The organism is Pseudoalteromonas sp. NJ631 (genome assembly GCF_000276645.1).
Classification (GTDB): domain Bacteria; phylum Pseudomonadota; class Gammaproteobacteria; order Enterobacterales; family Alteromonadaceae; genus Pseudoalteromonas; species Pseudoalteromonas piscicida.
This window is the reverse complement of record NZ_AKXJ01000010.1, coordinates 1-115,343: the sequence shown is the minus strand read 5'-3', so window position 1 is coordinate 115,343 and position 115,343 is coordinate 1. Positions and strand designations below refer to the sequence as shown.

109 protein-coding genes, 1 pseudogene and 1 riboswitch (1 of these 111 running past the window's edge) are annotated in these 115,343 nt (G+C 43.7%); of the genes and pseudogenes, 46 read left to right on the top strand and 64 right to left on the bottom strand.

Translation table 11 applies throughout. The annotated features are described in order from the left end of the window. From A587_RS0116435 to A587_RS0116425, 3 genes are all read left to right on the top strand, one after another. On the top strand, positions 1 to 827 hold the 3' portion of the coding sequence (locus A587_RS0116435) for a class I SAM-dependent methyltransferase (RefSeq protein WP_017218466.1). The gene continues 10 nt to the left of window position 1, outside the view; only the last 827 of its 837 coding nucleotides appear in the window; the start codon falls outside the window, past its left edge; it ends in the stop codon at positions 825 to 827. A gap of 15 nt (positions 828 to 842) precedes the next feature. Continuing rightward, on the top strand, positions 843 to 2,126 hold the full coding sequence (gene purD, locus A587_RS0116430; RefSeq protein ID WP_010374128.1) for a phosphoribosylamine--glycine ligase: 1,284 nt from the start codon (positions 843 to 845) through the stop codon (positions 2,124 to 2,126). A 114-nt stretch (positions 2,127 to 2,240) separates the two neighbouring features. Next, a complete protein-coding gene (locus A587_RS0116425) occupies positions 2,241 to 3,062 on the top strand; it encodes a DUF2797 domain-containing protein (protein WP_010374130.1) in 822 nt (273 codons plus the stop codon). Here the strand turns inward: A587_RS0116425 and A587_RS0116420 are convergent. Continuing rightward, the gene (locus A587_RS0116420) at positions 3,035 to 5,551 is read right to left on the bottom strand and encodes an EAL domain-containing protein (protein ID WP_017218465.1); all 2,517 of its coding nucleotides are present in this window, start codon (positions 5,549 to 5,551) and stop codon (positions 3,035 to 3,037) included. The two genes, A587_RS0116425 and A587_RS0116420, sit on opposite strands and share 28 nt — an antisense overlap. A gap of 76 nt (positions 5,552 to 5,627) precedes the next feature. Here A587_RS0116420 and A587_RS0116415 point away from each other — a divergent pair, with 76 nt between their 5' ends. Next, on the top strand, positions 5,628 to 5,927 hold the full coding sequence (locus A587_RS0116415) for a DUF4144 family protein (RefSeq protein ID WP_017218464.1): 300 nt from the start codon (positions 5,628 to 5,630) through the stop codon (positions 5,925 to 5,927). Here the strand turns inward: A587_RS0116415 and A587_RS0116410 are convergent. From A587_RS0116410 to A587_RS0116390, 5 genes are all read right to left on the bottom strand, one after another. Continuing rightward, the gene (locus A587_RS0116410; RefSeq protein WP_017218463.1) at positions 5,924 to 6,844 is read right to left on the bottom strand and encodes a histone deacetylase family protein; all 921 of its coding nucleotides are present in this window, start codon (positions 6,842 to 6,844) and stop codon (positions 5,924 to 5,926) included. The genes A587_RS0116415 and A587_RS0116410 overlap by 4 nt on opposite strands. 104 nt (positions 6,845 to 6,948) lie before the next feature. Further along, the gene (locus A587_RS0116405) at positions 6,949 to 8,511 is read right to left on the bottom strand and encodes a serine hydrolase (protein ID WP_017218462.1); all 1,563 of its coding nucleotides are present in this window, start codon (positions 8,509 to 8,511) and stop codon (positions 6,949 to 6,951) included. 45 nt (positions 8,512 to 8,556) lie between these two features. Beyond that, on the bottom strand, positions 8,557 to 9,087 hold the full coding sequence (locus A587_RS0116400; RefSeq protein ID WP_010374140.1) for a gamma-glutamylcyclotransferase family protein: 531 nt from the start codon (positions 9,085 to 9,087) through the stop codon (positions 8,557 to 8,559). Then, positions 9,087 to 9,710 (bottom strand): LysE family transporter, encoded by a 624-nt coding sequence (locus tag A587_RS0116395; protein ID WP_010374142.1) that lies wholly within the window; start codon positions 9,708 to 9,710, stop codon positions 9,087 to 9,089. Before A587_RS0116395 ends, A587_RS0116400 begins: the two co-directional genes overlap by 1 nt. Beyond that, complete coding sequence (locus A587_RS0116390; RefSeq protein ID WP_017218461.1) at positions 9,694 to 10,485, bottom strand: hypothetical protein; 792 nt, start codon at positions 10,483 to 10,485, stop codon at positions 9,694 to 9,696. Before A587_RS0116390 ends, A587_RS0116395 begins: the two co-directional genes overlap by 17 nt. 81 nt (positions 10,486 to 10,566) lie before the next feature. Here A587_RS0116390 and A587_RS0116385 point away from each other — a divergent pair, with 81 nt between their 5' ends. The 4 genes from A587_RS0116385 to A587_RS0116365 all read left to right on the top strand — a co-directional run bounded on the left by A587_RS0116385 (position 10,567) and on the right by A587_RS0116365 (position 14,376). Beyond that, positions 10,567 to 10,896, top strand: coding sequence for a 5-carboxymethyl-2-hydroxymuconate Delta-isomerase (locus A587_RS0116385; RefSeq protein ID WP_017218460.1), 330 nt, complete (start codon positions 10,567 to 10,569; stop codon positions 10,894 to 10,896). Between the two features lie 23 nt (positions 10,897 to 10,919). Then, complete coding sequence (gene rsuA / locus A587_RS0116380; protein ID WP_026001029.1) at positions 10,920 to 11,630, top strand: 16S rRNA pseudouridine(516) synthase RsuA; 711 nt, start codon at positions 10,920 to 10,922, stop codon at positions 11,628 to 11,630. A 126-nt stretch (positions 11,631 to 11,756) separates the two neighbouring features. Next, positions 11,757 to 13,388 (top strand): methyl-accepting chemotaxis protein, encoded by a 1,632-nt coding sequence (locus A587_RS0116375; protein ID WP_026001028.1) that lies wholly within the window; start codon positions 11,757 to 11,759, stop codon positions 13,386 to 13,388. A 367-nt stretch (positions 13,389 to 13,755) separates the two neighbouring features. Continuing rightward, positions 13,756 to 14,376 (top strand): hypothetical protein, encoded by a 621-nt coding sequence (locus A587_RS0116365; protein WP_223193778.1) that lies wholly within the window; start codon positions 13,756 to 13,758, stop codon positions 14,374 to 14,376. Here the strand turns inward: A587_RS0116365 and A587_RS0116360 are convergent. The 8 genes from A587_RS0116360 to queA form a co-directional block, all read right to left on the bottom strand. Next, positions 14,373 to 15,173: a substrate-binding periplasmic protein gene (locus A587_RS0116360; RefSeq protein ID WP_026001026.1), complete on the bottom strand. Its 801-nt coding sequence runs from the start codon at positions 15,171 to 15,173 to the stop codon at positions 14,373 to 14,375. The genes A587_RS0116365 and A587_RS0116360 overlap by 4 nt on opposite strands. A gap of 85 nt (positions 15,174 to 15,258) precedes the next feature. After that, complete coding sequence (locus A587_RS0116355; RefSeq protein WP_017218453.1) at positions 15,259 to 17,040, bottom strand: bifunctional diguanylate cyclase/phosphodiesterase; 1,782 nt, start codon at positions 17,038 to 17,040, stop codon at positions 15,259 to 15,261. Positions 17,041 to 17,152: 112 nt separating this feature from the next. Beyond that, on the bottom strand, positions 17,153 to 17,680 hold the full coding sequence (locus tag A587_RS0116350) for a hypothetical protein (RefSeq protein ID WP_017218452.1): 528 nt from the start codon (positions 17,678 to 17,680) through the stop codon (positions 17,153 to 17,155). A 132-nt stretch (positions 17,681 to 17,812) separates the two neighbouring features. Beyond that, positions 17,813 to 18,757, bottom strand: coding sequence for a protein translocase subunit SecF (gene secF, locus A587_RS0116345; RefSeq protein WP_010374162.1), 945 nt, complete (start codon positions 18,755 to 18,757; stop codon positions 17,813 to 17,815). A 9-nt stretch (positions 18,758 to 18,766) separates the two neighbouring features. Beyond that, positions 18,767 to 20,626 (bottom strand): protein translocase subunit SecD, encoded by a 1,860-nt coding sequence (secD, locus tag A587_RS0116340; RefSeq protein ID WP_010374164.1) that lies wholly within the window; start codon positions 20,624 to 20,626, stop codon positions 18,767 to 18,769. Between the two features lie 24 nt (positions 20,627 to 20,650). Continuing rightward, positions 20,651 to 20,989, bottom strand: a complete 339-nt coding sequence (gene yajC / locus A587_RS0116335; RefSeq protein WP_017218451.1) for a preprotein translocase subunit YajC — start codon at positions 20,987 to 20,989, stop codon at positions 20,651 to 20,653. A gap of 20 nt (positions 20,990 to 21,009) precedes the next feature. Further along, complete coding sequence (gene tgt / locus A587_RS0116330; protein WP_010374167.1) at positions 21,010 to 22,149, bottom strand: tRNA guanosine(34) transglycosylase Tgt; 1,140 nt, start codon at positions 22,147 to 22,149, stop codon at positions 21,010 to 21,012. A 214-nt stretch (positions 22,150 to 22,363) separates the two neighbouring features. Beyond that, positions 22,364 to 23,401 (bottom strand): tRNA preQ1(34) S-adenosylmethionine ribosyltransferase-isomerase QueA, encoded by a 1,038-nt coding sequence (gene queA, locus A587_RS0116325; protein ID WP_010607167.1) that lies wholly within the window; start codon positions 23,399 to 23,401, stop codon positions 22,364 to 22,366. 320 nt (positions 23,402 to 23,721) lie between these two features. Here queA and A587_RS0116320 point away from each other — a divergent pair, with 320 nt between their 5' ends. Both A587_RS0116320 and A587_RS0116315 read left to right on the top strand, forming a co-directional pair. Next, entirely contained in the window at positions 23,722 to 26,229 is a 2,508-nt protein-coding gene (locus tag A587_RS0116320; RefSeq protein ID WP_017218450.1) for a two-component system response regulator, read from the top strand. A gap of 158 nt (positions 26,230 to 26,387) precedes the next feature. Next, positions 26,388 to 26,585, top strand: a complete 198-nt coding sequence (locus A587_RS0116315) for a hypothetical protein (protein ID WP_010374175.1) — start codon at positions 26,388 to 26,390, stop codon at positions 26,583 to 26,585. Positions 26,586 to 26,717: 132 nt separating this feature from the next. Here A587_RS0116315 and A587_RS0116310 read toward each other — a convergent pair whose 3' ends face one another. From A587_RS0116310 to A587_RS0116265, 10 genes are all read right to left on the bottom strand, one after another. Continuing rightward, entirely contained in the window at positions 26,718 to 27,608 is an 891-nt protein-coding gene (locus tag A587_RS0116310; RefSeq protein WP_017218449.1) for a hypothetical protein, read from the bottom strand. Beyond that, positions 27,605 to 28,177, bottom strand: coding sequence for a hypothetical protein (locus tag A587_RS0116305; RefSeq protein ID WP_017218448.1), 573 nt, complete (start codon positions 28,175 to 28,177; stop codon positions 27,605 to 27,607). The genes A587_RS0116310 and A587_RS0116305 overlap by 4 nt, the downstream gene beginning before the upstream one ends. Then, the gene (locus A587_RS0116300; RefSeq protein WP_010374182.1) at positions 28,170 to 28,709 is read right to left on the bottom strand and encodes an RNA polymerase sigma factor; all 540 of its coding nucleotides are present in this window, start codon (positions 28,707 to 28,709) and stop codon (positions 28,170 to 28,172) included. Before A587_RS0116300 ends, A587_RS0116305 begins: the two co-directional genes overlap by 8 nt. Before the next feature lie 119 nt (positions 28,710 to 28,828). Beyond that, positions 28,829 to 29,740 carry a hydrogen peroxide-inducible genes activator gene (locus A587_RS0116295; protein ID WP_010374185.1) on the bottom strand — a complete coding sequence of 304 codons (912 nt, stop codon included), beginning with the start codon at positions 29,738 to 29,740 and terminating at the stop codon, positions 28,829 to 28,831. 108 nt (positions 29,741 to 29,848) lie between these two features. Further along, positions 29,849 to 31,117, bottom strand: coding sequence for an inorganic phosphate transporter (locus A587_RS0116290; protein ID WP_017218447.1), 1,269 nt, complete (start codon positions 31,115 to 31,117; stop codon positions 29,849 to 29,851). A gap of 36 nt (positions 31,118 to 31,153) precedes the next feature. Beyond that, a complete protein-coding gene (locus tag A587_RS0116285) occupies positions 31,154 to 31,831 on the bottom strand; it encodes a TIGR00153 family protein (protein WP_010607159.1) in 678 nt (225 codons plus the stop codon). Between the two features lie 142 nt (positions 31,832 to 31,973). Next, a complete protein-coding gene (gene phoU, locus A587_RS0116280; RefSeq protein ID WP_010607158.1) occupies positions 31,974 to 32,675 on the bottom strand; it encodes a phosphate signaling complex protein PhoU in 702 nt (233 codons plus the stop codon). Positions 32,676 to 32,698: 23 nt separating this feature from the next. Then, the gene (pstB, locus tag A587_RS0116275; protein WP_010607157.1) at positions 32,699 to 33,526 is read right to left on the bottom strand and encodes a phosphate ABC transporter ATP-binding protein PstB; all 828 of its coding nucleotides are present in this window, start codon (positions 33,524 to 33,526) and stop codon (positions 32,699 to 32,701) included. Between the two features lie 27 nt (positions 33,527 to 33,553). Then, positions 33,554 to 35,203 carry a phosphate ABC transporter permease PstA gene (pstA, locus tag A587_RS0116270; RefSeq protein WP_017218446.1) on the bottom strand — a complete coding sequence of 550 codons (1,650 nt, stop codon included), beginning with the start codon at positions 35,201 to 35,203 and terminating at the stop codon, positions 33,554 to 33,556. Between the two features lie 15 nt (positions 35,204 to 35,218). Continuing rightward, complete coding sequence (locus tag A587_RS0116265) at positions 35,219 to 37,453, bottom strand: ABC transporter permease subunit (protein ID WP_017218445.1); 2,235 nt, start codon at positions 37,451 to 37,453, stop codon at positions 35,219 to 35,221. A gap of 305 nt (positions 37,454 to 37,758) precedes the next feature. On the opposite strand from A587_RS0116265, the gene A587_RS0116260 reads away from it, so the two are divergent. The 3 genes from A587_RS0116260 (at position 37,759) to A587_RS0116250 (ending at position 41,983) form a co-directional block, all read left to right on the top strand. Beyond that, positions 37,759 to 38,265: a glycine cleavage system protein R gene (locus tag A587_RS0116260; protein ID WP_017218444.1), complete on the top strand. Its 507-nt coding sequence runs from the start codon at positions 37,759 to 37,761 to the stop codon at positions 38,263 to 38,265. Between the two features lie 119 nt (positions 38,266 to 38,384). After that, positions 38,385 to 40,481, top strand: coding sequence for a polyphosphate kinase 1 (gene ppk1 / locus A587_RS0116255; RefSeq protein WP_017218443.1), 2,097 nt, complete (start codon positions 38,385 to 38,387; stop codon positions 40,479 to 40,481). 17 nt (positions 40,482 to 40,498) lie between these two features. Next, on the top strand, positions 40,499 to 41,983 hold the full coding sequence (locus A587_RS0116250; protein WP_017218442.1) for a Ppx/GppA phosphatase family protein: 1,485 nt from the start codon (positions 40,499 to 40,501) through the stop codon (positions 41,981 to 41,983). Between the two features lie 100 nt (positions 41,984 to 42,083). On the opposite strand, the gene A587_RS0116245 is transcribed toward A587_RS0116250, so the two are convergent. After that, the gene (locus A587_RS0116245) at positions 42,084 to 43,361 is read right to left on the bottom strand and encodes an EAL and HDOD domain-containing protein (RefSeq protein ID WP_010374204.1); all 1,278 of its coding nucleotides are present in this window, start codon (positions 43,359 to 43,361) and stop codon (positions 42,084 to 42,086) included. A gap of 209 nt (positions 43,362 to 43,570) precedes the next feature. Here A587_RS0116245 and A587_RS0116240 point away from each other — a divergent pair, with 209 nt between their 5' ends. Both A587_RS0116240 and A587_RS0116235 read left to right on the top strand, forming a co-directional pair. After that, complete coding sequence (locus tag A587_RS0116240) at positions 43,571 to 44,308, top strand: substrate-binding periplasmic protein (RefSeq protein WP_017218441.1); 738 nt, start codon at positions 43,571 to 43,573, stop codon at positions 44,306 to 44,308. Positions 44,309 to 44,415: 107 nt separating this feature from the next. Continuing rightward, positions 44,416 to 44,985 (top strand): PhnA domain-containing protein, encoded by a 570-nt coding sequence (locus A587_RS0116235; RefSeq protein WP_010374208.1) that lies wholly within the window; start codon positions 44,416 to 44,418, stop codon positions 44,983 to 44,985. Here A587_RS0116235 and A587_RS25430 read toward each other — a convergent pair. Both A587_RS25430 and A587_RS0116230 read right to left on the bottom strand, forming a co-directional pair. Further along, positions 44,946 to 45,197: a hypothetical protein gene (locus A587_RS25430; RefSeq protein ID WP_081629150.1), complete on the bottom strand. Its 252-nt coding sequence runs from the start codon at positions 45,195 to 45,197 to the stop codon at positions 44,946 to 44,948. The genes A587_RS0116235 and A587_RS25430 overlap by 40 nt on opposite strands. A gap of 137 nt (positions 45,198 to 45,334) precedes the next feature. Further along, positions 45,335 to 46,177, bottom strand: coding sequence for a 23S rRNA (adenine(2030)-N(6))-methyltransferase RlmJ (locus A587_RS0116230; RefSeq protein WP_017218440.1), 843 nt, complete (start codon positions 46,175 to 46,177; stop codon positions 45,335 to 45,337). A gap of 234 nt (positions 46,178 to 46,411) precedes the next feature. Between A587_RS0116230 and A587_RS0116225 the strand changes: the two genes are divergently transcribed. The 7 genes from A587_RS0116225 to A587_RS0116195 all read left to right on the top strand — a co-directional run bounded on the left by A587_RS0116225 (position 46,412) and on the right by A587_RS0116195 (position 51,596). Continuing rightward, on the top strand, positions 46,412 to 46,639 hold the full coding sequence (locus A587_RS0116225; protein ID WP_010374211.1) for a hypothetical protein: 228 nt from the start codon (positions 46,412 to 46,414) through the stop codon (positions 46,637 to 46,639). Further along, positions 46,639 to 46,923 (top strand): cell division protein ZapA, encoded by a 285-nt coding sequence (locus A587_RS0116220; RefSeq protein ID WP_010374213.1) that lies wholly within the window; start codon positions 46,639 to 46,641, stop codon positions 46,921 to 46,923. The genes A587_RS0116225 and A587_RS0116220 overlap by 1 nt, the downstream gene beginning before the upstream one ends. Continuing rightward, a complete protein-coding gene (locus tag A587_RS0116215; protein WP_017218439.1) occupies positions 46,923 to 47,903 on the top strand; it encodes a hypothetical protein in 981 nt (326 codons plus the stop codon). The genes A587_RS0116220 and A587_RS0116215 overlap by 1 nt, the downstream gene beginning before the upstream one ends. 27 nt (positions 47,904 to 47,930) lie before the next feature. Continuing rightward, a complete protein-coding gene (locus A587_RS0116210) occupies positions 47,931 to 49,427 on the top strand; it encodes a LysM peptidoglycan-binding domain-containing protein (protein WP_232288081.1) in 1,497 nt (498 codons plus the stop codon). A 101-nt stretch (positions 49,428 to 49,528) separates the two neighbouring features. Then, positions 49,529 to 50,017: an FKBP-type peptidyl-prolyl cis-trans isomerase gene (locus A587_RS0116205; RefSeq protein ID WP_017218437.1), complete on the top strand. Its 489-nt coding sequence runs from the start codon at positions 49,529 to 49,531 to the stop codon at positions 50,015 to 50,017. Positions 50,018 to 50,019: 2 nt separating this feature from the next. Next, positions 50,020 to 50,748 carry an SDR family NAD(P)-dependent oxidoreductase gene (locus tag A587_RS0116200; protein ID WP_010374223.1) on the top strand — a complete coding sequence of 243 codons (729 nt, stop codon included), beginning with the start codon at positions 50,020 to 50,022 and terminating at the stop codon, positions 50,746 to 50,748. A gap of 14 nt (positions 50,749 to 50,762) precedes the next feature. Further along, on the top strand, positions 50,763 to 51,596 hold the full coding sequence (locus A587_RS0116195) for an amidohydrolase family protein (protein WP_017218435.1): 834 nt from the start codon (positions 50,763 to 50,765) through the stop codon (positions 51,594 to 51,596). On the opposite strand, the gene A587_RS0116190 is transcribed toward A587_RS0116195, so the two are convergent. The 5 genes from A587_RS0116190 to A587_RS0116170 all read right to left on the bottom strand — a co-directional run bounded on the left by A587_RS0116190 (position 51,591) and on the right by A587_RS0116170 (position 55,828). Then, positions 51,591 to 52,361: a YggN family protein gene (locus A587_RS0116190; RefSeq protein ID WP_010374226.1), complete on the bottom strand. Its 771-nt coding sequence runs from the start codon at positions 52,359 to 52,361 to the stop codon at positions 51,591 to 51,593. The two genes, A587_RS0116195 and A587_RS0116190, sit on opposite strands and share 6 nt — an antisense overlap. Before the next feature lie 177 nt (positions 52,362 to 52,538). Then, positions 52,539 to 53,042, bottom strand: coding sequence for an Lcl C-terminal domain-containing protein (locus A587_RS0116185; protein ID WP_017218434.1), 504 nt, complete (start codon positions 53,040 to 53,042; stop codon positions 52,539 to 52,541). Positions 53,043 to 53,052: 10 nt separating this feature from the next. Beyond that, positions 53,053 to 54,738, bottom strand: a complete 1,686-nt coding sequence (locus A587_RS0116180; RefSeq protein ID WP_017218433.1) for an Lcl C-terminal domain-containing protein — start codon at positions 54,736 to 54,738, stop codon at positions 53,053 to 53,055. Positions 54,739 to 54,753: 15 nt separating this feature from the next. Further along, positions 54,754 to 55,086, bottom strand: a complete 333-nt coding sequence (locus A587_RS0116175) for a hypothetical protein (RefSeq protein WP_017218432.1) — start codon at positions 55,084 to 55,086, stop codon at positions 54,754 to 54,756. A 22-nt stretch (positions 55,087 to 55,108) separates the two neighbouring features. Further along, a complete protein-coding gene (locus A587_RS0116170) occupies positions 55,109 to 55,828 on the bottom strand; it encodes a DUF2982 domain-containing protein (RefSeq protein ID WP_026001024.1) in 720 nt (239 codons plus the stop codon). A gap of 213 nt (positions 55,829 to 56,041) precedes the next feature. Here A587_RS0116170 and A587_RS0116165 point away from each other — a divergent pair, with 213 nt between their 5' ends. From A587_RS0116165 to msrA, 3 genes are read left to right on the top strand one after another with little or no spacing between them, the layout of a single operon-like run. Beyond that, the gene (locus tag A587_RS0116165; protein WP_017218430.1) at positions 56,042 to 57,094 is read left to right on the top strand and encodes an efflux RND transporter periplasmic adaptor subunit; all 1,053 of its coding nucleotides are present in this window, start codon (positions 56,042 to 56,044) and stop codon (positions 57,092 to 57,094) included. Positions 57,095 to 57,100: 6 nt separating this feature from the next. Continuing rightward, positions 57,101 to 60,199, top strand: coding sequence for an efflux RND transporter permease subunit (locus A587_RS0116160; RefSeq protein ID WP_017218429.1), 3,099 nt, complete (start codon positions 57,101 to 57,103; stop codon positions 60,197 to 60,199). Then, positions 60,199 to 60,732 carry a peptide-methionine (S)-S-oxide reductase MsrA gene (gene msrA / locus A587_RS0116155; RefSeq protein WP_010374233.1) on the top strand — a complete coding sequence of 178 codons (534 nt, stop codon included), beginning with the start codon at positions 60,199 to 60,201 and terminating at the stop codon, positions 60,730 to 60,732. Before A587_RS0116160 ends, msrA begins: the two co-directional genes overlap by 1 nt. A gap of 41 nt (positions 60,733 to 60,773) precedes the next feature. Here the strand turns inward: msrA and A587_RS0116150 are convergent, their stop codons facing one another. From A587_RS0116150 to A587_RS0116140, 3 genes are all read right to left on the bottom strand, one after another. Beyond that, a complete protein-coding gene (locus A587_RS0116150; RefSeq protein WP_017218428.1) occupies positions 60,774 to 61,751 on the bottom strand; it encodes a hypothetical protein in 978 nt (325 codons plus the stop codon). Positions 61,752 to 61,911: 160 nt separating this feature from the next. Beyond that, a complete protein-coding gene (locus A587_RS0116145) occupies positions 61,912 to 63,774 on the bottom strand; it encodes a TonB-dependent receptor domain-containing protein (RefSeq protein ID WP_017218427.1) in 1,863 nt (620 codons plus the stop codon). A gap of 35 nt (positions 63,775 to 63,809) precedes the next feature. Beyond that, a riboswitch (cobalamin riboswitch) is annotated at positions 63,810 to 64,058 on the bottom strand. Between the two features lie 86 nt (positions 64,059 to 64,144). Beyond that, positions 64,145 to 64,627: a YajQ family cyclic di-GMP-binding protein gene (locus A587_RS0116140; RefSeq protein WP_010374237.1), complete on the bottom strand. Its 483-nt coding sequence runs from the start codon at positions 64,625 to 64,627 to the stop codon at positions 64,145 to 64,147. Between the two features lie 230 nt (positions 64,628 to 64,857). Between A587_RS0116140 and A587_RS24170 the strand changes: the two genes are divergently transcribed. Beyond that, positions 64,858 to 65,130 (top strand): VanZ family protein, encoded by a 273-nt coding sequence (locus A587_RS24170; protein WP_010374238.1) that lies wholly within the window; start codon positions 64,858 to 64,860, stop codon positions 65,128 to 65,130. Next, a complete protein-coding gene (locus A587_RS0116130) occupies positions 65,123 to 66,025 on the top strand; it encodes a ketopantoate reductase family protein (protein ID WP_017218426.1) in 903 nt (300 codons plus the stop codon). Before A587_RS24170 ends, A587_RS0116130 begins: the two co-directional genes overlap by 8 nt. 246 nt (positions 66,026 to 66,271) lie before the next feature. On the opposite strand, the gene thiI is transcribed toward A587_RS0116130, so the two are convergent. Both thiI and A587_RS0116120 read right to left on the bottom strand, forming a co-directional pair. Next, positions 66,272 to 67,729 carry a tRNA uracil 4-sulfurtransferase ThiI gene (gene thiI, locus A587_RS0116125; RefSeq protein WP_010374240.1) on the bottom strand — a complete coding sequence of 486 codons (1,458 nt, stop codon included), beginning with the start codon at positions 67,727 to 67,729 and terminating at the stop codon, positions 66,272 to 66,274. A gap of 218 nt (positions 67,730 to 67,947) precedes the next feature. Beyond that, complete coding sequence (locus A587_RS0116120; protein WP_010374241.1) at positions 67,948 to 68,604, bottom strand: TetR/AcrR family transcriptional regulator; 657 nt, start codon at positions 68,602 to 68,604, stop codon at positions 67,948 to 67,950. Between the two features lie 185 nt (positions 68,605 to 68,789). Between A587_RS0116120 and coaD the strand changes: the two genes are divergently transcribed. Further along, positions 68,790 to 69,272, top strand: coding sequence for a pantetheine-phosphate adenylyltransferase (gene coaD / locus A587_RS0116115; protein ID WP_010374242.1), 483 nt, complete (start codon positions 68,790 to 68,792; stop codon positions 69,270 to 69,272). Further along, on the top strand, positions 69,269 to 70,627 hold the full coding sequence (locus A587_RS0116110; RefSeq protein ID WP_017218425.1) for a capsule assembly Wzi family protein: 1,359 nt from the start codon (positions 69,269 to 69,271) through the stop codon (positions 70,625 to 70,627). The genes coaD and A587_RS0116110 overlap by 4 nt, the downstream gene beginning before the upstream one ends. Here the strand turns inward: A587_RS0116110 and A587_RS0116105 are convergent. The 8 genes from A587_RS0116105 to argC form a co-directional block, all read right to left on the bottom strand. Next, positions 70,599 to 71,114 carry a hypothetical protein gene (locus A587_RS0116105; protein ID WP_010374245.1) on the bottom strand — a complete coding sequence of 172 codons (516 nt, stop codon included), beginning with the start codon at positions 71,112 to 71,114 and terminating at the stop codon, positions 70,599 to 70,601. The two genes, A587_RS0116110 and A587_RS0116105, sit on opposite strands and share 29 nt — an antisense overlap. Positions 71,115 to 71,184: 70 nt before the next feature. Then, entirely contained in the window at positions 71,185 to 71,640 is a 456-nt protein-coding gene (locus tag A587_RS0116100; protein WP_232288080.1) for a hypothetical protein, read from the bottom strand. A gap of 66 nt (positions 71,641 to 71,706) precedes the next feature. Beyond that, entirely contained in the window at positions 71,707 to 71,865 is a 159-nt protein-coding gene (locus A587_RS25205) for a hypothetical protein (RefSeq protein WP_017218423.1), read from the bottom strand. A gap of 177 nt (positions 71,866 to 72,042) precedes the next feature. Continuing rightward, the gene (argH, locus tag A587_RS0116090) at positions 72,043 to 73,908 is read right to left on the bottom strand and encodes an argininosuccinate lyase (protein WP_017218422.1); all 1,866 of its coding nucleotides are present in this window, start codon (positions 73,906 to 73,908) and stop codon (positions 72,043 to 72,045) included. A 14-nt stretch (positions 73,909 to 73,922) separates the two neighbouring features. Next, positions 73,923 to 75,134 (bottom strand): argininosuccinate synthase, encoded by a 1,212-nt coding sequence (locus A587_RS0116085; RefSeq protein WP_010374248.1) that lies wholly within the window; start codon positions 75,132 to 75,134, stop codon positions 73,923 to 73,925. Positions 75,135 to 75,145: 11 nt separating this feature from the next. Then, positions 75,146 to 76,066, bottom strand: a complete 921-nt coding sequence (locus A587_RS0116080; protein ID WP_010374249.1) for an ornithine carbamoyltransferase — start codon at positions 76,064 to 76,066, stop codon at positions 75,146 to 75,148. A gap of 9 nt (positions 76,067 to 76,075) precedes the next feature. After that, on the bottom strand, positions 76,076 to 76,855 hold the full coding sequence (gene argB, locus A587_RS0116075; protein WP_017218421.1) for an acetylglutamate kinase: 780 nt from the start codon (positions 76,853 to 76,855) through the stop codon (positions 76,076 to 76,078). After that, positions 76,852 to 77,862: an N-acetyl-gamma-glutamyl-phosphate reductase gene (argC, locus tag A587_RS0116070; RefSeq protein ID WP_026001021.1), complete on the bottom strand. Its 1,011-nt coding sequence runs from the start codon at positions 77,860 to 77,862 to the stop codon at positions 76,852 to 76,854. The genes argB and argC overlap by 4 nt, the downstream gene beginning before the upstream one ends. A gap of 176 nt (positions 77,863 to 78,038) precedes the next feature. On the opposite strand from argC, the gene argE reads away from it, so the two are divergent. Next, positions 78,039 to 79,187: an acetylornithine deacetylase gene (argE, locus tag A587_RS0116065; RefSeq protein ID WP_017218419.1), complete on the top strand. Its 1,149-nt coding sequence runs from the start codon at positions 78,039 to 78,041 to the stop codon at positions 79,185 to 79,187. A 56-nt stretch (positions 79,188 to 79,243) separates the two neighbouring features. Here the strand turns inward: argE and A587_RS0116060 are convergent, their stop codons facing one another. Next, positions 79,244 to 81,667: a zinc-dependent metalloprotease gene (locus A587_RS0116060; RefSeq protein WP_017218418.1), complete on the bottom strand. Its 2,424-nt coding sequence runs from the start codon at positions 81,665 to 81,667 to the stop codon at positions 79,244 to 79,246. Positions 81,668 to 81,821: 154 nt separating this feature from the next. Between A587_RS0116060 and A587_RS0116055 the strand changes: the two genes are divergently transcribed. Next, positions 81,822 to 82,790, top strand: a complete 969-nt coding sequence (locus A587_RS0116055; RefSeq protein ID WP_017218417.1) for a class 1 fructose-bisphosphatase — start codon at positions 81,822 to 81,824, stop codon at positions 82,788 to 82,790. Between the two features lie 79 nt (positions 82,791 to 82,869). Here the strand turns inward: A587_RS0116055 and A587_RS0116050 are convergent, their stop codons facing one another. The 8 genes from A587_RS0116050 to A587_RS0116015 all read right to left on the bottom strand — a co-directional run bounded on the left by A587_RS0116050 (position 82,870) and on the right by A587_RS0116015 (position 90,513). Beyond that, positions 82,870 to 83,697 carry a sulfurtransferase gene (locus A587_RS0116050; protein ID WP_017218416.1) on the bottom strand — a complete coding sequence of 276 codons (828 nt, stop codon included), beginning with the start codon at positions 83,695 to 83,697 and terminating at the stop codon, positions 82,870 to 82,872. A 4-nt stretch (positions 83,698 to 83,701) separates the two neighbouring features. Then, a complete protein-coding gene (locus tag A587_RS0116045; RefSeq protein WP_017218415.1) occupies positions 83,702 to 84,103 on the bottom strand; it encodes an adenylyltransferase/cytidyltransferase family protein in 402 nt (133 codons plus the stop codon). A gap of 231 nt (positions 84,104 to 84,334) precedes the next feature. Further along, positions 84,335 to 84,985 carry a hypothetical protein gene (locus A587_RS0116040; protein ID WP_017218414.1) on the bottom strand — a complete coding sequence of 217 codons (651 nt, stop codon included), beginning with the start codon at positions 84,983 to 84,985 and terminating at the stop codon, positions 84,335 to 84,337. A 110-nt stretch (positions 84,986 to 85,095) separates the two neighbouring features. After that, positions 85,096 to 85,515 (bottom strand): group I truncated hemoglobin, encoded by a 420-nt coding sequence (locus A587_RS0116035; protein ID WP_017218413.1) that lies wholly within the window; start codon positions 85,513 to 85,515, stop codon positions 85,096 to 85,098. After that, complete coding sequence (locus tag A587_RS0116030; protein WP_017218412.1) at positions 85,516 to 86,343, bottom strand: DUF3034 family protein; 828 nt, start codon at positions 86,341 to 86,343, stop codon at positions 85,516 to 85,518. Beyond that, a complete protein-coding gene (locus A587_RS0116025; RefSeq protein WP_017218411.1) occupies positions 86,330 to 88,666 on the bottom strand; it encodes a putative bifunctional diguanylate cyclase/phosphodiesterase in 2,337 nt (778 codons plus the stop codon). Before A587_RS0116025 ends, A587_RS0116030 begins: the two co-directional genes overlap by 14 nt. Continuing rightward, positions 88,663 to 89,295 carry a methylamine utilization protein gene (locus A587_RS0116020; RefSeq protein ID WP_010374271.1) on the bottom strand — a complete coding sequence of 211 codons (633 nt, stop codon included), beginning with the start codon at positions 89,293 to 89,295 and terminating at the stop codon, positions 88,663 to 88,665. The genes A587_RS0116025 and A587_RS0116020 overlap by 4 nt, the downstream gene beginning before the upstream one ends. A 117-nt stretch (positions 89,296 to 89,412) precedes the next feature. Next, the gene (locus A587_RS0116015; protein WP_017218410.1) at positions 89,413 to 90,513 is read right to left on the bottom strand and encodes a phosphoribosylaminoimidazolesuccinocarboxamide synthase; all 1,101 of its coding nucleotides are present in this window, start codon (positions 90,511 to 90,513) and stop codon (positions 89,413 to 89,415) included. Positions 90,514 to 90,701: 188 nt separating this feature from the next. On the opposite strand from A587_RS0116015, the gene A587_RS0116010 reads away from it, so the two are divergent. The 3 genes from A587_RS0116010 to A587_RS0116000 all read left to right on the top strand — a co-directional run bounded on the left by A587_RS0116010 (position 90,702) and on the right by A587_RS0116000 (position 93,236). After that, positions 90,702 to 91,394, top strand: coding sequence for an ABC transporter ATP-binding protein (locus tag A587_RS0116010; protein WP_017218409.1), 693 nt, complete (start codon positions 90,702 to 90,704; stop codon positions 91,392 to 91,394). Further along, positions 91,388 to 92,719, top strand: coding sequence for an ABC transporter permease (locus tag A587_RS0116005; RefSeq protein ID WP_017218408.1), 1,332 nt, complete (start codon positions 91,388 to 91,390; stop codon positions 92,717 to 92,719). Before A587_RS0116010 ends, A587_RS0116005 begins: the two co-directional genes overlap by 7 nt. 64 nt (positions 92,720 to 92,783) lie before the next feature. Then, positions 92,784 to 93,236 (top strand): DUF3299 domain-containing protein, encoded by a 453-nt coding sequence (locus A587_RS0116000; protein WP_370599249.1) that lies wholly within the window; start codon positions 92,784 to 92,786, stop codon positions 93,234 to 93,236. A gap of 99 nt (positions 93,237 to 93,335) precedes the next feature. Here A587_RS0116000 and A587_RS0115995 read toward each other — a convergent pair whose 3' ends face one another. After that, on the bottom strand, positions 93,336 to 93,569 hold the full coding sequence (locus A587_RS0115995) for a hypothetical protein (protein WP_017218407.1): 234 nt from the start codon (positions 93,567 to 93,569) through the stop codon (positions 93,336 to 93,338). 276 nt (positions 93,570 to 93,845) lie between these two features. Between A587_RS0115995 and A587_RS0115990 the strand changes: the two genes are divergently transcribed. The 4 genes from A587_RS0115990 (at position 93,846) to A587_RS0115970 (ending at position 95,587) form a co-directional block, all read left to right on the top strand. Then, a complete protein-coding gene (locus tag A587_RS0115990) occupies positions 93,846 to 94,142 on the top strand; it encodes a helix-turn-helix domain-containing protein (RefSeq protein WP_017218406.1) in 297 nt (98 codons plus the stop codon). Between the two features lie 45 nt (positions 94,143 to 94,187). Beyond that, positions 94,188 to 94,361 carry a hypothetical protein gene (locus tag A587_RS25200; RefSeq protein ID WP_017218405.1) on the top strand — a complete coding sequence of 58 codons (174 nt, stop codon included), beginning with the start codon at positions 94,188 to 94,190 and terminating at the stop codon, positions 94,359 to 94,361. Positions 94,362 to 94,631: 270 nt separating this feature from the next. Then, on the top strand, positions 94,632 to 95,318 hold the full coding sequence (locus A587_RS0115975) for a hypothetical protein (RefSeq protein ID WP_017218403.1): 687 nt from the start codon (positions 94,632 to 94,634) through the stop codon (positions 95,316 to 95,318). Between the two features lie 44 nt (positions 95,319 to 95,362). Further along, positions 95,363 to 95,587, top strand: a complete 225-nt coding sequence (locus A587_RS0115970; protein ID WP_017218402.1) for a hypothetical protein — start codon at positions 95,363 to 95,365, stop codon at positions 95,585 to 95,587. A gap of 71 nt (positions 95,588 to 95,658) precedes the next feature. Here A587_RS0115970 and A587_RS0115965 read toward each other — a convergent pair whose 3' ends face one another. From A587_RS0115965 to asnA, 6 genes are all read right to left on the bottom strand, one after another. Then, on the bottom strand, positions 95,659 to 96,249 hold the full coding sequence (locus tag A587_RS0115965) for a biliverdin-producing heme oxygenase (protein WP_017218401.1): 591 nt from the start codon (positions 96,247 to 96,249) through the stop codon (positions 95,659 to 95,661). Positions 96,250 to 96,369: 120 nt separating this feature from the next. After that, complete coding sequence (locus A587_RS0115960; RefSeq protein ID WP_010374286.1) at positions 96,370 to 96,762, bottom strand: RidA family protein; 393 nt, start codon at positions 96,760 to 96,762, stop codon at positions 96,370 to 96,372. Between the two features lie 10 nt (positions 96,763 to 96,772). After that, positions 96,773 to 98,875, bottom strand: coding sequence for a bifunctional GTP diphosphokinase/guanosine-3',5'-bis pyrophosphate 3'-pyrophosphohydrolase (gene spoT / locus A587_RS0115955; RefSeq protein WP_010605866.1), 2,103 nt, complete (start codon positions 98,873 to 98,875; stop codon positions 96,773 to 96,775). Between the two features lie 248 nt (positions 98,876 to 99,123). Beyond that, positions 99,124 to 99,399, bottom strand: coding sequence for a DNA-directed RNA polymerase subunit omega (gene rpoZ, locus A587_RS0115950; RefSeq protein ID WP_010374289.1), 276 nt, complete (start codon positions 99,397 to 99,399; stop codon positions 99,124 to 99,126). 87 nt (positions 99,400 to 99,486) lie between these two features. After that, on the bottom strand, positions 99,487 to 100,110 hold the full coding sequence (gene gmk, locus A587_RS0115945; RefSeq protein WP_017218400.1) for a guanylate kinase: 624 nt from the start codon (positions 100,108 to 100,110) through the stop codon (positions 99,487 to 99,489). Between the two features lie 493 nt (positions 100,111 to 100,603). Next, positions 100,604 to 101,599: an aspartate--ammonia ligase gene (gene asnA / locus A587_RS0115940; protein WP_010374293.1), complete on the bottom strand. Its 996-nt coding sequence runs from the start codon at positions 101,597 to 101,599 to the stop codon at positions 100,604 to 100,606. A gap of 161 nt (positions 101,600 to 101,760) precedes the next feature. Between asnA and asnC the strand changes: the two genes are divergently transcribed. From asnC to A587_RS0115905, 7 genes are all read left to right on the top strand, one after another. After that, positions 101,761 to 102,219: a transcriptional regulator AsnC gene (gene asnC / locus A587_RS0115935; protein WP_010374296.1), complete on the top strand. Its 459-nt coding sequence runs from the start codon at positions 101,761 to 101,763 to the stop codon at positions 102,217 to 102,219. Positions 102,220 to 102,269: 50 nt separating this feature from the next. Further along, positions 102,270 to 102,968 (top strand): tRNA (guanosine(18)-2'-O)-methyltransferase TrmH, encoded by a 699-nt coding sequence (gene trmH / locus A587_RS0115930; RefSeq protein WP_017218399.1) that lies wholly within the window; start codon positions 102,270 to 102,272, stop codon positions 102,966 to 102,968. A gap of 28 nt (positions 102,969 to 102,996) precedes the next feature. Beyond that, positions 102,997 to 105,084, top strand: coding sequence for an ATP-dependent DNA helicase RecG (recG, locus tag A587_RS0115925; RefSeq protein ID WP_017218398.1), 2,088 nt, complete (start codon positions 102,997 to 102,999; stop codon positions 105,082 to 105,084). A 384-nt stretch (positions 105,085 to 105,468) separates the two neighbouring features. Then, a complete protein-coding gene (locus tag A587_RS0115920; protein ID WP_017218397.1) occupies positions 105,469 to 106,131 on the top strand; it encodes an esterase in 663 nt (220 codons plus the stop codon). 184 nt (positions 106,132 to 106,315) lie between these two features. Then, positions 106,316 to 107,041 (top strand): TetR/AcrR family transcriptional regulator, encoded by a 726-nt coding sequence (locus A587_RS0115915; RefSeq protein WP_017218396.1) that lies wholly within the window; start codon positions 106,316 to 106,318, stop codon positions 107,039 to 107,041. 15 nt (positions 107,042 to 107,056) lie between these two features. Further along, positions 107,057 to 108,157 (top strand): efflux RND transporter periplasmic adaptor subunit, encoded by a 1,101-nt coding sequence (locus tag A587_RS0115910; protein WP_017218395.1) that lies wholly within the window; start codon positions 107,057 to 107,059, stop codon positions 108,155 to 108,157. Then, positions 108,157 to 111,264 (top strand): efflux RND transporter permease subunit, encoded by a 3,108-nt coding sequence (locus A587_RS0115905; RefSeq protein ID WP_017218394.1) that lies wholly within the window; start codon positions 108,157 to 108,159, stop codon positions 111,262 to 111,264. The genes A587_RS0115910 and A587_RS0115905 overlap by 1 nt, the downstream gene beginning before the upstream one ends. 449 nt (positions 111,265 to 111,713) lie before the next feature. Here the strand turns inward: A587_RS0115905 and A587_RS0115900 are convergent, their stop codons facing one another. From A587_RS0115900 to A587_RS0115890, 3 genes are read right to left on the bottom strand one after another with little or no spacing between them, the layout of a single operon-like run. Next, the gene (locus A587_RS0115900; protein ID WP_232288079.1) at positions 111,714 to 112,160 is read right to left on the bottom strand and encodes a hypothetical protein; all 447 of its coding nucleotides are present in this window, start codon (positions 112,158 to 112,160) and stop codon (positions 111,714 to 111,716) included. 14 nt (positions 112,161 to 112,174) lie between these two features. Next, positions 112,175 to 113,014, bottom strand: a complete 840-nt coding sequence (locus A587_RS0115895; RefSeq protein ID WP_017218392.1) for a M4 family metallopeptidase — start codon at positions 113,012 to 113,014, stop codon at positions 112,175 to 112,177. Between the two features lie 11 nt (positions 113,015 to 113,025). Beyond that, positions 113,026 to 114,606, bottom strand: a complete 1,581-nt coding sequence (locus tag A587_RS0115890; RefSeq protein ID WP_017218391.1) for a hypothetical protein — start codon at positions 114,604 to 114,606, stop codon at positions 113,026 to 113,028. A 302-nt stretch (positions 114,607 to 114,908) separates the two neighbouring features. On the opposite strand from A587_RS0115890, the pseudogene A587_RS0115885 reads away from it, so the two are divergent. Then, positions 114,909 to 115,343: pseudogene (locus A587_RS0115885) on the top strand (transposase); the annotation flags it as partial.

Here is a 115,343-nt window from a genome sequence, read left to right as displayed (position 1 = left end):
GTATGAAATCTCTTATCGCTGCGGCAGTATTTACCACTTTAGTGGGCTGTAACGCGACAGAATCCAACTCCAGCCAAGCTGTACCAAGCGCGATTGCAAAAGCCGTTGCTAGCGATAATCGAGCTGAGAAAAACAGAGCCCGAGACCAATATCGCCACCCAAGTGAAACGCTTGCTTTTTTTGGCATTGAGCCATCAATGACCGTGGTAGAAATTGCACCTGGTGGTGGTTGGTATAGCGAGATTTTAGCGCCGCTGGTTAAAGGTCAAGGCACCTATTATGCAGCGCACTTCCCTGCTGATTCAGATGTTGGCTACTATCAACGCTCATTAAAAGGCTACAAAGACAAAGTAGCAACCAACCCAAACTATAGTGAAGTAAAGATCACCGAATTTGCACCAGTAACACACAGTAATATTGCGCCACAAGGCAGTGCAGACGTGGTACTTACCTTCCGTAACGTGCATAACTGGTACATGGGTAAAGGGGATGAAGGTGTACTTAGCGCGTTCAACGCGTTTAATAAGGCACTGAAACCTGGTGGCATTTTAGGTGTGGTTGAACACCGTCTGCCTGAGCACCGCCAACTTGAAGATCAAAAGTCGTCAGGTTATATGAAGCAAAGTTATGTTGTTGATATCGCCAAGCAAGCTGGGTTTGAATTAGTTGCAAGCAGCGACATTAACGCCAACCCGCTAGACAGCGCCAATCATCCAAAAGGCGTCTGGACTCTGCCACCTCGCTTAGCGCTGGGTGATGAAAAAGCAGCGCAATATAAAGCGATTGGGGAAAGCGACCGCATGACCTTAAAATTCAAAAAGCTTTAATAGGAAAATTTCGCCATGAATGTACTAGTCATTGGCAGCGGTGGACGTGAGCATGCGCTTGCGTTCAAAGCCGCACAAAACCCATCTGTAAAAACAGTTTTTGTAGCACCTGGTAACGCTGGTACTGCGCTTGAGCCTAAACTCGAAAACGTGGCTATCGGCGTTGAAGATATCGATGCCTTAGTCGTCTTCGCTAAAGAAAACAATGTGCAATTAACCATTGTTGGCCCTGAAGCGCCACTGGTTATCGGTGTAGTTGACCGTTTCCGTGACGAAGGCTTAGCTATTTTTGGACCTACTCAAGCAGCAGCGCAGTTGGAAGGTTCAAAGTCGTTTACTAAAGACTTTTTAGCACGTCACGATATTCCAACAGCGGCTTATCAAACGTTTGAAGAGATTGAACCTGCGCTTGCCTACTTGAAAGCGCAAGGAGCACCTATCGTCGTTAAGGCTGATGGTCTTGCTGCTGGTAAAGGGGTAATTGTGGCAATGACCGAAGCGGAAGCGGAAGAAGCTATCCGCGATATGCTTGCAGGTAATGCTTTTGGCGAAGCGGGCAGCCGTGTGGTTATCGAAGAGTTTTTAGAGGGTGAAGAAGCCTCTTTCATCGTCATGGTTGACGGCAAAAATGTACTTCCTTTTGCCACCAGCCAAGATCACAAACGTGCATACGATGGTGATAAAGGCCCAAATACAGGTGGTATGGGTGCATACTCTCCAGCTCCTGTAGTCACGCCAGACATTCATGATCGCATCATGGCCGAAGTGATCAATCCAACGGTTGACGGTATGGCGAAAGAAGGTCACCCTTATACAGGTTTCCTATACGCTGGTTTGATGATCACAGCAGACGGCACACCAAAAGTTATCGAGTATAACTGCCGCTTTGGTGACCCAGAAACACAACCTATCATGTTACGCCTCCAATCTGATTTAGTTGAGCTGATTGAAGCGGCAAACCGTGAAGAGCTTGATCAAACATCGATTGAATTTGATCCGCGAGCGGCTGTTGGTGTTGTGCTTGCAGCTAGTGGCTACCCAGGGAACTACCCTAAGGGTGACGCTATTTCAGGTCTTCAAGTGAACTATCCTGAAGGTGAAAAAGTGTTCCATGCTGGTACTAAGCAAGATGGCGAGCATGTAGTCACTGCTGGTGGTCGAGTATTGTGTGCGACGGCCCTTGGCCACACAGTAACGGAAGCGCAAAAACGCGCCTACTCTCTAGTGAAAGACATTCACTGGGATGGCGTAGAATACCGTACAGATATCGCATATCGCGCAATCGCACGCGAAAGCTAATTCACGTTAAGCTTTGCAAGGCCAGCCCGGCGCTGGCCTTTTTCATTTTTACACACTGCGTTTCTAAGTTTGTAATGGTATCCTACCCTTTTATGAGCATTTTTAGGGGCAAAGATGCAAGTACAAGGTACACTCAGCAAGTTAAAGTCAGCGCTTGTTGAACCTATCCAATATCAATTACCTGTGGGTGATAACTTAGTATCACTCAATGACTACTTTGGTAAACCAGTTACCCTGACCTTCACCGGCAATATATTTTGCAGTAGCTGTGGTAAGAAAACCAAAAAGAGCTATTCGCAAGGCCACTGTTTCGTGTGTATGAGAAAACTCGCTAGCTGCGACATGTGCATTATGAAGCCAGAGACCTGCCACTATGATCAAGGCACCTGTCGTGAACCCCAATGGGGCGAAGAGAACTGTATGATCCCGCACTATGTGTATTTGGCCAATACCTCAGGTCTTAAAGTTGGGATCACTCGTCATACACAGATCCCAACGCGTTGGGTAGATCAAGGCGCAACGCAAGCACTGCCGATTTTTAAGGTGCAAACCCGTCACCAGTCAGGATTAGTGGAAGTGGCACTGGCTCAGTTTATTGCCGATAAGACTAACTGGCGCAATATGCTCAAAGGCATCAATCCTGAAATAGACCTCAAAGCAGAAGCAGCTAAGCTTATTCCCGAGATCCAAACAAAGCTCGACGAACTTGCTGAACTCTTTGGTGCAACCGCCATTGAAGTGCTGGACGAGGAAGTGGTTGATCTCACCTTCCCTGTAGAGCAGCACCCGAGTAAAATCAGCTCGTTCAACTTTGACAAAGACCCTGTAGTTTCAGGCGTGCTTGAGGGGATCAAAGGCCAATATCTTATTTTTGATAATGGCGTGATCAATATTCGTAAGTTTACTTCTTACGAAATTACCTTCTCTGACGAATAAAATGCATGCCAATCGTCTTCTGTAAGTGGCTTACAGAAGACGTAACCTTGGATTGTATGACAACCTAGCTTGCGCAGGTAACGTTTCTGTACAGGCTTTTCAACGCCCTCAGCTACAACTTGCAGGTTTAATGCCTTAGCCATCGCCACAATTGCCGAAACAATTTCGCTGTTGCCATATTCATCGGGCACTTTAGCAATAAAACTAGCATCTATTTTTAGGATATCGATGGGCAGTTTAGCCAAGTAACTGAGCGCAGAATACCCTGTACCAAAGTCATCAATCGCCAGTTTTACACCCAGCTCCTTGAGTTTTTTCAAGGTGTACTTAGCCTCAAGCAGATTACCGATAAAGCTATTTTCGGTAAGCTCAAGCTCAAGATACTTGCCGTCGACGTTGTGCTTCTTTAATGCCTGCGCAACACATTGATAAAGGTCGCCTTGAGTGACATGAGACGCCGAGATATTAATCGCCAAGCGCCTAATATCAACACCGGCGCGTTGCCATTTAGCCAAGTGCTGACAGGCTTTATCTATTACCCACTGATCTAAACGAATAATAAGCCCAAGCTCCTCTGCGAGTGGAATAAATTGAGCTGGCGAGATCATCCCAAGATTTGGGTCGCGCCATCGCAGCAAACACTCAACACTAGAAATACGACTGCTAGTTAAGCACTGCAAGGGTTGAAAATGCAGTTCAAATTCATCATTTTCTAAGGCATTCTGAAAACGGCTTAGCATGGATAAGCGCTCAAATGAGCGTGCATTCATCGAAGCTTCGAATAATTGGAAGGAGTTGCGCCCTACTTCTTTGGAGCGATACATAGCAACATCGGCGTGTTTAAGCAATGTTTCCGTGTCATGACCATCCTCGGGATAAATAGCTGCCCCCATAGAGGCCGTCGCAGCCACCTGCATATCACCAAGCTGAAAGGGGCTCGATAGTGCCATCAACATTTGGTCAGCAAACTCAATGACCTCCGACATGCCATTTACTTCGCTCAGTAGCACAACAAATTCGTCGCCACCAAGTCGCGCTAACGTGTCACCTTCGTTTAGAATAGACTTTATTCGCTCACTAACCTGTACCAATAACTCATCTCCGGCGCTGTGGCCAAGAGAGTCATTCACTTCCTTAAAGCGGTCTAAATCTATAAACATCACACTGAGTTTTTGTTTATAGCGGTGCGCTGATGCCAATGCCATAGAGAGTCTGTCGTAAAATAAGCGGCGATTAGGCAGCCCAGTCAATTCATCAAAATAAGCTAAGCGAGCAATTTTTTCTTCAGCATTTTTGCGCTCCGTAATGTCACTAAAAATGGCCGCGTAGAGCATGTCGTCACTGTACGGCTCTCTGATCTCAATAATCGTGAGCCATTCAACATAAATCTCACCACTCTTTTTGCGGTTGCAGATCTCACCCTGCCACACACCTGTTTCTCTGAGCGTTTTCCACATGCTCTGATAATAGCATTCATCATGTAGCCCAGAGCTCAATATGCTGGGGTTTTTCCCCAGTACTTCATAATCTTTGTAGCCAGTAAGCGCACTAAACGCTGGGTTGATCTGGATTATTTCACCTGAACTTTTGGTGATCATGATACCATCGAGAGAAGCATCAATGATGCGGTTTGCTAGATAAAGATTCTTCTCCGATTTTTGCAGTGCAATATCACGTTGTACTAGGACTTTTTCCAGCTCGCTACAATACGCAGTTTCAATTTCAGTCAGGACATTTTTGAGCGCCAATAGCCCTATCACTTGTTGCGAGTCTGGGGAAGTCACTACCAAATGACGAATGGAGTTTACCGTCATCAGCCGGTAAGCATCGAATAGGCTGTCTTTTGGCGTCATGGAGAGCATCGGATAGCTGGCTAATTGCCAGCAAGGCTGACGCCAATCTGGGTTGAGAATTATATACGCAATATCACGCTGAGTAATAATGCCATACTCATTTAATTCACGGTTATACACCAGCACAGCGGTAAGCTTAAGCTCACGCATATTATTGATAACATCAGAGACGCAGTCTTCACTGTCTAAAATCACAATGCTCGAGTCAAAATGCTGCTCAATTGGTCTAAAATGCAAATAATGGTCGAGCCCTTGGCTGCGCACAATATCGGATAAAGAGACCACACCACAAGGCAGATTATCCGAGTCCACCACGAGTAAGTGACGGATCCCTAGTTGGTGAAACTTGACCGTCGCCTCACTCAAGGTTTTATCAATTTGAATTTTTTGCACCGGTGTAGTCATCACTTCTCGGATCGGCACCTGGGCAAAGTCAGGATCGTTAAAGTTGAGCTTAACGCAATCCGACTCAGTCCAGATACCAATAATGTCATCGGCACGGGTAATAAAGATCGAGCTCACTCTGCTCGCTCGCATTTGCGCAACCGCATCATATAGACTGGTTTGCTCATCGCAACATAACAAGCTATTGGTAAATACTTCTTTGATCTGTAACTGACGTGAATCACCAACCATAAGCACACTCTCGCAATATTATTCCAATTTGAAGTATACTGGGCGACACTTTTGATAACTTGACCAAGAACAAATTATGGCGATAAAAACCTATCCTTTATTGCTGGTATTAGACCAAAGTATAGAGTTTATCGAAGATGAAAAAGCACTTAGAGATGCAACGCATCTGCTCGATGTTGCGTCACTCAAACGGTTAATTCTAGTATACCCAAACGATTGCTGCAGCAACGTACAAGGTGCGCCCGTGCAGTGTATTGATTTGAAATATTTAACCGAATTAGTGCAACAATACCTCATTGACGAAGGCCAGTGTTGCGTAAGCAAAATCCAACTGAGCAATACTCAGCAAGCTTTTGATTTGTTAAGTCTAAGCTAACCGGCTTCAACCAGCGCTTTGATATGTGTCACGGCGCTGCGGCCTAAAGAAGAAAGATCATAACCCCCTTCTAAGTAAGAAATAATCCCCAAACAGTCCGGTGAGTTTGCAAACTCAACCACTTGCTCAGTAAACCACTGGTAATCTTGTTCAACAAACTTGAGCCCGCCCATATCATCTTCTAAATGACCATCAAACCCTGCGCTGATAAAAATGAGCTGAGGTTTAAATGATTCCAGCTTAGGCAACCATTGCTGCTCCACCAAGGCTTTTAAGTCTGTACCATCCGCTCCCGCACTCAAAGGAGAATTGATAAGTGTTTGATGATTCTCAATTGCGGTATTTGGATAAAAAGGGTGTTGAAACAAAGAGCAAAGTAACACGCTATGATCGTCTTTGAAAATATCTTGTGTGCCATTACCATGATGTACATCGATGTCCAATATAGCAACCCGCTCTACGCCCTTCGTCTTGGCATAAGCGGCAGCAATGGCAACATTATTAAAGACACAAAATCCCGATGAAGTACTTTGATTGGCATGATGCCCAGGAGGTCTAACAGAACAAAATGCAGCATCAAGTTTACCAGCAACGACTTCGTCCACCGCGAGTATTCCTGCGCCAACAGCACGCTCAATCGCTTTCATAGAATCAGGACAAAGCCAAGTGTCGCCGTCTAACTCAGTTAACCCTTCATTAGGGATTTTATCCATTACTTCTTTGATCATGGCTTGATCATGAACCAATGCATAGTGTGAAGTATCGGCTTTCAGCGCCGTTTTGTGCTCAATGGCGATATCAAGTCCAGACGCTAGCAACCTGTCTGATATCGCATCTAACCTCGCAGGACACTCAGGATGTTCCTCGGTCATTTTATGCTTGCGGCAATATGGATGAGTAATAATTGCAGTACGCATAACGAATATACATCCTATGTTAGTTTGCGACGTGGTTGATTTAAGTAGCTATCCTTTCACTATATCAAAGCCACATAATTGTGGCTTTGATACTTTGGTATATCTTAATGTTGGATTTCTTTCGCCTTTAAATCCAAATTATGGAAATCGAAACTAAAGTCGGTTATTTCCGGATTAACAAATTCCATCGCAGCAGACTCAACCCGTTGAGATTTATCCATCACAAAATTGATGTAAGCATCTGCTTCAAGTAATGGCTCATCCCACCGTACCACAAAAGTGTTACCGGTTAGGTGCTCAAGTTTCCCTTTGAGGCGCTTCGTGTGCGTAAAATCAATGCGCAGTTCCTTACCGAGCTTTTCCACCACTACATCGCCATACCAAGCGCTATTTAGTGTTCCCGTGTAGTTGTTTAGTGGTAAAGCAGGCTGTGGTTTTGCAACTTCGATTATCCCGGCTTTGGCATATTTTTCTTGTTGCGCCTTAAAGTAGTCATCGGCGATGATCTGCACCCAGTCTTTATCTTCTAGACCAAGCGCATCTTCAAACACTTCATTGATAATCGCGGAAAGTGCGGGGTATTTTTGTTGGTTTGATAAGACCACCACGCCCAATTTTTTCTCTGGGATCATCGCAACTTGCGACACCATACCTAAAATCCCGCCGCCGTGACCCACCTTCTTAAAACCAAAATAGTCCTCTACCGCCCAGCCAAGACCGTACCCTCTAAACTGCTGGTGGTATACTTCTGCGGCTTTTGCTGCGGGAATACGTGTAATGTGTGGATGCCACATTTGCACTTGTTGCTCTTGGCTAAATAGCTGCTCGCCAGAAGGTAAGCGACCACCTTCAAGCTGAGTTTGCAACCACTTGGTCATGTCATCCACGTTAGACGCAATTGCGCCAGCACCACGGAAATCTTCTAGGTAGTTAACAAAGAACGGCGTAAGTTTGCCATCCATCGGAATATGGCCAGTCGCCCAATTACTATTGTTAGCCGGGATCCGAGAGAATCCAGCCTTTGAGTCATCCATATCTAGCTTGGTAAACATTTCCTGCTCAACAAAATCGCGCCAATCTTTGCCACTGACTCGGCTTACGACTTCTCCTGCAACCACAAACATCAAATTGTTATAAGCGTAATGGCTGCGGAAACTTGAATCAGGTTTGAGATGTGAAATACCTGCCAGCAATTCAGTCATGGTTTTATCAGTATCAGGCCAGATCATAAGATCGCCCGCCCCAAGACCCAACCCACTTCGATGACTTAATAAATCTCGGATCGTCATTTCTTGAGTAACATAACTATCGTAAAGCTTAAATTCTGGAATGTGTTTGGTGACTTTGTCATCCCAATTCAGTTTGCCTTGATCTATCAACATCGCCAGCGCTGCTGCCGTGAATGCTTTGGTGTTGGATGCAATACCAAACAAGGTATCCGCATTGACCTTGGCTGGCTTATTTAAATGCGTCACCCCAAAACCCTTGGTCATCACAACCTTGCCATCTTCTACGATACCGATTGCCAAACCTGGAATATTAAATTTTGCCATTGCGCTTTTTACTGCAGTTTCAACATCTTGTTGGTTTACTGCCGCACTTGCCTGCGCACTAAGAAAACTTGCTGCAACTAGGCCGGAGGTTAATAGCCATTGTTTTATTTTCATTATTTTTCCTTGGATTTTTGCCACAACTAATCATGATGTTACGAGTTAGGCCTTAAGGTTTAACTTTGTAGCATCACAGTGGTAGATGGCTAATTCTTGTTGTTGTCTGTCACTATTATTATCTGTAACGTGTGGTTGCGCCGAAATTGCCTGTAAATAGCTGGTTGGAAACTGATGCTCCTTTGCCCCAGCGAACACATGATGTAAGTACCAATCGAAAGGTAATTGTTGCTCCACAAAAGTGTTAGCAATATAGCACCAGGCGTCCACGATACCGCCATCTTGTCTTTCAACTGGCAAGCAATGACAGCTGTAGCGCTCCCCTTCAATGTCGTCCAATCGCGCCTTTTCTTGCTCATCCAACGCATACAAAACGCCATAAACATGGCTATTTACTTCAGTGCTCGGCGTAATACTGCACTTGGCTGAACCATCGGTGCTCAACATATCAAAAGTCAGCCGATAGCCATGCAATTTCCCCACTCCAAGTAGCTTCGCTTGTGGTAAGCGAGCAAGCAAACGTGCAGTCGACATATTTGAACCAAAGCTAAAGTTAATAATGTTTTTGTCACACATTAGACCACCAATCTTACTGCAAGCAATAACATGATCACACCGATCCCGCGATCAAACCAATGTCCTGCACGACGAAAAAATTGTCTTACCCTTGTTTTTGATAAAACTAAAGATAAAAACGAAAACCAAGCCCAGGTAGCCAACGCCATATAAACACCGTAAAACAACTGCACACTGCTTGGTGTGGTTGGCTCAATCACTAAGGTAAAAAGCGATAAGAAAAACAGCGTTGCTTTAGGATTTAAGGCGTTGACTAAAAAACCTCGTTTTAACGCAGTCCAATTAGACTCAGTAACAGCGTGTTCAGTGATATTTTCTTGCTCTGAATTGGGTTTTGCATACCGCAACGCTTGAACACCAAGGTAAGCGAGGTAAAGCGCGGCTAAGTATTTTACTGCTGTGAACAAGGTTTCAGATTGAGATAGCAGTAACGCAACCCCCAATAAGCAATAACTGACATGTACTAAAATACCAAGGCCAACCCCAAAACTTGTCCAAAGGGCATTTGCTCTACCCTGCTGTACACTTTGTTTAAGCACTATCGCAAAATCAGGACCGGGACTTGCGACAGCAAAAAAATGTGCCAGCGCAATTAAAATAAACTCATCAAGATAAACGAGCATGTACATGCTCCTGTAAGGCCAGTAAATCACCACGCTCTGAGTTATCCATTAGAGTATTAATTTGCTTTTTCGCCTTTTTATACTGACTTACAAGATGTGACTTAAGATGCTTATGACCATCTTTCACCCCTTTAAAATGACATACTAGAGCATGCACAAAAACACTCTGCTGCTCCGTCAGTGCAGCTTTTCGGTTGGCATATTGGTTGTAGCAAGAACCACATCCTCCCCTAAAGTGATATACGGTATTAGACATCATGACCCCAAAGCCAAAAAAGCTCGCCAGCACATCACAAGCCGCGTCTAATTGCGCTTCCCCACCTGGAGGTAACACGCCACGCTGTAAAATTAAAACTTTTGCCATAACACCTGCATAACTGGCGATCAGATCTTGAGGCTGATTTATTTGATTGGGATTATAAGAAATCAAAATAGGCGCAGCCGCTTCAGCGATAACCGCTTGCTCACCGCGCCAACGCCCTGCAATGTTTAACTTAGTCATGCTGGTCGACGCGAGCATACGTTCAGGCGCAACCAAAGTGATTGGCCACCGTTGTAACCCCGCGTAGGACTTTACTCGGGAGAAAACCACTGCCGCCATTTCTTCAATACTGGATACCGGCTCAGGAAAACAACTGGGAGTCGGAGTAATGATCTGTGTTTCATTTAAAAAGTACTCGCCATCAAAATGCTCAAATGCCCAGACAAAGGTATCAATTAACCATTGGGTTTCTTCATCGCTAAGCAAAGGTGAGGCTTTAAATAAGGACAGCATGCTAATAATTCACTCTTTTCTGGAATAACCCCTGATAAATAGCATAAACTCTGAGCCTAATGCAAAAACATGGAGTTTCACATGCCACACTTTATTCTCGAACACTCAGCTAATTTGCCAATTGAAACCGAGGCATTAGTATCACAGGTGCAGCAATTTGCCTGTGCAAGTGGCTTGTTTGATCCAACTTCCGTCAAAACCCGTGCTGTTGCTTTTGAGCATTTTCAGTTAGGTGATGGCAAACAAGGATTTATTCACCTGCAGATCCATATGATGGCTGGTAGAACATTAGAGCAAAAACAAATGCTCACGGAAGGTGCTCTAAAGCTTTTGCTCGCAAAGGTCGGGGAGCATTTTGCTCTCAGTGTCCATTGCTATGATTTATTATCCGATATTTACCGCAAAAACTAATTTATTATTCGAGTTATTTAGCTATGAAATTTCCATGTAGATTGGAGAAATTTTTGAGCCACGTTGCAGAGATGCCGCGCAGCAAGGTCAAAATTAACATTAAAAAAGGTCTAGTTACCGTCAATGGCAATGTCGTCAAAAAAGGTGATATCCAAGTCACCCCAGCAGACCACATTACTTTCGATGGCAATCGCCTAGAGTATTTGGGTTTACGCTACTATATGCTAAACAAACCGCAAGGTTATGTGTGTGCAAATAGTGATGAATTACACCCTACAGTATTCGATTTAATCGAAGAGCCTAACTTAAAAGATTTTCATGTTGCAGGTAGGCTGGACATAGATACGACGGGTTTGGTTCTGCTCACTAACGATGGTGATTGGTCTCATCAAATCACCTCACCGAAGAAACAAAAGTTTAAAACTTATGTACTAGAAAGTCGTGACGAACTCACTGAAGACGCACTAACACAGCTTGAACAAGGCGTTGAACTACATGGTGAAAAACAAGCAACCCTGCCAGCAAAAGCGGAGCTTATTGATAAATTCGCACTACGCTTATCTATTTGCGAAGGAAAATATCATCAAGTAAAACGTATGCTTGCCGCAGTTGGCAACCAAGTAGTTGAACTTCATAGAGAAAACATTGCAGGGATCGAGCTTGATCCAACCCTTGCAGAAGGTGAATATCGCCCGTTAACTGATGAAGAAATAAGCATAATCAATGCAAATTAATCTTCATCCTTAAGTAGTATGAGTAAATATCATCTCAAAATCGCCTCCTTGGAGCATTAACCTACTTACAAACTCCCCCTAAACATGCTAAATCATGTATTGAGAGTATTTTTAGGGGGCGATCCTGTGTTTTCTAGTTTCACATTAAAAGCAAAAATAATTTCCTTTGCCGCCGCAATATTCGTTTCATTACTTGTCGTTGCCTTTGTAGGTCTTCAGGCTCTACGCCATGCCAGTGAAAGCGATAATATTGCGCGTATCAACCAATTAATGAAAAGCACCGTTAATATTGTTAAACAGTTTGAGCGCTTTGCAGAGCAAGGAAAACTGACTGAGCAACAAGCAAAAGACATGGCTATTCAGGTTTTAAGAGAAAATAAGTACCATGACTCTGAATATGTGTACGTCGTGAATGAAAAAATGGATTTCGTAGCAACACCACATGATCCCCAACTGCACAATACTAGTTTTAACGACTTTAAAGATGCCGATGGCAAAAGCATCGGCAGCATGGTTAAGCGCTTAGTCGGTAATCAATTTGATCGGATCATTACCTACAATTGGACCTCATTACGAGATGGAGAGATTGTCGACCTGACCTCAGTAGTTCAAAAAACCCCAGGGTTTGGCTGGTATGTCGGCACAGGTATTAGTTATAAAGAAGTGAATGATCGCTATTGGGACACCGCAATCTGGTTAGTTGCACTTTCTTTAGTGGTTGCCGTTGCATTAACCACCGCACTTGCCCGGTTTGGACTGTCTTTGAATAACAAACTTGGTGCTGAAATCAATGATGTACTCGAAATCGTAAAACATGTTTCAAGAGGAAACCTGACTACACCAATCAATACTGATGACTGCCAAGATTATAGTATTCTCGCAGCCATGGCCTATATGCAAGGCGGACTAAGAGGTGTAGTTGAAGGACTTAAGGAAGCAACCAAGGCGCTACAAAACCAAACATCAGACAGCGAGGTACGCTCAGTAGAACTTGAGAATCTAACTCGTAGTTTAAATGCAGAAACTCAGATGGTGGCTTCAGCAATTACCGAACTCACAGCATCAGCACAAACCGTCGTCGAACATGCCGAGCAAGCTGCAGATTCAGTTCAAGAGGCTGAAAAGCAAGGTAATGCAGCCGACAAACTGACCGCTCAGGCAGCGACTGAAATTGCATTATTAGAGCAACAAATTGACAGCGCTGGTAATAACATTCAAGTGCTAGATGAAGAAGTATCTAACATCGCCAATGTACTTACCGTTATCCAATCTATCGCCGAGCAAACCAACTTACTGGCACTCAATGCTGCGATAGAAGCAGCACGAGCTGGAGAGCAAGGACGAGGCTTTGCTGTCGTAGCGGACGAGGTCAGACAGCTTGCTCAGCGCACTCAAACCAGTACAGAAGAGATCCGTACCATGATCACTAAGCTGCAAAGTGCGACTCAAGATGCGAAGGCTTCGGTAAGCTTGAGTATTGCAACAAGTGAAAAGACAGTAAGTATGTCATCTAAAGCATCCCAAGCGCTTGTGCAAGTCGCCGATTCTTTAAAATCTATATCGCAAATGAGTCATCAAATAGCTCAAGCAGCCAAAGAACAGTTGGATGCAGGTGAAGATACAGCCAAACGCGTCGTTATTATTTCTGATACCGCTTCGCAAACGGCTAGCGTCTCAGAAAAAGCACATAAAGCAACCGATACGATTAAATCATTATCCGGAAATCTAGAGCTTGAGATGGCTAAATTCAAGGTGTGAAAAATTAATTTTATCTTTACTTTTCATACCATTAGAATAGTGTAAATATATCTAAACTATTATTTTAAAATTTTCTTTAATTTTTCATTCACCTTGTGTTTATTTGGTGTTAAGTTTGTACCTGTCGGGAGTGTCGGTTGAGTAGTCTGGCACGGCTCTCCTGAAGTTGTGAGAATCACAATAAAAGATAAATCCAATACAATTTGATCACTTGGTATTCAAGTGTGTTCAATAAGGACTATGATAATGCAAAAGCTAAATTTGAAAGAATGCAAAAAAGTTTCTGGTGGCGGTATTTTTGAACCTGAATTTCCACAACAAAAAAGCCAAGAGTCTCAAAAGAAAGACTGAGTTTTAGATTGTCAAAATGAAAAAGAACTTTTCAATAAGAGATCTACTTCTTCCTTACGCTGTTATCGGAGTAGGTCTTTTTGTACTATATGATATTAGGTATCACTTCTTTTTAATTTACATTATGACGATCTCTGCAATTTTGGTGGTGGGGATTCGGCTGAAAGACATTAACATTTCCACTTTAGCTATTCTGGTTGCAATTCCTTTTTCTCTCGAAGTCATTGTTTTTTCATCCGGTTTAATTAGCTTATCTTCAACCGAAAGCAGTCGCTTACTCCAAAATAGCATTATTTTTGGCGTACATTTCTTAATAAATTTATCAGTTGTCTTCCCTTTAACGCATCGAGTTGAATTAACTAAAAAGCTTTTTCCTAAGGCAAAAGTGAGATTTACCTTCGCAGATTCCATCTTACCTTGGTTGGCAATTTTAGGGGTCTTTATGAGTTTTGCAGGACTTGTTGAAAACTATTTAAGACATGCTAAAGGTGTAAACAGTACTATCTTCTTCTACAGTTTTGACGTTAGTGGCTACATTATTTACGCTTCCAATTGTGGCGTCCTACTTGTTTTAACTGCCTTAACGTATAAAGAGGAATACGACTATGCGCTGCCAAGCTTACGCAAAAAGCGTTAATCTTCTGTAAAATACGGATTCACCAAGTTTATAGTTGTGCTTGTAAACTGTTTATCTAAACCATACGTTTGTTTTAAAGTTTGTAACTCGCCAGACGCTTGAAGTTTGGCAAGCCCTTCTTCCAAAGCCTTTGCCAGCGCTTGCTTGTCTTTATTTACAAAGAAGTAAAAGGCGGTTGAATACGATAGATGAAAGTCAGGTACGATCATGAGGTTCTCGTTATTTTGTGCGATTAACTCTGAATTTGCCTCAATCACCGAGCGTGGAAAATAATCCGCTTTCTTATCCGCAATCAAATTAAACATGGTTTGATAATCAGAAATCGGCCTGACCTTAAGGCCGTTATAGCTTAGAATTTTGGTATCAGGCCAATCGTGCCCCTGAACTGCGGTAAAACGCTTTAATTCGTTAAGTGACCGAACTGCTTTTATGGCTGGATAAATATCTTTATGAACAATCAGCACACGTTTACCAATAAGTCCATCATACAAGGGGATTTTAATAGGAATAGCGATTTGCTCGCGTGCGGGGCTGGTCATAGACCAGTGTAAATCGACCTTACCTCGGCTTAGTGCCATTAACGTACGCTGTTGATGAGGATGGATCTTGATGTGTTCGATTTGAGCTGAGTACTTAGCAGCAGCCAGTGCCTTTTCTAGTAATTCATAAAGATAAAGATCGCGATCGTACAAGGTTCGCGCTTCTTTCGCGACATAGATTAACTCGGGGGATTGCGCTGCAATACAAGCACTTTGAAACACCAGAGCAGAGATAGTTACACTCAACTTTAACTTCATCGCACAACCCTCTTTAGGGGAAATAATACTACAATCAAAAGTATTTTTACGGATTGCTATTACTATTGCGTAATTAAAAATATAGTCAACCTGCATTTTCCAGTCGTACAGTCGATACCGTAGGCTTACGACGGTTACAGACAAATAAATAGCTATTACGATAGCGCTTTGCTTCTTTCTTAGCATCTGTTGCTAAAGCTGCAACTTGATGCGAATTAATACAGTGTTGTAAATCAGGTCTCACTAAGCCAATCGATAAAGTGAGTAAAGGTACGAATTGCTTTTGACCTTCACGATTTGTTGCCCAGTAACCGCCTGCACTGACATGTTCGGGAGTAAAAAAGGCTTTTGATTTAAGCTCAAACTGAGTGATAATCTCATGGCACAACACTTCTGCATCATTATTATCGAACACCACCATAAAGTCGTCGCCCCCGATATGCCCAACAAAACTTGAGCTCTGTGCACATACATCAACTGTCACCTCGGCAAGTAGCTTAATCACGCTATCGCCACTAGCATATCCATATAAATCATTAAACTGCTTAAAATGATTAAGGTCGATATATGCAAGAGAAAAGTCATGATGTGAACGTAACCTTTGCTCTATTGCCTCATTTATCGCGACATTGCCCGGCAACATGGTTAATGGATTGGCATGTTGAGCATGACGAATTTTTTCTTCTGTAATATGCTTGAGTATGTCTCTCAAGGGCGCTAAGCCAAGATAACGACCATCTCTTGTAATAATGATATGACGTCGAATATCAAATTCATGGTCGGTTATTTGCTTACTCACCGTATCAAGCTCTTGCTGCTCATCCACTACTAACGGCTGTTTATCCATCAACTTAATCACTGATTTCTTATCGAAGAGTGCATGACCATATGGTGCCGCAAAGACCTCAGTCAGTTGATCTCGGTGTAGCAGCCCTACAGGCTCTCTAGCATCATTAACCACTGCAAGGCTGGTTAGCTTACGATCTTGTTCAAACAGCCTATGAGCATCGATACATTGCGTACATTCATGGATAGCATTGGCCTCTTTGGCAAGCCAACCGATTGCCATCGACTGCTCAAATTGATTGAAGGCCGTTTTGGATTCCGTGTGCAAAGATTTAAACAGTGCAAGTTCAGTGGGAGGCTTTCGAGTTGGCTTAGCAAGTAAGAAGCCCTGCGCAATCACTATACCGAGCTGCTCAATAAGCTTCAGCTCTTCAATTCGCTCAATTCCCTCGGCAATTACTTGAGTGCTAGTGGCTTTAGCAAGCTCGATAATGGACTTTAAAAACTCGCGTTTCACCACACTTTGGTCACAATGGTCGATAAAATATCTGTCGACTTTGACGTAATCAGGGCATAACTCCGACCACTTCTTGAGACCAGAGTAACCCGCTCCCAAATCATCAATCGCAATTTGAAATCCAAGTTCTCGATAATGGGTAATTGTAGTTAGTAGCAGATTTGCGTCATCTACTTTGTCTTGCTCAGTCACTTCAATGACGACACGTTTGGGATCGAGCCCATACACTTCTGTAAGATGTCTGGTTTCGCCCTTTGGGTGGCTCGGATCAAGTAACGCTTTTGGACTAACGTTTAAAAATAACTTACCAGGAAGGTTGAGTGAGACGAACTGCTTAATAGCAGCTTCACGACAGATAATCTCGAGTTCTGACAAACGCTCCTGCTTACTCGCAATCGCAAAAAGCTTGTCTGGAGATTCCAACAATGAGCCAGACATGCCACGACTTAATGCTTCAAACCCTAAGATTTGCCGTTTCGCAAGATCGTAGATAGGCTGAAACAGAGTAAATACAGCTTTTTCTTTTATTATTGTATTAAGTACTAACGTGCGCGAAGGATCCACAGCATTAAACTCACTGTAAAAGTATAATCGCGCACGGTAGCAACAGTGTATGACAGATATATGTCAATCGGGTGAAATGTACCCAATTTGCAATTGAATGATTTTCAACCGCTTACTTCAGCGCTCGCTCTACCTGATCAAAGTGTGCAATCACTTCCACAATTTCCATCTCTGCACTCTTATAGTCTTCAGCACCACTAAACCCTTTCATCGCAATCGCTTGAACAGTTGCTGGATGCACTAATAAATCTTTTGCATGGTAGCAAACTGGGTCATCAAACTTGGGTAATTTACCATCTGCGTGATAGCCCGTTTCGATTTCTTCAAGTGGTAAAGTAGGAATGATATCAGCGGCCTTATCCAAGGCATCTAGATAAGTCTGACACTGAGGATACTTGGCCACAAACTCATTAAGCAAAGTTCTAGAAAGCGTCACAAGATCGGCGGATTGTGCTTCAAGTGCTGCAGCACCTTTCTCGATACGAATATCCGCAAGTAAAGTCTCGGCTTGTGCTTTATATTGTGCCAAAGATGAGGTTGCTTCCGTGGGAGCTGACTCTGTGCGTTGTTCTAATTCAGGTTGCTTAGAACATGCGGTCATTAATGTTAATGCGCCAACCGCCATCACAAGTTTGTACATAAGTATCTCCTTTATTGATAACGATTATCATTATATACTACTGTCATTTTTTAGAAACAATAAAATGAAGTTTTACAAGCAACAAAAAAGCGGCCAAAAAGCCGCTTTCGATTATCACAATAATTTCTGTGATTAAGGCATAGCGTCTAGGTCTGCACCTTCTTTTTCAACTTCTACCGGGATCAAATCTTCTTTGCTAACGCCCATTGCTACTGCAACTGAACTCGCTACATAAACAGAAGAATAGGTACCGATAAATACACCGAACAGTAAGGCCGTCGCAAAACCATGAATGGTTTGACCACCCCAAACAAATAGCGCGATCAATACAAGGATAGTCGTGATTGAGGTCACTAATGTACGATTAAGCGTTTGTGTCAGTGAAATGTTGATGATCTCTAAGGTGTCATCAATACGTACTTTACGGAAATTTTCACGAATACGGTCAGACACAACGATAGTATCGTTGAGTGAATAACCTATTACCGCCAATATTGCCGCTAAAATCGTTAAGTCAAATTCCAGACCTAAGATTGAGAACAGACCCATTGTCAGTACAACATCGTGGAAGAGTGCAAATACAGCACCTACCGCAAAGCGCCATTCAAAACGAAAAGCAACGTAAATCAAGATACAGATAAGCGCGGTTAGCATCGCTAAGCCACCCTGCTCTTTGAGATCTTCACCAACACTTGGACCTACGAATTCAATGCGGCGCATCACCACACTTTCGTCCGCTTGTTTAAGTGCTGCAATAAGCTGGTTACCTAGTACCTCAGCTTTCACGTCGTCTCCACGAGGGGCGAGTCGTACTAATACCTCTTGGCTTGAACCAAAAAGTTGCACAGAGGCATCGGCAAAACCGCTTTCAGCTAATACACTACGTACCTTCGCTAAGTCCGCAGGCTGTGAAAACCCAACTTCAACTGCCGTACCACCGGTAAAATCCAAACCAAAGTTTAGTCCTTTCACCATAAACGAGCCGATTGAAGCCAAGATCAACAATGCCGAGAAAGCCATTGAAAGCTTTCTTGCCGACATAAAACGGATAGTGCCTTTTAAGTTTAATAATTGCATGTCCGTCTCCTAGATTGATAGCTTAGTGATACGTCTGCCACCGATGATGGCATTAATAACCGCACGCGTACCAACGATCGCTGTAAACATCGAGGTAATGATACCGATAGCTAAGGTTACCGCGAAGCCTGCAATTGGACCTGTACCAACAGAGAATAGGATCACCGCAGCAATTAAAGTGGTGATGTTGGCATCAAAAATCGTACTAAATGCACTATCGTAACCATGGTGAACGGCTTGCTGTGGACTGCGGCCTTCCGCTATTTCTTCACGAATACGCTCAAAGATAAGTACGTTGGCATCAACGGCCATACCGACGGTTAATACAATGCCTGCAATACCTGGCAACGTCAGCGTCGCACCTGGGATCATCGACATCACACCCACAATCATAATGAGGTTAGCCGCAAGTGCTAAGTTTGCTACCAGACCGAAGCCTTTGTAGTACAGCAACATAAAGGCAAGAACAAACGCAAAACCAAGGACAACCGCAGTCATACCAGCTTCGATGTTTTCCTGACCAAGGCTTGGACCTACAGTACGTTCTTCAACGATTTGAATTGGCGCAACCAGTGCACCTGCACGTAGTAGCAAGCTTAAGTTATGTGCTTCTGCTGGGCTATCAATACCGGTAATACGGAAAGAGCTATTTAAACGCGCTTGAATCGTTGCAACGTTAATCACTTCTTCCACTTTGATTGGTGGTAACGCTTTGCCGTTTTCATCTTTCTTGCCAGATGGTTTGTACTCGATGAAAACCGTCGCCATACGTTTGCCGATAGCACGTTTGGTAAAGGCATTCATTTTTGCCCCACCTTTACTATCAAGCTTGATATTCACCTGAGGGCGCTGATATTCATCCATACCAGATTGCGCACCTGTGATATGCGTACCTTCAAGAATAACGCGCTTTTTCAGCACGACAGGATAGCCATCTTTATGTGGGATCACTTCTGTGCCAGGAGGAATGCGACCTTGTGCTGCTGCACGCACGTCGGCATTTTCGTCTACTTCACGGAACTCAAGTGTCGCCGTAGCACCGAGGATCTCTTTCGCGCGAGCCGTGTCCTGAACACCTGGAAGTTGAACAATTATGCGCTCACCACCTTGACGTTGAACATTTGGTTCAGCAACACCCAGTTGGTTAATACGGTTACGAATAATGGTTTCGTTTTGCTTGATAGCGTATTCGCGCAACTCTTTATATTTAAGGTCGCTAAGGCTTGAGAAGAAAGCGAGGCTATCGCTACTATCATTGATAAAGTCGTTACCCGGGTAACGCTTTCTCAAGAAGCTCATTGCTGCGTCTTTATCTTCTTCCGAGCGCATCGTTACTTGTACACGTTCACTATTAGAAACACGACGAACCGCACGATAACGCAATTTCTCATCACGTAAATCGCTCTTGAAATCTTGCTCCATTTGCTCAAGTGCATTGTCCATCGCCGTGACCATATCCACTTCCATTGTGAAGTGAACACCACCACTTAAATCTAGACCGAGCTTCATTGGGTTTGCACCTAAGTCTTTTAACCACTCAGGTTGTGCCGGAGACATATTGATTGCTGAAATATAATCATCACTTAAGCTATTACGCAAAATATCTTGTGCTTTAAGCTGATCTTCAACATTTTTGAAGCGAACAAGGATTTGACCGTCTTCTAACACAGAAGACTTTACGGCAAGGTTGTTCTTTTGTAGGGTTTCGTTAACTTGATCTAATACACTGAGCGTCGCATCAGCACCTTTTGTGCCAGATACTTGTATGGCCGGATCGCGGCCATACAAGTTAGGTGTGGCATAAAGAATACCGATAGCCAACACAGCGAGAACAAGTAAGTACTTCCACATTGGAAACTTGTTTAACACTGGGCTATCCCTTTATTGTTATTCTTATAGAGATTTCATTGTACCTTTAGGTAACACAGCTGAAACCGCTGACTTTTGCACTGTCACTTCAGTTTGGTCGTTTAGTGCGATTACAACAAAGTCTTTATCATCAGCAACTTTTGTGATTTTACCCACAAGTCCACCTTGAGTTAGTACTTCGTCACCCTTACCTAATGCACCCATTAGGTCTTTGTGTTCTTTAACACGCTTAGCTTGTGGACGGTAAATTAAAAAATAAAATACCAAACCAAAAATACCTAACATGATTAGCATTTCCATGCCACCACCAGAAGGTGCTGCCGCAGCAGTGCTAGCATGCGCGTTTGAGATAAAAAAGCTCATTTCACTTCCTCGTTTATAAATTAATTATTTTCTGTCAAACCAACGTCAGCCAACTCTGGCACCGCAATGCCACGGCGCGCATAAAAGTCTTCGACAAATTCATCAAATGTACCTTCAGATAAGGCGTTTCTCATTCCTTCCATCAAGCGTTGATAATAACGTAAGTTATGGATGGTATTGAGTCGAGCGCCTAGAATTTCATTACACTTATCTAGGTGATGTAAGTACGCTCGAGAGTAATTCTTACAAGTGTGACAATCACACTCCGCATCTAGTGGACTAGTATCTGTTTTGTGTGCTGCATTGCGGATTTTCACCACGCCACCTGTCACAAACAAGTGACCATTACGAGCGTTACGTGTTGGCATTACACAGTCAAACATGTCGATACCACGACGTACCGCTTCAACCAGATCTTCTGGTTTACCAACGCCCATTAAATAGCGTGGTTTGTTTTCTGGCATTTTATAGGCACATTGGTCAAGAATATTGATCATGTCTTCTTTAGGCTCACCAACTGATAAACCACCAAGTGCATAACCGTCAAAGCCGATTTCTTCTAAGCCCTTTTGCGACTCAGCACGAAGCTCTGGGTACATACCGCCCTGAATAATACCGAATAGCGCAGAAGGGTTGTCAGCATGTGCATCTTTAGAGCGCTTAGCCCAACGTAAGCTTAGCTCCATCGAGTCTTTTGCTTCTTTTTCTGTCGCTGGATACGGCGTACATTCGTCAAAAATCATGACGATATCTGACCCTAAATCGCGCTGTACTTCCATTGCTTTTTCTGGAGACAACATGATTTTCTCACCATTAACTGGTGACTTGAACAACACACCTTCTTCCGAAATTTTGCGCATCGCACCAAGACTAAATACTTGGAAACCGCCTGAATCAGTCAAAATCGGTTTATCCCAGTTCATAAAATCATGCAGATCGCCGTGCTGCTTGATGATCTCAGTGCCAGGTCTTAGCATCAAGTGGAAGGTATTTCCTAAACAGATATGTGCGCCCGTTTCTTTGAGCTCATCAGGGGTCATGCCTTTTACTGTGCCGTAAGTACCAACAGGCATAAATGCAGGCGTTTCTACCACACCACGGTCAAAAATCAAGCGACCTCGGCGAGCCTTACCCTGTTTGCTATCTAATTCAAATTTCATTGTTACCTCGTTGTCGGAAAAACAGTCCAACTTTGACTAAAAAACGTGCTAAGCCAATGCTTAGGGCAGTGATCTTTCGATTCTACCAAGATTACTAGCGCAATTCTAATATTGGGATAAAAAACACAAAGTCCATATCGAGCTTGCAACTTTACAGCCATAAAACGCAAAATGCCCAGCAACACTGGGCATTTTAATAGTTGTAGGGCGTGAGTTACTTATCTTGCTTTTGCAAGAACATCGCATCACCGTAACTAAAGAAGCGGTATTTCTGTTCAATGGCGGTTTGGTAGGCCTTCATAATATGCTGTTGCCCTGCAAACGCACTCACTAACATGATGAGCGTTGATTCTGGTAAGTGAAAGTTAGTCACCATTGCATCTACCACGTTAAAACGGTAGCCCGGATAAATAAAAATATCGGTATCGCCGTAAAGTGGAGCAATTTCACCGCCGTTTGCTTTAGCCGCAGACTCAAGTGAGCGCACCGACGTAGTACCTACAGCGATGACGCGTCCTCCTCTGGCTTTTGCCGCTTTGATTGCCTCCACGACTTCTGCTGAGACCTCGATATATTCTGAGTGCATAACATGCTCTTCCACCGAATCGACTCGCACCGGCTGGAACGTACCCGCGCCCACATGCAAAGTAACAAAGGCCATCTCAACACCTTTGTCTTTTAGCTTAGCCATCAATTCATCATCAAAGTGCAGTCCAGCGGTAGGTGCGGCGACTGCGCCTGGTTTCTCACCATACACAGTCTGATAACGCTCTTTATCTTCTTCATCGTCCGGTCTGTCGATATAAGGAGGCAAAGGCATATGGCCAATTTTATCTAAAATAGCCAATACATTTTCTTCGCCCTCGAATCTCAACTCAAATAATTCGCCATGGCGCTGAACCATTTCAGCAGTTGCTTGGCCTTCAAGCTCAATCTTAGTACCAGGTTTTGGCGATTTGCTCGCTCTTACGTGAGCAAGCACAGTACGCTCATCTACAACGCGCTCAACCAGTACTTCGAGTTTTCCACCACTGGCTTTTTGACCAAACATACGAGCAGGAATAACTTTAGTGTTATTAAAGATGATTAAGTCTTCTGGATTAATAAGTGCCAAAATATCTCTAAATACTTTGTGTTCTATTTCACCACTATTGCCATTTAAGGTAAGAAGACGACTGCTAGAGCGTTCCTTCATTGGGTGTCTGGCAATCAACTCATCAGGAAGATCAAAACTAAAGTCTGCTACGCGCATGGAAAGGCCTCATTTCTAAAAGTGCGCCAAGTCTAGTGCGGTGTTTTGGCGAAATCAAGTGCTTGTAACCTTGCGTAAATACCTTTAACCTAGCGAGTCTAAAACGGTAATCACCATGTAAAATTTTGTACGGTGTGCACCTTTGTTTAGTGCGTTCTTTATTCTTTACGTTTAAACAATAACTTATCGCTATCGGCTATGATTTCCGAGCAAAGTTCGCGTCACTGTTTGATTATTATCAATCAGCGGTTAAGTACGATTTGCTAACTTTAAGACAAGCCCAATGATTGTGTCGCAGTATCTGGTGAGGTTTTTTTATTGTGTCTAGACAACTAACGTTGCTCATTGTTAACGCCAGTGCTCACGAGCGTCAAACCTTGACTAAAACTCTTAGTGCATTAGATGTCTTTACTATCATTGCCAAGTCCGACTCTCAAGATGCCCTAAGCTTACTGAAGACCCAAGCTGTAGATTTAGTGATCACCGGCTTGGATGTTGGCAAAATTGACGGTTGGCGATTCTCTCGCATGATCCGCTCAGGTCTGCTGGCAACGCCCAAAAACACACCCATTGTGCTTATTCCACCGACTTATTGTGAACGAATAGCCGAAACCACCGCCCGTAGCTACAGTATTGATGCCGTGCTGCCATTTGAGCGTCAAGACATGTTGCCGCAAATTCTGGCCAATGTGTTGTCAACGCATTTAGATAAAAGCAGCCGCCTCAACTTGCTGTTGTTAGAGCCCAACCAACAACGTGCGCAAAAGATATGTGAGCACTTATCGCACAATTTCGTTTGCACACATGTAAGCTCGGCGGCCAGCGCTTTATCACTATTTCTACAAGATCACTACGCCATTGTTTTAATGGACACTACGTCTAACTTGTCAGGTTCCGCAGAAAGCTTAGTCGAAAGTATTCTCAAACATCGTCCAAGCCAAGCCATTGTAACCATTATTGACAAACGCGATGCCGACCATGCCGAACAACTATTATTGTTAGGTGTTACCGACTTTGTTCGAGCGCCATACGATATGCCGTTTTTAAGCAAGGTATGCGACCATGCGGCGCGGCGAGAAGATTTTATGGTGAGCTATGCTGAGTTTGCGAATAAAGTTGAGCAACTCAGTCGCAGTGAAAGTCGCTATAAAGATTTATTTTCTGCACACCAACGGATCTTACTGCACCTCAGAACTGTGGTCGTCGAATTGGATTTGGAAGGCGCGATCCGCTTTATAAATCCAGCTTGGGAATACCTCTCGGGCTTTGGTATTAAGTCGAGCCTCAATACCCAACTAAGCAATTACATTGCCAAAGACGAACTTGCAACTTTCAACAAAGTCATTCGAGAAATTCAAAGTGGGGTAAGGCAACATGCGCAAGTCGAGTTGCAACTCTGCCATAAAGCTGGACATCTAGTGTGGGTCGAGTGTCGCCTGCAACTTATCAAGAACACCTCAAGTTCAGTCGCAATAACTGCAACACTCGATAACATTCACGAGCGCAAGCAAGCTGAACTACAACTCAGACACTTAGCACTGCATGATACGCTTACCGGCTTACACAACCGCTACTATTTTGACCAGCAATTAAATCAGCTGTGCAATGAAGTAAAGTCTGCAGAAGAGATAGAACACGCGCTAATTTACATCGACTTAGATCACTTTAAGATCATCAACGACAGTAAAGGCCATCAGCAAGGAGATATCGTACTCAAAGAAGTATCTGAGTTGTTTGGCGACAAAATAGGTGAAGAGCACCTCACTTTCCGTATTGGTGGAGACGAATTTGCTGTACTGCTTAAGCACACCAATTTACTCGACGCTCATATGTGCGCTGAAAGCATCTGCATGGCTATAGAAGAACATAAATTTCACTTTGAAGACAATGCATACTCTCTCAGTTGTTCTATCGGATTAACGCAAATTACCAATGAAAATGCGGATCCCAGCGAGTGTTTAAAACAAGCTGACATAGCCCTTTATATTGCCAAAAATCTCGGCCGCAACTTGGTTCATTGTTATAACAAAGAAGATGAACAAAACCAGACATTGCAAACCGGTTTAGAATGGGGCCATAGTGTTAGGCAAGCGCTTCAGAACGACAGCATAGAACTCCACTATCAACCGATCTGGGATTTCAAAAAACAACAAATAGCCTATTACGAAGCACTGCTTAGATTAAAGATCAACGGTGAGACTATTTACCCAAATCAGTTTATTCCTGCATTAGAGCTACTTAATGATACATTTTTGATGGATCAATGCGTGATCAGAACAGCCATTAAAGCACTGGCGGAACACGAGATCCTGAGCCAAGTGGCGATTAACTTATCCGCTCATTCATTTTTAGATGAACGACTGCAGCCACACATTCAAGCCTGCTTAAAAGAGCATCAAGTTTCAGCTAATCGCGTTATTTTTGAGATCACTGAATCTGCCAGTATTAACAATCTTAACGCAACCCAGACGATGATCAAAAACCTGAACGATCTTGGCTGTCATTTCGCTATTGATGATTTCGGGACAGGCTTCAGCACTTTTAGCTACCTAAAACAGCTACCCGCACAGCATGTTAAGATAGATGGTTCCTTTGTTCGAGACATGCTCAACGACCCAATTGACCTGGCGCTGGTCAAAGCTGTAAACGATATTAGTCACTCATTAGATAAGTGTTCAGTTGCCGAATATGTTGAAAACAAAGAAATATTTCAACAACTTAAAGAAATAGGTGTGGACTATGGACAGGGTTACTTTATCTCCAGACCGCTCCCTATTGAGCAACTAGCGAGCAGTGCAAAAACTATTTTATCTCTAAAAACAGCGTAGTAACATTTTTATACTAAAGGTTACTTTTACTTCTTGCAAAGTCCACTATAATTAAAGAAACCAGTTTAAAATGTCACCAAATTTTAAGGTAACACCTTAATTTTATAGACATTCAAAGGATTGAGTTACATCTTGCTATGGACTTCAAGGGGTAAATTATGCTGTCATTATCACTGTTTTTACTACTTACAAACTTGCTCATCGCTTACCAATGTTACCGCTATGCCAACACTAAAGGATATCCGGTAAAATTGTTCACAGGGCTTGGTTTGCTACCCTACTTTAATCTAGTGGTTTGGGTTTACTTACTCTTTTTACCAAATTTAACTACTGCAAAAAATATAGAGCAGGCTTAATACAAGCAAGTGTAGTTCCTTTACTAGCGTAAGTTCCTTTATAAATAAAACAGCATGTAATCATGCTGTTTTTTGTGTCATCACTTTGCGCCCCTAATCTCAAGAAACACTTTTACCCCAAGCTTAGGTTAACTAAAAGCGATAGCTAGTTACTGTCTCGGCTAGCTCCTTAGCCGTTTTCTCACCTTTAACACATTGCTGCACCAAGGATTTTGGATAAACAAATACCTGTTTATTGTTTGGATTACTAAGCTCACTGTAAATAAAACTTACATGCTCATTTCTAGGTAAACTTCTTAAACCCGCACCATAGTCGCATAAGCTTCGGGCTAAGCTGGTTACTAGCATTTTTTCAAGCGCCTGCTGCTTTTCCGCTTTCTCTTTCGCGCGTTTGACCCGAGAAGCCTCAAGGCTCGCTTTCAACTTATCTTTAAAGTCTTTTAATTCCGAATCCTTAAGTGAAAGCTTTTCTATGCGCTTCTCAACTTCTCTCAATGACTCCGTAAATTCTTTTACTTGATCATCACTTTCGTGCCTTTTAGCAAACTCCAGCTCCGCTTTTTGACGTTCAAGCTCCCTCAATTGAATTCTATTCTCTCTTTCTTGCTCTACGGCTTCGCGGACCTTCTCGGCTCCTGCTCTCACTTTCTCAGCAGCGTCCGAATAAGCTTGAGAAAAAGCTTCAGCTATCGGCTGTGAAATCTCGACCTCCGCGAGGTCCATATCAAATTCCGGCAGTTCAAACTCTCCTATAGCAGCCACATCATCCAGATTGTCTATATGAGAGATCCACTCTAAACGGTGCCGACGTTTTAATGCCAGTTCAAACACAACTCCCTGATCTTTTAAATAATAGCCAGAAACACTACGAACTTGATCTTGTGTATCATGCTGTAGTGCACTCATTAATACCCGCTCAAAAATAGCAACCTCACGCTTTAGCGCTTCATCAACAACTTGGGCCTGAGCAAAGCTTGTAGCAATGGCTGCGACAGCGCCAAAACAAAGTGGAATTAACTTCATGGTTTACCTCGATACTGTGCTAAATTTTGTGTCGGTGTTTGCTCTACTTGCTCTGCCAATTCATTCAATTGCAGCCTAAGTAGGGCTTGATCTTGCGCTCTTTGTGCTTGGATCAGATCAACGAGATTATTCATTGCCAAACTGCGCTCTTTACGATTTTGTTCAACCACTTGCGTTGCTAACTTGGCAAGCGTAGCTTGATCTATTGGCTTAGTCTCATCAAGTTTTGCAAGCATGGCCTGCATAGCGCTTTGCTGCTGTGCCAGTTGTGTTTGTTGAGCACTCAACTGTTGATGTAAGCCTAAGTTCTGTAGCCAAAGCCCTGATACACCAAGCCCGACAACCAGCCAAGCTGCAACGGCAGCCACTGGCCAAGCGCGAGTTTGATGCTGCAAAGTGAGTTGTGAGGGAGGCGCTTGCTCTTCAAAGCTAGCAGCACGTTGTTGCCAAGTAGTGGCAACACTCATCATTTCTCGATATTCACTATCTGCCTGAAGTTCAGCCAACTCTGCCTCAGAAAGCACTTTACCATCTAACCACTGCTCAAATAAGTGTGCTAATTTAGCCATGATTTTGCACCTCTAGTTGCCCTTTCATCTTACCTAACGCACTGTATAACCTAGCCTTTACCGTATTACTTGATAACTCAAGCTGCAGCGCAATTTCATCAAAGGTGTAATGCTGGAAAAACTTTAGCTCCACGACAATGCGCTGCTCAAATGGTAGTTGTTTCAGCGCGATATATATCTCTTCATTACTTTGTTGTTGCGCTATTTTGCTGTCTGGTCCGTGTTGCGGCATCTCAGGTTCTTTACCTTCAATCGATTCAAACTTATGTTTTCGCATGTGATCCACAATCCTTGCATGGGTGATTTTAAATACCCAAGTCGAGAACTTGGCATCGCCATTAAAGGTATGCAGATTTCGATACATACTTAAAAATACATCTTGAGCAATATCTAGCGCGTCTTGCGGATTACCAACCAGCCTCAAACATTGGTTATACACACGGCTATGATGCTGGGCGCAAAGCTTTGACCATGCCCCTTGATTACCTTGCAGTGCTCTTTTTATTAATTGTTTTTCGCTATTAAAAAACACGCAGTTCACTCATCCAATATACTCACTAACTGTTAATCGTAGCGGGCGCAAAAAAAGTTGTTCAGACGGGAAAGTTTTTTGAAAAAAAAAGCACCGTTAAGGTGCTTCTTTCGTCATCACTACTGCGACTGACATTGGCCACTGATGTAGCCACCAACAAAGTCGCTAAACAGTCTAAAATCTCTGATCCGCCCCGTGGTACGACGCCAAATCAAGCCAATCTCACGATATGCATGATCTTGTGGTGGCATAGCCACTAAAGGTTTACCTTCCAAAATCCCCGCATTGATCGCCATTTGAGGTAAAAACGTTACGCCATTTTTATATTCCACCATACTTAATAAAGTATGTAGGTTTGCCGCCTCAAATGGATTAATGCACGCGCTACGGTTTAAGTGGCAAGCGCTAAGAGCATGTCCCGTCATACAGTGCTCTTTTTCGAGTAAAAATACACTTTGCTCAGGTAACAGGTTAAAGTCCTCTATCGGCTCCGGTACGCTGTACTCAGCGTGGCGAACCAAGCTAAAGTGATCTTTTGCAAGCACTTGAGTATGGAACTTATCGGTTCTATATGGCAGCGCCAACATGGCCATATCAATATGACCATGCTCTAACTTATCCAATAAGTTATCACTGGTATCTTCAACCAGTACCAAATTAAGCGCTGCAAACTCCTTTTTGCACGCCTGATAAAGTGGCGCAGCAATAAAACTCGCAATGGTGGGAATGATCCCTAACGTCAACTTGCCAGATAATGGGTTTTTATAGCTTTTCGTCAGTTCTTTAACGCTCATGGTGTCGTCGATAATTTTCCGCGCTCGTTCAACCACTTCCTCACCAATATCGGTAAACATTAGGCTGCGATTTTCGCGTTCAATTAGCTGACATCCTAATGTCTCTTCAAGGTTTTGTATCGCGCTACTTAGCGTCGATTGACCAATAAAGCATGCTTCCGCTGCACGACCAAAATGTTGGTGCTGATGCACCGCAAGCAGGTATTGTAGTTGTTTGATACTAGGTAAATTAGTCACAAGCTTTACTCTTAATTTTCAACAGCACAAATAAAAAGACCCCAACACCAAAGGTGTTGAGATCTTTTCAAGCTAAAAGTCTGTCTTTTTGAAAAGTGCGGTTTATTTTTATACGCCGAACACTAATCTCAAAATATAGAATATAACAATAGCAAGGGCAGCACCAACTGGCAATGTAATTACCCAAGAAACTACGATGTTACGGATAACACCCATGTTTAATGCCGCAATACCACGTGCCATACCCACACCCAATACCGCACCAACTAAGGTTTGAGTTGTAGAGATTGGTAGGCCTGTGCCTGATGCAATTACTACTGTTGAAGCAGCAGCAAGTTCAGCTGCGAAACCACGGCTAGGAGTAAGATGCGTGATGCCTTCACCGATAGTCTTGATAACTTTCTTACCAAGGATCGCAAGACCCGCAACAATACCTAAACCACCTAGTGGTAGGATCCACCAAGCAAGGGCCGCTTTCTTAGCAATTTCACCGTCGTTTTCAACAATGTTTACTACTGCAGCTAATGGACCAATTGCGTTAGCAACGTCATTCGAACCATGCGCGAACGCCATACAACATGCCGTTAGTACCATAAGGATAGCGAATACCTTTTCAACATTGTTGAACTGCATTTGCTTGTCTGCATTGGGGTCCATTTTCAGCTTAGAAATCGCAATCTTACCGATAATAGCAATGATAATAGCGATACCAATAGCAAGCGCAAAACCTTCGAATGTGCCAAGCTTGATACCAATATGCTTAAGACCTTTTTTGATCGTAACCAAAGACATAACAAAGCCCGCTAGACCCATGTAAATAGGCACAAAGCGTTTGGCATTTTCTAGTGGTTTATTGGTATCGAATATGAGCTTCTGGGCGCTCATAAAGATGAGATAAGCAATAAAACCAGAGATGGCTGGGGTGACAATCCAGCTACCAACTATGCCTGCAACTTTACCCCATTGAATTGCTTCGCTGCCTACAGCAACTAGCGCAAAACCAATGATTGCACCTATGATTGAGTGCGTCGTAGATACAGGCCAACCTAACATTGAGGCCATCAATAACCAGCTGCCCGCAGCAAAAAGTGCAGAGATCATTCCCAGTATCATCAGTTCAGGAATATCGATGAAAGGAGTAGAATCTATAATTCCTTTTCGGATCGTTGATGTTACCTCACCACCAGCAAGATAAGCGCCAGCGAATTCAAAGATCATAGCAATGATAATTGCTTGTTTGATGGTAAGTGCTTTTGAACCTACCGAAGTACCCATAGCATTCGCAACATCGTTTGCGCCAATACCATAAGCCATAAAGAAACCAACTGCTGCGGCAATTAAAACCAATACTGTGCCGTAGGATGCAATGATATCCATAAGAAACCTTACTTTATTTTAAAAGATCGATTTTTATTAACGAGCTAACATCAGCTCAAGACGTGAACCAACGCGCTCTGCGATATCTGCAAGCCCACCGACCCATTCGATGATCTTGTATAAGAACATCGCATCAATTGGGTTAAGCTCGCTTTCAACGGCGCGTAACTCTCGACGAATTTTAATTTGCATATCGTCGGTATCTTGCTCGATGGCATCAAGCTCAACTAGCATTTTTTCAACTAAAGTGACTTCACGGCCTCTAAAGCCTGTCTCAAGCAGTTCATCAAACTCATTAATCGCTTCTGATGCTTGTTTAGTTGCGTCCACACAACGAGTGACGTAAGCAAGAAAATCTTTTTGAATGGATTCAGGGATGACCATTTCACGACCGATAACGCGACCTGCGATATCTTTCGCTTTGTTGGCTATCTTATCTTGGTGGGTGATAAGTTCCAGTAAGTCAGTCCGTTCTACTGGCATGAATAAACCACGAGGCAAATGTAAGCGTACTTCACGCTTTAGTTCATCTGCTTCACGCTCTAGGTTGCGGATTTCAATGCGAATTGCATCCGCTTCTGTCCACTCCCCTTTGAAGACATGGTTAAAAAATGGGATCAAAGCCGCACTGGCTTGATGGACTATTTTTATATGCTCTTCAATTGGCTTAATAGGAGATTTAGCAAATACTCCTAAAAACGCGTTACTAGGCATAACTGACCCTTAAATCATATTTGTATGCATGTGCAAAGTGTAATTTTACAGCATTGAGCGCTGTTGTGAACGGTTTTATTGCAAGTTTAGATGAACTTACTATGAAATTGCGCGCCGAAAGCGCGCAACTAATTGATAAGCATCACAAGGTTTTTGCGATATCTTCTTGAGATGTATGACGAATATCTTTGCCATTTACGAAATAAATCACATATTCCGCAATATTCTGACAACGATCGCCAATACGCTCTAAGGAGCGCACAGACCAAATTAAATCCATAATTTTTGGAATAGAACGCGGGTCTTCCATCATATAGGTCATAATTTGACGTGTTACTGCTTCGTATTCACGGTCCACTTTGGCATCAGCTTTGTGCACTTCAAAGGCCTTTTGCGCGTCCATCCGGGCAAACGCATCGAGCACGTCATGTAGCATTTGCGACACTTGGCGACCCATATTGTCAATATTCACCAATAGATCTTGCTGATCTTTGGTAAACGAATCTAATGCAACTTTAGCAATACGCTCCGCTTCGTCTCCGATACGTTCAAGATCTGCAATCGTTTTAGCGATGGCAACAACCAAACGTAAGTCACTGGCTGCAGGCTGCCTTTTGGCGATGATACGTGTACATTCTTCGTCAATATTCACTTCCATCGCATTGACTTTGTAGTCGTTCTGACTGACCTTTTTCGCTTTTTCAGCATCATTGTGATTAACCGCATCAAGCGCAGTGTTTAATTGCTGCTCTACCAGTCCACCCATACTGAGTACGTGATTTCTCACGTTTTCTAGCTCTTCATTAAAGCGGCCAGAAATGTGCTTATTAATATTGTGTTCCATTATATTCTCCTCGCAAGCTCGCCTTAACCGTAACGACCTGTAATATAGTCTTCTGTTTTCTTCTTAGACGGCGTGGTGAATAAGGTATTGGTATCTGCATACTCAATTAACTCACCCATATACATAAACGCAGTTTGATCAGATACACGCGCAGCTTGTTGCATGTTATGTGTAACGATAACTACAGTATACTTGTTTTTCAGGTCGTTAATGAGTTCTTCGATAACCAATGTTGAAATTGGATCAAGTGCTGATGTTGGTTCATCAAGTAACAACACTTCTGGTTCAATCGCGATAGAGCGAGCAATCACCAAACGCTGCTGCTGACCACCAGATAAACCAAATGCACTGTCGTGAAGTCGGTCTTTTACTTCATCCCAAAGTGCGGCGCCACGGAGTGACTTTTCAACCACTTCGTCTAACTTACGCTTATCTTTGATACCTTGCAGACGTAGACCATAAACCACATTCTCATAAATAGATTTAGGGAAAGGGTTTGGTCTTTGGAATACCATGCCTACGTTACGGCGCAGTGCCGCAACATCTACGCTCTTGTCATAAATGTTCTGTCCTTGAAGGTTGATTTCTCCTTCAATACGACAGCTATCAACAAGGTCGTTCATGCGGTTAATACAACGCAGTAATGTTGACTTACCACAACCTGATGGGCCGATAAACGCGGTTACCTGCCCTTTTGGGATCAACATATTGACGTTGCTAAGGGCTTGTTTATCACCATAGTAAAGATCTAGGTTTTTGATCTCTAGTGCGGTGAGTTCTGGACTTAAGTTTGCTAAATCAAGCTTGTTATTGCCGTTTGCTTGATTGACTTCTGGCGCTACTGTAATCATGTTTTTACCTATTAAAAATCTTTACTATTAATGCTCTAACGATCTGAATTTTTCGCGTAAGTGGTTACGAATACCAATTGCGGTGATATTCAGTGCAATAATCACTGTAACCAGTAGGAACGCGGTTGCATAAACCAAAGGTCTAGCAGCTTCAACATTCGGGCTTTGGAAGCCAACATCATAAATATGGAATCCTAAGTGCATAAACTTACGATCCAAGTGAATATAGGGGAAGTTTCCGTCTAGCGGTAGGGTTGGTGCCATTTTTACTACACCAACCAGCATCAGAGGGGCCACCTCGCCCGCGGCACGAGCAACAGCAAGAATAAGACCCGTCATAATTGCCGGGCTTGCCATTGGAACAATGATCCGCCATAGGGTTTCTGCTTGAGTCGCACCAAGCGCAAGTGAACCATGACGCACTGAGCTTGGGATCCGAGACAGACCTTCTTCCGTGGATACAATAACCACAGGCAAAGTAAGGATAGCAAGTGTAAGTGCAGACCAAATCACACCTGGTGTACCAAATACAGGACTTGGCGCAGCCTCAGGGTAGAAAAGTTCGTCAATTGACCCACCTAACATATAAACGAAGAATCCTAAACCAAACACCCCATATACAATGGATGGAACACCTGCTAGGTTGATCACCGCGATGCGGATCATCTTGGTCACAGCATTCTTTGCTGCATACTCATGAAGATAAATCGCGGCAATAACGCCGAATGGTGTCACGATCACCGCCATCAGCATAACCATAAATACCGTACCAAAGATTGCAGGAAATACCCCACCTTCGGTGTTTGCTTCACGTGGGTCATCACTCACAAACTTGCTGATTTGCACTAGGTAGTGACCCACCTTGGCAAAAAAGCCCATGTCATTTGGAAACCAAACGTCCAACACTTGATACAGAGGTAAAGTCACCTCTTCACCACGCATATCACGCACCACAACTTGGTCACGCTTGGCCTGTTTTCTTAGCTCAAATAAACGCTTTTCGAAGACTTTGTAATCTTCGCGTAACTCAGCACGGCGTGCATTTAACTCTGCTAACTTTTCCTCTGTCAGGTCATTATCAAGCTGATACGACTTTTCTTTTAAACGTAGACGTTCAAGCTCATAATTAATGTGCCCGATTTCGCTATTTTGTAGATCAAGCGCTTCGTCATTAAGGTCAACGGCGCGTTCAACAAGCTCATGTAGCCTTTCAATCGGCTGCTCAGTGACTACTTTACCGTCTTCTAAAACGCGGGCAACATAGCCATAGAAATTACCATTTTTACTACGCTCAAATACCGCTAATTCCGCTGGCGTAGACTGGCTTTTGATATCCGTTGATAATACCCAACGGAAATCAAGTTCTACATATTCACGGTTACCCGTTTTAACGAGCAAACGCTCGATTTGTTCGCTGTTGTAACCTGAAAGATCGAACCCAGCCGCTTCAAGGCGAGATTTTGGTACCATCTCGCGGTCGTATATTTCACCAATAACGGTCTGCTTAGCCACTGAACCGTCAAGATGCATCTCAACAACTTGAGACGGCCAAAAGAAGCTCAGTCCTTTCCACGCGATCATCGCAAGTAGTCCAATTACTGAAATCAAACTAATACTGACCGCGCCACCTGTCATCCAGATCCACGGAGAACCTGACTTAAACCACTGTTTTACCATGTCATGTCACTCCAATTACATTGAGCTGTACTTTTCACGCAGCTGCTGACGAACAAACTCAGCAACGGTGTTAAATACAAAAGTAAAAATAAACAATACAAAGGCAGCTAGGAACAGGATGCGATAGTGAGAGCTGCCAACTTCAGACTCCGGCATTTCCACCGCAATGTTTGCAGCAAGCGTACGCATACCCTGGAAGATACTCCAGTCCATGATTGGCGTGTTACCAGTTGCCATTAATACAATCATGGTTTCCCCTACGGCGCGGCCAAGACCCATCATTACCGCAGAGAAGATACCTGGACTTGCTGTTAGTAATACTACACGAACCAAAGTCTGCCACTGCGTGGCACCGAGTGCTAATGAGCCATTAGAAAGATGCTTAGGTACGCTAAATACCGCATCTTCTGCAATAGAGAAGATTGTAGGAATAACCGCAAAGCCCATCGCGATACCCACCACTAGCGAGTTACGCTGGTCGAATGTTAGACCTAACTCATTGGTTAGATACTGACGCACATTACCGCCAAACAACCAAGACTCAATACCAGCGCTCATGGCGAATGAAATCCAGCCTACAATGAGTACAACAGGGATCAGTAAGATTGAATGCCAGCCTTCAGGCACAACGTGTCTCACTTTTGCAGGTAGCTTAGTCCAGCCAAATGCCGTTGCTATCATCGCGATTGGCAATAACACCAATAAAGCAACCACGGCGGGTAGATGCGTTTCAATTAAAGGCGCTAGCCAAAGACCCGCCAAGAAGCCCAAGATAACCGTTGGTAGTGCTTCCATTATCTCGACCGTTGGCTTCACCACGCGGCGTAATTCACTCGACATAAAATAGGCAGTGTAAATTGCTGACGCTAATGCAATAGGAACAGCAAACAACATGGCATAAAGCGCTGCTTTAATAGTACCGAAGGAGATAGGCACTAATGAGAATTTCGATTCAAAGTCATCGCTCGCAGAGGTTGACTGCCAAGTATAAGCAGGCTCTGGATACCCTTCGTACCATACTTCTTGCCACAAAGCAGACCAAGTTACTTCAGGGTGCTCATTGTGTAGCTCTACTACCGTTAACGTATCATCGGCGAGTAACAAAGCCGCATTAGCACGTGGTGCTACCGCAAACTTTTGTACAGCTTTATCTGTGATTTTACCTTGCCATAAGTGCGCTTCACTGGTGGTGTAATATAGACCTAATTGACCATTTTCATTGGTCGTGAAGAAAGTACGACGATAATATTCACTAAATAGTTTGACCTGTTTACTCTTTGGCGTCTCAAAAGAGCGGATTTTAGCAAACTGGCGTCCTTCATCGGTATTGACTTCAAACCACTGTGAAACCTCACCGTTGTCGTTAGCAAGCATTAATGAGTTGGCGCCCGCTAGCAGATTCATATCGACCAAGTTGGCATTTTCTTCGTTTGCAGCAAGCAATTGGAATAACTCAACTTCAGAAGCATAGCGAGAATCAAAGACGTAAACCTGATTTGCAGAGCGAACAAATGTGCGCGATGTGTCTGGAGAAATAAGTAACTCATCAACACGACCATCAATATCTAGCTCGGTACGCTCAACTGCCCACTCAACCTCTCCAGTAAACATGTTTTCTTCTGCAACAAAGGAGGCAAAAATCACACGTTTATCCGCAGTCTGTGCAACAACGGCGGTTTTGTCTTCGAAGTGACTAAAGGCGAATTTACGAATTGCTTGCCCTTGTTCATCAACAATCAGTTGCTTCGCATTAAGTGGATAACTTAAGCGAGGGGTTAAAACACGTTGATTTCCCGGAAAGCTTACCGTAAACATCGGCTTCACGAGTTGTACCTGACCGTTATCCAGACCAAATGCATATTGCCCTAAGAAAGGCGCACTTTCTGCAAATGCTGTGACATTACCGTCAAGTTCAACATCCAATGTATCTAGTAATTTACCGGCGCTTTCACCTTTGATCTGGTAATAATCTACCGAACCTCTGCTGCCGAGTAAGTACGCAATTTCCGTTTGTTCTTCTACCCCTACACCTAAATATGTTTTGTCTTGTGTAAGCTGAATATCCATACGCTTTTCAACCTTTGCTGATTCAAAGATTGGTTGAACGACATATAGTAAATAGAAGAAGATAAGTAAAAGTGCGACTAATACCATTACTCCACCAGAAGTAATGCCAAATTGTGCAAACCTGTCTTTAAAGAGACGGCTTCTATCCGTTTTAAAGGATGGCTTTTGCGGATTTGAAGTCATCAATATACCCTTTGGTTTAAAAATTGGGGGCATTATATTTCATCAAGATGACAGTTGTGTTACACCTGAGACACAATTGAACTTTCTTCAATTGGCATTTACCCTCAAATTCATTATAAGAATAATGGAACTAATCGGCTCAAAAAACGATCTGATTGTTAGCCTAGAGTAAATACATAAATTTCGTTGCATTTCTTTACATTAAGTGTTTCTGAGCACTGGACAAAGTAAGTTTTTAGACTAGTCTAAATCATGCGCCGAATTCGTTTTTTCGCCTACGGGTGCCACAAAAAAAGAGACATGATATGAAGCAGTTAATATTAACACTTATAGGTAAGGACCGACCGGGTCTCGTTGAGGAAATCTCTTCCACTATTCTTTCCCACCATGGCAATTGGTTAACCAGTAATTTAAGCCACCTTGCTGGACAATTCGCAGGCATAGTGCAGGTTGAGGTTGCTGAAGAACATTTGCAAGAAATACAAGATGCATTGCATAAATTGCCGGGTTTAGACGTGAGAGTTGAATCAGGCGAAAACTTGCCAGCCCAAGAAGAGCCAGACACATTAAACTTAATCATTACAGGCAACGATAGACCGGGAATTGTGCAAGAACTTGCTACGGTTATTCGCCACAAAGGTGCAAACATCACGCACCTAACTTCAAAACAACGTAGTGCTCCAAACTGGGGACTACCTATTTTCAGCGCTTTCGCAACCGTGACTTTACCTGCTGGCACGGTCAAAGAAAACGTAATTGAAGCACTCGAGTCAATCACCAGTGATTTGATCGTGGACATAGAAGAAAGCTAAAACCTACACTATACTCATGATAGTTGAATGACAAACACGACAGGCGCGTTGTGTTTGTCATAATTATGTCACACACCCTGCTTAAGCTGTAAAAATAAGCTGTACCTATGGAAAGAACCATGCAGGCCGTATCTCCAGAGCATAAAACTATCACGTACTTTGCCAAAGAATTAAGCTGGCTTTCTTTTAACGAACGCGTTTTACAAGAAGCCAAAGACCCAACCAACCCGATCATCGAGCGGATCCGCTTTCTTGGTATATTTTCCAATAATTTAGACGAGTTTTTCCAAGTTCGTGTTGCAGATGTAAAGCGCCGTATCTTATTAAATAATCTGCCTGATACCAATTTCGATGAAGATGAAGTGCTACTCGCCGACATTCAAAAGAAAGTATTGGAACTGGGTAAGAAGTTTAGTGTTATTTATGATCAGATCCTCATCGATTTAAATGAGCATCATATCCATATTAAGCAACCTGATGCGCTGTCTGACTTCCACAAGAATTGGTTGGCTAACTACTTTAAAGACCAAGTGCTACCTCACCTATTACCAATGATGATTAACGAAAGTAAGGACTATTCGGACAACATCAATGACACCATGACCCACCTATTTGTGGAGTTAAATGGAGAAAAACAGCATCACGCCTTTTTGGAAGTCCCGACTGACCGTCTGAACCGTTTTGTCCAGCTGCCACCAGAAAAAACCCGAAGGCATAAAACGATTGTGTTGCTTGATGACGTTATTCGATTTTTTATTGCCGATGTGTTTAAAAGTTTTTTCAAGTTTGAGCGCATTGAAGCCTATTCGATGAAGCTCACTCGAGACGCTGAGTACAACTTAGATGATGAGCTAGAAGAAGGCGTGTTAGATACCATGTCTAAAGGCCTGAAACAGCGTTTATATGCCGAGCCTGTACGTTTAGTCTACGAAGAATCTATGCCTGAAGAAATGCTCAAGCTGATGAAAAAGCGCTTAGGGGTGACAGGTCAAGATGCCATGATCCCAGGTGGTAGATATCGCAATTTCAGAGATTTTATTTCTTTTCCAAATGTTGGCCGCGGCTATCTAGAAAACAAGCCATTGCCGCCGCTAAAAAGTGCAGCCTTTTCAAAATATAGCAGCGTCTTTCGCGCGATTTCAGTTCAAGATATCTTGCTATATTACCCCTATCACACCTTTAATCACATGCTGGAATATATCCGCCAAGCGGCGTTTGACCCCAGAGTGACACAAATAAAGGTCAACATTTATCGCGTGGCAAAGCAATCTCGATTGATCGCTTCATTGATCAATGCGGCAAAGAATGGCAAAAAAGTCACCGTGATGGTTGAATTAAAAGCCCGCTTCGATGAGCAAAATAATATTGAATGGGCAAAACTCATGAGTGAATACGGTATTAAGGTCATGATTGGCATACCGGCGCTTAAGGTCCATAGTAAACTTTGTGTGGTTCACCGTAGAGAAAAAGGCAAAATCGTCAAATATGCACACATAGGTACGGGTAACTTCCACGAAAAAACTGCTCGGATTTATACTGATTTCAGTCTATTTACCAAACACCCCGATATTACGGAAGAATGCGATAGCGTGTTTCGCTTTATTGAGAGTAGTTATCTGCCGTTTAAATTCGAACACCTGATGATTTCCCCCATCAATGCACGCAGTAGAATTGTAGAGTTGATCGATGAAGAGATAACTCATGCAGAGCAAGGGAGAACAGGAAAGGTAACAATTAAGATCAATAACTTAGTTGATAAACAGCTCGTTGATAAGCTTTACGAAGCATCGCGTAAAGGCGTCAAGATCCGCCTCATTGTGCGAGGTATGTGTGCCCTTGTACCGGGCCTTGCACAGTTTAGCGATAATATAAAAATCATTAGTATCGTCGATCGTTTCTTAGAACACCCGCGAGTGATGATTTTCGATAATAACGGCAACCCTAAGGTCTATATTTCTTCAGCGGACTGGATGACCCGTAACCTTGACCACCGTGTTGAAGTCGGCACACCTATTTATGCCGAGCATTTGAAGAAACTAATTATCGATATTATTGAACTGCAGTTTAAAGATCGCACCAAAGCCAGAGTTATTGACGCCGAACAGAAGAATCTGTACGTTCGCCGAGGTAACCGTAAAAAAATTCGCTCTCAGATCGCGATTTATGACCATTTAAAAAAATGGGAGTTACACCAATTAAATGAAGCGAAAGAATAACCGTTGAGGAAGAATATATGCGCGACTACCCTTCTATTGCCGCAGTGGACTTAGGTTCAAATAGTTTTCACCTTGTTGTAGCAAGAGAAGTAGATGGTCGCCTTCAACTCCTCCATAAAGAAAAACAACGTGTATACTTGGCCGCAGGCCTTGATGATGATTTCAATTTAAGTGACGACGCAATAGCCCGAGCATTAGATACACTCTCACAATTTGCGACGACACTACATGATTTTCCGAAAGAGTCCGTGCAAGTAGTGGCAACCTATACATTACGAAATTGCAAAAACCTTAATTATTTTCTCGCTAAGGCAAAACAAGTTTTTCCATACCCAATCAATGTGATTTCAGGTCAAGAAGAAGCTCGGCTTATTTACCAAGGGGTCGCCAACCATGAACATGATAGTCATAACCGTTTGGTTATCGACATCGGTGGTGGCAGCACAGAGTTGGTTATTGGTCAGCATCTAACACACAAACTGTTAAGTAGTCGCAATGTAGGCTGCGTGACCATGCAAAAAGCCTACTTTGCTGATGGTAAGCTATCTGCAAAGCGATTTAAAAAAGCAGAAATAAAAGCAGAGCAACAAATTGAGAGTATTACCGCGAGCTACTTAAGACTCGGCTGGAATAGCGTTATCGGTACTTCTGGTACTATTAAGGCGATTGCGGCCATGGTTCACGAACTTACCCAAGCCGATGAAATTACCCTGCCTATTTTGGAGCAAATTAAGCAGTTATTTATTGATGCCGGGAACATAGACAACGTCTCCTTAAAATCACTCCCTGAAGAGCGAAAAACCAGTATAGCTGGCGGCCTTGCTGTATTGATAGCACTGTTTAGACAGTTAAGGATCGAGAGTATGCGCCTTAGTGAATATGCTTTGCGAGAAGGCTTATTGTTTGAAATGCATCAAACCGACGAGTTTGATATTCGTACCCGCACAATTAACACGTTCAGTGATCACTATAATATTGATAAGCAACACGCCGACAATATTTGTGAAACCATCAAGCTTTTTACCACTCAACTAAAAGCGCAATGGCAACTATCCTCTTATGATGCCGAAATGTTATGTTGGGCAGCAAAACTCCACGAAGTTGGGCTTGCCATTAACTCTTCCGGCATGCATAAACACGGTGCATATATTGTCAGGTATAGTCAACTTCCGGGCTTTACTCAAGCCCAGCAATTAAGGCTAAGTGCACTTGTACGCTTTTATCGAAAAAAAATAAAAATGCCAGAGTTAACAGAGTTAATCGACGAAGAACTAACGCACTTTAACCGTATTTTGGCAGTGTTTCGTCTCAGCGTTTTAGTGAACCAAAAACGCCAGCAAGACCAACTCCCAGAGCTAAGCATCACAGCCGTTGATAACGCCTTGATACTTCACATTGCAGCTGAGTGGATCGAATCACATTCACTGTTTCAAGCAGATTTAGAGCAAGAACAAAACTATTTAAAAACAATAGGTATTCAATTTAACCTGAGCTTTAGATAAGTATTACCAATAGCTAGCATTAGCGCTTAGATGGGCAGCTAAAAAGGCGCTAATTATCCGCAACTCCTATTACTTACCTTTTCATATTGTCAGGTGAGAACTACTGTTCATCACCTGCCACAATAGAGAGGATTTCATCTGCGTAGGCTCGACTAGAAAGCGCCATATCATAGAGATAATTGGTAGGTGTTGCTGGTCGAATAGCTTGTAAAATAAGCTCAGCCTCGCGCCAGTCATTGCGCTCAATTTCGAATGCTAAACGTAGTGCTCCACCAAGCAATCCTTGATAACTCAGTAACGCGCTGGAAAGTGAATCATCGAGAGAAAATTCCGCAGCAATCACAGAAAGATCAACATCAAGGATCACATCTAGGATAGACATGAGACCAAGTAAATAGCCGGTTTCTGCCATTTCTTCGCCCCCAGGCATCAAGAATGTTTCCACAAACTTAGCACGGGTTAACCCCATTCTTGTCAGCTCACTGGGCTTATCTGAACCCAATTCGCTCAACGCGAGTACTTTAACAAACTGCCTAATTGCGTCTTCACCTAAATACACAACGGCCTGAGAAATAGACTTGATTTCTAATCTGTCTTCACCGGCTTTCGCGTTCGCCAGTTTTAGCAATCGTGCGGTTAAACTCAGATCTTTGCTTACTCTAGTTTGTATTTCTTTAAAGCATAAAGACTTTCTGGCTGTTGCTTGTAGCAGCTGAAAGACCACCATTTTCGATGGTTCCACGTTGCCATGGTTGAGCATTTCAGGCTTGGCGAAAAAGAAACCTTGGAAAAAATCAGCTCCAGAGGATTTGATGATCTCGAACTCTTCTTTTGTTTCGATACGCTCAACAATAACCTTAATATCGGGATACTGACGCTTGAGCTTTTTTACCGTCATATTGGTTTTTATAATTGGCTGCTCAACCTCAATTTTGACGAACTCCATGAGTGGTAACAGCGGATCCCACTTTGACGTGCCGTCGTAGTCATCTAGCGCAAACCGGTAGCCTTTCTCTGTTAACTTAGTCACTGTATTCACCAGTGAAGGAATATTTTTAGAACGCTCAACGATTTCCACCACAATCTTTTGTGGCGCTAATAAGCTAGGTAATTCTTGCAGCAAGGATTCGTCGGATAGGTTGATAAAGGCAAGCTGTCCCGCAGCCAAACGGTCTACACCGATAAACATTAGGGAATTAAAAAACATTCGCCCAGTCGCTTGCCCATCGCTCACCCCTACTGGGAAAGCATTGTTGTCTGAGTCTCTGTAAAGCAACTCATAGGCAAAGACTTCTTGATCTGGCCGCAAAATGGCCTGTCGTGCAATATACTGCACCGCTGATTTACGTACTTCAGTCACCGGACCACTCATTAACATTCGTATCCTTTATTAGGTAAAAGGAAACCACGTATCTCGGAGCGTATAATATGGTAACGCCCCGAGCAATAAAAAAGTTTCGCTATTTTACAACACTTATAACCAAAAGTTACCAACTTATTAAACTAAGTCCTTATAAAGAGTAGGCTTTTAATTCACAGAATGCCAGCGGCTTGCCTGTCTAAGAAAAGTTAAGCTAAGATGAGTGCATGAAGCAAGTTTTGATCGTCTGGTTATTCGCCTTTGCCGGTTTGACTAAGGCAGAACAAGTCCCCTACTTAAAGTACAGTTTAAGTGGCTCGGGAAGCTTTTACCCTTATTTTACTCACAGCGAAGATGCGCCCGGGATCCTACCTGAAATGGTAGAAGCCATTTTGGTTAAGGCAAAGATCAGAGGCGAAAATCTGCTTCTCCCAGCAAAGCGCACTAACTTTTATTTAGAGAAGCAGCAAATTGATTTTGATATCATCAGTCCAGATTGGCTGAACGAGCAGCAAAAGCAAGACGATAGATTTATCTATTCAGACCCCATTCTACCTATTAAAGAGTACGTTGTTACTCGTCAGTCTCAACCGCCAGTACTAACCCTAGCGGGTATTGAAGTTGGGACAGTGAGAGGCTACTACTACCATGATGACCACATATTCGAGCGGGTTGATTTCGCATCCGAAAAGGAACTACTGCAGGCCCTAAACTTACGCCGAATTGAACATATTATCATTGGTGATTTACCCGCATTATATTGGTCAGAACAACTAGGTATTGCTTTTAGCTTCAACCAACTACATTCAGAAGGAATGTTGCAGCTACGCCTGTTAGCTAAGCATCAAGGATTACTTAAGCGGATAAATCAGGCTATCGCACAACTTAAACACGCTGGTGAAATCGAAAAAATAGAACAGCAGTATATTTCACAACTACCTATACACGCAAAAGGTGGCAGATAACCCCTGCTCTGGACATAGATCAAGTTATACGCATAAATTCTTCCCATAAATTGAGCATCAATTGACGCATTTGGTATAATGGCGCTTTTACAGCTTGGGAAATCATTATGACTATCGCTGCCGCGCTTGCTGAGCGCAGTAACAATCAATGTGAGCTATGTACCTCAACGGATGGTCTCGAAGTATACGAAGTACCACCAGTCGCCGAGGCGCATTCTGACAAATGTGTTTATCTTTGTAGCCAGTGCAAACCACAGGTTGAAGGTCAACAGGATTTAGAAGCCAACCATTGGCACTGTTTAAACGATAGTATGTGGAGCCAAGTTCCTGCCGTTCAGGTTGTTGCCTACCGTATGCTTAAACGCCTCGCGCCAGATAATGGTTGGGCTCAAGATGCATTAGACATGCTGTATCTAGAAGATGAGACTCGAGCATGGGCTGATCAAGCACTTGCAGAGGATGACGACCTTGTCCACTTAGACAGTAACGGGGTGAAGCTGAGTGCTGGTGACACTGTAACCTTGATTAAAGACTTGGATGTTAAAGGTAGTAGCCTAGTTGCAAAACGCGGCACTGCGGTACGTAACATTCGTCTTTCGCCTTCAAACCCAGAACATATTGAAGGCCGTGTAGAGGGTCAAAACATCGTTATTTTAACGAAGTTTGTTAAGAAATAACTAGCGCTAGCTAACACACCCCAAGATAAACTGCTAAGTATCTTCAATACCTTATCGACTAGGGCCTGTTGATCTTTGCTGTTTGATTTTTGTTCTCCTGAGTGTGTTTTGGTCGCGACGCTCGACTTGCCGCCTAGTAATCTAGGCAAAAGTTGAGCAACAATGAACAAAGCGCACTCAGGTGAACCCAAAGGGCAGCGCTTGATTAGCATTTCTACTGTGTTCTCGCCTGACTCACATAGAATAACTATGCTACGCAGGCTCTGCCTTGTACAAATACCAATCAAACTGCTGCAAAAACAAACTTGAAAGGTAAACAGGCCCTAGATAGCTTAGCAGTTTATTTTTACTATTCTTCTACTAATTGAATGCTGCGATAAAACGCACCATCATCCTCGGCCAATAACGAAACCAGCTCGGGCAACACTTGATCCATGGTTTTCTTTAAGGTCCAAGGCGGATTGATCACCATCATGCCAGAAGCCGTCATGCCTCGTTCTTGGGTATCTGCGCGGGTGGCAAGTTCAAACACTTGAATATTACGCACTCCAGATTCAATCAGGCTAGACTCCATGGCATCAATGCGTTCACGGTCAACAACGGGATACCAGATCATATACACGCCGGAATCAAACTTTTTGTGCGCTTTTATGATGCTTTTAACCGCAACATCATAATCGGATTTGATCTCATAAGGAGGATCCATCAGCACGCAGGCTCTACGTGAAGCTGGTGGCACCAATCCTAATAGCCCTTTAAAACCATCACTCCCGGTGACGCGCAGTGATTTTTTATGTGCCGTATTTTGCTGTAACAGCTCTAGATCTTTTGGATGTAATTCAAAAAACCAGCCGTTATCCTGACGACGTAAGAAGTGCTCCGCCACCTTAGGAGAGCCGGGATAATGACTTAATTTATCGCCTTCGTTAAAAGACTTGATTAGTGCCACATAATCGCTAATTGCCGACACGGATCCAGAATAATTCCACAGCTTAGCGATGCCTTGCAGATACTCCTGAGTTTTTTGTGCATCACTGCTCGCCAGCTCAAAAAAACCAGCGCCAGAGTGCGTATCCACGTAATCGTACGGCTTATCTTTTTTAGCCATGTATGACAGAGCTTCTGCCAATACTAAATGTTTGATCACATCGGCAGGGTTTCCTGCATGAAAAGAATGTCGGTAACTGAGCATAACCCCGCCTTGATAAAAATAATAACAACACAGGTGAAATAAACCTGAGCTAAATTTGAGCAATGATTCATCAATTTTTAACTTTAGACTGAATCACTTCTGAACAAAATATTCCAATATCGGCATTATCTCTTAAAAGTTGAGAAAAATCAGCAGAAAGTCGCGTAAACACTAGCATCCTTAGCCGCTTTGTTTTACATTTGCATGACAAATCACAGTCATATGAGCGCATTAATGAATAACCAAGATCTCCAAAAACTCGACCAGTTGATTGACCAACTTTTGAGCCAAAATAACCAGTTAAAATCGGAAGTTTCGGCACTAAAAGAACAAAATCAAAAACTCATCGATGAAAATGAAACCCTACAGCTTGAAATGCTAGAAAGCGAAGAAAAGCAAAAAGAATTTAGTTCATCTTTATCTGGCCTACTTGATAAGTTGCAAACACAACAGGCTAGCTAATGTCTGAGCAGAATAACCAAGTAACAGTGACGTTACTTGGCAAGTCACATCAATTTGCATGTGCGCCAGATCAAGAAGAAGCGCTGCATAACGCCGTAGCGCTTTTAGACCGACGTGTAGAAGAAATGCGTAAACGCTCAACCGTTCGCAATGATCACAATGCGTTATTACTCGCAGCCCTACATCTTTGTCATGATTTACAAGCATTGGAAGCAAAGCAACAGCAAGACACAGAATTCGTTTCCACGCTCATCGACAAGTTAGTGCTGCCAGCAGGCGAATAATGCCGATATACTGGAGCAAACCTATCTTACGTAGCATCTCTCTTATTTGGGCTATCACTCTATTGGCGGCAAGTTTTAAAAGCACCGCCGCCAATGTTAATCAGTTCCATAAAGTCAATGACGCGGTTTATTTTATCCAAGGAAAAGATAGCGCTTTACAGCCCAATCAAGCTTTAGTTATTGGCAAACAGTGTGCACTGTTAGCATCCATACATGGCGATCTTGTCGCCACAGAAGCCTTTATCCACGAATTAGAAAAGCGCCTCACCGTTCCGCTTTGTTACGCAATCTCTTTGCATGCCGATATCAAACAAGACACCAGCGTAGTGCTACTCAAGCATGCTTATCCAAATTTACAATGGCTAAGTCCATCGGCAACATCAGCCAACGCATTGACGACAGCCTTTCACTCACAGCTTGAGCTTTTTAACCAAAGCGTCATGCTTAGTGAAAATCGTATCGCGTCTCTTGAGCCAAGTGAACGGCCGAAATGGCAAGCCAAACTTGCACTAGCAAAAAATAGGATTGCAACGTGGTCCAAGCTCGCTACACAAGCGCCATCAAGTAAAGCCATTGATAACGCGCCTAAAACCGTGGAGCTTGGAGGTGTAGTGGTTGAGCTTACTCAAGTCACGGGCTTTAGCGGTCATGACATCAGTGTTTATCTGCCAAAATATCAAGGCTTGATAGCAGGTTATAGCGTGGATCAGATCCCACTTGCGCATTTACCGCATACTACACAGTGGCAGCAAGCGATTACTCACTTTAATCGCTATGCACTCGATTGGATATTACCAGCAACAGGAAAACCCTATCGTCCAGAAATGCTGACCACTCCAGCACAATTTTTGGCTTTATTAGAGTTACAAGACACTCAGCAAGTAGTTGAAAAAATAAGTATTTTATATCCAGATAAGCACATGCAGCAACGCGCGTTATTGCAGTGGCAGCACTTTCAACAGCAAAGAAATTTTGAATAAAACTTAACCTCTCGGTATAGTTAAAGGATGAACAGAGTATTAATACAGCTGAGCGGGTTAATATTATTAACCATGCTCTCTGGGTGTAAAAGCAGTAGCAGTCCACAGGTGAGCAGGCAAGCCATTTTGTCGGCTCTCACTCAAGTGCTCGTAGAAAAGCCAGTCACGCCTCCTGCTATAGTTGAGGTAAAACCACCCAAAGCCACTACTGTTAAAGCCCCTCTCAGAGACAATGATTTATGGCAACACATACGCCAAAAGCTCAGTTTTAATACTGCACCTCACCCAAGACTTGATAAGCGCATAACATGGTATTTATCACAGCCTAATTATCTCAATGTGGTAAATAGGCGCGCCGCTCCCTACTTTTATCACGTAGTAAAAAAGGTAGAACGCAAAGGCCTTCCTATTGAAATCGCATTACTTCCTTTTGTCGAAAGTGACTTTAGACCAAAAGCAAAATCGCAACAAAATGCTGTTGGAGTTTGGCAGCTAGTGGATGCCACTGCCTACCATTTCGGCATCAAGAAAGATGAATGGTATGACGGTCGACAGGATGTGTTAGCATCGACCGACGCCGCGCTTGATTATTTGCTGTACTTGCATGAACGCTTTGATGGCGACTGGCTACACGCGCTTGCAGCCTACAATAGTGGTGAAGGGCGCGTCAAAAAGGCCATCGCAAAAAATAAAAAATCAGGAAAGTCGACCCACTTTTGGCATTTAACATTACCAAAAGAAACTGCAGACTACGTGCCCAAACTCTTAGCGCTCAGCCACTTACTAAAAACCTCACCCAAGGGTTTTAAGATACCAAGTTTGCCCAATAAAGCCACTACGTCGATACTTGATATTGGACAGCAATTTGACGTCAATCAACTGGCTAAACTCAGTGGCATCAAAAAGCGTCAACTATACGCACTCAATCAAGGGATCTTAAAACATAGAAGCTCTCCAAACGGTCCGCACAAAGTGTTATTACCGTTATCCGAGCAAGCATTATTGAAAAGTGCATTTTTCAGGGAAAACTTCAGCCAAGGCTACACAGTCAAAGCCAACGACACACTCTACCGCATCGCATTAAATGCGGGGATGAGTGTTAGTGCACTGAAAGCGCTAAACAATAAGCGCTCTGATTTGATCCGAGTTGGCGAAAAGCTATTAGTTTCCGAGAGTAATGAGCAGTTAGATTTACTCGTCGACTATGATGTAAGCCCTTATATTAAAGAAATAAAAGCCAAACCCATACCTCAAGTGGAACATCACCACACCATAAAACAAGGTGAGTCATTGTGGACAATCAGCCGTCACTACAAGGTCGCGGTAAAAGATTTATTAAATTGGAATTCACTCACGGCACAGAGTCTATTAAAGCCGGGCAAAGTGTTAATGGTATTTTTACCGGCTCCTGCTGCGCCAAAAAGCAATAAGACTCAACCAGCTAGCTCCTCAATCTCTAGCATTGAAGCGCTCCAATCAATACTGCGCCATGGCAAACCAAAGCAAGGTGAGAGCCCAAATTAAAGGGATAGACTTGCGTCCGAGAAGCGCACTCACGTAAACTACACGCTTTACAGGTGGATGCTAAATGGCGTCACCGAATACTATTTATTTAAGGTTTACTTATGCAAATTGCAAAGAACACAGTGGTAGAGTTTCACTACACACTTCGCGAAGGTGACAGCCAAATCGAATCAAGCAAAGAAGGCGAGCCACTAAACTACCTGCACGGTACTGAAGGCATGCTACCAGGTCTTGAAAGTGAACTTGAAGGTAAAACCGGTGGCGATAGCTTTACGGTAACCTTAACGCCTGAGCAAGCTTATGGCGAATATCAAGAAGGTCTAGTACAGCGCATTCCTATTAAGCATCTTCAAGGTCTTGGTGACAGCAAAGTTTGGAAGCCAGGCATGACTGCTATTGTCGATTCAAACCAAGGTCGTCATCAGGTTAAGGTAGTAAAAGTAGGACGCTTTAATGCAGATTGCGACTTAAACCACCCATTTGCAGGCAAAACACTAACGTTTGATGTTGAGATCCTTTCTGTACGCGAAGCAACTGCAGAAGAAATTTCACATGGTCACGTACACGCTGCTGGCGGCTGCGGACACTAATGATGAACCAAGTTGCCATCGTTACCGGTGGCAGCTTTGGCATTGGCGCCGCCATTGTCAACAAGCTGCTATCGCAACAATACACCGTTTATAACCTCGATATTCAGCCCAGTGAACAAGGGATTTTTCGCCATTGTGACGTCAGTAAAGTCGCCGATGTAAAAGCAACAATTGCAGATATAGTCGCAGAAACAGGGAAAATAGATGCGCTCGTTTCAAACGCGGGGAAGCATCTGAGTGCAACAATAGAAGATACCGACGAAGCCACATTTGATGCCCTTTTTGCATTGAATGTGAAAGGCGCTTATGCTGCCATTCAAGCCGTATTACCAAGCATGAAATCACAAGGTAGCGGTAGCATCGTATTGATGTCTTCGGATCAGGCAGTTATTGGTAAACCTAACTCCTTCGCTTACAACCTGTCTAAATGTGCGCTTGCTTCGATGGCGAAAACCACAGCATTGGATTACGCCAAATTTAACATTCGCGCGAATGCAGTGTGCCCTGGCACAATTGAAACTCCATTATTCCATCATGCCATTGATAGTTACTGCGCACGTAGCGGCGCTGATAAAGCGGAAATCGTTGCAGAAGAAGCCCAGTTACAGCCGTTGGGTAGATTAGGGCAGCCGCAAGAGGTTGCAGCGCTGGTCGCTTTCTTGCTAAGTGAAGATGCGAGTTTTATTACAGGTAGCCTACAAAGCATTGATGGCGGTTATACCGCACAGTAAAAAAGGAATGCGTGATGAGTCTGAGAGTTATTGATAGCCACCTACACTTTTTCGATTTAGCGTTAGGACAATATTCTTGGCTCAAGCACAACCCGCCCGCTTGGCCTAATCTGGAAAAAATAAGACAGAACCATACCCTTACAAGTCTTCCCCAACATTCACAGTTTACACTCGAAGCCTTAGTGCATGTGGAAGGCGGTTTTGATAATCAAAATCCCATCAACGAATTACATTGGTTAAATCAGGAACTGGGCAGCTTTCCTTTTAAAGCCGTCGGTTATGCCCGCATCAACGCGACTCCTGAGCAATTTAGCACAGCCATAGCGCATTTAGCACATCCTCACCTAGTGGCGATAAGAGACATCACCGAAGGCAGTGACAGCCAACGTTTATCCGCGCCTTTCGTGCTCGAAAATCTCACTTGTCTTGCCGAGCACGGACTACATTTTGAGGCGCAATTAGAATTTAAACAAAGCGAAAAAGTCGACCTTTTATTACAACTTGCAGAACAAAAAGCTGACCTTAAAATCGTATTTAACCATGCAGGGTTTATTGATGCTACCAGCCCTTGTACAGATATATTAAGGCGCATTGGAGCACTTAATAATGTCATGGTTAAGTGCTCTGGCCACGAAATGTTAGCAAATCCACTCACACTCTCTAAGTGGCTTACTCACTTAATCACACATGCGGGAGAAGAGAGCCTAATGCTAGGTTCGAATTATCCGGTTTCTCTTATGCAAAAAAGCTATTGGCAAATATGGCAGGACTATCTTGACGTGATAGGCATATCGTCAACTTGGCATAAACTCAGCCGAGACAATGCTAAAAGTTGCTATGGATTATGAACGGATCTGGACGAGATCGTAAGCAACTAGCTCAGGTACTATGCGCTGTAGTTTTTCTTCCGTTTGATCTAAGGTGTTTAAGCACTCGCAATATTCTGCCGCTTTTTCTTCTAATTGATGGGCCTTTTTCTGCAGCGATTTATCTATCTCTTTCGAAATAATCTCCATGCGTTGCCCCATATCGTTAATGCGATCTTCGATATTCCCTTCGCGAGATTTAAATGCATCCCCCAAAGAGACTAAAATAGAGCCCAACGAACCATGAACAGCAGAGTGAATTTTTTGGCTGATCTCTTTAGTAAAGAAATCATCAATTTTAGAAAGTGACTGTGGTGCGATAAAAAAGAAATCATCTCCACGCTTAAACTTATCCATCAGCGCACGTTCAACGTATTGCAACTGCGTTTTGAGCACTTCAGGTTCTTTGTCGGACATCCCCTCAACTACTTGCTCAATTGCACTCAACCCAAGGTTGACGCCATCGGTCGCCAGATTAACCAGCTCAGGAACGGTATCCCGTATTCCTAAAGAATACTCGCGCACAACTTTCTCCCCTTCCTGATCTAACTCAATCCAGCGGCCTAAAATAAAAAGCTGACTATCATTGTTGATTTGAATTCGGGTCTGACCATCATCAACGATACGAATTTCGTTGTCAGTGATGATAAGACCATGCCCAAGTTCAACATCGCACTTATTGTTAGCATAAGCAGAAGACGTAAATACGGCACAAGACAAGGCTATCGCGCTGAGTAATCGATTCATATGGCCTCCTGTGTGCAGAATGTAAGACGGGAAAGGGGTGCTTCAGGAGAGTACCAAAAGATCAAACAATCCCAAAGCCATTTTAGACGGATGAAAGTAACAAGCTATGTCTGACTGACAATATTAGAGATCCATACCCGTTAGCATCAAGGGTAGTAGCAATACCACTAATAAGGGCTATTGGTAGTATCTTACTAACCTGACAAAGGCGTCCGCAGTTTTAATGGTTGGATTATTTTTACCATCAGCAAATTGATACACCCAAGCAAACTGAGGTTGGCTAGTTTGGGTCGTTGCCGACCAATAATTATTACTTTTGGTCGTTGGAAATACCGTTATGTTTATTGCTGGAGTCACACACTCATGATACACAATACTGGCCAGTTCTTTAACGTTGGGCACTTGCCAATCTGTAAACCCTGCAAATTGGTCTTCGTTGGCAACCATCAATGCCTGTTGCCAAGTAAGTTGCTGAGCATTGTCTTCACAGCTTTGAGAAGTCGCATTATAACTTTGCCCAAAGTTGCAGCGCTGCCACATTAATCCCGTTTGGCTATCCAGCACAGTACCGTTGCTGTTTATCGTATAGCGGCTGGTATTGGAGCCGGTACCAACGCAAGTTTGCGCTTGGCAAACAGCCGTGAGTGACAAAGTAAATAGTATAGTTGCAATAATTTTCATACCACGCTCCCTAAGGGTTCCTTACCAACCTAACAAATGCGCTGCTAGACTTTTCTACTGCAAAATCATTGCCCGTATCCATATCGATAACATAAGCTCTTCTCAGCGTGCCACCGGTACCATCTAAACTCGACTGCAAGGTCCAGAAATAACGATGACCAAGCGTGGTCGTGCTAGGTAAGTTAGGGAAAAGCGCTTCATCTATCACCGCACTACTTGCACTGCCGTAATCTAGCAGTCCGAGTAGTTCCATATAAGTTGGTAAGCGCCAATTGTTACCACCACAGTAACTTTGCTCTCCAACGGCAGGGTTATTCACCTCATCAATCAAAGCTTGAATACCACAGTGACTATCCTGGGGGCAGGTTGTATTTGCTGCAGCCTGCACACTCCCCTCAGCAATCGCTCCGTCTACCTCAACATACCAGGTATAACTATTTTGTGCGTTGCGAGAAGAAGTGTTTGGTAATGTACCCGAACTCGCTTCTTTTACTTCCCAAATCAGTCCTGTGACGTTATCACGAACACAAGCAAAGTCCGTAGCGTCATCAGGTAATTCATCCGCAAAGCGATTTAGTTTGGTAAAGTCAAAACCAGCTCGACCACTGCCCTCTTTCGCCACCTGAGTGGCAAAATTATCACGCCCACGCTGCGCATCTTGAGCCGAAAACTGCGTCATGCTGCAGGTGATCACATCCGTATTGTTAAAACATGCAGTTTGGCCACTATCGTTTAGTTTACCTAATGGCTTTTTCTCGATATCAATGCGCACGTTGTCGGTTGCAGAACGGTTTTGCGAGTCAGTAACAGTCAGCTCAAATTCCACTTGCGACAAAATATTTTGATCTGGTGCATTAAACGTTGTTGAACACCCGGTAACAGAACTTAATGCTACCTGAGTGCCAGACGTCACCTGCCGCCATACACACTGTTTCTGACCAGATACAGTATCACTGCTTGAACCGTCAAGCGTGACCTCATCAAACTCTTGCACTTGCTGGTCGCTCCCAGCATCTGCCACTACCACATCCGAATTCGCAAGTAGCCCGAGGGTAAACTGGGTACTGGCTTGTCCGCCTTCATCATCGGTAACCGTCAACTGCCAGATTGACGCCTGAGAGGTAGCCAATAATGGATGAACAAAAGATAAAGTAGCCGTATTCAACCCCGTTGGCTGTATTGTTGTGGGACCACTTACTTGCTGCCACTGATAAGCAACCACTTGGCCATTTTCATCTGGATCGGAAGAGCCTGCGCCACTTAGGACGATAGTGTCTTTATATTTGGCTGGTAGTGTTTCCGGTGCACTTTGGCTGATACTTGGTATAGGTAATTGATTGTTAGATTTGATAGCAACCGTCACTTGGTCGCTTGCAAGACTGCCATCAGGCGCAACATAATCAACCTGAATAAGTAAATTGACATCGGCTTTAATATCCGGAGCAACAAAAGCGGCTTGTTGCTCCGTAATTGGAAATTCACTGACGTTTGCACCAGAGATAACTTGCCAGTTAAAAGTGCCACCTGCGGGTGATGCTTGTGCATTCAAGGTAACTTCTGTTTTTTCAGTTACTTGGATATCAGCACCCGCGTTAACCGATGCGCTGACTTGGCTCGGTTCATCACTCCCAGAGCCTCCGCCACAACCCGTTAATATTAACGCAAGTACAACCCAACTTCCCTTGAATGCATTCATATTATTCCTTATGAATTATAGATAACTCTCTTGATGTATTCGCACGAACAACTTAGTGCCAATTTTACTGTAATCTATTTTGTATTCTCGACCGTCTAAAGCCTGAATAAACAGCAACCGTTTTACTTCACCAAATACATCAATACTCGAAACGTGGACGACCTCTAAATAACGCTCTTTAGCTTCTCTTCGATTTCTCGGCAGCTCTTCCTTAAAAGGCACCAAACCATTTGCAGTCACCTTGATTTTTGGGTGTGCTTCACCATTTACAATCACAAGATCTAACTTCTTCTCTTTGTGAATAATGGTATTACGCCCACTTTTAATATAGGCCGTTTCTAAGCTCATATTGGTGTATCCTGTTACATCTTCAGTAGGTGGTTTGTTCTTCTAACAATGCTTTTACCACCTCTTTAGGGTTAAGTTTCCAGCGGTTTAACATGACTGAAAATTGCCAAATATCCCTGTCTAAGGCAGTCGCGGGGATCAATAAATCATATCCCGTCACTGTCTTTAAATTATCCATCCGGTTTGCAAACATTGCCATTAAACCAGTATATTCTTTTCCCGCCTTGGAGCGAAAAACGGTTTCTTCTATCAACCATTCAGATGGGCAGTTGCCATTTTCGCAATGCATTTTAACAGCTTGTAAAAAAATATGCCGCTGCTCGATCAATAATTTACCCGCAAGTCTAGGTGTTAAATTTAATAAAAACGCATCAATATCATTAAGTTTAATACCAACTGCATTTAACTCAAGTGTTTCAACACCTTGTTGAACTTTGGGAATGCCGCTGGAGTGAAAGTTTACAATGGATAGCGGCCAAGCTCCATATTTATGCACATACCTAAACTCTTGTTCTGTAAAGTATAAACTAAAATATGGTTGCTGACTTTTGAGAAAGCCAACAAAAATAGCCACTAACATGGCGCTGGCAAGAAATATTTCTACAATAGTAATAGCTGTACCACGCAAGTTGACAAAAAGCATGATAACAACCAATCCAATTGCACCAACCAGCATAAATTCAACGCCATTGCGGTCAGCGGTTGCACGTAGTTTTGCTTCAAGCATGGGTATACCAGACATAAAAGATGTACATGATGATCGCCCATGCGACTAATTTACGTATTGTGATGCATCGTTTACATGAATGACTGTGTTTCATAATATTTAATTTAGGTACAAACACTTAAATTGAATTACATTTTCGTTTAATGCACAAATTTACAGGATATGCCGTAGACTTTGTTAGCCTTTAATTTTGTAAACTAGAGACAAATTATAATCTGGGTCACTTTTATGCGTCATCAATCAGGAAAAGCACTGTTTCCTTTTATCATTGTAGTGCTAGTCGTCATCAGCGGCTATTTATATTTACCAGCCTCGGAAGGCAAAATGAGTGGCAACTCGGCACCCGTAACCTCCGTTCAAGCTCATACCGTAACCAAAGAGGAACGTATTATTGCTGTTCACTCTATTGGTTCCGCCAGAGCAAATCAAGCTATCAACGTGAGTAGCGCCCAAAGCGACTATGTGGCAGCCCTATATTTCGATGACGGAGACGTAGTAAAAAAAGGCGATAAGCTAGTCCAGTTGCGTGATGCCGAAGAGAAACTCGATATCGAAGCGCTGAAAGTGACGCTAAAGGAAGAAATTAGACAACTAAACCGCCTTAAAGACCTCGCAAAAACTCAATCGGCGGCTCGCTCTCAACTAGAAGCGCAATCAGCAAAGGTAGACACCTTAACTGCACAATTAGAAGCCACCAAAACAAAACTCGCCGAGATGACCATTTATGCGCCATTTGATGGATTATTGGGTACTCGAAATGTCTCTATCGGTAGCTTCGTAAACAACAATACAGTGATCACCACACTCGATGACATTAGCATCATTAAAGTGGATTTTCAGGTACCAGAAAAATACTTAGCGCAACTACAACTTGGTATGCAAGTGAATGCACAAAGCGAAGCTTACCCAGAGCAACTATTTACCGGTAAAGTCTCCCATATTGACCCGCGTATTAATGAACAAACGCGCTCGGTACGAGTGACAGCGAGCTTCACCAATCTTGACCATAAACTTCGCCCTGGTATGCTACTACATATGGGACTCGAACTGGCTCGATTACAAGCCCTTGTGGTGCCAGAAAAAAGCATCATTCCAAGACAAGATAAGCATTTTGTATTTGTCATTGACGACCAAGGTAAAGCGCAACAACGCGAAGTACACCTGCAAACTCGCTTTAGCGGCTGGGTGGCTATCGACGAAGGGCTTACAGAGGGACAACAAGTGATCACGGAAGGCACCTTGAAGATCCGATCAGGCTCAAAAGTTGAAGTAAAGGGGTAAGGCGACGTGAGAATCACTGATACGGCGGTAAAGCGCCCGATCTTCGCGATCGTCATTAACTTACTGCTGCTGACCTTTGGCTTAGTGGCATTTACTATGCTACCACTGCGCGAATACCCTGATATTGAAACTCCAATAGTCAGTGTAAGTACTAACTACACAGGCGCATCGGCGGAAGTTGTAGAAACCAAGATCACCCAAGTATTAGAAAACCGGATTTCGGGGATCGAAGGGATCAAAAGCATAAATTCCAGTAGCCGCAACGGTAGCTCCAATATCACTATCGAATTTAATATCGATCGCGATATCGACGCTGCTGCAAATGATGTGCGTGAGCGGGTTTCTCGTGCGCTAGATAGACTACCAGAGCAAGTGAGGCCGCCTGAAGTATCGAAATCAAACAGCGACGAAAGCCCTATCGCTTGGTTTGTACTCAACAGCGAAACCATGGATACCTTGCAGCTTTCAGACTACGCCCAGCGCTTTATCGTTGACCGTCTGGCGGTTGTTGATGGCGTATCAAATGTACGCATTGGCGGTGAGCGTCAATACGCCATGAAGATTTGGCTAGACCGAAAGGCGATGGCCGCTCGTGGAGTCACAAGCAGTGATATTGAACAAGTGCTACGCAGAGAAAACGTAGAATTACCCGCTGGCGAAATTGAATCCGTTGACCGTGATTTTTCTGTTCGTATTGCCAGAAGCTATAAGACTCAAGAAGACTTTGACAACCTAGTGATTAAGCGTGGCGAACAAGGCTATTTGGTGCGACTTGGTGAAGTCGCGCAGGTGGTACTTGAAGCCGCTGACGACGAAAGTACCTTCCGTGGTAATGGTAAAAATATGATTGGCCTTGGCGTTGTCAAGCAAGCTAAAGCCAATACGCTAGAAGTGGTCGACAACGCCCGTAAAGAGCTTGAAAAAATAAAACGCAACCTGCCTCAAGGCACTACCATAGAAGACAGCTACGATTCTTCTATTTTTATCCGTGAGTCCATTGCTGAAGTATACAGCACACTTGCAATTGCCATGGCGTTGGTGGTACTCGTTATCTACATCTTCCTTGGCAATATCCGCGCTACGCTGATCCCTGCTGTTACCGTGCCGGTAGCCTTAGTTGCAACCTTTATGTTCTTGCTGGCCATGGGGTATTCCATCAACTTGCTGACGCTTCTTGCACTCGTGCTTGCCATCGGCCTTGTGGTCGATGACGCCATTGTAATGCTAGAAAATATCTACCGCCGCATCGAGCTTGGCGAACCCAAGTTACTGGCAGCGTACCGTGGCGCGCGTGAAGTAGGCTTTGCCATCATTGCAACAACGCTGGTTTTGGTTGCCGTATTTATTCCCTTGGTCTTTATGGATGGTCGTATTGGTGCCCTATTTACCGAGTTTGCCTTTGCAGTAAGTGCTGCAGTGCTGTTTTCCAGTATTACCGCGTTGACCTTGTCTCCCGCCCTTTGCTCCAAAGTGTTAAAGCCTAGCAATAAAGAAAACCGCTTTAGTCAGTGGATGGACCGTCAATTTGGACGACTTGAACAAGGGTATCGTCGAGTTTTACAAGACAACTTATCGCGCAAATACAGCCTGATTGTGATGTTGGCACTGGCGGGTTTTACCAGCTACAGCCTGTTTAAACAGATCCCATCTGAACTGACACCAAAAGAAGACCGCGGTACTTTCTTTGTTATGATGAATGGTCCAGAAGGGGCAAGCTACGAAAACAACTCGCAAAATATGGCAAAAATTGAAGAGCGACTGCTTCCTTATGTAGACTCAGAGGAACTTAGCCGCGTGCTTATTCGCGTGCCCGGTTGGGGTGGTCAAGGCGGTGTTGCTATTATCGGCATGCCAGACTGGGATGAGCGAAAACGCTCAACTTGGGAAGTCATGGATGAGATCAGCGGTAAAATGCAAGATGTTACGGATATTCGCGCCTTTGCTATTATGCGCCGTGGTATTGGCGGCGGCGGTAACTCACGCCCCATTGAGTTTGTACTGCAAGGCAACGACTATGACGAGTTGGCCGCATGGCGCGATCGCATTCTAGAACGCGCACGAGAAAATAAAGGACTGGTTCGTCTCGATCACGATTACAAAGAAACCTTCCCACAGTTTTTGATAAGCATTGATAAAACCAAAGCTGCAGACTTAGGCGTGTCGGTAAGTGCTATAGGCCAAACGCTAGAAACCATGCTGGGACAACGTCGTGTTACCACCTTTATTGACCGCGGTGAAGAATACGATGTGATCTTAAAAGGCACCAAAGCCGACTTCTCTGCTCCGGATAATATTTCTGATATTTATGTGAAGTCTCGTAGCGATGAGCTCGTGCCATTAGACAGTTTGATCACCATAAAAGAAGAAGCCACAGCTTCTCGATTAAACCGCTACAACCGTATGCGCGCGATAACTATCACGGCAAACCTCGCAGGCGACTACACACTAGAGCAAGCGCTCGACTTTTTAAATAAAGTTGCCGCCGAAGAGAATGATATCGACGGTGCCATCGACTATAAAGGCGAGTCACAGCTGTTTTATGAAGGTGCATCAGCGATGACCTATGTGTTTATTCTGGCGCTCACGGTTACTTTCTTAGTATTAGCCGCACAGTTTGAAAGTTTTGTTCATCCACTAGTTATCATGCTCACCGTACCGCTGGGTTTAGTTGGTGCAATGTATGGGTTATTTATTACCGACAGCACGCTAAACATTTATAGCCAAATTGGTATTGTCATGTTGATTGGCCTTAGTGCCAAAAACGGTATCTTAATCGTGGAATTTGCTAACCAATTGCGTGACAAAGGCATTGCCTTCGAACAAGCCATTGTTGATGCTGCAGCGCAGCGATTAAGACCTATTATTATGACCTCGCTAACAACCGTGATGAGCTCTATCCCGCTTGTGTTTGCAACGGGCCCTGGGTTCGAAAGCCGCATGGTGATCGGTGTCGTGATTTTTGCCGGTGTCAGTGTTGCCACCATTTTAACCTTGTTTGTTATCCCAACCGCCTATACTTTACTAGCTAAGAAGACGCAATCTCCAGAAGAGACGACAAAACGTCTTGAGGAGCAGTCGAAACAACATCCTGAGCAGGAGGTATAATGGCAACTTTACGAACCGCAACTTTTGGTGGTGGTTGTTTTTGGTGTATTGATGCGGCATTTCGCCGCGTCAATGGTGTTGAGTCAGTGCAGTCAGGTTACGCAGGTGGCCACACAGATAATCCCACCTATCAAATGATATGTCGGGGAGACAGTGGTCATGCTGAGGTAGTCCAACTGCAATTTGATGCCGATATTGTCAGCTTTGATACTTTGCTTAATATGTTTTTTACCCTGCATGACCCAACGCAGTTGAATCGCCAAGGCAACGACATTGGTACTCAGTACCGTAGTGTGGTGTTTTATCATGACCAGCAGCAACAGCAACAAACTCAAGATTGTATTGCGCAACTTCAAAACCAGTTAAGTGAAAAAATAGTGACTGAGGTTAGCCCTGCGCCTGAATTTTATCCTGCTGAGCACTATCACCAAGATTATTACACTGAAAACCCAAACCAAGGCTATTGCAGTGTGATGATTGCCCCTAAAATTGCAAAATTTGAAAGCCATTTTGCGGCAAATTTAAAGCACTAAACTTGTGTGCCGAACGCAATAGATTGCGTTCGGCTTACGCCTTACGGCAACATAGGTATAGCAAATACATAAAAGCTGGTGCGGCCATCTTTAATCCGCAAATGCCCACGCGTTACTTCCATTTCTAAATTCGCCGTATCACCAGGTCTTAAGGTATCTAAGCCTTTAAGCGGAACAACACCTGAATTGATTAACTGGGCGTTGTGCTTAATGACCTGCGGAATATCTTCGCTCATATCCACACCCAAGAATTCAAACACATCAATCACAATACGGCTAAATTCAGTATAAAGCTTGTCAAAAATCCCCGGAGTCAAGGTATCTATCAAATCGAGGATCCACGGCAACTCTACTTTTGTTGTCACCACAGGCTTAAAGCTAGAAATTAAAGGATCTAACTCAAGCTGCTGGGTACGTACATCATACTTACCTTTGATGGTGACATTTTCGTTGTTAATATAGACATGGATATAGATATTCATCCCAAGCTGTTTCTTACGAAACTTAGCGTAAGACTTCAAATCGAAGCCATCGATCAGCACAGGTACTTTATTTTGCGCATCGACTCTACCTGCAATTTTCATATGCATAGTGCCGTAGAGACTAGTGGTGTGGCTCACTTTATTTGAACTAGATTGCGCGGCAATATTGTTGACGATATCGGTCGTCAACTCTTTGTAGTTATGTTCCACATTCGAAAATTGCTGATGAATGATATCTGAAACCTGCGTATACATTTCCTTTGGACCTTGGCTAGATGTTGTCCTGCCAGTAGACCAACACTCTCCACCGGTATAAATCACAGGCACTGATATAGGCGTTAGATGATCGTTGCCGGGGTGGCGATAGTACATCATGCTGCGGATCCGACTACAGGTTTGCGATGGCGCGTTAAACCAAGCGAAATCGCCCGTCATTGATTGTGTTGAAAATTGAGGTTCAAGCTGATTTTCAGGTAGTGAGGCTTGCGCTGATGTGACAATCCCAAGCGTGAGTAACCCAAATAATAGTGACTTCATGTTCTTTTCCTTAAGGTAGTAATAATACAAATCAAATCTATTATCAACCACAAATAAGGTAGGACACCAGTTACAAATGTAATGCAACTAAATGATAAATAAGAAAAGTGATCCATTACTCATGATGGATCACTCTGGGTATTGAAAAGCAGTTAACGCATTAGAAGCTGTAGCTCACACCAACGTAGGCTTGTCTACCTAGTGGCTTATAGCCCAGTAATGAGCCATCTTTTGCTTCGCCCGCTGTGGCATTGAAATAGCGCTTATCGGTTAAGTTTTCAATACGGCCATTTAACTTGAATCCATCGAAAAACGTATAGTTAGCAGCTAAGTTAAACAGCGTATATGACGGTAAAGTCACTGTATATGCACCTTCAGCTCCCCATACTTTATCGTCGCGATTACCTCTATGGACTAAGGTCAGTGTTGCGTCGACATTTTCCCACGCTTTACTGACTGAATAAGTTAAGGTGCGTCTCGCTCTGCGCTGTAATTGCTTGTCGGTATCAGCGTCTTTAGCACTCACATAGCTCGCATTTACCGTATGCTCGATACCAAAGTTGTCTTCAATTTCAACAGAAAGATCAGCACCTTCAAAGTCAGCGCGCTGAACATTGTAAGGGATGTATTTCCATTTATCATTTTGCTGATAAACGATTTTATCGGTAATACGGTTATCGTATACCGCAGCTTCCACACGGAAGTTCTCGCCGCCCCATGTGACAATAATTTCGTTATTAGTGGCTTCTTCCGGCTTAATATTTGGGTTAGGCAGATAGTATGGACTATCAATCACAAACGCCTGTGATAAAGAAGGTGCTCTAAAGGCAGTACCATGATTCAACTTAACACTCAGGCCATCCATGAGTTGCTTGCCTACAGCAACCGTGTAGGTGTTTGCACGACCATGAAAATCATAATCATCCGTTCTCAGTACAACCTCTGTCAGCCAATTTTCATCGTTGTAAAACCCACCTAGTGCTAAAGATAAGTTATCACGCTCAGGCTCTGAAAAAGAGGCGGTAGAATCACCAACATCTTCATTTAGAAAGGTAAAGTTACCCGTGAAGATCAAAGCTTCGGTTAAACTATATTGCGACTGATATTCAAATTGGCTGCGTTTGGTGACATAAGCGTTATCGTCAGCACTATTACCGATTTGAACGTTTTGTTCCTTACCTAAGCTGTATGACGCACTTTGACTAAACTTGTCAGTACGTCTTTTCCACGCCAACTTATTGGTGTAGTTATGGAAACGGTAAGCATCACTACCAAAAGAGTCATACTCCCCCTCACCTTCACTGTACTGTGAACGTAAGCTAAAAATGCCACTTTCTTCATCACCATACTGCACATTTAAACCGGCATTACCGTTATAATATCCATCACGGTCATGGTTTTTTGTGATTGCAGCTTCAGGGTCTTTCTCAATCACATCATAGCCATCAGTATGAGTGTAACCCGCATTAGCTGCAATACTAAACTTGTCTTTTTTGTAATTTACCGTTGCTTCGGTCTTGGAGTAATTGTTACTCCCAGTCGTAAGCGCGATTGTATTGTTATTCCCTTCGCGACTAATAATATTAATCACGCCAGCAATGGCATCTGAACCATAAATCGCAGCTTTGGCACCACGAATGATCTCAATCCTTTCGATGCTATTAAGTGGTAAATTAGTGAGCGAATTGTCACCGGAGTTTGCATCCGTCACTCGAACCCCATCGATTAACACTAGCGTATGCTTAGCGTCATTACCGCGTAGAAATAAACTCACGCTTTGGCCTAAGCCTCCGTTTCTAACCGCTTGAATACCAGCGATATTATCGAGTAGCGATACGACATCTTGAACATTGCTTTTTTCAATATCAGCACGACCTATAACCGTAATGGCAGACAATGCGCTTTCTAGAGACTGTTCAAATTTATTGGCAGTAACAGTGATATGTTCAAAATTTTGATCCGCAAATGCTGAAAAAGAGAGCGCCGTCGCTATCGCCGCGCTTAGAGCAGTTTTATTTAACATGGTTTCCCCTAACTTGTACCCACCGTACAAGAACACAAAGTGACTGTTTCAAGGCCGGTCTCCGGGCTCAGTAAATCTGCAGATTGGCAGTTCACTCTACCGTTGCGGGGGCAGCGCTGGCATAGAACCGATCCAAGCTAATCACGTGTAATAAACTGTCTTACTCAATTTATTATTGATTAACGCAATTAGATGTTCCCTTGTGTTCGCACCAGTTTCCCGATTATCTATACACTTAGCAACCACACTAGGTTGTGTACAGCACCTTGAAAATGCGAGGCTATTGTCTTGGGTTTCGGAATGATTGTCAATGGACGTCTAGAAATCCAAAAGTGCAATCTATGCACTTTTGGAATGAAGTAAAGCGTAATTAGTCGCGGAAGTTTTTGAATTGAAATGGTTGGCCAAGCTCACCGGTACGAACCAGTTGCATCGTTTCTTGCAAATCGTCACGCTTTTTACCCGTTACACGCACCGTATCGCCTTGAATTGACGCTTGAACTTTAACTTTTGAGTCTTTAATAAGCTTAACCAGTTTTTTCGCCATCTCTTTGTCGATGCCTTGCTTTAACGCCACCTTGCGCGATACGTATTTGCCAGAGCGCTCAATGTCTTTTAACTCGAAGCTTGCTACATCAAGGCCGCGCTTTGCCGCTTTACCCACTAACATATCGAACAATTGCATAACTTGCTGTTCTGCTTCCGCTTTGAGGTTGATCATTTCACCGCTTAGCTCGATTGACGCATCTACGCCACGAAAATCAAAACGCGTATCAAGCTCACGAACCGCGTTGTCTACGGTATTTTTTGCTTCTGTCATATCAATTTCAGATACAATATCAAATGAAGGCATGCTTCTCTCCTAAAGTCATTTTGGCTCGATTATAGCAGTTTATGCTTAATTTGAGTTACTTTAAGTTTTTAAACAGCGTATTAGGATGTTCACCCAATGGACAGTTTTCGATGGTATACTGCTCGCTTAGTCATACAGAAGTAGGATGTATTGTGACACGGCGCGTTTATAAAGCTCTTTTGATTATCTCTTTAATTATATGTACAGTGCTATTCGCAAAGGAAATTAGCTTGTCTCCAAAGCTGTTCCCAAATATCGATAAAGTGGCGCATTTTGGTGTATTTTTTGTGCTTGCGTTTATCTCTCACCATGCTTTTAAAGTAAAGGTATGGACACACATAGTGCTACTGTCCTTGTATGGTGCAGGTATTGAGTGGATGCAACATACACTACCGTACCGCCAAGCATCTACCGCTGACTTTTTAGCTGATTTAGCCGGTGCGGTCAGTTATTTTGTTCTATTTTATATTTGGGCAAGTTGGCGCAACAGAAAACATGGCTAACATACATATTTTAGGTGAAGGGGCGATAGGATTACTGCTCGCCCAGCATCTTAGTCAATCTCATCAAATTACGCTGATCACTCGAAATAAACGCGCAGCGACTTATCGCTATCAAACAGCAAGTATTCAACAAACCATCCCATGCAGCACAAAAACGCTTGCAGAACTTCCAGCCAGCAGTATAGATACGCTAATCATTCCCGTTAAAGCATATCAGGTCATCGAAGCACTCCGAGCGCTTCGTCCTGCTCTTTCAAAAAATGGCACGCTAATTCTTAGTCATAATGGCATGGTAGATTGGTCTGGTGAGTTAGCTGCGCTTGAAAAAACACAATCCGCCTACTTCTTAAGCACATCCATCGCAGGCTATAAAGTCGCAGACACTGTGCACCATACAGGACAAGGTGCAACTTGGTTTGGGCCGTTAAATTCACCAGCCGAATGCCACTACCAGCACGTATTCTCGCAACTGTTTAGCACATTTGAAAATGCCCAAACCACGTTTGATATCATGCCAACGCTTTGGAAAAAGCTGGCGGTTAATATTGCCATTAACCCATTAAGTGCATTGGAGCAAGTCGCAAATGGTCAGTTAAGACAGCCCAAATACGCAGCCCAAATCCTTAATTTAATGAATGAAGTACAACTAGTGGCTGCAAGTACAGGCGTAAACTTAGCGCTTAGCGAGCTAGTCACGCTTGCTTACACCGTAATGGCACAAACCGCAAACAATCGCTCTTCAATGAATCAGGATGTCGCGAATAACAGACGCACAGAAATTGACGCCATGTGCGGGTATATTTGCGAGCTAGCAGCAAAACAAAATATTGATGTGCCGTTGAATCAACAGTTATTCGAGGAAGTGAATAAGCGCAGGCAGCTAGCGCAACAATAAGCTTAACTTCTCGGCGGGTAAACCGCCTCCCACAGAACTATTTACACAGCGAATTAGAGATTAAGTATGATATCGGAGCGTCGTTTTAAAAGAATGAACGAAGAGCGCATGGAGGGTAACTACAAAATACTAGCAAACAAATAAATTGGGGCGCGTGAGCAATAACAAACGACCTCTACCTACCCACAAAAGCGTACGTTGGGTAAACCCTATAGTCTCACCCAACGCTTGTTAGCATGCTTTATTCTAAGGACGGTACACCTTGACGTTAGCATAGCCATTTTCATGCAGAATAAGTGCTTGTAACTGGCTCATTACGCCTTTCGAACAGTACAAGTAGTATTCTTTGTCCTGTGGTAAGTCGCCAAACTTAGTGGCTAATCTAAAGAAAGGTAAGTGGATCACTTGTGCACCATCTAGCTCTAGAGGGTTGGCATCTTCCTCTTCTGGAGAACGAATATCTAATACTACCGCGTTGTCTGGTAATTCACTTACCGATTCCGCTTCTTTCACTTCTTCTTTCGCTTCAGCTTCAATATCACGAATATCTTTTACCGTCGCGTTAGCTACAACTGTATTCAATACATCAAAGTCAAACTTTTCTTCTTCAGCTAATATCTTGTGAAGCTGTGCTTTTACCGTTGGTTTTTGAGAGATCACACCACAATATTCAGGCATTGCTTCTGCCATTTCATTGGTGCCAATCGCTCTGGCAATACGAATGATCTCTTCTTTATCGTGTTGAATAAGCGGTCGTAATATCAGCATCTCTGTAACACGGTCAATCACGTTAAGGTTAGCCAGGGTTTGGCTCGATACCTGACCAATACTTTCACCAGTTACCAGTGCTGGGATCCCCAAACGCTCTGCGACTACAGCACCTGCACGCATCATCATGCGCTTTAGTACCACGCCCATTTGTCCGCTTTCGATATTCTCAAGAATTTCAGCGACAACTGGCTCAAAGTCAATCGTAATAAATTTAACTTTGTGGGTAGAGCTAAATTGTTTCCACAAGTAGTGGCTTACTTGCTTAACGCCAATTTCGTGGGCTGCGCCACCTAAGTTAAAGAACAAAAAGTGCGTACGCGCGCCTTTTCGCATCATTTGATAAGTCGCAACACCGGAGTCGAATCCGCCAGAAACCAAAGACAACACGTCTTCTTGCGTTGGTAGTGGGAAGCCACCTAAACCAAAGTGCTGGTGACGAACAATGTAGGCTTTATTGTCTTTGACTTCGATTTTAACCGTCACATCAGGTTTTTTCAGTCTTACGCTGGCACCCTCTACATTTTGGTTTAAACCACCACCAACATAACGCTCCACGTCGCTTGAAGTAAACTCATGCTTACCTTGGCGCTTTACGCGTACACAAAACGTTTTGCCCTTGATCAATGGCTCAACCAAAGCAATCGTTTGTTGGTAGATATCATCAAGCGTATCGAACTGTGTCTCTTGCACCTCAATAAACTGCACAATACCTGGCGTGCGTTTAAGGTGGTCGATTAGACCAAGGCGGGTTTTCTCGTCACTTAGCTCGCTCGTCACTGAGATATTGTCCCAGTTATTTTTAACTTTTACGTTTTCGTCAACGCGAACCAACAGCATTTTGATGTTTTTCTCTAATACTTTGGTAAAACGCTTACGGACGGATTTGCTCTTAATAGCAATTTCGGGATGTAATTTGACGATAAATTTAAGCATAAAAGTCACTCTACTACAGATCGATTATCGGTTGCGATGACGCACTGATTTGACCTAAGCGGACTTTATCGTGGCGCACACTGACCGAGGACAGTTCGGGCGCGCGAGTATATCAAACTCAAAGCCGATTAGGAAATAAACAAACCTTTTCCCTTTGCGCTCTACAAAGCCTTTTGCCCGTGCTCCCCCAAGCAAAAGGCCCGCTTAATTATTTAAGGCTAAGCAATACTCGGTAAGCTCGCCTCTGCTAGTGCTTGATAATGCTGCTGAAGTTGTGCCACTTTCGGTGCGCTCATGGGCGTCGCGTAAGGTTTAAAAATCATCAGTACTTTAACAATGCCATTGTATATATCTTGTTGCTCAAGGACGCCAGTCATTCTTCTGGCTTTAACATAAGGAGTCCAGAAACTAACAGTCATTTTCAACATATGCGCAAGCTCTTTAGCATCGTCATCATCTATGGTGATCACGCCTGTATCTCTTAGGCCAATTACTACCGCTTTTACTTGCTCAAGTAAGCGTGACTGAAAAGCAATGTAGTTTTTTTTCAATTCATCATCACGAGCCAAAATGTCTGTCAGATTGTCGTAGAAAAAGTGATAACGCCACATCAGGTCGAACAAGGAGTCTAAATATTGAGTTAGCTGCTCAAGCGGTTCGTTGTGCTGCTCCAGTGGCTTAAAATGCGTATTTAAATGCTCGCTATAAAGGGCGAATATTTGCCGAATGATGTCTTCTTTATTTTTAAAATGATAGTACAAATTGCCAGGGCTAATCCCCAAACTGGAAGCTATATGGTTTGTCGTAATCGCGCGCTCTCCATGCAAATTAAATAACGCGATGCTGGTACGTATTATTTTTTCCTTGGTATTCATTACGATTCTCTATCTTTGTTGATAACGTGGTCGCGTTATTACTAGTGTTACTAGGCTATTTCGCGCTCCATGTGAAAAAATAGCACTAATTTTACCTCTAGATAAGCTTAGATCCGACAAAGCTGACCAGTGTTTTTTCAAAAAAACCTTGTTACCATACAAAAAAATTCAACATAGTTACGCTTATGAAAGTCATCGCCCTCTACCCTGGCACATTTGATCCTCTCACTAATGGACATGAAGACTTAATCAAACGTGCAGCAAAAATGTTTGATACCGTGATCTTGGCAATTGCCCATAACCCAAATAAACAGCCTTGTTTCTCACTAGAGCAACGTGTTGCTTTGGCTGAAGAAATTTTAAAGTCACATAAAAATGTAAAGGTGATTGGGTTTTCAGGATTACTCGTTGATTTAGCAAAAGAGCAAAAAGCCAACGTGCTGATCCGCGGCATTCGCGCGGTGTCTGACTTTGACTATGAGTTCCAGCTGGCCAATATGAATCGTCGTTTACATCCTGATTTGGAAAGCGTATTTTTAACGCCATCTGAAAAGAATTCATTTATCTCGTCAACTTTAGTAAAAGAAGTTGCGCTTCATAAAGGCAATGTCAGTGAATTTGTTCACCCGCTGGTTGCCAAAGCTTTAGAGGAAAAACTACACGGATGAAAAAGTGCCTATTATCCCTAGCCGTATTGGTTGGTACTTATGCGCACGCTTCACCTTGGATAGAGGTGTCGCAAAGTGAGCTTAAACACAGCATAGATTTACTGGTTGCAGAAGGCGTGATAAATCGTCCAGTTAATCAATATCCTCTGCTGTGGAGCGGCATTGTTAATGACCTTGCCGCTATTGATGACAGAAATCTCTCTGAAACCGCAAGCTTTGCATTGGCACATTTACGCCATGCACTAAAACAAGCAAAAAGAGAAAGATACAGTAGTGTAAAAGCACATTTTAACGGTGCTGAAGAGCGCTCAACAGGCTTTGGTGAACGTCAAAATGAACGTTCTGGCTTACGTACTTATGGCGTTATTACTGGCGGTGCAGTTAGCGCTAAAGTTGCGGTTAACTACGCAGATGAAGGCCAAGATGGAAAATACGTTAATCACCACGGCAGCCACCTTGCAGTGCTGTTTGGTAATTGGTCTCTCAGCGCTGAGCGACTCAGTTACTGGTGGGGACCGAGCAACGAAAATGCGCTAATGCTTTCAAACAACGCAGCGCCAATGAAGGCGGTTCGTTTGAGTCGTGCCAATAACAACTACATTGGACCGAGCTTTCTCTCTTTCGTTGGTCCTTGGCAAGTGACGGCCATTATGGCAAAACAACGCCCGAATATAGCCAGTAAAAAGGATGGCGATTTTTGGGGGTTTAGAGCGGCCGTTTTTCCAATTCAAGGGCTAGAACTTGGCTTTAGTACAACATCTAGCGACTTTGTTTATCAACAACAAAACCTTGAAAGCGAAAAGCAAACACAACGCCTCACCAGCGTTGACTTCAAATATTCCACTCGGATAGCTAATCAACCGCTTGCTTTATACGGTGAGTTTGCAGGCAATAACGACAGTGGTGCATTACCAAGCAATCCAATGTACACCCTAGGTATTGAAAGTTATTGGGGTGGTAAAGATTATCGTCTTAAAAGCTTTATTGAATACTCAGATACAAGCATTGATTGTAAAGACGAGCTAAAGCTCGCGCTTTGCCCAAGAGATAATACCGTGGATTCAGCGAACTATCGTGAACGCGACCTCTGGCTTGGAGCAAGCTCGGGATTGGACGCTAAAAACCTCACTTTCGCGTTAGATTACTTCAGCACAGATGGTATTGGTGCTTATGCCAAACTAAAACGAGTTGAATTTGACACACTAGATGTTGAACGAAACCAGCTTGAGCTCGGTTACCAACAAGGTGTGTTTGGCGCGCTTGCTAAAATTGGCGTAAAAGCATGGCAAGATAAGTCTCAGGAAGAAGACGAAAGCCACGCAGCACTTACGTTGAGCGTGGAATATCAGTTTTAACGAGCGGCCATCGCCGCTCTTTTATTATGGCGTATAATCCAAGAAAGTCCTTAGGAATAAGCAAAACGACAATTAAAAGCCAATCGGTTATATACATTCCGATAGTGTATAACCAGTAAACCCAATCACGATACTCTTTATCCACTCGGTGATTAGTAATAATATCCTCATGTATAATTAAAGCAAAAAGAAGTGAGTTTACAGTTAAAAAACCTATCGTATAGAACTTCACTACTTTTGTCAGTCGATACTCTGGAAACTTAAATAGCTTTACTAACAAAAGTATTGTAGAAATATCTAAGAATAAAAATATAAAGTAAATTGAAAGATCATAGAACCCCGCTGTACCAGTTAACCAGCCTTTTGACTCACAAAAATAAAATGTAGGTATTGTGAGAAAATATGAACCTGCGAGGAGAAATGAAATGCCACTGAGCTGCTTAAATTTAGGGTTTTTAGTCGCTCGAACAAAGTTAAAGAGTGCCACAAAAAGTAGAATCCATGAGTGCAAACTACTAAGAAACAAGTAAAACAAATAGTGAAAATCGACCACAACTTCAAGCTACCCTAGCTTTCACCTTACTTATAGCCCATTTAATACCTAACCAATCTTTATTGACTAATAGAGAAGTAACCATAATAAAGTCCACAGAAATCACTATATATGAGTACAAATACCATAATAACCAGCGCGTTACATTTTCATAAATATATGTATCAATATACATAAAGAAGAACATAACAGTATTAACAGTCAAACCTATCATGGTATATAAAACGCCGACCTCAAGCTTTTCATCTTTAAAAAAAGTATAAGTGACAAGAAAAAGAGCTAACAAAGTAAAGAGATCAAACAAAGCAAATATTCCGTGAATAGCTGTGTTGTAGCTATCAGAAACAATGATAAAATCACTTACAAAGTAGGAGGTAAATAACAGGATAGAAGCGACGAGTAGCTGTAAATTTTTCTGGACTTTTAGTATATAAAAAAATAAATGTAGTAATGAAGCCATCAAGAAGCCCCATATTACAAGGGCTCCTATACTCATACCAAAAAAATCATAAATTAACATTAATCATTAGTGCGGATCTTTAGACCCAGGTGGAGTAATTACACTTCCACGTGCGCCAGATACCATCTCAAGTTTACTTCCAGATTGAATTACCTTATCAGAAAGCGACTTTACTTGACCAGTTGTTTTAGCTTGATTTTTTCTCGCTAGGATTGTTCTTATCATGAAATTTCCCTCAATACTTACAAATTAGTCTTAACTCTAAAAGTGAGTCATCTAAAAATTATCGGGATTAATTAAGCACAGGGTATGCCAATATTCATTGAGACAAACTCAATCGGTTGATTTACATACAGAAAGAGCACTTACTAGCGCTCTTTCTGATTCTATAAAAGCTTAGTGTTAAGCCACAAATTTACATGGAATACTTAAGCTAGATGTTTGTTTTATAATGAAATCCATCGCAATTTCATCACAGTTATCTTTACGCAAGCACAGCTCACAGTCTTTCATCACTTTTTCAGGCAAGCTATCTTTGGTACAGTTGTTAAAACCTTGTTTCATAAAGAAGCCAGGCACTCTAGTTAGCACAATAATACGATTGAGTGCCAATTTTTTGGCTTTCACCAGTAAATGCTCGACTAAAAGTTGCCCTTGTCCCTTTATTTCGCTTTCGGGATTTACACCCAAAGAGCGAATTTCAGCAAGCCCTGTGTCGTAAATATACAAAGATGCACACCCGGTCACTTTGCCATCGACCTCAGTCACCGCAAACTCATTGATACTATGGATCATGTCACTTTTCGCTCGCGGTAGGTTCTCACCTACTTTAGCCCAGTATTGGATCAGCCCAGCAATGGCTTCAACATCATCTAAATTAGCATCACGTACTAAGATTTTTTGCTTTTTTTTTGCCGTTTTAATAGCACTAGTGACTTGTGGCAATGAGGTGCCGCCTAATGCTTTACGAGCGGCAATACAAGCGTCAATTTCGAGTACAGGGTAGACATCCTCTGCAATTACTGCGCTGACTTGCTGGAATTCCTCTAAGCTCAGATCTTCGAGGTTTTGCCCCTTACTAATAGCCAACTGCACTAATTCACCGACGATGTGGTGGCCTTCCCGAAACGGAATTCCCTTAGCAACGAGATAATCCGCAAGCTCAGTTGCATTGGCGTGACCACCTTTTGCCGCCGCTAACGTTTTATCACCATTAACCTTAATGCCTTTAACACATGCTTCTGCCATATGAATACACGCAAGCCAAGTTGGCATGGCATCAAATAGGCCTTCTTTGTCTTCCTGCATGTCTTTGTTATAGGCCAAAGGCAAAGCTTTAAGCGTCATCATCATGCCGCTAAAGGCACCAAAAACTCGGCCCGTTTTGCCGCGGATCAGCTCTAAGGCGTCAGGGTTCTTTTTCTGTGGCATCAAGGATGAGCCGGACGTCACGCTGTCGGCCAGATCAATAAATCCAGATTCACCAGAATTGTAAAAGATCAAATCTTCAGCAAAACGAGATAAATGCATCATTGAAATAGACGCACAACTGAGTAGCTCAACCACAAAGTCACGATCAGAGACCGCATCTAAACTATTACGAGAGGCCTCTCTAAAGCCAAGGTTAACGGCCAACACTTCACGGTCGATAGGATAAGCAGTCCCCGCTAGTGCACCTGAGCCAAGTGGGCACACATTTAACCTTTCAAGCGCATCATTTAAGCGCGACTCATCACGCTCAATCATCTCAACGTAAGCCATACACCAATGGCTAAAGAGTACAGGCTGTGCACGCTGTAAATGGGTGTAGCCTGGTAAAATAGTACCAAGCTCCTGCTCTGCAAGTGTAACCAAAGCTTGCTTGAGTGAACTCAGTGCCACAAGCAGTTGCTGCGCAGTTTTACGACTCCACAGTCTAAAATCAGTGGCTACTTGGTCGTTACGGCTTCGACCTGTGTGCAGCTTTTTACCTAAATCACCCACTTTGTCGATAAGTTTAGCTTCAACATAAGAATGAATATCCTCATGTCCCGCAGTTGCTACACTACGCGGATCAGCAATCACTTCATCCAAAAGCTGTTTCAGCGCAGCGATGATCTGCTGATGTTCGCTTTCAGTTAATACTTCTACTTGCTTTAGCGCACCCGCCCAAGCGATAGAGCCAACAATATCTTGCTCTGCCAATTGATAATCAAATGGCAGAGAATCATTAAATTGCTTAAATGCCTCATCAGGACCTGATGAAAAACGGCCGCCCCATAATGCCATCTCGCCCTCCTACCTTAAGACTGCTTTTGCTTGTTTAACGCCGCTATCCGGCTAGATAGTGAGAATAGACGAATGAATCCCTCCGCATGAGATTGGTCATATACGTCATCTTCACCAAATGTGGCAAAATCTTCGCTGTATAAGCTATTGATTGATTGCTTTTGCACTGCATGTACGTGGCCTTTATAAAGCTTAAGTACCACCTCGCCAGTTGCTTGCTGTGCGAATGACTCTGCAGCAGCTAGAATTGAATCTTTTAGTGGGGTAAACCAGCGACCATCATAAACTAAGTGTGCAAACTCTTCGCTAAGCGCGGTTTTCCATTTACGACAAGATTTGTCTAAGATCAGCTCATCAATCGCTTGTAACGCAGCCATCATCACAGTGCCTCCCGGTGTTTCATAACAGCCACGAGATTTCATGCCGACGAGACGGTTTTCAACGATATCCACACGACCAACACCGTGCGGCGCTGCAATCTCGTTTAACTTAACTAGACACTGATAAGGACTGTAACGCTCACCGTTAACACCGGTGATTTCACCCTTTTCGATTAATACCGACACATATTCAGGCTGATCCGGTGCGGCTTCTGGAGAATTAGTCATGGTCCAAACCTGATCGCTTGGCTCATTCCATGGGTCTTCCAATTCACCACCTTCGTGAGAAATATGCCAAGCATTGGCATCACGACTGTAGATTTTAGTAGCAGAGGCTGCACAAGGGATATTACGCTCAGCCAGATAGTCGAGCAGTGATTCACGGCTCGATAGTGACCATTCACGCCATGGTGCAATCACTTTAAGGTCAGGCGCAAGCGCTGAGAAGCAAGATTCAAAACGCACCTGATCGTTCCCCTTGCCTGTACAACCATGAGAAAGTGCATCCGCGCCAACTTTACGGGCGATTTCTACTTGTGCTTTGGCGATAATAGGACGCGCCATTGAAGTACCCAGTAAATATGTCCCTTCATAGATAGCACCAGTTTTTAGGGTTGGGTAAATATAGTCGCTAACCATTTCTTCTTTTAAGTCGACGATATAGCACTCAGAGGCACCCGATGCGATTGCCTTTTCTTCAACCCCAACCAGTTCTTCTTCACCCTGACCTACATCGGCAACAAAGGCGACAACTTCACAACCGTAGTTCTCTTTTAACCATGGCACAATCGCTGATGTGTCTAATCCACCAGAGTAAGCCAGTACCACTTTTTTAATCTTGCTCATGTTCTTTAACCTCAAACGTAATCTTTGTTTAACAGCGATACCAGCAATGCGTTTTGGGCATGCATGCGGTTTTCAGCTTGTTGAATAATTTTTGACTTTGGCCCGTCCATCACTTCGGAAGTAATTTCAAACTCACGATGTGCTGGCTGGCAGTGCAAAATGGTTTGTGCGCCACACGCTTCAACCAATTGTTGGTTGATTTGATATGGCATAAAGGTGTCTTTCACCTGTTCAATTGGCGTTTTATTCCCCATCGAAACCCAAGTATCAGCGTAGAGCACATTGGCGCCAGCCGCCGCTTCTACCCGATCACTGACCAGAACTGAGGCACCATTTACCGCTGCAATTTGTTCAGCTTGCTTTACAATTTGTGCATCTGGAGAATGACCTTTAGGACAAACCGCCACAAAATCAGTACCTAATGTTGCCGCAAGCAACATCAATGAATGTGTTACGTTGTTGCCTTCACCGAGATAAGCGATTTTGATCTGACTGACATCGTCGTAAGTTTCAAATAAGGTGAGAAAATCAGCCAACGCTTGGCAAGGGTGATATAAATCACATAGGCTATTCACAACTGGCACAGACGAAAACTCAGCGAGCGTCTCAAGCGTACTATGATGATTTACACGAGCCACAAGGCCATCGGCCCAAGTCGAAATATTAAGCGCAAAATCTTTTACGGATTCACGCGCCCCCATTGCGCCATTTTGCTGATCTAAATACACAGCATGGCCGCCTAATTTGTGGATACCGATATCAAACGATAGCCGCGTTCTTAAGCTCGGCTTTTCGAATAACGTGACAATCGACTTGCCAGCTAAGGCTTGGTTATATTCTTGCGGTTGATTTTTAATATTTTTTGCAAGCTTTAATAAGTTTAAAACGTTAGTTTGGTCTAATTCCAAACCAGTTAAAAAATGTTTAGTCATGATGTTTTCCTACGGCAGAATTTGTGTACCTACGTGCTCACCATTGAGCAACGCAATTAAATTTTCTGGCTTTTGCCAGCTAGAGATGTACACCCCTCGTCGTAAGTGTTGGGCAGCGTGAAGACTGGTCTTAACTTTGACCTCCATCCCGCCCAGAATGACCTTTTGCGCGATTAACGTTGAAATCTGTTCCGCGTTAAGTTGATTTAATGGCTGTTTATCGCCATCAAGTACCGCCTCAACGTCAGTCATAAAAATAAGTTCTGCACCAAGTTTACTGGCGATAGCAGCTGCTGCTTCATCGGCATTCACGTTGTATAAATGGCCGTCAGCGCCAATACCTACTGAACTAACAACAGGCAACCTATCAAACTCCAACACTGTTTCAAGCATGCCACCTTCACTCGCTTCACAGCTACCCACACGGCCAAGCGCTTTTAGTTTTTGAGTTGTGGTAAACCCTGCATCATATAAGCACAGCCCAACGGGCTTGAGCGTGGCGGTAATGGCGTCCGCCATCAGTTGCTTGTTAGCACAGCCTGCAAGTGCACCAACAATATAGGGCATTTGCTCTTGCGGACTGATCCGCAGTCCTTGATGTTTTGCAGTAGCAAAACCGGCATCGGTCAGCCACTTATCAACCAGCGCCCCGCCACCATGAACAATCACAAACTGCTTGTGTGGTGCATCCTGTTGAATTTGCTTGATAGCTGAAAACAATGCTTGCGCTGCACCCTCTTGATTCAACACCGCGCCACCTAGTTTTATCACCCAAGTTTGTTTGCTCATGCTGATACTCCTAAACCTTGATAATGCTCAAGTCCCGCCGCCAAGTTCATACACTGTAATGCTTGGCCTGCAGCCCCTTTAAGCAAGTTATCAATCGCGACAACCACGATCAGTTGATTGCCCTTTTGCTGCCAACCAATATCCACAAAAGGTTGATTTTCAACGGCTTTGATTGATGGAAGTTGACTCCCCTTTAACCTGATCAGCGGCTCATTGGCAAGCACCTGGTAAGCGGCATCGACTTGATTTAGCGTGACATTTTCTTTCAGAGTGACGTAGATCGTTTCCAAGATACCACGCTTAAAATTCCCTAAATGCGGCGTAAACAACACTGGGTGTTCAAGGTATTTTTCTATTTCTGGACTATGCCTGTGCGTAAACAAACCGTATGGTGCAAGAGATACTTCGCAAAAATGTGTGGCGACATTCGCTTTTCTACCTGCGCCAGTAACACCAGAAACAGCATTGATGATAACTGGCTGCTCTGTTATCAGATCAGCTTGTTGTAATGGCTTAAGTGCATTGAGTGCCGCAGTCGGATAGCAGCCCGCGACCGCCACTAACTTTGCCGTTTTAATAGCATCGCCATACCATTCAGCTAACCCGTATTGCGCTTGCGCTAACCAGTCTTGATGTGGGTGAGAAAAACCGTAGTAAGTTTCGTAGTCTTCATTGCTAGATAAACGGTAACCTCCAGATAGGTCAAAAACCCGTTTGCCCATCTGTAAAAATACCGGTGCAAGTTCTACGCTAACCTTGTGATCCGTGCATAAACACACATAATCAGACGATTGCTCTATCAACGAAAAAGCTTGCTCATTTAAGGGTTGCAGCTCAATATCTAGCAAGCCCGAATATTCTGGATATAAATCGCTGATGAATTTGTGTTTGTCTAAGCTTTGCTCAGATACAAAGCAATGCGCAAGTGTGAAGGCAGGATGCTTGGCAACCAGCTTAGCAAGCTCAGTGCCACTGTAGCCGCTCGCTCCGATTATAGATACTTTCAACATAGTGTTCTCAAGATTAAAAAAGTTTGATTTGGATTGGTTCTGCTAGTTGTTGAAGTCAAATCGTCGCATTGCTGTTCCAAAATATATTTATGCTAAAAAAGTGAATTGATATTCACTCTAAACATCTTTATATTTTTATGCAAGAACTTTGAATAAGTATTTTAGGAATTTTTATGAAATTGCCCGCTTTTATGGAAATGTATCAGCAACTGATCGCCGCGCCATCTATCAGTGCATTAGAAGAAAGTCTCAACATGAGCAATCAGAATGTGATCCATCTACTCGCGCAGTGGTGCGAAACGTTAGGGTTTACCGTTGAAGTAACAGAGCTTGAACATGCAAAAGGAAAATATAATCTAATTGCAAGGCGAGGTAGTGGCGATGGTGGGTTAATGTTGGCCGGCCATACGGATACCGTTCCCTTCGACGATAGCCGCTGGCAATTCGATCCTTTTAAATTAAGCGAGCAAGATAATAAATTATATGGTCTTGGAAGTATTGATATGAAAGGCTTTTTTGCTTTCGTATTGAATGCAATCTCAGAGCTTGATGAATTACAGCAAAATGCTCCTATCATGATTTTAGCCACCGCCGATGAAGAAACCACTATGGCTGGAGCTCAGGAAATCGCAAAACATCCAAGCTTGAAGCCGGCGCGCTGCGTTATTGGTGAACCCACCGATATGGTGCCAGTATTTACCCACAAAGGCCATATGACGACCGCCATCCGCATCGTTGGTCGCTCAGGTCATAGCTCAGATCCAGAGCGCGGCTTAAATGCCATTGAAATCATGCATCAGGTGATTGCAAATTTATTAAAGTTAAGAGAAGAATTAAAGAATAAATATTCAACGCCACATTTTGCTATTCCTTACCCAACTTTAAACCTTGGGCACATTCATGGTGGCGACAATGCCAACCGTATTTGTGGCTGTTGTGAACTACATATTGATATGCGCCCTTTGCCTGGTCTGAGCATCAAAGAATTACAAGCCATGCTCACGGCAGCTGTAGCACCCATCAATACACATTATCCGAATAGTGTCTCGGTTATAGATATGCACGAACCCATTCCGGCTTTTACCGGCTCAACGGATTCTGCTTTGGTGAAAATGGCTGAGCGCCTGTCAGGACAACAAGCAATTGCTGTAAACTATTGTACCGAAGCACCATTTCTACAGCAGCTAGGTTGCGAAACTATCGTTATGGGACCGGGTTCGATTAATCAAGCACACCAACCCAACGAGTTTTTAGCAATGGAAAAAATCCAGCCAAGTCAGGATATTATTAAGCAGCTAATAAGAGAAAGTTGCTTTGCTTAATTATAACTAAAAAGGGCGCTCCCTCGAGCGCCCTTTTTTCAGCTTTGCTTTAAAGACTAGATTGGTGAGCCAGGCGGCATTTCAAGCGCCTTAAAGCTTTCAGGCCACTCTCCTGAATCTAGATAGTGATTAATTTGCTGTGCGAGCATATGTTTAAACGCTTGCTCAAAAGCAACATCGCTAAATACCGACGACTGATTAAAGTCTTTCGCAACTTTTGCTAAATAAAACTTTAACTGCGCCTGCACTTCAGGTGCGACTTTATCGTTGTGACTCAGTTTTACAAGCTGAGTTGCACTTAGGTATTGCACTCGTTGCTGTAGCTTTTGAGCCATACCTTTGCTGCCTGACTGGGCAAATACCTGCTGATATAAAGCCTCTAAAAGTGCCTGTGTACCAAAATATTGAGTATCACGTGCATGCTGCTGTGCAAGGCGGTTTAATCGTTGTGGATTAAGCAGCAAGTCAAGGCTATGCTGTGCGGCGACTTCTGGTAATGCCATCGCATCTAGGGTTAGTCCAGTTCGACCTTTAATACTTTCGCGAGTTTTGTACTCACCGTAAGCCTTAGGAGGTATTAACGCCAAAATAGAGTCAGGAATAGTCAACGCCGCAGGCGACAGCGTACTCAAAAGCGCATGGGCCGCATTTTGCTGCGCCTCTTTAGCCACGACTTTCGCGCCTTTTATCACCTCATCACCGCGAACTTCATAGTCGTAATCCACGCCGCCAATCAATTTTACTGCGGCTTCAACCTGATAACGATGGAAAAGATACAGTGGTACCAGTTTCTCCTCTAGCTGCGACAGAGCAACTCCTTTTTGAATGCTGTGAATACCAAAGTTATTCAACGCCTGCTTGCGCACATCCAACACACGCAGTAATTCGGCAGCAGGATCCGCACCGTTATCCCAAAGGTGCGCCGTTGGGTGTGCTCCGCCCTGCGCTCTTGCATCAGAGTCAGAGATAAATTCAAGCCCCTGCGCCTTATTCTCAGCAAGAATAGCTGCAAGCTCAGTGGCTTCATCAGCACCACCGAAATCACTGTAACCATATTTAATCACTTGCGTATCCCACGCGCCCATGCCTTTTGCGTAGCCCTTAGTGATATCCAGTTGGCCATTTTCAAATCCTACCAGCGGATGAGGATAGTCCATGACTGACGCGCGATCCTTTACCGACGCTGAGAAGTTGTGTGCAATGCCCAACGTGTGGCCAATTTCATGTGCACTCAACTGACGAATACGGTCTAGCGCCATAGCATGAAGTCGCTCAGTCACCTCATTACCCTCAACAAACGGCGCAGAAAGTGCCTCGGCGATAAGAATATCTTGACGGACACGCAACGAACCTAACGTCACGTGACCTTTTAAAATTTCACCGCTACGAGGGTCAATCACCGACGCGCCGTATGACCACCCACGAGTAGCACGATGAACCCACTGGATCACGTTATAGCGAATATCCATAGGATCGGCATTATCAGGAAGTACTTTGACTTGAAACGCATTTTTGTAGCCAGCAGCTTCAAATGCTTGATCCCACCATTTAGCACCATCAAGTAATGCAGTTTTGACCGGCTCAGGTACGCCAGGATCAAGATAGTAAACAATTGGCTCTACGGCCTCCGAGACTTGTGCAGTTGGGTCTTTTTTCTGTAAACGGTGGCGTGGGATATAACGCACAAACATTGACTGTCCAAGCGGCGCTGAGTAGTCCTTATGCTCGATACTCCAATAACCCGATTGCGGATGAAATGCACGTGGCTGGTAGTTATCGTCAGGCAGCTCAATTAAAGAATGGTGCTGATGTACTGTAAGCGCATAAGGATCTGCACTCACCTGACGTACATATTCACCTGGCTTTGTCCCTTTGAAAGTCAATACGGCTTCAAGTTCTGTGTTTTTAACAAATGCCTTTGAACGCGACATAAACACAGCACTGCGGCTTGAGTCTAAGCTAAAACTACCTTGATTACGATTTGCCAACGTGCGAGAAACACCATGCACATCGCTGAGTAGATAAGGCGTGTAGTCAACCAATACACTGTCTTTATCTTCTGCGACCACGTTGAACCCATGTAGAATGCTTGAAGCAAAAGCCTCTTTAACGCTTTGCTTTTCGGCCATATTATTCGCACTTGCGCGATAATACGTGTTGATAGCACGCAGCATGACCTTATCACCAAAACGTTCAAACTGAACTAAGTGCGTACCGCCTAGCTGCCCGCGGTCTAAGCCGATATCATTGGAACCTACACCATAAGGTAAACTATGCTGTAATAAGAAGGGGGCGTCTAGTTTGTCGATGTCTAAGTACAGTTTGCCGCTCGAATCATCGCTATAGAACGCGTAAAAACCGGGATGATGATTAAAACTGGCAGTAAATTCATCAATAGACTTAATTGCTGCGTGTGCTTGGGTTATCATACACAGTAGCAAAGCGGATACAGTTTGAGTGAAGCACGTTATTTTTCTCATGGCTGCTCTTTGTTATTTATGGTTTTGAGGCTGAACCCCAGTTGTATATGAAATCGTATACAATTTACAGTCTTTCAAGACGAATTACAGCGCTGTTTATGGCACCTCTCACACTATTTATTGCCATAAACACAAGGTGATCAGGATTTAAAAAATGCGTAGACTCCCTCCGGTGTTAATTGAAGATGGTTGTTCTCGTGAGTTGGTTTCTCTAATCCGAACCATTCTCGCGGCATGTAAAGAAATATCGTTCCGTGTTGGCCAAGGTGCACTTTCAGGTGTATTAGGTTCAACCTTAGATGAGAACATTCAAGGTGAAACGCAAAAGAAGCTCGATGTACTTTCAAATCAACTATTGAAAGATATTTTGCTTGAATCTGGCTATGTCAAAGCTATCGCTTCTGAAGAAGAAGATTACACCGTCGCCGGCAATCCAAAAGCGAACTATATTGTCGCTTTCGATCCGTTAGATGGTTCATCCAATACCGACATTAATTCACTAGTTGGTACTATCTTCTCTATAATGGAAGCCCCTGAAGGCTCAGATCCTAGCGATCCTGCTATTTTTATGCAGCCGGGTCATAAACAAGTAGCAGCGGGCTATGTGTTATATGGCCCATCAACCATGTTAGCGCTATCAACAGGCAAGGGAACTCGCTTGTTTACGCTGGACAAAACTCACGGTAGCTTCCTACTCACGCAAGACTTTGCAGCCATTCCAGAAGACACCAAAGAGTTTGCCATTAACGCTTCAAACCAACGCCACTGGACCCCAGCAATGCAAAACTACATTGCCGATCTACTTGAAGGTGAAACCGGACCGCGTGGTAAAAACTTCAATATGCGCTGGATAGCGGCAATGGTTGGCGATGTTCACCGCGTATTATGCCGTGGCGGGCTATTCACTTATCCAGAAGATCGCAAAGATCCCAACAAGCCATTTAAACTTCGCCTACTTTACGAAGCCAATCCAATGGCGATGCTTATCGAACAAGCTGGCGGTATTGCCCACACTGGTCGTGAACGCATTTTGGATATTCAACCTGAAGAAATACATCAACGCGTTGGTGTTATCTTAGGTTCAAAGCGCGAAGTTGAAGCGTGCCTTGCTTATCATAAGTGATCTATTTTGAAGCGAGAAAATAGCTCGCTTCACAAGTGAAAAAGGTGCCATTGGCACCTTTTTCATATTAAATAGTGGATTAATTTGTTTCAACGGGCACATCGGGATCAGCGCCCCATTCACTCCACGAGCCGTCATATACCGTCAAATCTTTATAACCTAGCTCGTCAGCCACCAGCACTAAAATACAAGCTGTAACACCTGAGCCACAAGAGAATATCAGAGGCTTAGTTTTGTCCTTTGATAAGTCGCTATATAACACTTCAAGCTGAGTGAGTGGTTTAAAGCAACCATCGGCATTTAACAAACTCGTGTATGGCAGGTTTTTACTTTTAGGCACATGACCGCTGCGCATATCTGCACGAGGTTCTTGCTCTTCACCAGTAAAGCGCTTTGCACCTCTAGCATCGAATAGGCAACTCAGTTCAGCGTCAATATTACTAAGCACAGCCGCTTTATCAACAAATGCTGTTTCATCATATGCAGCGACAAAGTTTCCTGCTTGTTGGACTTGCGCGTACGCTTGACTCAAAGGGTATTGTTTTTCACACCAAGCAGGTAATCCGCCGTCCAGTACATACACTTGTTTATGACCCATCATTTTGAGCATATACCAAGCTCTGGCAGCGCTAAATATGCCCTTATCATCGTAAGCGACTAACACATCATGTTGGTTGATACCAAGCTGTCGCATTTCTGCTTGAAATTGAGCTGGACTGCAGCACATATTGGGTGATGTAGCATGGGGATTAGCTAGCGCACCGCTAATATCAAAACGCAGCGCGCCTTGAATGATTGCAGGGGCGTTATAAGGGCCTGACTGCCCCGGTTTCACAATGCCAGCATCCAATACTTTCACTTTGCCAAGATTTGCAAAGAGCCATTCCCTATCTACCACATGCTTCATGCTATTACTTTCCTTCGGGTCTGCGTACGACCTCTATTATTTCCGTTGTTGAAATTGATGGGGTGCGCTCCAAGTAAACCACATCACAGATATCTTTATATATATCGAACTTGTCTTTCCAATCATCACCCATCACCAGAATATCGGCATCAAAGTCTTTGATATATTGCGCTTTTAGCTCCAGAGATTCTTCCACAAACACCTCATCTACAAATCGCAATGAGCTAATGATTTTTAGGCGATCTGCTATTGAGTATATTGGATTTCTACCTTTTTTCGAAAAGTTAAGTTCATCCGACGAGATCCCCACAATGAGATAATCACCCAGTACTTTCGCTCGCTCTAAAATATTGACATGACCAACGTGGAACACATCAAAGGTTCCAAATGTGATAACTTTTTTCAACTTGGCTCTCTTCATTCGTTAATAAGTTTATGTGTAAACACTATATGAAGTATCAACAGCGCCTTCTAATCTTATGAACTATAAGTACCGAAGGTAGAATGTGATTGTAGCATTCATTGATTTTCTTACAACGATATGACGCTTTTGGGCGTTTACTTGATTGGCTTTTAAAGAAGTGTGAAACGTTATAACCAAGTCACTTCTGCGAAACAACTTGGTTATACGGTGTTTTTAGTACTGTCTGACTTCTAGGTTTACTTCAAAACCATCAAAGTCATAAGCGTCATTATCTGTCGCTAAATCAGTCCAGCCACCACCATTGGAAGCCCATGGAGTGAACGTCGAGTTCCCAACTTCTCGCCCACCCCTATCAGATACTCGCAAGCCGATACGAAAATCGCTTAAAGAGCGGCTACTGTTCCAAACTCTGGTTTCGATGCGAATGCGAAAAGCATCAGGGTCGAATCGGTCTGTATCAAATGCCATACCAGACCAACCACCACCTTCACTCGCCCAAGGAGTGTATTGCCAGTATCCAAAATCACCTCGGCCGCCTCGGTCTGCAGCTTGGATAGCTAATCGGAAATCACGGTTTGTCGGGATCTGGTTAAGTACAGATAAGTGTAAACGTAATGCATCGGGGTCATATGCATCTCGATCAACAGCCCAATCAGACTGAACATTAGAACCTGCAGAAAGATACTTAGTATACTCTACAGCACCAGGGTCTCTGCCACGATCATCTAGAGCTTGTAGTCCTATACGGAAATCGTAATTCGAACCTGTACCAGCTAAATTAACAGTTGAATCAATTTGCTCTGCCGCAAAAGTAGATATGCTAACGCCCAGTGAGCATATAAGCATGATAGATTTAAACTTCATGTAAAACTCCTTTTATATATAAATGTGTAGTACCAATTTGATACCTAGGAATTTTACGACTCAAAGTATGATAATTTAATGTAAATAAAGTTAAAAAGTGTAGATGTTGATTATAATTTGATTATCTCACTTCGCATCGGTGCTAAGCGGGCCAGAACTTGATTTTGTACAGAGTGAGCAATCCCAGCCTCATTCATTGCGTTGATCAAGAGATCAACCACTCGATTAAAGTCAGACTCACTAATAGCCATGCCGGTGTGGATCTGCACCATGCTATCACCTTCATAATCACAAGGGCCATCTAAGGTATCGCACAGATGAGTGATAAACCCTTCACGAAAGTGCCTAACATTGGACTCTCTAAAATACGGTAAAATAACGTCATCATTGCCAATCTGTTTAATAAACGCGTCTACTAGCTTTTCTGCGCCGGCGTTGCCCCCTATTTGCTCATATAGGGAGGTCTGTGGAGTTGAAGCACTACACGCCACGAGGAAAAGCAAGATTGCCGTTAGTGATAGCCATTTCATTTAAAAATACCCCGTAACAGATAGATACCAACCCGTTTGAGAAGGCTGCCCTGCGATTTTGCCAAGGTCTAGCCATGCCGCCGTCACACTCACTGACTTATTCGGGATCCAAGCGACAAAAACATCTTTCCAATCTGATTCACCAAGTCCAAGGTTGTTGGATTTTTGGCGATATTCTGCACCGACAGCCCAATGCCTAGATAAAAACACTGCACTGCTAGCTTCTAGTTGCCAAGGCGCACTGTCGTTAGCTCCACCATAACCTAGTATGCCAAGTTGATTAGCCCGAGAATGTCTCATCGTAATATTCCAGAACCAGTTATAACCGCCTACAGCGCCCAAATGCAGTTTGCTTGCAGCTAAGTAATAATCCGTTCCTGAGTCGTCTTCAGCGCCGAGCAAATTGGCAACCGTAGCATCATCCAAAGACTTATGTTGAATACCAAAGCTCAATTGTGGATATTTACTGTAGACGATATCGCCATATAGCCGCACCTTGGCACCGACAATATCTTGCTCAATATCAAGATTAAGCGCATCCACATCGAAGCTTTGTCGAGCGAAACTTAACTCTACGCGGTTGAATAAGTTGGCTTGAACGCCACACACATCGAGCTGGTAGTCTTTCAGGCTAGCTCGGCTACAAAACCCGCTCGCCGCCCATTCATCTTCCGAAGCATATCCTGCAAGCTGCGCCCACGGCACAATGCCACCACCTGCACTACCCTCAACCTGTGACACCCCGGGAGTCGCTAGTAACTTTCCTGTTGCGGCGTAAGTTGGTCCGCACACTATTAAGCACACGGTAAAAACATTAGCCCACTTCATTATACCTCCCCAACCACAGGTCAAAGTCTGCGGCTTTGAGTGGCTTACTTAGATAGTAACCTTGTGCATAATCACACTGCATTGACTCAAGTAGCTCAAGCGATGCTTTGTCTTCAACGCCTTCCGCGACCACGCTAAAACCAAGTTGGTGACCAAGCGTGATGGTGGAGCGCACAATAAACTGGTCTTTTTCCGATTGAGCGAGCTTTAAAATAAATACCTTGTCGAGCTTCAGCTCATCAATAGGCAACATTTTTAATCGACCAAGGGAAGTTTGACCCACACCATAATCATCAAGCGAGACCTGCACGCCAAGCTGTTTGAGCGCTTGAAGAACCGCAATGCCTTTTTCCTCATTCTCAATCATGTCTCGCTCAGTAAGCTCTATGGTGATCAACTCAGGTTTGACGTTATATGTATCTAGTAGCGTCTTAAGATGAGACAAGAAGTTTTTATCTGCGATGTCTTGTGCCGATACATTAATAGCCGCCTTGATGCGTTCACCTTGGCGTACCCAATTAGCAACTTGTGACACCACAGTCTTTACTACCCACTGAGTTAACTCAACAATCAAACCTGATTGCTCGGCAAGATCGATAAATAGTTCGGGCGACACCCATTCGCCATTTTTACGTTGCCAACGAATGAGAGACTCAACCTTATCGATACGATTGGTTTTCATATTTAGCTTTGGTTGATAGGTCATAAAAAGCTGACCATCATCGTTGGCAATAGCGTGTTTTAGTTCATCAATAATTTGCAGGCGCTCTAGGTGGGCTTCATCTTCACCTGATTGGTAGTAGTAAACATCATGACCATCGTGCGCTGCAGTATCAACTGCGATCAAAGCCCGGCGAACAACATCCTCGGGAGTATGCGCTTGTTTGGGGTAATGCACTACGCCGATACTAAAGTGAAGCGAAATATCTAATCCCTGCACAGTGTAGGGCTTGCTCAGGCCTTGATTTAGCATCTCAGCACATTCAACAATACCAAGCACAGCACTTTGCGGATCGGCACACGCACTCGCTGGATGTGCAACTAAAAACTCATCACCACCAAGCCTAACATTCAATCCGCCTTCTGCTGTATTGATCTCCGCTATCCGTTTCGCCACGGCTTTAATGCAATCATCTCCTACCCGAGGGCCGAGCTTGTCATTGATATGGCGTAATCCCTTTATGTCTATGGCAATAAAGTAATACTCTGCACCACTGCTGAGCATACTATGTAGTTTATCCAAAGCCGCATTACGATTAAAAAATCCAGTTAAATGGTCATGACTGGCTTGAAAGCGGATCTGCTCTTCACGCTGTTGAATGTCTTCGCCCATATCATTAAAAGCGTCAACGAGCTGGCAAATTTCTTGGGTAGGTCGAGCCTCTTCTAGCTTGGCTGAGTAATCCCCTTTAGCAAAGCGTTTTGCCAACTCAGTAAGCTTACTAAGCGGTGTCGTAAGATTCTTGGCAACAATACCACTGGTGATAAAACCAATAAGGATAGTACCTAGGGAGAGTAAAATAATGGTCAACACCATTTTATCGAATTCTTGATACTGAGTAGTTAAATCCGCACTGAGTACCAAACTCACCGGGTTACTTGCAAGAGAAGGTAAACTCACCTCTGCACTTTCATATACCGGATATTGGTTAAGCCACCGTGTCGTTTTTTGCGCCGCTAAGAAAGTAAATAAATCACCACCAAGTGCAAGAGTAGTCAGCGAACTTGCTTTTAGGTTATCAGCGGCACCAACAAAGCTCGTTTCCATTCCTGTCAGCTCTTTGAGCTCTAGCGCCACAGCAGATCCAACCTCAAAGCCAATAATTGAGTATGCAATCGTTCTAGGTGCGCGCACAGGCAAAATAATCACTTGATACAACTGCCCACTAAGCACCACAAAAGCTGAGTGGTCGGTATGGCTTTGCAACGCTTGCATCCAAGTTCTGGTATCGCTCGGGAAGTCGAGTCCTTCTCTGTTTGCGGAGATCAGGTCGCCTTTCACATCCAGCAGCAGCATTAAGTCGGCATCAATACGGCGAGAGTGATTAAGCAACACACTACTGATGGTTTGTGCGTCTCTTGTCGCGACCGCCTGTTTAAAGCCAAAATCAGCGGTCAGTACAGTCGCCGCGGTAACCAATAGCTGCTCTCGCGCTTTTAAATATTGTTGATAAACATTTTGTGCCACTTGAATTTTTCTTTGCACTTGCGCTTCATTGAATTTACTTGTGGACCACCAAAAACTTGCCAAGCTCATCCCCGCCGTGACAAGGATAAGCAAAATACAGAGACTAATTATTTTATTTTTAAAGCTGTTATTCATTCATGTTGTCCAAAGCGCTCGCCAAAGGTATTACGCGGCGCTGGATAAGTTGTTTTTATTGTTACGGACATTGGCGCCGTTGTGTTCACTATTTGTACGGTTTGCCGACTATCTATGTCATTATCTTGATAAGGATGCCATACCGTTACTTGTTTTGTAGAATTCGGCAAAGTCACCAATCCATTCGCATCAGATACCAATACTTGCTTGTCATCTGCAATGTAAATATAGCCCACCATAGAGTCGTGAATGTTACAACCTAACACCACTACACCAGCGTTTTCAAACTTAAGCGGTTGATTTGGCGTGCCAGCGTATAGCTTTAGCTCAAAAGGTTTTACCGCAGAAAACGAATAAACGTGATGACGGATATCATCGCTATTGGGAAAATTAACCAATTGTCCTTTTTGGATGGTAAGAATGAAAGGAACAAACTGTTTATTGATTTGATCCATAACCGCCACTGCTTTTGCTGCTGACTCGACAGGCTCGTCCGTCAATTCAACAACGGCATGCTGCAAGGGCTTGCCGCTGCCATCTAGCACTGTTAATTGCCCGGCATTTGCGCAGTTTGAATCTAAAAGGAATAAAAAACAAAAACTTAGTAGGAGTAGAACAGACGTTCGCATATCTGACTCTATTTTTTTGCAACAATTAGGTTAAGTAAAAGAGACCTTGCAATGAAAAGCAAGTGAATTGAGGAAATTGCCCTAATAAACTTGTCTATCAGGGCAATTGAAAAATAATTAATCTATTAAACCGTACTGCTTATCAAGAATATCAATAACTTCTTGGCGAGGATCAGCAGGGATCGTTAGTTCACGACCAACGATTTTACTTGCGATCCCAACGTAAGTTTCGCTTACCGACATCATCACAGCTTCTGGCAAAAGATAATCGCGAGCAAGCGCTTCTCGCTCAGGCATGCGATCTTTATTAAGCAGCACATCGCTATCTGGTACATTGTTTATCAATAGCTGGCGGAAACCTTCTTTTGAGTTTTCAACGATCTTACCATCGCGATAAGCAGGGCCATCCCAAATACGTGACGAGTCAGGCGTACCCACTTCATCAATGTAAATTAGGCGCTCTTGGCCGTCTTTATCTTCAACGTAACCAAACTCAAATTTAGTATCAACAAAGATCTGATCAAGCTTCTCAAGCTCTTTACTGATCAGGGCAAAGCCCTCGGTTAGCAACTGCTCGTACTTATCCACATCTGCCGCAGATTTAAAGTTGAACGCCGCAAGGTTATCTTCGATGTTTTTACGAGAGATATTTACGTCATCCACTTCTGGTACGTCTGCTAAACCTTTGATGATCCCTTTGGTTGATGGTGTGATTAAGACATTATCTAGTTTTTGATTGGCCTCTAAACCTTCTGGTAATTGCAAGCCACAAAACTCCCTTACGCCCTTTGCGTAATCGCGCCACATACTGCCGGTAATATATTGACGCGCAATCGCTTCAACTCTTACCGTACTGGCTTTACGCACAATCCAAACATAAGGATGTGGAATATCAACAATGTGATTACCTGCAAGGCCAGCTTTATCAAAAAGTGAAAACCAATGTGAAGCAACGCTGTTAAGCGCAATACCCTTACCAGGTACACCGTTAAGACCATTTTCACCTTGCCAAATACAATCAAACGCTGAAATACGGTCTGAAATGACCATAATTGCCAGCTCTGTACCAACCGGGACTTGATAGCCTTTTTCTTCAATTAAACGTGCACTGTCGGCGTCGGTTAACCAATAAACTGAACGTACTTTACCACTGTGAACCGCACCTTTAGTGCGAATTGGAAGATCGTCATTAACGTCTAAAACTTTGTAGCTACTCATTGTTACTCCAATGACAGGATGCGCCTTGCTAAAGGGCACAAAATAATGAGGGGGTTAGGGTCGCTATAATAGTCGAGCTGAACAAAAATCACAATTTAACTTACACGCTTGTTGTTGAGCTTAACTTAGTTTTGCTTTAGTCATTCTTGTTATACCATCACAACATTATTTGCCAGCGTTGAGGCGTTATGCTTACGATATCTCAATTACAGTTTACATGGCCTAAGTCGAGCACCCCGGTGCTAACCATACCTAAGCTACATATCGCCCGAGGTGAACACGTGTTTTTACATGGTCCAAGCGGCAGCGGTAAATCGACTTTGCTAGGGCTTATTGCCGGCACCTTAGATTGCCAGCAGGGAGTAGTTGAAATAGCAGGTACAAACGCGAGCGCACTGAGCCGTGGCCAACGAGATAAGTTTAGAGCCGACCATATAGGTACTATTTTTCAGAACTTTAATTTGTTGCCCTATTTGTCGCCCATTGAAAACGTTACCCTTGGCTGCGAATTTTCCAAAAAGCGCAGGCAAAACATTTCCTCACAGAATAAATCTCTTGAGCAGGAAGCCAAGATTCTGCTCTCTGATCTTGGTATAGACGAGCACACTCAGCAGCGCAGTGTCGCGGAGTTAAGTATTGGCCAACAGCAGCGCGTAGCCGCCGCTCGCGCATTTATTGGCAGGCCCGAAATCATTATTGCCGATGAGCCAACCTCAGCCCTCGACGCCGACAGCCGTGATGGTTTTATTAAATTACTATTTAGCCAAGCCGCGGTTTACAGTGCATCTATTCTCTTTGTCAGTCACGATAAAAGCTTAGCGCCGTTATTTGATAGGCAAGTAAGCTTGCCTGATTTACAACAAGGAGCGCCGCTATGCTAATCAAACTTGCGTGGAAAAGTACGCTAAACCGAAAAGCCAGCGTTGCCCTAACTCTAGTGACCATTGCAATTAGTGTCATGTTACTGCTGTCGGTTGAGCGTGTACGCCAAGACGCAAAATCCAGCTTCGCGAACACGATTTCTGGTACTGACTTGATTGTCGGCGCACGTACTGGTGATATTCAGCTTTTGCTTTCAAGCGTATTTAGAATTGGTCACGCCAATAATGCCGTACAATGGCAAAGTTACGAGTACATCAAGGCACAACGCGGCGTTGCTTGGAGCATTCCCATTAGTTTAGGCGATAGCCACAAAGGCTTTGCTGTGCTGGGCACAGATGCAAGTTACTTCAGTCATTATCAATACGCTAAAAAACAGCATCTCACCTTTGCCGCTGGTCGACCATTTCACAATGGCCAAGAAGTGGTGCTTGGGGCTATGGTCGCAAAAAAGCTGGGTTATCAGCTAGGGCAAAAAATCGTCATTTCTCATGGCATGGGCAATACCAGTTTCCATCATCATGATGACAATCCGCTGGTTATTTCTGGCATTTTGGCAGCCACAGGAACGCCCGTAGATAAAACACTACATGTGCCGTTAAGTGCCATCGAGAGCATGCATAGCTCAGGCCACAGCAAGCCGTCTCGAATGGTTGCACGAAAACAGGATGCAACGCGCCATGAGCATGAGCATGAGCATGAGCATGACAATAAAAACAATAGCGATCTACTTCACAACCTCGACTCTAAGCCCGGTGATTTAATCGGTTCAACAACACAAATTACTGCATTTTTACTTGGTTTTGACTCGCCACTTTATACCTTACAAGTGCGCAGAAATATTAATCAATATAAAGGTGAGCCTTTACTGGCAATAATGCCGGGGGTGACATTGAGGGAATTGTGGGAAATGCTAGATATTGTCGAAAAAATCTTGCTTCTCATTACCCTTGCTGTGGTGTTGATAAGCTTGCTTGGCATGTTAACCTCATTGCTCGCCACATTGAATCAAAGACGCCGAGAACTCGCTATCCTGCGCTCCGTTGGTGCGCGGCCTTGGCATATTTTTACGCTTCTCATTAGCGAAGCGATTTTTATCACCGTGTTAGGATGTGCTTTCGGTGTAGCGCTTTTTTATGCCTTGCTCATTGCTGCTCAATCCGGCCTACAAAGTCAATTTGGCGTAGTCCTCAGTATCTCAGCGCTCTCAACCTATGAACTCACGCTACTAAGCGTTATTATAGGTGCAGGTACTTTGATCGGCGCCATTCCTGCCGCCCGTGCTTATTTTTACTCGCTTGCCGATGGCATGCAAATTAAAACCTAAGAGGATCAAGATGCAGTTAACCGCACGAACTCACGTTTTTTACTTCATTGCATTCATCACTGCGATGGTATTCAGTGGTATCGCAAATGCGGCACCACCTAAAGAGATATTCTGGGAAGATTTAATTCCAAAAGGGCATGTCCAGATCAGCAATCAAGACGCAGCAAGCCATGATGGCGCCGAACAAAATTGGGTGCAACCTGATTTAGATGCCCCAGTCGTCAAAGAGTTAGATGGTCAACTAGTCAGCTTACCCGGCTTTGTTGTACCACTTGAAGGTGACAGTGAAGTGATCACCGAATTTTTGTTGGTTCCCTACTTTGGCGCTTGTATTCACGTGCCGCCGCCGCCGCCGAACCAAATCGTTCATGTCAAAATCAAAGGTGGTGTTCCGATTGAGAGCCTGTATGATGCAATCACAGTCAGTGGCACGATTAAGGTTTCTACTTGGAAGGGCGACATCGCGCAAACAGGTTATATGATGGAAGCCAAAGGCGTCGCGCCATTTGAGCTCTAAAAGCCATGTAAATCAATAAAAAAGAGTGCCAATACTTAATCGAGCTTGATTGGCACTCTTACCACTGCAAAACATACAATTTTATTTCTGCTATTTGCCCTACTCAGTGGTAGGAACACTGGCATACACCAGTTCGATGAGATTATTCATGGTTCGCGACTTTTGCATATACGCCTTTTCCATATACGCCAGCTCCTGGAGCTCAAATAAGGTACTCTCTACAAGAGAAAACCACTTAGCAGTCGTCTCAGCTATCTCAACCTCTCCGCGACTCGATTTTTTATGTGCTTCATAGAGAATATTTAAGTCGTTATATTGACGTAGATAATCCATATCACCCTCAGTAAATTGTTACCCTTGCTTGCATTTCACACTACAGTAACAAAAGCCTCGCTAAAAAATCTTGTCGAACCAATTTTTCTATTAAAATGATGAAAATAAAGTGAAAAGTATACGTATATTCTCAAGCGATATATCCATAATTGACTAATTTAATTTCCTCTTGCAGAAACATTTTTATTGATTACAATTACAAGTTAACAAAGATTACACATAAAAATAACTTAGATAGAGTGAACATACTCTCCCATACAAGAAAGGATTAAATTGGTGGGCAATCCCAATTTTAAATATAACGGTGACGACCTTAGAAGAATGCGCCTTGCAGCCCAAAAAACCACGCAGCAAATGGCCGACCTTGTTGGTATTACTCGCCAAACATACGAAAACTATGAAAATGGTGTAAGCCGTATACCTTGGGATCACTTTCAAGTTTGGTGTAAATACTGTGATATTGACCTTTCTCCCATTATTAAACAGTTTCAAGCGCTACGGAGCTTAATTAGTGATACACAATTAAGACGCAAAAGCCCGACCTCTCCTGATGCAAAGAAAATGGAAGAGTAAGTAGTCATGTTTTCAGTTGATTTGAGCTGCAAAAGGATAAAAATAATGAAATTTTTAATGCAAAAAAGACTTCAGAAGGTAATAAAAATCAAAAAGTTACCAATATACAGTGCAAAGTCCATTAAAGGTGGCAGCCTAGGAGTAGTTAAACATGACCCTCGAACTTCCTCTATGGCTTTTCATGGCGGAACAGTAGTAGATCCAAAACTAGGCACATAAGCTACTTCAGCTTTACAAAATATTCTCAATAGGTGAGTTTCAGAGTACAGTATTAATGACTTTAACCACTGCAAAAACCTATAAGGAATAGAAGATGATATATGTAAATCAGAAAGGTATGACAAAGACAATGAAAGTAAGAGCACTATCAAAGGCTGAAAATAAACGAGTTTGTGGCGGCAGTCTAGGTGTCATCAAGGATGATCCTAGGGGCTCATCAGTGTCTTCCTCTGATATTAATTTTCTACCTTCAGGATCAAGGAAAGTTAAATGATTAAAACTTGGCACTTCGCCTTGTTAGCAGTAGTAACATGGTTTCTTATTTCACATATTCAAATTAGCTTTGAAGAATATGCATATGTTTATATCATTGTTACTACCTTAATATTTTCATTCTTTTTCAAAGCACAAGAGAATATCAAGCATATCTCCATGGGCTTGGTGTTAGTTATTTCTTTTGAGTTCTTCTCATATTCATTAATCACCGAAAGGTTTTTCCCAGAAAGACCGGCTTATTTTGTAAACTCTTTGATATTTTTACTGCACTTTTTGACTGATCTAATGCTATTTTACTACTTTAAAAATAGAACTAGACTATCCATGATCTTTATAAACAGATTCTTGCCTGAGAAGCGAGAGTTCATTTATATGACTCATGCAGATATTCTGTTGGTCGGTATTTATTTCCTTTTCATGATCGTAGATATTAGCGCATTCATTGAAAACTTAATTCGCAATATGGACTATATATTTGGTATTGCAGAGGAAACTGCTAAGCCATTTTGGAGTTGGAATTGGGTATATCAAAGTTATCCGTACGCTAAAGCAATTTTGCTTGCAGCAGTTGTTACAGTACTCCTAGCAACAGTTTATGTTGAACGTTTTCGTCCTGCGCCAATTAAAGAAAGTGGAGAAGACTCAACGCTTAAAAAATCCGAGCCACAGCATAGGTCATAGTGATCTGTGCTGCTTTTACCCTAAATCAATTGAAGGAATAAACGATGGATTTAAAACTGAACAAAAAGCAACTGAAGTCATTAGCAGGTAGTAAGCTAATTTTGGATAACAACAAGACCCGTGAAATTGGTGGTGGTTGTTCCTACTATTGTAGTCGCGACTTAAACTGTGACACCGATGGCCCAACGATGGCCTGCCCATCTAAGGCGTTAGCGTGTGTTCCTGAGCCAAATACATTACATTGTGATTGCCCAACCAATATGTGCTAGTCACTAACCTGTCGCGACACTATGTCGCGACAACAACCCTGTTATTCTCCGTTCAACTTATACCAATTGTATTAAGTATAGACCTCTGCTTGATACTGCTGAAAACGAATAAAGGCCTGACGAGCGCAGGTGATCAATGCATCTTCTTGTGCACAGGTTAACTCAACCGTATCGATAAATTGAATTAAGTGACGCCACGCACTGCCGCGCCCGGAACCTGGGCCTGCTAAGTAACGCGCACCATACTCACCTGTGACAGGCAAACGCGCCTGCACTTGACGCCCAAGCATCGCGGCCCCAACCTTAGAGCCTTCAACGACATAAAGCGCTCCCAAAGCAGTCGCAAACTCGGTTGAAGTTGTGATAAACGGCGACAAAGACGGCACAGGTAATGTGTGCTGTAAGTCAGCAAAGTCCTGCTCCAACAACCCAAGCCGTCGGCGCGATTTGAGATCGTCAATATGCATAGAGAGTTCACGGTGATCATATAATGCAGCGACATCTTTAAGAAACAGGTACTGAAGAGTCAAAAACTGGAGATAACGCTCAATGCTGGCGAACGGGTCTTTTGCCATAATGCTGCTATCTATACTGTCATGAAGATCTGCAGTACTTGCTTTTAATTTCAATGCACGGCTAGTAAGTGCGCTGGCTGCGGTCATAGGACTTCCTGTAATGTAAAGCGAGGGGAAAATGAATGGACTGTGTTGGCTTTTTGAAAAGCCGCTCCAGCGATTGACACTGGAGCGAAGAGATATATCTAACAACTAGTTAACCTGTGGTTAGTTAGTTGAAGGCAACTCCATAATACCGTCAATCTCAACCTGTGCGCCTTTTGGTAGTTCTTTTACACCAATTGCAGCACGAGCTGGGTATGGCTTTCTAAAATACTGAGCCATGATCTCGTTGACCGTTGCAAAGTTGCTCAGATCAGTTAGGAAGATATTAACCTTAACCATATCTTGTAACTCGCCACCAGCCTCTTCACATACTGCGATAAGGTTTTTGAACACTTGGTGCGTTTGCTCTGCAAAATCTTCAGAAATAAATTCCATCGTCTCTGGTACCAATGGAATTTGACCAGATAAATAGACCGCAGTACCAACTTTTACCGCTTGGTTGTAAGTGCCAATTGCTGCTGGCGCTTTATCTGTTGAAATAATAGCTTTGTTCATTAATGTTCCTTTATTTTTTACGATACACGCGTTGTACATCTGGCATCACTCGAATTCGGCGCATAATATCAGCGACATGAATTCGGTTTTTCACGGTAATACCTAGATCAATCACGTATAAATTACTTTCTTTTTCGTCCGTTGCGATTTCGACAATATTAGCTTGAGTCGTCGCAACCACATTGGTTAATTTAGCCAACGCACCTTGGTGGTTAATAATTTCCACACGCAGCGCCGCTATATATTCTTTCTCTGGGTTGTCTTCCCACTTCACGACGAAGTACTTCGAACGCTCGTTGCGCCAACCCTTAATATTTTTACATTCTTGGCGGTGAACCATTAGGCCTTTGCCTTGGCTCATATATGCTGTGATAGCGTCACCCGGCACCGGACGACAACATTTAGCATAGGTTACCAACATGCCTTCTGTTCCGATTATCGCGGCTTTGGCACGTTTAGCAATATCTTCTACCGCATTATCATCTTGCAGTAAACGCTTCGCTATCAATACGCTCATGATATTGCCACAGCCAATCTCAACCAGCAGCTCCAACAAGGTATTGAGGTTATGCTCTTCAAGTACGTTGTCGATTTGCTCTTGAGCAATATCATCTAGCTTATACTCACCCAATGCCGAGTCGAGCAAACGACGGCCTAGTTGGATCGCCTCTTCTTCTTGTTGGCTCTTGAGGTAATTGCGGATCCCAAGGCGTGCTTTACCCGTTACCACAAAGTTCAGCCAAGTAGCGTTAGGGTGTGCACCTGAGCTAGTAATAACCTCGACAGTTTGACCAGTATCCAACGCTTTACTCAATGGATAAGGCTTACGGTTTACACGAGCACCTACACAGGTATTACCCACATCGGTATGCACGGCATAGGCAAAGTCAACCGCCGTCGCCCCCATTGGTAACTCAACAATGCGGCCATCTGGCGTAAAGACGTAAATTTCTTCTGGGAATAATTCGGTTTTAACGTTTTCCACAAATTCAAAAGACGAGCCTGCACTTTGCTGTAGCTCAAGCAAGCTTTGCATCCACTGACGCGCACGCTGCTGCGCGGTATGGCCGGCATTATCACCTGACTTTTTATACATCCAGTGCGCTGCTACCCCTTTATCCGCCATATGATCCATATCATGAGTACGAATTTGGATTTCTACCGGAATACCGTGCGGGCCTACCAGCGACGTATGAAGCGACTGGTAGCCGTTGGTTTTCGGTACGGCAATATAGTCTTTAAAACGAGTTTCAATTGGCTTATATAAATTATGCGCAACGCCTAGCACACGGTAGCAAGTATCCAAGTTGTCGACATTGATCCTAAAGGCGTAAATGTCCATCACTTCGTTAAACATCAACTCTTTATTCAGCATCTTGCGGTAAATACTGTATAAGTGCTTTTCACGGCCTTTTACTGAGCCTTGAATACCCGCTTCTTCCAGTCTAGATTCAATTTCAGACTGAATATTGCTGATCACTTCTTTACGATTACCACGTGCTTTGGCGACTTCTGAACGTAACGCACGATAGCGCATTGGATATAACGCCTGAAACCCGAGATCTTCTAACTCATTTTTAATATCATGAATACCAAGGCGGTTTGCAATTGGTGCATAAATCTCTAATGTTTCGCGGGCAATTCGACGGCGCTTATCAGGACGCAAAGCGCCTAGCGTTCGCATATTGTGCGTTCTGTCTGCAAGCTTAATAAGGATGACACGAATATCCTGCGTCATCGCCATGATCATCTTACGATAGTTTTCGGCTTGGAACTCTTTTTTATCTTTGAAGCTCAGTTTATCGAGCTTTGACACCCCTTCCACCAACTCAGCGACCGTATCACCAAAGATCTCTGCTAAGTCGTCTTGGCTAAAGTCAGTGTCTTCAATAACATCGTGCATAAGCGCAGCCATGAGTGTTTCATGATCAAGCCTCATGCTCGCAAGGATCTGGGTTACTTCTACTGGGTGAGTAATATAGGGCTCACCGCTAGAGCGCGTCTGTCCCTCGTGTGCCTCACGGGCCACGACATAGGCTTTTTGCACCAAATCGACGTCTTCTGGTGACAAATATTCTGAGATTTTCTTTTTGAGGCCTTCAAACAGATACATTCACACTCCAATGTTTCAGAGAAGCTATACTCGGCGAGTATAAAACGGGTTACAAGCTAGTTACTTAAGAATATACGATGAAACACCAGCAATGCCAATGAACAATTTATGCTACTTGTTAGGAAATTAAAGGCGTTACGCGTTGTTTAATGTGCTGGCGATTTATACCAATTTGCTTAATTTCAATTGCTATAAAACAATAATGCCAGCAAAAAAGCTGGCATTATTGAATCTAGACAGTGGTTGGATTAGCGATTGCCACCAACGATTGCAGCTACTGCAGCAAGCTCTGCAGCTTCTTGGTGTTGCTGCTCTTCACGGTCGATAATATCAAGCGAGTCAGTGGTTACAAAACCTTGCTCAATTTCACGTAGCGCGATTACGGTTGGCTTGTCGTTTTCAGCATCAACCATAGGATCTTTACCGCCTACAGAAATTTGGCGAGCGCGACGCGCTGCTACTAAAATCAAGTCAAAGCGGTTACCAATTTTATCTACTGCATCTTCTACAGTTACGCGAGCCATCGAAGCACTCCAAATTCAGTTCATTATGCAAAAGGCTAGTTTACTGTATGTCTAGCCTTTCGCCAAGTATTGATGGTTAAAAAGTAATTATTTTAGCAAGTCGGCGATAAGTGCTTGATGACGGATAGACTGTGCTTGTTGCTCAAGTCTTGCGGCAATCACAATATGTTCAAGTTCACCGCGTGTTTGCTCAAAGTCATCATTGACAAGAATATAGTCAAACTCGTTGTAGTGTGAGCTTTCTGATTTCGCTTCAGCCATGCGACCTGCGATTACTTCTTGAGAATCTTGGCCACGACCATTTAAGCGCTTTTCTAGCTCCGCAGTTGAAGGAGGTAAAATAAAGATGGTCTTTACTTCTGGCATCAACTCACGCACCTGACGCGCCCCCTGCCAGTCGATATCTAAAAACACATCAATACCAACGGCAAGCTGATCTTCTATCGCTTGTTTTGAAGTGCCGTAGTAATTTTCGAATACTTGCGCCCACTCAAAGAAATCGCCTTTATCGATCAGCTGCTTAAATTCATCAACCGAGACAAAATGGTAATGTACGCCGTTTTCTTCGCCTGGACGAGGAGCGCGCGTAGTGTGAGACACCGACACTTTAATATCGTCGTGCTTTTCCAATAACGCTTTGATTAAACTTGATTTACCCGCACCAGAAGGCGCAGAAAGGATAAACAGATTACCGCGTGTAGGTGATGTCATAGTCATTCTCAACAATTAGTACCGGCCGAGTGGTATTGGTTTACTCAAGTCTGCCGCAGAGCTAAAAGCGGGCATTATACCGAGTAACGTATAAGAATACACTAGGGATGAGAATAAGGAAAAATCGAGGAATAAATTCAGCGTTGTGAGTAACCCAGAAACCTATCACTGTGCTAAATTTATTCCTCTAAAACAGAATGTTATTTTGCCGCGAAAAGCAGCAGCTCCTACCAAGGTATTCGCCCAGTAGGAGCGAGTTCACCGCGCAATCTTTTAACTGCTCGCCGCGTAAAGCATCTCCTACCAAGGCATTCACCCTGTAGGAGCGAGTTCACCTCGCGATCTTTTAACCACTCGCCGCTTAAAGCATCTCCTACCAATGCATTCACCCCGTAGGAGCGAGTTCACCTCGCGATCTCTTAACAGCTCGCCGCGTAAAGCGCCTCCTACCAAAGTATTCACTCAGTAGGAGCGAGTTCACCTCGCGATCTGTTTAAAGCAAATCAGCTACGCTGCTACGTACTTCTTCAGGCCATACACCCACTTGCACTTGGCCAATGTGCTGCTTTTGCAACAACAACATCACTAAACGCGATTGGCCAATACCACCCCCAATGGTTTGTGGTAATTCACCCGCAACTAACTGTTGGTGCCAATCTAAGCTCAAGCGTGCTTCGTCATCGGTTAATTTAAGCTGTCTTGCAAGCGAATCAGGACAAACACGAATGCCCATTGACGAGATTTCAAATGCGTCTTCTAGCACAGGGTTCCAGACCAAAATATCACCATTAAGCCCTTGGTATTTGTCGCACGTTGGCGTTGACCAATCGTCATAATCCGGCGCGCGAACGTCATGAATCTTACCGTCACCAAGCTCACCACCAATACCAATTAAAAATACCGCGCCATATTCTTGAGCAATCGCTTTTTCACGTTGCTTGGCTGTGAAATCTGGATACATAGTGCGTAATTCTTCACTGTGCACAAACGTAATTTTCTCAGGAAGGAATGCAGCAATACCAAACTCATCCTCAACCACTTTTTCAGTTGCTTTAATTGAGCGATAAAGAGTTTCTACCGTTTCTTTTAATTTTGCCAGCGAACGCTCACTGTTTTCGCAAATCACCTTTTCCCAGTCCCACTGATCCACATAGACAGAATGGATTGGCGATAGCTTATCTTCGTCAGGGCGTAGTGCTTTCATATGCGTATAGAGGCCTTCGCCTTTAGCAAAACCATAATCGCCTAGTGTTTTACGCTTCCACTTAGCAAGTGAATGCACTACCTCAAACTGCGCATCCGGTAGCGTTTTCACTTTTACCTGTACCGCCTGCTCGTGGCCACTTAGATTGTCTTGAATACCGTCGCCCAAACGCGCCAAAATAGGCGCTTGTACTTCAACTAAACCCAATTGCTCGGTTAGCTGTGCTGAAAATACTTGTTTTACTCGTGCTATCTGTTTTTGTGTCTCTTGATACTTGCTCAACATGGTTAGGTCCTCATTCCCGAATTTGTCGTTTTGTTGAGTCTATATTTAAAGAAAGCGACACAAATATCAATAAGCCGCAACAAAAACACCTTTACACAATTATTTTCATCAAAAATATGCTATAAATTTTATATAAACGACAATTGTTAATGGATATTTACATGGAAAATTATGAGATCGACAATCTGGATAGATCCATCCTTCACGCTTTAAAAGAAAATGCACGGACACCCTATGCGGAATTAGCAAAAAGATTTGCTGTTAGCGCCGGTACCATCCATGTTCGGGTCGAAAAAATGAAGCAAGCGGGGATCATTGAAGGGACTCAAGTGAGCATTAATGCCAAACGACTTGGTTATGATGTCTGCTGTTTTATCGGAATAAACTTAAAACATGCTGGCGACTACCCGGGAGCCATTGCACGTTTAAAAGAATTTGAAGAAGTTGTTGAGGCCTACTACACCACGGGCAATTACAGCATTTTTATCAAGGTGATGGCACGCTCCATCGACCACCTTCAAGATGTGCTAATCAATAAAGTGCAAACCATTGAGTCGATCCAGTCAACCGAAACACTAATCTCGCTGCAAAACCCAATTCAGCGCACCGTTATGCCCTAGCTTCTTTTTTGTTATAATCGCGGGAATTTTTTGATTAGAGTAGTAAGTAGATGGCCGAGAATAGATTCCATCGTGTAAAAAGCGTATTAGATAGACGCCAAACCGACCTCACAGTGTGCCTAGATGAAGTACATAAGCACCATAACCTGTCAGCGATTGTGCGTACCGCAGACGCGGTTGGCTGTCACCACGTACACGCAGTATGGCCACAAGATCAAAGACGGTTAACAAACAATACCTCTGGCGGCAGCAAAAATTGGGTTGAAACCCATATGCATGAGCATATCGACCAAGCTGTTGCGACAATCCGTGAACAAAACCCAGGTGTACAATTATTAGCAACCAACCTGAGCGATAGCGCCGTTGATTTTCGTGAAATTGATTACACCAAACCTACCGCTATTATAGTGGGTCAAGAGCGTTTAGGGATCTCAGAGCGCGCACTTGAGCATGCTGATCAACACATCGTGATCCCAATGCAAGGTATGGTGCAATCACTCAATGTGTCTGTTGCTGCAGCGCTTATTTTATACGAAGCGCAGCGCCAAAGAGATGCAGCAGGACTGTACAAACGTACAGATATGATGGATCCTGTGGTAAAACATAAGTTACTATTTGAAGGATGTCACCCAATCATTGCAACCCGCTGTCGCGAAAAAGGGCTACCTTACCCGGCACTTGATGAGCACGGTGAAATCGTTGCAGACGACGCTTTTTGGGACATTCTTAAGTTTACACAGAAGAAATAAATAACGCGGATCGCGCTAGAGGATTAGCATGTCGACACCAAATTTGGCCACTTATCCAATCACCGAATTAAAAGGCGTAGGCCCAAAAGCGGCCGAGCGTTTGGCCAAACTTGGCATTCAATCGGTGCAAGACATGTTATTTCACCTTCCGCTACGCTACGAAGACCGTGCGCGTACCTATCCTATCTGCGAGCTGCAAGCGCATAGCCATGTCAGCATTGAAGCCGAGATTGAACGCAGCGAAATCACGCAAGGCAAACGCCGCATGTTGGTGTGTTATGTTAATGATGGAACGGGGCGGATCGCGCTGCGCTTTTTCAACTTTAATGCGGCACAAAAAAATGCCATGCAAGCGGGCAAAGTGATCCGCTGTTTTGGTGAGGTTCGCCGTGGTCACTATGGCTTTGAAATGGCGCATCCAGAATACAGCATCAAAGAGACGCGCTCTGCACCGAGCGATCCGAGTCTTGCGACGCTTACCCCAGTGTATCCTACCACCGAAGGATTAAAGCAACTGAGCATTCGGGCAATTGCCGATCAAGCCGTTGAGTTACTGCGCAAATATGATGTACCAGACTATTTACCAGCGCAATATCGGCCATCGCAGCAAAGCGTAAAAGAGGCGCTGTTATTACTCCACCGTCCACCACAGGAAGTGGATTTAGCGCAATTAGAGCTCGGGCAACATCCCGCGCAAGCACGTTTGGCGTTTGAAGAGTTATTGGCGCAAAACCTCAGCTTGCTTAAGCTTAGGCAAAAAGGCCAAGCGGTAAAAGCGGTTGCACTACCGCCCACCAATCCACTTGAAGCTCAGTTTTTGTCGGCTTTGCCATTTGCCCCCACCAATGCCCAAAGTCGAGTAGTGGCAGAGATCAAAGGCGATTTACAACATCCCTACCCCATGATGCGATTGGTGCAAGGGGATGTTGGCTCAGGAAAAACGCTTGTGGCAGCGCTTAGCGCGTTAACGGCTATCGCGCAGGGTTATCAAGTAGCACTGATGGCACCCACTGAGATCCTATCCGAGCAACACGGCATCAACTTCCTTAATTGGTTTGAACCTATGGGCATAGAAACCGTATGGCTGGGTGGTAAAACCAAAGGTAAGGAACGCACTCATGCGCTTGAGCGTATTGCTTCAGGGCAAGCACAGATGGTGGTCGGCACCCATGCGCTATTCCAAGAGCAAGTACAGTTTTCTAACCTTGCGCTTATCATTATCGACGAACAACATCGTTTTGGTGTGCATCAGCGCCTAGCGCTGAGAGAAAAGGGAAAGTTTGGCGATTGCTATCCGCATCAGCTGGTGATGACTGCAACCCCAATCCCGAGAACCTTGGCAATGACGGCCTATGCAGATCTTGAAACCTCAATTATCGACGAGCTACCACCGGGCAGAACACCAATCGCGACCGTCGCCGTGCCAGACACTAGACGCAATGAAGTGATCAAAAAAGTACAAAAGGCCTGTGTTGAAGATAAACGTCAAGTTTACTGGGTATGTACGCTGATAGATGAGTCGGAGGCGCTACAATGTCAGGCCGCAGAAGACACCGCCAAAGCACTTGCTGAAGCCTTGCCAGAGCTTAATATCGCGCTGGTGCATGGCCGTATGAAAGCCCAAGAAAAACAGGCCATCATGGACGAGTTTAAACAAGGTCATACCCATGTGCTGGTTGCCACTACCGTGATTGAAGTGGGCGTGGATGTACCCAATGCTAGCCTTATCATCATTGAAAACCCTGAGCGTTTGGGTCTTGCACAACTTCACCAATTGCGCGGCCGTGTTGGTCGCGGACAAATCGCATCACATTGTTTACTGCTTTATCATGCGCCACTGTCGGTCACTGCGCAAAAGCGTTTGGGAGTGCTTAGAGAAAGTAACGACGGATTTGTCATCGCTGAGCGCGACCTTGAGATCCGCGGCCCGGGTGAAGTACTTGGTACAAAACAAACAGGTTTGGCGGAGCTAAAAATTGCCGATCTTAGCCGTGATAAACATTTATTACCGCAAGTGAGAAGCCTCGCTTTTACCGTGCTTAAAAACCACAGCGATATTGTTGACCCGATTATCTGGCGCTGGATGGGTGATAAGAGCGAACTAGCCATGGCGTAAGCCTTAAACATCAAATGTCGCGAGATAAACTCGCTCCCACTAGCGCGTTTTGTAGGTCGAGATTTATCTCGACAGCATAAGCTGAAACGTCGGAGCCGCTTTACGCGGCGAGCAATTAAAAAATTGCGAGGTAAACTCGCTCCCACTAGCGCGTTTTGTAGGTCGAGATTTATCTCGACAGCATAAGCTGAAACGTCGGAGCCGCTTTACGCGGCGAGCAATTAAAAAATCGCGAGGTGAACTCGCTCCCACAGAATGAGCCAGCTCCCACAAAATAAACTCGTTCTCATAACTCTCTCATACAAAATAACCCATCGCGCTACGCTTGCTTCTTTTATCAAAGCTTGGCTACCATCTCGCTACATCAACTAAAAAGACTCAAAAATGAATCCTTTACTACGTGCTGTATGCTCCACCTTAGCTGCTTGCGTGGCATCAATCGCCTCAGCAACAGCAGTTTACCCAGATGTACCAGAGCAGATTAATCCATCCGCCAAATACGTTTTTTACTCTCATGGCTATATCGTTGAAGGTGATAATGAAACACCTATTCATAAGCGCTGGGGTAAATATGACTTTCCAGCCATCAAACAAGCATTAAGCGACGATGCCTATACGCTAATTGCTGAGCACCGACCTAAAGGCGTCGCACCAGAAACGTATACAAAAACCTTGGTTAGTAAGGTCCGCAATTTACTGGATGCGGGCGTCAGCGCCAGCAACATTACGCTCGTGGGGTTTTCTCGTGGTGGTGCATTAACGATAATGGCAAGTGATACATTAAAAAATGATGCTATTCACTACGTGGTACTAGCTGGCTGCGCTGGGCTTATCAAAAGTAAAACCGAAATTCAGCTCTACGGCAAGGTGTTGTCTGTTTACGAAACCTCAGATCAAGTAGGTTCTTGCGATTTTGTGAAAGCCCGCTCAACAAACCTCAAAAGCTTTACAGAGCTTTCTATTTCAACTGGAAAAGAACACGGCGCTTTCTATCTCCCGAGAGACGAGTGGTTAAAGCCCGTTAAAAGCTGGATTTTAAAACACTAAACCATTAGCACGTCGCTATAACAATGACGCGCCGTGCTGAGTCTTCCTTCAGAACCTATCTACACACAAAATTCCTATTTTAAAAACAAAACTCTGTTTACTTATTGCACTTTTAAAATTGCTCTCTATAATTGAACCTTATTCGAATGACATTCGAATGAGGTTCAAGCTCTAAGGAGAAACGATGGCACCGGCACCTAAATATGATAAAGAAACCCAGCAACGCATGATTTTAAACGCTGCGGAACAATGCATTAATGAGTCTTCAGTCACTGACTTTACGATGGCAAAAGTCTCTTTGCTTGCAGGATTGTCTATGGGCTCAATCTATAAGTTTGTGCAGACCAAAGAAGACCTAGTAATGGCGCTAGCCTATGAGTCTTTTACCCATACATCCAGTGTTTTTAAGCAAGTATTGTCGTTACCACTTAGCACGCCAGAACGCATGCTCGCGGTGTGTCTTATCTCGCCACACAAGCTAAAACGCTTCTCTTTTGATTATGAATTACAGTCCTACTCTACCAATGAGGCGGTGATCAAAAGGGCTTCTGAGTTTTGGACCAATAAAATTATCAAATCCTGTGACGGTTGTGAAAACGTGTTTAAACAAGCGCTGATTGATGGCATTGAAGCAGGTGAGTTGCAAGCTACACCAGATCTACACGACATGATAGAAGAAATTATCATCACCGGATGGGCGCTTACCGTAGGATATGAGCAAGTATTGCGCGTACAACAAACTAAACAAATTGTTGAGGGCACGGCTTCATTGCTCACACCACTTGAGCTTAATGACCCTGTTATTCGCAGCACGGTGCGATTACTTAACAGTTATCCATGGCAACAACCTATCACTCAAGATTCTCTGGTACGCATAGAGAAAGAATTGCAAGCGCTCGAGCTTCGTTAACTTAAGGAAATCACAATGAATATCAAACGTTGGCTTATGGCCGTTGTCATCATTCTCATCGTTATTACCAGCCTTGGTTTTGTGAAGTTTACACAAATCCAAGCGGCGATCGCCTTTGGGGAATCTTTCCCGGAGCCCTCGGCTTCGGTAAAAAGCACGTATGTATCAACCACTGAGCATATTAAATCGGTTAAGGTTGTAGGTCAGCTCCATGCCAAGCGCACCGTCACTATTAGTAACGAGTATCCAGGTCTTATCACTTACGTCGGTTTTAAACCCGGTGAACAAGTGGAAGCGAACCAAATATTGTTGCGCTTAGATAGCAGCATTGATGAGGCAAATCTATTAGCGGCTAAAGCTCGAGTAAAGCTTGCTAAATCAACCTATCAACGGGTTGCCAAATTACTAGAACAAAAGCGGATCAGCCCAGATGAGGTGGACAAAGCCGAAGCCGAGGTGGCAATTAATCAGGCAGACGTAAAACGACTAACCACATTAATCGAGAAAAAAACCATTCGTGCCCCTTACCCGGGTCAAACGGGGTTAGAGCAATATCAGGTTGGTCAATTACTTGATGCCAATAGCGAAATCACTTTCCTAGTTGGGTTAGATGAGAGCATTTGGGTGGATTTCAAAATTCCACAAACCTTACCACAACCTAACTTAGGCGAAGACGTTAACGTAGCAATTTCTAATACCAGCGGCCAAAAGCCTGCTCGCGTATCAGCCAAAATGCCAATGGTCGATGTCGCATCGCGTCAACAAAGTTATCGTGCTGAGCTACAAAACAGCGATGGCACACTCAGCCACAACCAAATGGTGTTAGTCAATGTACCAACCGAGGTCGTGAGCGCCGCAGTAGTGCCAACCAATGCGATTACTCGTAATCACTTTGGTGAATTTGTTTATGTACTTGAAAAGGACGACAGCCAAAATTGGCGGGCAAAACCGGTAAAAATCACATTAGGCGATAAGGTCAACGATCAGCAACTTGTACTATCAGGCCTTAGCGGTGGTGAATTTATTGCTGCTGAAGGCGCATTTAAGCTACAAGAAAACTTACTGGTTTATACCGATCAGGTTGCCGCTGTTGATGGCAATAACGGAGGCCAGTAATGAGCGCATTACACGAAAATAAGCCGTCTATCATGGATATTTTTGTTAACCGGCCGGTACTGGCGATCGTGGTGTCATTGCTTATTGTACTAGCAGGTTTTAATGCCGCCCGAGATATATCGGTGCAGCAATATCCAAAAATAGAAAGTGCCTCACTGGTGATCAGCACTGTCTATACGGGTGCTGCGGCGGACGTTGTAAAAGGCTATGTTACCGAGCCTATCGAGCGAGTCGCTTCTACTGTTCCGGGTGTCGACTATGTAGACTCAATAACTACCTCGGGACTTAGCAAAGTCACCGCTTGGCTTGAGCTTAATCACAGTACCACCGACGCCTTGGCTGAGCTGACTACCCGATTAAACCAAATTAAGTTTGAGTTACCCAGCGGAGCAGAAGATCCAGCCATTCAAATCGTACGTGCCGACAGCCCATATGCGGTATTCTATCTCGATGTAGAATCTCAAGGTCTGCCACGTAATAACGTGAGCGATTATTTGATCCGTAATGTTGTCCCTTCTATGTCTGATATTCCCGGTGTCCAAAAAGTGACACTGGAAGGTGGCCGCGATCCAGCAATGCGAATTTGGCTTGATACCGAAAAACTCGCTATCTATGGCGTAAGTGCTAGCGATGTATTTACCGCGCTACAAGCAAACAACACCATTGCCACCTTAGGTTACAGTGAAAATAACAGACAACGCATCGACCTGATGGCCAATACCTCGTTAAAAACGGTAGCTGATTTTAACAACCTAGTGGTAAAAGAAATCGATGGCACGCAACTCAAGCTTGGTAACATCGCCACGGTAGAACTCGGTGAAGCCGAAGGCATGGTAACCGCACGCCTTGATGACCACGATACGGTATTCTTAGCGGTGTGGGCATTACCGGGTGCCAATGAAATCGATATTGGTGATGCCCTGTATAAAAAGATTGATGAGATTAATACCATCTTACCCGACGGCATGCATTTAAGAATTGGCTACGATGGCACGCTTTATATGCGTGATTCCATAAAAGAAATCTTCACCACACTTGGGGAAACCGTCCTACTCGTGGGGATTGTTGTACTCGCGATGATGGGCTCGTTTAGAACCGCCATGGTGCCGCTGGTTACTATTCCTATCTCGATTTTAGGCGCAATCGCGGTGATCTCAGCAATGGGCTTCTCACTCAACCTACTGACTATTTTGGCTATCGTGCTTTCTGTTGGTTTAGTAGTGGACGATGCAATCGTGGTGGTTGAAAACGTTGCGCGTCATATGCGCGAAGGCAAACCCAGATTACAAGCCGCGCTTATCAGTTCACGTCAATTACTCGTCCCAATAATTGCCATGACGCTGACCCTTGCAGCAGTCTACGCGCCAATCGGATTTTTAACAGGTTTAACGGGGTTCTTATTCCGAGAGTTCGCGTTCACTTTAGCCATTGCGGTATTAATCTCTGGACTGGTTGCTATTACCTTATCGCCCATTATGAGTGCTTACGTTAACCCTGAAGGCGGTAAAGAAGGTAAATTAACGCAAAAGGTCAATGGCTATTTTGATCGATTACAAGCGTTCTATTTTCGTGCGCTCGATACCTTGTTTAAGTGGCGACCACAGGTCTTTTTTGTCGCTATCGTGTTCTCTTTATTGTCGGTGCCGTTTTACCTGTTATCACAAAAAGAGTTAGCCCCCATCGAAGATCAAAGCAGTATTCAAGTCGTAGTGGAAGCACCACCTGAGTCTTCTCAAGCTTATACGTCAGCGAAAATGAATGGCACAGCCGAGGTCATGAACGCCACTGAAGGCGCTGAGTTTACTTGGCAGATTATTACGGCGGCAGCGGGTTTTGGTGGTGTAGAGCTTGCACCATTTGATGAGCGAGAAAACTCAGTACACGACTTGCTATACGATCTATACGGCCGGTTAGGCAGCGTGACTGGGCTAAGTTTATTCCCTATTCTACCAGCATCGCTTCCTACCGCAGGACAGTTTGACGTTGAAGTAGTATTCCGTGCCAGTGACGACCCAACCGCGATGAAGCAGTACGCCGATGAGATTATTCAACGGGCAACCGCCAGTGGCAGCTTTATGTTCGTCAATACCGACCTAAAAATCGACCTGCCGCAAGCCGAGCTCGAAATCGACCGAGAGCTGGTTGCAGACTTAGGTCTCAGTTTGTCGTCGGTAAACGAGCAACTTAGTATTTATATGTCGAATAATTTTGCCAACTACTTCAACAAAGAAGGTAAAGCCTACCGCGTCATTCCCATTGTGGGCGATGGCGAAAGGTACAATCCTGAGAACATTCTTAATATGCAAGTAAGAACCGATGCTGGCGATCTTATTCCAATTTCAGCGTTTGCTACCTTACGCACCTTTACAAGCCCGAGAGTGCTTGGCTCGTTCAACCAGCAAAACTCGTTTAGAATATTGGCAGGCACGCTACCACACATTACCAAAGAGCAAGCGCTCACACAGGTAGAGGAAATTGCAGCAGACGTTTTACCTAGTCACTACTCAATTGACTACGCTGGCGAATCAAGACAGCTAAGGAAAGAAGGCAATACCATGGTTGGCGTACTTTTGTTTGCCATGATAGTGGTGTTTTTCTTACTGACGATCCAGTTCAACAGCTTTAGAGATCCGCTCGTGGTACTACTCGGCTGCGCACCGCTGGCACTCGCAGGTGCATTGATGCTACCGTTTTTATCACTCACGACAGTCAACATTTACAGTCAAATCGGTCTAATTACGCTCATCGGTTTAATAGCCAAAAATGGCATCTTGATTGTTGAATTTGCGAACCATTTACAGCTTGAAGGTAAATCGAAATTTGAGGCGGTAAAAGGGGCTGCGGCCACACGACTGAGACCCATCCTAATGACTACAGGTGCAACCGTGCTTGGTCACTTCCCGTTGGTCTTGGTAACCGGCGCAGGCGCAGAAGCGCGCAACAGCATAGGTATTATCTTAGTCGCAGGCATGCTCATCGGTACTTTCTTCACTTTGGTTGTCTTACCGCTACTTTATGAAAAGCTAGCCAGCGATCACCGTGGCGAAGCCGAAACCATTGAAACCTACCCTGAAGCGCAGTTGGTAGGCAAAGTAAGTATGATGTGATAACTGACCAACAACCAAAAGGACACTAAGTGCCATACTTAGTGTCCTTTTTGATTGGTAAAACCTTTCTTTTGATAAGCCGGAATTTATTCCAATCTATAGCCGCTTTTGAGCGTGATTTGGGCTGTGAACAGACAATAAAGTTTGCCCGTTAGCGGCTTTTAAAACAATAGAGTTTGTCCTTACGTTGTTATACATCCCCGTATAGCAACTATTATTCTGTGTGAGCAAGCCATAGAATCATAGTTGCAAATTACACATTGTTTTTTCCAGTTCACGTAACACAATGAATGGCCAATTTGGTGCACTATACACAGTTGTACTGGGGTTTTCGGGTAAACCGCCAAGGAGCTGAACGATGAATTTGTCTCATATTAGCATTCAACATTTCCTTTCAACGAGTAAAGAAAGCCATTTACACAAATAGTTGAACACTACCCTTCGGTGTACTATTTCACACAACTTTTAGACTGACGGGATGCTTGCAGAACGGCCTGCGGTATATCAGAGGCCATTCTTTTGTCTCGCTTGCGTTGCTGATAGTCTCTGAACGTATTGCTTTGTAATCCCATTAAGTCGCGAAACAGTTTTGTTGAGCCTTTACTACCTCCAGCAATCAATAGCCCGGTCATAACAAAACCAAATGGATGAGTACTAGGGGCATTTCGGATGGCCTGTAACAGGTCGATATCACAATAGTAAGTGGTGACGATTGACAGCACTGAGGCAATGAGTGGTTTGATGGTAAGCAGGTTGTCTGGCTTATCTTCCACCATGCCGATAAAAAGCGGGGACTCAAATAGTAATGCGAGCACTCTCTCCACCAACATAGATAGAATGATCACTATCATTAAACAACTGAAAATGAGGTCCCAGTTAATAGTTATCGAAGTCATAGCATTGTCTCAATTTACGCTCTAAGTAGTTGTTCAAGAATAGGAATATGTGCCAATCCTATTTGTTCACAGGCACTGAAAAATTGCGCTCTTTCCTCTTCGAGTGTACTTTTTAGGTTACTCAGGAAATGAAACAAGGCATTGTGAGCCGGAACGTTTTTGACACTTTCCCACCAAATTTTTCCGTAGTCTTCCAAGGGGCGGATACCACTACTGGCGACAACAAAGAAAAGGTAGTTAAGCGGCCCAAGAAGATCATACGACGAAGTATCGAGTTGCCAGTTGGGCCGCCTCATGAGGCTCGCAAGATCTGATGTCTGCCGATCATTTGGGTGGGCACTACCGGGATTGGCAAGATCCCGTATTGCTCTTCGTTGATTATCCTTGGCAATCAGGTCACCTATCAACCAAGTAAAATCTTCTGGCGGTGTCTGATAGGCGTAATACCGGCAAGTCAGCCCAATAACATCACAAATGTGTTCATTAATACCCTGATGCTCCAGACCTTGTCTGAGCATACTGTCTTTCTCAAGCACTATATGGGTAAGTTCATGCACAATGACATCAATAGCAAATGCCATGTTATTTAAGCTGGTGTCACCTGAGCCAAGCACCAGGTAAGGCTTATCCCACATGGCAACATTGCTGAAAATGTCATAGTTAACTAAACATTTGACATCAACGTCCGTTGTATCGACATTCAATTCGGATTCGAAAAATGCCTCACCGTATTCAAGGCTCTCGTAAGCAAAGTTGACTTCGGCTGCTTGTGCCTTCGGCCAGCCTTTTTTGCGCCTCAATACCGCATCGCTGTATTGAGAGCTTTGATAAAGGTTGTAAATATTAATATCCAAGCAGCTTTATCCTAAGGCAATAGCGCCAGGCGTCGCTGATACTCCTCAACTTCAAGTTGGGCTTTACGCAAGTTTGCGTTTGCCGTGGCCAGTTCAGTGGCATCTTTGGCATTGCCAATTGCAATGGTTGCCAGCTCAACTTGCTTTTCCGCTTCAAACAATTTTACCTTCAGATCGAACTTGGCTTGTGTATTAGTCTCTTTCTCTGTCGCTGCGGTCGCAGCAGCCGCAGCCTTGGTGGCAGGGTCATATTTACCTTTGAGATAATCTTTCAGTGGGTCTTTTGATGCGCCTAAAATAGTGCCAAGTGCTTTGAAAAACTTATTGCCTTCTTTGACTTCTACGATTTCAGCAAAAAGCTCAAAATGGCCGCCGTATTTAGCGACTTCGCTTACTTTCTTTTTGACACGAGTTACTTTGTTTTCATGCTTTTCAAGAGAATCCATTTTGGGACCAATTGCCTTTAAGGCTGCAAAAGATTCGGCATTGCGTGTCGAAGTATCAGTAAGCTTGAGTAGTTTTTTCTCCGCTTCGCTTTCTTTGCCAGCCTGATTGACTACCAGCGAGTGTTTAAGGGTTTCTTCGGTTGAAAATTTAGCCTTTTTATAGGCGGTGTCATAGGTTGCTATCGCGACATGAGATTCATCCTTCCAGGGGATATCCTGACACTTGATATTGGTGGCAAGATTCTTCAAATACGGATCGGTAACCTGATGGTTTTTTCGGACATCCGGATACAGATTATAGTGATAAGCGTCGAGACACAGTTCACGCTGCAAAGCATTGACTTCCGAGATGGAGGATTTTAAGTCTTCAATCAATTGACTTCTTTCGGTTTCGACACCTGGTAGTTTCATCCAGGGCGTCATAGTACCTTTTAATGCATCACTGTCGTAAATGGTGCCCAGTTGCAGATCACTAAGTTCAATTAACGACGTCGCAAAGGTATCACTATCCCCGGTGCCACTCGGTTTTCTAAAATCTAGGGCGATGACCATATCCTTAACATTCCCGCTGTTTGAACCGTGCAGATGTTTGGTCTTGAGTAAAAATATAGGGTGCAATCTAAACATCTTGCCGTCTGCTGATTTTTCCACAAACATTTCCATGAAAAATGCAGGTTCTGCGGTCAGACTATAGGCACCAAATTCTGCACTATATAAAGCATATTGGTTGGAAAAAGTCGTTGCGTTGGGATCGTTGTTGGGAATGAATAATGCCATACATGAGGTGGCTGGGTTGGAATCATAGCCGTCTAAACCAGTTTTAACCCGGTAAAAGTGTTTGTCGGTGTAAGCTGATAAAGACTTGGTCTTGTCTTCCCCGGCTTTTTGTACTGCACCGACTAAACTATCTACAGCCTGCTCGATAGCGGCAGGAACAAACAAGCCGAGGAATTCGCTAATGCCTTGCTTATCGGTTTTGAATTTGCATTGGGCTGAAAATTCTACCCTAGCTGTTACTGCTTTGGGTGAAAACTTTGTTGAGGCATACTTACTTCCGGTGGGTAAACTGTTATTTTCTTGGGGAGTTGATTCGCATCCGCTCAGTGCAACAATGCATGACAAAGCCACAATATTTACCAGTTTCATACTCATTCCTTTAACTTGGTCGCGTCTATTCGTTTATTTTAGCAGATCATTGTGATAAGGCTTGGAGAGATCTCATCGTATGTGAGATATTTTGGTCGGCAGTCCAAATTTCTACTTCATGATTGTCACTTTTTCGCTCATATCTGCCTGTCAGGTCGAGTCTAAACTGCCAACAGAGTATGTCAGATCGGATATGTCTATCCGTCTCTTTGTTCCTTTGTAAACCTGTAGTGGCATAGTTAATTTGGCCACCCATTAAGAAAGAAATGTTATGCTATTTGCATACAAATTTGGGTGAAAAAATGACGAAATTAAAACGCGCAACGTATTCTGCTGCAATCAAATTAGAAACAGCTCAGCTTGTAGTTGATCAAGGCTACACGCAAGAAGATGCAGCCAAAGCTATGGGGGTTGGTAAATCAACTGTAAGTAAATGGGTAACTCAATTAAAGCAAGAACGGAATGGCCAGTCCCCATTAGCTTCACCAATGACACCCGAACAAATTGAAATCCGCGAACTTAAAAAGCAAATCCAACGTATTGAATTAGAAAAGGATATATTAAAAAAGGCTACCGCTCTCTTGATGTCCGACTCCCTGAACAATTCTCGTTAATTGAGAAATTAAATCAACGAGAGCGTTACCCAATTAGCGTGTTGTGTAGCGTATTCAATGTGCATCGTAGCAGCTATAAATATTGGGCCATACGGGATACAACGCCTACACCAGAGCAAATAA

What these genes read in the sequence shown, in the direction of transcription:
- A587_RS0116025 (WP_017218411.1), bottom strand. Translation starts at nt 88,666, where the DNA reads ATGAATAACAGCTTTAAAAATAAAATAATTAGTCTCTGTATTTTGCTT.
- A587_RS0116310 (WP_017218449.1), bottom strand. Translation starts at nt 27,608, where the DNA reads ATGAAGTTAATTCCACTTTGTTTTGGCGCTGTCGCAGCCATTGCTACA.
- A587_RS0115975 (WP_017218403.1), top strand. Translation starts at nt 94,632, where the DNA reads ATGATTAAAACTTGGCACTTCGCCTTGTTAGCAGTAGTAACATGGTTT.
- recG (WP_017218398.1), top strand. Translation starts at nt 102,997, where the DNA reads ATGTCGACACCAAATTTGGCCACTTATCCAATCACCGAATTAAAAGGC.
- A587_RS0116250 (WP_017218442.1), top strand. Translation starts at nt 40,499, where the DNA reads ATGCGCGACTACCCTTCTATTGCCGCAGTGGACTTAGGTTCAAATAGT.
- phoU (WP_010607158.1), bottom strand. Translation starts at nt 32,675, where the DNA reads ATGGAACACAATATTAATAAGCACATTTCTGGCCGCTTTAATGAAGAG.
- pstA (WP_017218446.1), bottom strand. Translation starts at nt 35,203, where the DNA reads ATGGTAAAACAGTGGTTTAAGTCAGGTTCTCCGTGGATCTGGATGACA.
- A587_RS0116405 (WP_017218462.1), bottom strand. Translation starts at nt 8,511, where the DNA reads ATGAAAATAAAACAATGGCTATTAACCTCCGGCCTAGTTGCAGCAAGT.
- A587_RS0116035 (WP_017218413.1), bottom strand. Translation starts at nt 85,515, where the DNA reads ATGAAATGGCTATCACTAACGGCAATCTTGCTTTTCCTCGTGGCGTGT.
- argE (WP_017218419.1), top strand. Translation starts at nt 78,039, where the DNA reads ATGAAATTGCCCGCTTTTATGGAAATGTATCAGCAACTGATCGCCGCG.
- A587_RS0116350 (WP_017218452.1), bottom strand. Translation starts at nt 17,680, where the DNA reads ATGTACAAACTTGTGATGGCGGTTGGCGCATTAACATTAATGACCGCA.
- A587_RS0116240 (WP_017218441.1), top strand. Translation starts at nt 43,571, where the DNA reads ATGAAGCAAGTTTTGATCGTCTGGTTATTCGCCTTTGCCGGTTTGACT.
- A587_RS0116210 (WP_232288081.1), top strand. Translation starts at nt 47,931, where the DNA reads ATGAACAGAGTATTAATACAGCTGAGCGGGTTAATATTATTAACCATG.
- argH (WP_017218422.1), bottom strand. Translation starts at nt 73,908, where the DNA reads ATGGCATTATGGGGCGGCCGTTTTTCATCAGGTCCTGATGAGGCATTT.
- A587_RS0116315 (WP_010374175.1), top strand. Translation starts at nt 26,388, where the DNA reads ATGCTGTCATTATCACTGTTTTTACTACTTACAAACTTGCTCATCGCT.
- A587_RS0116180 (WP_017218433.1), bottom strand. Translation starts at nt 54,738, where the DNA reads ATGAATGCATTCAAGGGAAGTTGGGTTGTACTTGCGTTAATATTAACG.
- A587_RS0115920 (WP_017218397.1), top strand. Translation starts at nt 105,469, where the DNA reads ATGAATCCTTTACTACGTGCTGTATGCTCCACCTTAGCTGCTTGCGTG.
- A587_RS0116420 (WP_017218465.1), bottom strand. Translation starts at nt 5,551, where the DNA reads ATGGTTGGTGATTCACGTCAGTTACAGATCAAAGAAGTATTTACCAAT.
- A587_RS0116385 (WP_017218460.1), top strand. Translation starts at nt 10,567, where the DNA reads ATGCCACACTTTATTCTCGAACACTCAGCTAATTTGCCAATTGAAACC.
- A587_RS0116400 (WP_010374140.1), bottom strand. Translation starts at nt 9,087, where the DNA reads ATGTGTGACAAAAACATTATTAACTTTAGCTTTGGTTCAAATATGTCG.
- A587_RS0116175 (WP_017218432.1), bottom strand. Translation starts at nt 55,086, where the DNA reads ATGAGCTTAGAAACGGCCTATATTAAAAGTGGGCGTAATACCATTATT.
- A587_RS0116150 (WP_017218428.1), bottom strand. Translation starts at nt 61,751, where the DNA reads ATGAAGTCACTATTATTTGGGTTACTCACGCTTGGGATTGTCACATCA.
- A587_RS0115900 (WP_232288079.1), bottom strand. Translation starts at nt 112,160, where the DNA reads ATGACTTCGATAACTATTAACTGGGACCTCATTTTCAGTTGTTTAATG.
- msrA (WP_010374233.1), top strand. Translation starts at nt 60,199, where the DNA reads ATGGCAACTTTACGAACCGCAACTTTTGGTGGTGGTTGTTTTTGGTGT.
- A587_RS0116425 (WP_010374130.1), top strand. Translation starts at nt 2,241, where the DNA reads ATGCAAGTACAAGGTACACTCAGCAAGTTAAAGTCAGCGCTTGTTGAA.
- A587_RS0116305 (WP_017218448.1), bottom strand. Translation starts at nt 28,177, where the DNA reads ATGGCTAAATTAGCACACTTATTTGAGCAGTGGTTAGATGGTAAAGTG.
- A587_RS0116085 (WP_010374248.1), bottom strand. Translation starts at nt 75,134, where the DNA reads ATGAGCAAGATTAAAAAAGTGGTACTGGCTTACTCTGGTGGATTAGAC.
- A587_RS0116265 (WP_017218445.1), bottom strand. Translation starts at nt 37,453, where the DNA reads ATGACTTCAAATCCGCAAAAGCCATCCTTTAAAACGGATAGAAGCCGT.
- A587_RS0116000 (WP_370599249.1), top strand. Translation starts at nt 92,784, where the DNA reads ATGGTATTCAGTGGTATCGCAAATGCGGCACCACCTAAAGAGATATTC.
- asnC (WP_010374296.1), top strand. Translation starts at nt 101,761, where the DNA reads ATGGAAAATTATGAGATCGACAATCTGGATAGATCCATCCTTCACGCT.
- queA (WP_010607167.1), bottom strand. Translation starts at nt 23,401, where the DNA reads ATGCGCGTAGCAGACTTTAGTTTTGATCTTCCTGATGAGTTGATTGCC.
- A587_RS0116055 (WP_017218417.1), top strand. Translation starts at nt 81,822, where the DNA reads ATGCGTAGACTCCCTCCGGTGTTAATTGAAGATGGTTGTTCTCGTGAG.
- A587_RS0116040 (WP_017218414.1), bottom strand. Translation starts at nt 84,985, where the DNA reads ATGAAGTTTAAATCTATCATGCTTATATGCTCACTGGGCGTTAGCATA.
- A587_RS0116080 (WP_010374249.1), bottom strand. Translation starts at nt 76,066, where the DNA reads ATGACTAAACATTTTTTAACTGGTTTGGAATTAGACCAAACTAACGTT.
- A587_RS0116230 (WP_017218440.1), bottom strand. Translation starts at nt 46,177, where the DNA reads ATGCTCAGTTACCGACATTCTTTTCATGCAGGAAACCCTGCCGATGTG.
- A587_RS0116215 (WP_017218439.1), top strand. Translation starts at nt 46,923, where the DNA reads ATGCCGATATACTGGAGCAAACCTATCTTACGTAGCATCTCTCTTATT.
- tgt (WP_010374167.1), bottom strand. Translation starts at nt 22,149, where the DNA reads ATGAAATTTGAATTAGATAGCAAACAGGGTAAGGCTCGCCGAGGTCGC.
- A587_RS0115890 (WP_017218391.1), bottom strand. Translation starts at nt 114,606, where the DNA reads ATGAAACTGGTAAATATTGTGGCTTTGTCATGCATTGTTGCACTGAGC.
- A587_RS0116410 (WP_017218463.1), bottom strand. Translation starts at nt 6,844, where the DNA reads ATGCGTACTGCAATTATTACTCATCCATATTGCCGCAAGCATAAAATG.
- A587_RS0116120 (WP_010374241.1), bottom strand. Translation starts at nt 68,604, where the DNA reads ATGAATACCAAGGAAAAAATAATACGTACCAGCATCGCGTTATTTAAT.
- A587_RS0116145 (WP_017218427.1), bottom strand. Translation starts at nt 63,774, where the DNA reads ATGTTAAATAAAACTGCTCTAAGCGCGGCGATAGCGACGGCGCTCTCT.
- A587_RS0116225 (WP_010374211.1), top strand. Translation starts at nt 46,412, where the DNA reads ATGAATAACCAAGATCTCCAAAAACTCGACCAGTTGATTGACCAACTT.
- A587_RS25200 (WP_017218405.1), top strand. Translation starts at nt 94,188, where the DNA reads ATGAAATTTTTAATGCAAAAAAGACTTCAGAAGGTAATAAAAATCAAA.
- A587_RS0115915 (WP_017218396.1), top strand. Translation starts at nt 106,316, where the DNA reads ATGGCACCGGCACCTAAATATGATAAAGAAACCCAGCAACGCATGATT.
- A587_RS0116170 (WP_026001024.1), bottom strand. Translation starts at nt 55,828, where the DNA reads ATGTCTGGTATACCCATGCTTGAAGCAAAACTACGTGCAACCGCTGAC.
- yajC (WP_017218451.1), bottom strand. Translation starts at nt 20,989, where the DNA reads ATGAGCTTTTTTATCTCAAACGCGCATGCTAGCACTGCTGCGGCAGCA.
- A587_RS0116365 (WP_223193778.1), top strand. Translation starts at nt 13,756, where the DNA reads ATGAAAAAGAACTTTTCAATAAGAGATCTACTTCTTCCTTACGCTGTT.
- A587_RS0116100 (WP_232288080.1), bottom strand. Translation starts at nt 71,640, where the DNA reads ATGGCTTCATTACTACATTTATTTTTTTATATACTAAAAGTCCAGAAA.
- A587_RS25430 (WP_081629150.1), bottom strand. Translation starts at nt 45,197, where the DNA reads ATGCTAATCAAGCGCTGCCCTTTGGGTTCACCTGAGTGCGCTTTGTTC.
- A587_RS0115905 (WP_017218394.1), top strand. Translation starts at nt 108,157, where the DNA reads ATGAGCGCATTACACGAAAATAAGCCGTCTATCATGGATATTTTTGTT.
- A587_RS0116165 (WP_017218430.1), top strand. Translation starts at nt 56,042, where the DNA reads ATGCGTCATCAATCAGGAAAAGCACTGTTTCCTTTTATCATTGTAGTG.
- A587_RS0116140 (WP_010374237.1), bottom strand. Translation starts at nt 64,627, where the DNA reads ATGCCTTCATTTGATATTGTATCTGAAATTGATATGACAGAAGCAAAA.
- A587_RS0116110 (WP_017218425.1), top strand. Translation starts at nt 69,269, where the DNA reads ATGAAAAAGTGCCTATTATCCCTAGCCGTATTGGTTGGTACTTATGCG.
- A587_RS0116205 (WP_017218437.1), top strand. Translation starts at nt 49,529, where the DNA reads ATGCAAATTGCAAAGAACACAGTGGTAGAGTTTCACTACACACTTCGC.
- rpoZ (WP_010374289.1), bottom strand. Translation starts at nt 99,399, where the DNA reads ATGGCTCGCGTAACTGTAGAAGATGCAGTAGATAAAATTGGTAACCGC.
- A587_RS0115960 (WP_010374286.1), bottom strand. Translation starts at nt 96,762, where the DNA reads ATGAACAAAGCTATTATTTCAACAGATAAAGCGCCAGCAGCAATTGGC.
- A587_RS0116290 (WP_017218447.1), bottom strand. Translation starts at nt 31,117, where the DNA reads ATGGATATCATTGCATCCTACGGCACAGTATTGGTTTTAATTGCCGCA.
- rsuA (WP_026001029.1), top strand. Translation starts at nt 10,920, where the DNA reads ATGAAATTTCCATGTAGATTGGAGAAATTTTTGAGCCACGTTGCAGAG.
- A587_RS0116015 (WP_017218410.1), bottom strand. Translation starts at nt 90,513, where the DNA reads ATGAGTAGCTACAAAGTTTTAGACGTTAATGACGATCTTCCAATTCGC.
- pstB (WP_010607157.1), bottom strand. Translation starts at nt 33,526, where the DNA reads ATGATTACAGTAGCGCCAGAAGTCAATCAAGCAAACGGCAATAACAAG.
- trmH (WP_017218399.1), top strand. Translation starts at nt 102,270, where the DNA reads ATGGCCGAGAATAGATTCCATCGTGTAAAAAGCGTATTAGATAGACGC.
- A587_RS0115970 (WP_017218402.1), top strand. Translation starts at nt 95,363, where the DNA reads ATGGATTTAAAACTGAACAAAAAGCAACTGAAGTCATTAGCAGGTAGT.
- thiI (WP_010374240.1), bottom strand. Translation starts at nt 67,729, where the DNA reads ATGCTTAAATTTATCGTCAAATTACATCCCGAAATTGCTATTAAGAGC.
- secF (WP_010374162.1), bottom strand. Translation starts at nt 18,757, where the DNA reads ATGCAATTATTAAACTTAAAAGGCACTATCCGTTTTATGTCGGCAAGA.
- A587_RS0116020 (WP_010374271.1), bottom strand. Translation starts at nt 89,295, where the DNA reads ATGCGAACGTCTGTTCTACTCCTACTAAGTTTTTGTTTTTTATTCCTT.
- A587_RS0115910 (WP_017218395.1), top strand. Translation starts at nt 107,057, where the DNA reads ATGAATATCAAACGTTGGCTTATGGCCGTTGTCATCATTCTCATCGTT.
- A587_RS0116360 (WP_026001026.1), bottom strand. Translation starts at nt 15,173, where the DNA reads ATGAAGTTAAAGTTGAGTGTAACTATCTCTGCTCTGGTGTTTCAAAGT.
- argB (WP_017218421.1), bottom strand. Translation starts at nt 76,855, where the DNA reads ATGAGCAAACAAACTTGGGTGATAAAACTAGGTGGCGCGGTGTTGAAT.
- A587_RS25205 (WP_017218423.1), bottom strand. Translation starts at nt 71,865, where the DNA reads ATGATAAGAACAATCCTAGCGAGAAAAAATCAAGCTAAAACAACTGGT.
- ppk1 (WP_017218443.1), top strand. Translation starts at nt 38,385, where the DNA reads ATGCAGGCCGTATCTCCAGAGCATAAAACTATCACGTACTTTGCCAAA.
- A587_RS0116060 (WP_017218418.1), bottom strand. Translation starts at nt 81,667, where the DNA reads ATGAGAAAAATAACGTGCTTCACTCAAACTGTATCCGCTTTGCTACTG.
- A587_RS0116030 (WP_017218412.1), bottom strand. Translation starts at nt 86,343, where the DNA reads ATGAAGTGGGCTAATGTTTTTACCGTGTGCTTAATAGTGTGCGGACCA.
- A587_RS0115965 (WP_017218401.1), bottom strand. Translation starts at nt 96,249, where the DNA reads ATGACCGCAGCCAGCGCACTTACTAGCCGTGCATTGAAATTAAAAGCA.
- A587_RS0116130 (WP_017218426.1), top strand. Translation starts at nt 65,123, where the DNA reads ATGGCTAACATACATATTTTAGGTGAAGGGGCGATAGGATTACTGCTC.
- A587_RS0116190 (WP_010374226.1), bottom strand. Translation starts at nt 52,361, where the DNA reads ATGAATCGATTACTCAGCGCGATAGCCTTGTCTTGTGCCGTATTTACG.
- A587_RS0116245 (WP_010374204.1), bottom strand. Translation starts at nt 43,361, where the DNA reads ATGTTAATGAGTGGTCCGGTGACTGAAGTACGTAAATCAGCGGTGCAG.
- gmk (WP_017218400.1), bottom strand. Translation starts at nt 100,110, where the DNA reads ATGACATCACCTACACGCGGTAATCTGTTTATCCTTTCTGCGCCTTCT.
- A587_RS0116285 (WP_010607159.1), bottom strand. Translation starts at nt 31,831, where the DNA reads ATGCCTAGTAACGCGTTTTTAGGAGTATTTGCTAAATCTCCTATTAAG.
- A587_RS0116395 (WP_010374142.1), bottom strand. Translation starts at nt 9,710, where the DNA reads ATGCTCGTTTATCTTGATGAGTTTATTTTAATTGCGCTGGCACATTTT.
- asnA (WP_010374293.1), bottom strand. Translation starts at nt 101,599, where the DNA reads ATGTTGAGCAAGTATCAAGAGACACAAAAACAGATAGCACGAGTAAAA.
- A587_RS0116010 (WP_017218409.1), top strand. Translation starts at nt 90,702, where the DNA reads ATGCTTACGATATCTCAATTACAGTTTACATGGCCTAAGTCGAGCACC.
- A587_RS0116200 (WP_010374223.1), top strand. Translation starts at nt 50,020, where the DNA reads ATGAACCAAGTTGCCATCGTTACCGGTGGCAGCTTTGGCATTGGCGCC.
- A587_RS0116260 (WP_017218444.1), top strand. Translation starts at nt 37,759, where the DNA reads ATGAAGCAGTTAATATTAACACTTATAGGTAAGGACCGACCGGGTCTC.
- coaD (WP_010374242.1), top strand. Translation starts at nt 68,790, where the DNA reads ATGAAAGTCATCGCCCTCTACCCTGGCACATTTGATCCTCTCACTAAT.
- spoT (WP_010605866.1), bottom strand. Translation starts at nt 98,875, where the DNA reads ATGTATCTGTTTGAAGGCCTCAAAAAGAAAATCTCAGAATATTTGTCA.
- A587_RS0116415 (WP_017218464.1), top strand. Translation starts at nt 5,628, where the DNA reads ATGGCGATAAAAACCTATCCTTTATTGCTGGTATTAGACCAAAGTATA.
- A587_RS0116220 (WP_010374213.1), top strand. Translation starts at nt 46,639, where the DNA reads ATGTCTGAGCAGAATAACCAAGTAACAGTGACGTTACTTGGCAAGTCA.
- purD (WP_010374128.1), top strand. Translation starts at nt 843, where the DNA reads ATGAATGTACTAGTCATTGGCAGCGGTGGACGTGAGCATGCGCTTGCG.
- A587_RS0116390 (WP_017218461.1), bottom strand. Translation starts at nt 10,485, where the DNA reads ATGCTGTCCTTATTTAAAGCCTCACCTTTGCTTAGCGATGAAGAAACC.
- A587_RS0116195 (WP_017218435.1), top strand. Translation starts at nt 50,763, where the DNA reads ATGAGTCTGAGAGTTATTGATAGCCACCTACACTTTTTCGATTTAGCG.
- A587_RS0115995 (WP_017218407.1), bottom strand. Translation starts at nt 93,569, where the DNA reads ATGGATTATCTACGTCAATATAACGACTTAAATATTCTCTATGAAGCA.
- A587_RS0116050 (WP_017218416.1), bottom strand. Translation starts at nt 83,697, where the DNA reads ATGAAGCATGTGGTAGATAGGGAATGGCTCTTTGCAAATCTTGGCAAA.
- A587_RS0116185 (WP_017218434.1), bottom strand. Translation starts at nt 53,042, where the DNA reads ATGAAAATTATTGCAACTATACTATTTACTTTGTCACTCACGGCTGTT.
- A587_RS0116235 (WP_010374208.1), top strand. Translation starts at nt 44,416, where the DNA reads ATGACTATCGCTGCCGCGCTTGCTGAGCGCAGTAACAATCAATGTGAG.
- A587_RS0116005 (WP_017218408.1), top strand. Translation starts at nt 91,388, where the DNA reads ATGCTAATCAAACTTGCGTGGAAAAGTACGCTAAACCGAAAAGCCAGC.